The 114002-nt window shown below is 71.7% G+C and carries 103 protein-coding genes, 2 pseudogenes and 1 riboswitch (2 of these 106 cut by a window edge); of the genes and pseudogenes, 48 read left to right on the top strand and 57 right to left on the bottom strand.

All coding sequences use genetic code 11. The features are described 5' to 3' along the window. On the top strand, positions 1–908 hold the 3' portion of the coding sequence (locus V4Y03_RS19130) for a helix-turn-helix transcriptional regulator (protein ID WP_332435699.1). 97 nt of this gene lie to the left of the window's left edge; the window shows 908 of its 1005 coding nt (coding positions 98–1005); the start codon falls outside the window, past its left edge; its stop codon occupies positions 906–908. 213 nt (positions 909–1121) lie between these two features. Then, the gene (locus V4Y03_RS19125; protein ID WP_332435698.1) at positions 1122–2096 is read left to right on the top strand and encodes a helix-turn-helix transcriptional regulator; all 975 of its coding nucleotides are present in this window, start codon (positions 1122–1124) and stop codon (positions 2094–2096) included. A gap of 614 nt (positions 2097–2710) precedes the next feature. Here V4Y03_RS19125 and mshA read toward each other — a convergent pair. The 5 genes from mshA to asnB form a co-directional block, all read right to left on the bottom strand. Then, positions 2711–4102 (bottom strand): D-inositol-3-phosphate glycosyltransferase, encoded by a 1392-nt coding sequence (gene mshA, locus V4Y03_RS19120; protein WP_443079877.1) that lies wholly within the window; start codon positions 4100–4102, stop codon positions 2711–2713. A 99-nt stretch (positions 4103–4201) separates the two neighbouring features. Then, positions 4202–5767, bottom strand: coding sequence for a class I tRNA ligase family protein (locus V4Y03_RS19115; RefSeq protein ID WP_332435697.1), 1566 nt, complete (start codon positions 5765–5767; stop codon positions 4202–4204). 103 nt (positions 5768–5870) lie between these two features. Further along, positions 5871–6617 (bottom strand): SDR family oxidoreductase, encoded by a 747-nt coding sequence (locus tag V4Y03_RS19110; RefSeq protein ID WP_266894913.1) that lies wholly within the window; start codon positions 6615–6617, stop codon positions 5871–5873. 91 nt (positions 6618–6708) lie between these two features. Continuing rightward, positions 6709–7755, bottom strand: a complete 1047-nt coding sequence (locus V4Y03_RS19105) for a hypothetical protein (RefSeq protein ID WP_332435696.1) — start codon at positions 7753–7755, stop codon at positions 6709–6711. After that, positions 7745–9550: an asparagine synthase (glutamine-hydrolyzing) gene (asnB, locus tag V4Y03_RS19100; RefSeq protein ID WP_332435695.1), complete on the bottom strand. Its 1806-nt coding sequence runs from the start codon at positions 9548–9550 to the stop codon at positions 7745–7747. The genes V4Y03_RS19105 and asnB overlap by 11 nt, the downstream gene beginning before the upstream one ends. 154 nt (positions 9551–9704) lie before the next feature. Between asnB and V4Y03_RS19095 the strand changes: the two genes are divergently transcribed. From V4Y03_RS19095 to V4Y03_RS19085, 3 genes are all read left to right on the top strand, one after another. Continuing rightward, complete coding sequence (locus V4Y03_RS19095; protein WP_332435694.1) at positions 9705–10439, top strand: PIG-L deacetylase family protein; 735 nt, start codon at positions 9705–9707, stop codon at positions 10437–10439. A gap of 259 nt (positions 10440–10698) precedes the next feature. Further along, positions 10699–10863 carry a hypothetical protein gene (locus V4Y03_RS19090; protein ID WP_317873915.1) on the top strand — a complete coding sequence of 55 codons (165 nt, stop codon included), beginning with the start codon at positions 10699–10701 and terminating at the stop codon, positions 10861–10863. 48 nt (positions 10864–10911) lie between these two features. After that, the gene (locus V4Y03_RS19085) at positions 10912–11214 is read left to right on the top strand and encodes a hypothetical protein (RefSeq protein ID WP_332435693.1); all 303 of its coding nucleotides are present in this window, start codon (positions 10912–10914) and stop codon (positions 11212–11214) included. On the opposite strand, the gene V4Y03_RS19080 is transcribed toward V4Y03_RS19085, so the two are convergent. Then, entirely contained in the window at positions 11186–11959 is a 774-nt protein-coding gene (locus tag V4Y03_RS19080; protein ID WP_332435692.1) for an MBL fold metallo-hydrolase, read from the bottom strand. The genes V4Y03_RS19085 and V4Y03_RS19080 overlap by 29 nt on opposite strands. Positions 11960–12118: 159 nt before the next feature. Here V4Y03_RS19080 and V4Y03_RS19075 point away from each other — a divergent pair, with 159 nt between their 5' ends. Continuing rightward, positions 12119–13006 (top strand): pirin family protein, encoded by an 888-nt coding sequence (locus V4Y03_RS19075; RefSeq protein WP_332435691.1) that lies wholly within the window; start codon positions 12119–12121, stop codon positions 13004–13006. Positions 13007–13166: 160 nt separating this feature from the next. Beyond that, positions 13167–13850, top strand: coding sequence for a TetR/AcrR family transcriptional regulator (locus V4Y03_RS19070; RefSeq protein ID WP_332435690.1), 684 nt, complete (start codon positions 13167–13169; stop codon positions 13848–13850). Between the two features lie 30 nt (positions 13851–13880). Here the strand turns inward: V4Y03_RS19070 and V4Y03_RS19065 are convergent, their stop codons facing one another. The 3 genes from V4Y03_RS19065 to V4Y03_RS19055 all read right to left on the bottom strand — a co-directional run bounded on the left by V4Y03_RS19065 (position 13881) and on the right by V4Y03_RS19055 (position 15194). Then, entirely contained in the window at positions 13881–14510 is a 630-nt protein-coding gene (locus V4Y03_RS19065; protein WP_332435689.1) for a LysE/ArgO family amino acid transporter, read from the bottom strand. Continuing rightward, positions 14507–14836 carry a DUF2087 domain-containing protein gene (locus tag V4Y03_RS19060; RefSeq protein WP_317877589.1) on the bottom strand — a complete coding sequence of 110 codons (330 nt, stop codon included), beginning with the start codon at positions 14834–14836 and terminating at the stop codon, positions 14507–14509. Before V4Y03_RS19060 ends, V4Y03_RS19065 begins: the two co-directional genes overlap by 4 nt. 79 nt (positions 14837–14915) lie before the next feature. Continuing rightward, positions 14916–15194, bottom strand: a complete 279-nt coding sequence (locus tag V4Y03_RS19055) for a hypothetical protein (protein ID WP_332435688.1) — start codon at positions 15192–15194, stop codon at positions 14916–14918. Between the two features lie 174 nt (positions 15195–15368). Between V4Y03_RS19055 and V4Y03_RS19050 the strand changes: the two genes are divergently transcribed. Beyond that, positions 15369–15737, top strand: a complete 369-nt coding sequence (locus V4Y03_RS19050; RefSeq protein WP_332435687.1) for a hypothetical protein — start codon at positions 15369–15371, stop codon at positions 15735–15737. Positions 15738–15749: 12 nt separating this feature from the next. On the opposite strand, the gene V4Y03_RS19045 is transcribed toward V4Y03_RS19050, so the two are convergent. The 4 genes from V4Y03_RS19045 to V4Y03_RS19030 all read right to left on the bottom strand — a co-directional run bounded on the left by V4Y03_RS19045 (position 15750) and on the right by V4Y03_RS19030 (position 19396). Continuing rightward, entirely contained in the window at positions 15750–15878 is a 129-nt protein-coding gene (locus V4Y03_RS19045; RefSeq protein ID WP_332435686.1) for a hypothetical protein, read from the bottom strand. A 37-nt stretch (positions 15879–15915) separates the two neighbouring features. Then, positions 15916–17451, bottom strand: coding sequence for a serine/threonine-protein kinase (locus tag V4Y03_RS19040; RefSeq protein WP_332435685.1), 1536 nt, complete (start codon positions 17449–17451; stop codon positions 15916–15918). A gap of 308 nt (positions 17452–17759) precedes the next feature. Continuing rightward, a complete protein-coding gene (locus V4Y03_RS19035; RefSeq protein WP_332435684.1) occupies positions 17760–18791 on the bottom strand; it encodes a CU044_5270 family protein in 1032 nt (343 codons plus the stop codon). Next, a complete protein-coding gene (locus V4Y03_RS19030; protein ID WP_332435683.1) occupies positions 18788–19396 on the bottom strand; it encodes an RNA polymerase sigma factor in 609 nt (202 codons plus the stop codon). Before V4Y03_RS19030 ends, V4Y03_RS19035 begins: the two co-directional genes overlap by 4 nt. 182 nt (positions 19397–19578) lie before the next feature. Between V4Y03_RS19030 and V4Y03_RS19025 the strand changes: the two genes are divergently transcribed. Both V4Y03_RS19025 and V4Y03_RS19020 read left to right on the top strand, forming a co-directional pair. Further along, entirely contained in the window at positions 19579–20229 is a 651-nt protein-coding gene (locus V4Y03_RS19025; protein ID WP_332435682.1) for a DUF4232 domain-containing protein, read from the top strand. A gap of 243 nt (positions 20230–20472) precedes the next feature. Further along, entirely contained in the window at positions 20473–21237 is a 765-nt protein-coding gene (locus tag V4Y03_RS19020) for a maleylpyruvate isomerase family mycothiol-dependent enzyme (RefSeq protein WP_332435681.1), read from the top strand. Positions 21238–21255: 18 nt separating this feature from the next. Here the strand turns inward: V4Y03_RS19020 and V4Y03_RS33925 are convergent. Then, positions 21256–21449: pseudogene (locus V4Y03_RS33925) on the bottom strand (IS5/IS1182 family transposase); the annotation flags it as partial. 193 nt (positions 21450–21642) lie between these two features. Between V4Y03_RS33925 and V4Y03_RS19015 the strand changes: the two are divergent. After that, entirely contained in the window at positions 21643–22578 is a 936-nt protein-coding gene (locus V4Y03_RS19015; protein WP_332435680.1) for a hypothetical protein, read from the top strand. A gap of 442 nt (positions 22579–23020) precedes the next feature. Here V4Y03_RS19015 and V4Y03_RS19010 read toward each other — a convergent pair whose 3' ends face one another. Then, entirely contained in the window at positions 23021–23236 is a 216-nt protein-coding gene (locus V4Y03_RS19010) for a hypothetical protein (protein WP_332435679.1), read from the bottom strand. A gap of 22 nt (positions 23237–23258) precedes the next feature. Between V4Y03_RS19010 and V4Y03_RS19005 the strand changes: the two genes are divergently transcribed. Next, positions 23259–23540: a hypothetical protein gene (locus V4Y03_RS19005; protein ID WP_332435678.1), complete on the top strand. Its 282-nt coding sequence runs from the start codon at positions 23259–23261 to the stop codon at positions 23538–23540. A gap of 67 nt (positions 23541–23607) precedes the next feature. On the opposite strand, the gene V4Y03_RS19000 is transcribed toward V4Y03_RS19005, so the two are convergent. Continuing rightward, positions 23608–24003: a hypothetical protein gene (locus tag V4Y03_RS19000; protein ID WP_317873826.1), complete on the bottom strand. Its 396-nt coding sequence runs from the start codon at positions 24001–24003 to the stop codon at positions 23608–23610. 121 nt (positions 24004–24124) lie between these two features. Here V4Y03_RS19000 and sigJ point away from each other — a divergent pair, with 121 nt between their 5' ends. Beyond that, a complete protein-coding gene (sigJ, locus tag V4Y03_RS18995) occupies positions 24125–25081 on the top strand; it encodes an RNA polymerase sigma factor SigJ (protein ID WP_332435677.1) in 957 nt (318 codons plus the stop codon). Here sigJ and V4Y03_RS18990 read toward each other — a convergent pair whose 3' ends face one another. From V4Y03_RS18990 to V4Y03_RS18915, 16 genes are all read right to left on the bottom strand, one after another. Beyond that, positions 25082–28807, bottom strand: a complete 3726-nt coding sequence (locus V4Y03_RS18990; RefSeq protein WP_332435676.1) for a non-ribosomal peptide synthetase family protein — start codon at positions 28805–28807, stop codon at positions 25082–25084. Between the two features lie 58 nt (positions 28808–28865). Next, complete coding sequence (locus tag V4Y03_RS18985; protein ID WP_317873829.1) at positions 28866–29552, bottom strand: maleylpyruvate isomerase family mycothiol-dependent enzyme; 687 nt, start codon at positions 29550–29552, stop codon at positions 28866–28868. Between the two features lie 6 nt (positions 29553–29558). Next, positions 29559–30962, bottom strand: a complete 1404-nt coding sequence (gene ahcY / locus V4Y03_RS18980; RefSeq protein WP_332435675.1) for an adenosylhomocysteinase — start codon at positions 30960–30962, stop codon at positions 29559–29561. Next, complete coding sequence (gene metF, locus V4Y03_RS18975) at positions 30955–31833, bottom strand: methylenetetrahydrofolate reductase [NAD(P)H] (protein WP_332435674.1); 879 nt, start codon at positions 31831–31833, stop codon at positions 30955–30957. The genes ahcY and metF overlap by 8 nt, the downstream gene beginning before the upstream one ends. Then, complete coding sequence (metH, locus tag V4Y03_RS18970) at positions 31830–35300, bottom strand: methionine synthase (RefSeq protein ID WP_332435673.1); 3471 nt, start codon at positions 35298–35300, stop codon at positions 31830–31832. Before metH ends, metF begins: the two co-directional genes overlap by 4 nt. Next, positions 35297–36280 carry a carbohydrate kinase family protein gene (locus V4Y03_RS18965; protein ID WP_317873833.1) on the bottom strand — a complete coding sequence of 328 codons (984 nt, stop codon included), beginning with the start codon at positions 36278–36280 and terminating at the stop codon, positions 35297–35299. Before V4Y03_RS18965 ends, metH begins: the two co-directional genes overlap by 4 nt. 4 nt (positions 36281–36284) lie before the next feature. Beyond that, the gene (gene metK, locus V4Y03_RS18960; protein ID WP_317873834.1) at positions 36285–37505 is read right to left on the bottom strand and encodes a methionine adenosyltransferase; all 1221 of its coding nucleotides are present in this window, start codon (positions 37503–37505) and stop codon (positions 36285–36287) included. Next, on the bottom strand, positions 37502–37753 hold the full coding sequence (locus tag V4Y03_RS18955) for an acyl carrier protein (RefSeq protein ID WP_317873835.1): 252 nt from the start codon (positions 37751–37753) through the stop codon (positions 37502–37504). Before V4Y03_RS18955 ends, metK begins: the two co-directional genes overlap by 4 nt. A 22-nt stretch (positions 37754–37775) precedes the next feature. Beyond that, positions 37776–38243, bottom strand: a complete 468-nt coding sequence (gene acpS / locus V4Y03_RS18950; RefSeq protein WP_317873836.1) for a holo-ACP synthase — start codon at positions 38241–38243, stop codon at positions 37776–37778. Between the two features lies 1 nt (position 38244). Then, complete coding sequence (locus tag V4Y03_RS18945; RefSeq protein WP_332435672.1) at positions 38245–39132, bottom strand: hypothetical protein; 888 nt, start codon at positions 39130–39132, stop codon at positions 38245–38247. A 45-nt stretch (positions 39133–39177) separates the two neighbouring features. After that, entirely contained in the window at positions 39178–40071 is an 894-nt protein-coding gene (locus tag V4Y03_RS18940; RefSeq protein WP_317873838.1) for a diiron oxygenase, read from the bottom strand. 58 nt (positions 40072–40129) lie between these two features. Further along, a complete protein-coding gene (locus V4Y03_RS18935; RefSeq protein ID WP_317873839.1) occupies positions 40130–41173 on the bottom strand; it encodes a class I SAM-dependent methyltransferase in 1044 nt (347 codons plus the stop codon). Continuing rightward, the gene (locus tag V4Y03_RS18930; RefSeq protein ID WP_317873840.1) at positions 41170–42012 is read right to left on the bottom strand and encodes a class I SAM-dependent methyltransferase; all 843 of its coding nucleotides are present in this window, start codon (positions 42010–42012) and stop codon (positions 41170–41172) included. The genes V4Y03_RS18935 and V4Y03_RS18930 overlap by 4 nt, the downstream gene beginning before the upstream one ends. 96 nt (positions 42013–42108) lie before the next feature. Then, positions 42109–42648 (bottom strand): MaoC family dehydratase, encoded by a 540-nt coding sequence (locus V4Y03_RS18925; protein ID WP_332435671.1) that lies wholly within the window; start codon positions 42646–42648, stop codon positions 42109–42111. Between the two features lie 72 nt (positions 42649–42720). Further along, positions 42721–43917, bottom strand: coding sequence for a trans-sulfuration enzyme family protein (locus V4Y03_RS18920; RefSeq protein WP_332435670.1), 1197 nt, complete (start codon positions 43915–43917; stop codon positions 42721–42723). 89 nt (positions 43918–44006) lie between these two features. Then, the gene (locus V4Y03_RS18915; protein ID WP_317873843.1) at positions 44007–45443 is read right to left on the bottom strand and encodes an MFS transporter; all 1437 of its coding nucleotides are present in this window, start codon (positions 45441–45443) and stop codon (positions 44007–44009) included. 164 nt (positions 45444–45607) lie between these two features. Between V4Y03_RS18915 and V4Y03_RS18910 the strand changes: the two genes are divergently transcribed. Together V4Y03_RS18910 and V4Y03_RS18905 are read left to right on the top strand one after the other, a co-directional pair. Next, the gene (locus V4Y03_RS18910; RefSeq protein ID WP_332435669.1) at positions 45608–46282 is read left to right on the top strand and encodes an HD domain-containing protein; all 675 of its coding nucleotides are present in this window, start codon (positions 45608–45610) and stop codon (positions 46280–46282) included. A gap of 101 nt (positions 46283–46383) precedes the next feature. Then, positions 46384–47103, top strand: a complete 720-nt coding sequence (locus tag V4Y03_RS18905; protein ID WP_332435668.1) for a hypothetical protein — start codon at positions 46384–46386, stop codon at positions 47101–47103. A 90-nt stretch (positions 47104–47193) separates the two neighbouring features. On the opposite strand, the gene V4Y03_RS18900 is transcribed toward V4Y03_RS18905, so the two are convergent. Both V4Y03_RS18900 and V4Y03_RS18895 read right to left on the bottom strand, forming a co-directional pair. After that, entirely contained in the window at positions 47194–47601 is a 408-nt protein-coding gene (locus V4Y03_RS18900; RefSeq protein WP_332435667.1) for a hypothetical protein, read from the bottom strand. A gap of 19 nt (positions 47602–47620) precedes the next feature. Beyond that, positions 47621–55024: a polymorphic toxin type 27 domain-containing protein gene (locus V4Y03_RS18895; protein WP_332435666.1), complete on the bottom strand. Its 7404-nt coding sequence runs from the start codon at positions 55022–55024 to the stop codon at positions 47621–47623. Between the two features lie 495 nt (positions 55025–55519). On the opposite strand from V4Y03_RS18895, the gene V4Y03_RS18890 reads away from it, so the two are divergent. Together V4Y03_RS18890 and cpt are read left to right on the top strand one after the other, a co-directional pair. Further along, entirely contained in the window at positions 55520–56722 is a 1203-nt protein-coding gene (locus tag V4Y03_RS18890) for a Cmx/CmrA family chloramphenicol efflux MFS transporter (protein WP_332437224.1), read from the top strand. 146 nt (positions 56723–56868) lie between these two features. Then, positions 56869–57390, top strand: coding sequence for a chloramphenicol phosphotransferase CPT (gene cpt / locus V4Y03_RS18885; protein ID WP_332437223.1), 522 nt, complete (start codon positions 56869–56871; stop codon positions 57388–57390). A 145-nt stretch (positions 57391–57535) separates the two neighbouring features. Here the strand turns inward: cpt and V4Y03_RS18880 are convergent, their stop codons facing one another. Beyond that, positions 57536–58525, bottom strand: coding sequence for a glycosyltransferase family 2 protein (locus V4Y03_RS18880; protein ID WP_317877526.1), 990 nt, complete (start codon positions 58523–58525; stop codon positions 57536–57538). A gap of 119 nt (positions 58526–58644) precedes the next feature. Here V4Y03_RS18880 and V4Y03_RS18875 point away from each other — a divergent pair, with 119 nt between their 5' ends. Both V4Y03_RS18875 and V4Y03_RS18870 read left to right on the top strand, forming a co-directional pair. Continuing rightward, a complete protein-coding gene (locus V4Y03_RS18875; protein ID WP_332435665.1) occupies positions 58645–59100 on the top strand; it encodes a GtrA family protein in 456 nt (151 codons plus the stop codon). Between the two features lie 15 nt (positions 59101–59115). Next, positions 59116–60600 carry a hypothetical protein gene (locus tag V4Y03_RS18870; RefSeq protein WP_332435664.1) on the top strand — a complete coding sequence of 495 codons (1485 nt, stop codon included), beginning with the start codon at positions 59116–59118 and terminating at the stop codon, positions 60598–60600. 124 nt (positions 60601–60724) lie between these two features. On the opposite strand, the gene V4Y03_RS18865 is transcribed toward V4Y03_RS18870, so the two are convergent. Together V4Y03_RS18865 and V4Y03_RS18860 are read right to left on the bottom strand one after the other, a co-directional pair. Then, a complete protein-coding gene (locus V4Y03_RS18865) occupies positions 60725–60994 on the bottom strand; it encodes a DUF4031 domain-containing protein (protein WP_317877529.1) in 270 nt (89 codons plus the stop codon). Beyond that, complete coding sequence (locus V4Y03_RS18860) at positions 60991–61347, bottom strand: hypothetical protein (RefSeq protein ID WP_317877532.1); 357 nt, start codon at positions 61345–61347, stop codon at positions 60991–60993. The genes V4Y03_RS18865 and V4Y03_RS18860 overlap by 4 nt, the downstream gene beginning before the upstream one ends. A 157-nt stretch (positions 61348–61504) precedes the next feature. Here V4Y03_RS18860 and V4Y03_RS18855 point away from each other — a divergent pair, with 157 nt between their 5' ends. From V4Y03_RS18855 to V4Y03_RS18845, 3 genes are all read left to right on the top strand, one after another. Next, complete coding sequence (locus V4Y03_RS18855; RefSeq protein WP_332435663.1) at positions 61505–62422, top strand: MurR/RpiR family transcriptional regulator; 918 nt, start codon at positions 61505–61507, stop codon at positions 62420–62422. A 91-nt stretch (positions 62423–62513) separates the two neighbouring features. Next, positions 62514–63443 carry an N-acetylmuramic acid 6-phosphate etherase gene (murQ, locus tag V4Y03_RS18850; protein WP_332435662.1) on the top strand — a complete coding sequence of 310 codons (930 nt, stop codon included), beginning with the start codon at positions 62514–62516 and terminating at the stop codon, positions 63441–63443. A 34-nt stretch (positions 63444–63477) separates the two neighbouring features. After that, a complete protein-coding gene (locus V4Y03_RS18845) occupies positions 63478–64971 on the top strand; it encodes a PTS transporter subunit EIIC (protein ID WP_332435661.1) in 1494 nt (497 codons plus the stop codon). Between the two features lie 77 nt (positions 64972–65048). Here the strand turns inward: V4Y03_RS18845 and V4Y03_RS18840 are convergent, their stop codons facing one another. Next, the gene (locus tag V4Y03_RS18840; RefSeq protein ID WP_332435660.1) at positions 65049–66548 is read right to left on the bottom strand and encodes an alpha/beta hydrolase; all 1500 of its coding nucleotides are present in this window, start codon (positions 66546–66548) and stop codon (positions 65049–65051) included. Positions 66549–66666: 118 nt separating this feature from the next. Then, positions 66667–67401 (bottom strand): annotated as a pseudogene (locus V4Y03_RS18835) (sterol carrier protein domain-containing protein); the annotation flags it as partial. Between the two features lie 245 nt (positions 67402–67646). Between V4Y03_RS18835 and V4Y03_RS18830 the strand changes: the two are divergent. Both V4Y03_RS18830 and V4Y03_RS18825 read left to right on the top strand, forming a co-directional pair. Beyond that, positions 67647–68378, top strand: coding sequence for a transporter substrate-binding domain-containing protein (locus V4Y03_RS18830; protein ID WP_332435659.1), 732 nt, complete (start codon positions 67647–67649; stop codon positions 68376–68378). Positions 68379–68617: 239 nt separating this feature from the next. Next, positions 68618–69376 (top strand): class I SAM-dependent methyltransferase, encoded by a 759-nt coding sequence (locus V4Y03_RS18825; protein ID WP_332435658.1) that lies wholly within the window; start codon positions 68618–68620, stop codon positions 69374–69376. A 27-nt stretch (positions 69377–69403) separates the two neighbouring features. Here V4Y03_RS18825 and V4Y03_RS18820 read toward each other — a convergent pair whose 3' ends face one another. Continuing rightward, positions 69404–69874: an SRPBCC family protein gene (locus V4Y03_RS18820; protein WP_332435657.1), complete on the bottom strand. Its 471-nt coding sequence runs from the start codon at positions 69872–69874 to the stop codon at positions 69404–69406. Positions 69875–70111: 237 nt separating this feature from the next. On the opposite strand from V4Y03_RS18820, the gene V4Y03_RS18815 reads away from it, so the two are divergent. Both V4Y03_RS18815 and V4Y03_RS18810 read left to right on the top strand, forming a co-directional pair. After that, positions 70112–71749 carry a hypothetical protein gene (locus V4Y03_RS18815; protein ID WP_332435656.1) on the top strand — a complete coding sequence of 546 codons (1638 nt, stop codon included), beginning with the start codon at positions 70112–70114 and terminating at the stop codon, positions 71747–71749. Further along, positions 71739–73436 (top strand): hypothetical protein, encoded by a 1698-nt coding sequence (locus V4Y03_RS18810; RefSeq protein ID WP_332435655.1) that lies wholly within the window; start codon positions 71739–71741, stop codon positions 73434–73436. Before V4Y03_RS18815 ends, V4Y03_RS18810 begins: the two co-directional genes overlap by 11 nt. A gap of 128 nt (positions 73437–73564) precedes the next feature. Here V4Y03_RS18810 and groL read toward each other — a convergent pair whose 3' ends face one another. The 4 genes from groL to thrC all read right to left on the bottom strand — a co-directional run bounded on the left by groL (position 73565) and on the right by thrC (position 77861). Continuing rightward, entirely contained in the window at positions 73565–75193 is a 1629-nt protein-coding gene (gene groL / locus V4Y03_RS18805; protein WP_317873524.1) for a chaperonin GroEL, read from the bottom strand. Between the two features lie 368 nt (positions 75194–75561). After that, positions 75562–75765, bottom strand: coding sequence for a cold-shock protein (locus V4Y03_RS18800; protein WP_015035246.1), 204 nt, complete (start codon positions 75763–75765; stop codon positions 75562–75564). Positions 75766–76204: 439 nt separating this feature from the next. Continuing rightward, positions 76205–76480, bottom strand: a complete 276-nt coding sequence (locus V4Y03_RS18795) for a MoaD/ThiS family protein (protein ID WP_317873523.1) — start codon at positions 76478–76480, stop codon at positions 76205–76207. A gap of 70 nt (positions 76481–76550) precedes the next feature. Continuing rightward, positions 76551–77861, bottom strand: coding sequence for a threonine synthase (thrC, locus tag V4Y03_RS18790; protein ID WP_332437222.1), 1311 nt, complete (start codon positions 77859–77861; stop codon positions 76551–76553). After that, a riboswitch (SAM riboswitch) is annotated at positions 77855–78001 on the bottom strand. Its footprint overlaps the gene before it by 7 nt. Positions 78002–78149: 148 nt before the next feature. On the opposite strand from thrC, the gene V4Y03_RS18785 reads away from it, so the two are divergent. From V4Y03_RS18785 to V4Y03_RS18775, 3 genes are all read left to right on the top strand, one after another. Continuing rightward, positions 78150–79091 carry a glucosyl-3-phosphoglycerate synthase gene (locus V4Y03_RS18785; RefSeq protein WP_317873521.1) on the top strand — a complete coding sequence of 314 codons (942 nt, stop codon included), beginning with the start codon at positions 78150–78152 and terminating at the stop codon, positions 79089–79091. Between the two features lie 38 nt (positions 79092–79129). Beyond that, on the top strand, positions 79130–80953 hold the full coding sequence (locus tag V4Y03_RS18780) for a DUF7927 domain-containing protein (protein WP_332435654.1): 1824 nt from the start codon (positions 79130–79132) through the stop codon (positions 80951–80953). A gap of 82 nt (positions 80954–81035) precedes the next feature. After that, positions 81036–82475 carry an alpha,alpha-trehalose-phosphate synthase (UDP-forming) gene (locus V4Y03_RS18775; RefSeq protein WP_332435653.1) on the top strand — a complete coding sequence of 480 codons (1440 nt, stop codon included), beginning with the start codon at positions 81036–81038 and terminating at the stop codon, positions 82473–82475. Between the two features lie 3 nt (positions 82476–82478). Here the strand turns inward: V4Y03_RS18775 and V4Y03_RS18770 are convergent, their stop codons facing one another. Both V4Y03_RS18770 and V4Y03_RS18765 read right to left on the bottom strand, forming a co-directional pair. Beyond that, positions 82479–83036: a GNAT family N-acetyltransferase gene (locus tag V4Y03_RS18770; RefSeq protein ID WP_332437221.1), complete on the bottom strand. Its 558-nt coding sequence runs from the start codon at positions 83034–83036 to the stop codon at positions 82479–82481. 113 nt (positions 83037–83149) lie between these two features. After that, positions 83150–84487, bottom strand: coding sequence for a transcriptional regulator (locus V4Y03_RS18765; RefSeq protein ID WP_332435652.1), 1338 nt, complete (start codon positions 84485–84487; stop codon positions 83150–83152). 419 nt (positions 84488–84906) lie between these two features. Between V4Y03_RS18765 and V4Y03_RS18760 the strand changes: the two genes are divergently transcribed. The 6 genes from V4Y03_RS18760 (at position 84907) to V4Y03_RS18735 (ending at position 90508) form a co-directional block, all read left to right on the top strand. Continuing rightward, complete coding sequence (locus tag V4Y03_RS18760; RefSeq protein ID WP_332435651.1) at positions 84907–85110, top strand: hypothetical protein; 204 nt, start codon at positions 84907–84909, stop codon at positions 85108–85110. 103 nt (positions 85111–85213) lie between these two features. Then, on the top strand, positions 85214–86335 hold the full coding sequence (locus tag V4Y03_RS18755; RefSeq protein ID WP_332435650.1) for a sugar-transfer associated ATP-grasp domain-containing protein: 1122 nt from the start codon (positions 85214–85216) through the stop codon (positions 86333–86335). Positions 86336–86348: 13 nt separating this feature from the next. Continuing rightward, a complete protein-coding gene (locus V4Y03_RS18750; protein ID WP_332435649.1) occupies positions 86349–87278 on the top strand; it encodes a hypothetical protein in 930 nt (309 codons plus the stop codon). A gap of 51 nt (positions 87279–87329) precedes the next feature. Next, entirely contained in the window at positions 87330–88709 is a 1380-nt protein-coding gene (cysS, locus tag V4Y03_RS18745) for a cysteine--tRNA ligase (RefSeq protein ID WP_332435648.1), read from the top strand. Further along, positions 88706–89275 (top strand): 2OG-Fe(II) oxygenase, encoded by a 570-nt coding sequence (locus tag V4Y03_RS18740; protein ID WP_332435647.1) that lies wholly within the window; start codon positions 88706–88708, stop codon positions 89273–89275. Before cysS ends, V4Y03_RS18740 begins: the two co-directional genes overlap by 4 nt. A gap of 54 nt (positions 89276–89329) precedes the next feature. Then, entirely contained in the window at positions 89330–90508 is a 1179-nt protein-coding gene (locus tag V4Y03_RS18735; RefSeq protein ID WP_332435646.1) for a serine hydrolase domain-containing protein, read from the top strand. Positions 90509–90584: 76 nt separating this feature from the next. Here the strand turns inward: V4Y03_RS18735 and V4Y03_RS18730 are convergent, their stop codons facing one another. The 4 genes from V4Y03_RS18730 to V4Y03_RS18715 all read right to left on the bottom strand — a co-directional run bounded on the left by V4Y03_RS18730 (position 90585) and on the right by V4Y03_RS18715 (position 94259). Continuing rightward, positions 90585–90959, bottom strand: a complete 375-nt coding sequence (locus V4Y03_RS18730; RefSeq protein ID WP_332435645.1) for a helix-turn-helix domain-containing protein — start codon at positions 90957–90959, stop codon at positions 90585–90587. A 726-nt stretch (positions 90960–91685) separates the two neighbouring features. Beyond that, positions 91686–92528 (bottom strand): trehalose-phosphatase, encoded by an 843-nt coding sequence (gene otsB / locus V4Y03_RS18725; protein ID WP_332435644.1) that lies wholly within the window; start codon positions 92526–92528, stop codon positions 91686–91688. A gap of 32 nt (positions 92529–92560) precedes the next feature. After that, positions 92561–92821, bottom strand: coding sequence for a DUF3263 domain-containing protein (locus tag V4Y03_RS18720; protein ID WP_317878252.1), 261 nt, complete (start codon positions 92819–92821; stop codon positions 92561–92563). Positions 92822–92978: 157 nt separating this feature from the next. After that, positions 92979–94259, bottom strand: a complete 1281-nt coding sequence (locus tag V4Y03_RS18715; RefSeq protein ID WP_317878253.1) for an ABC transporter substrate-binding protein — start codon at positions 94257–94259, stop codon at positions 92979–92981. Between the two features lie 223 nt (positions 94260–94482). Here V4Y03_RS18715 and V4Y03_RS18710 point away from each other — a divergent pair, with 223 nt between their 5' ends. The 3 genes from V4Y03_RS18710 (at position 94483) to V4Y03_RS18700 (ending at position 97642) form a co-directional block, all read left to right on the top strand. Further along, the gene (locus tag V4Y03_RS18710) at positions 94483–95433 is read left to right on the top strand and encodes an ROK family protein (RefSeq protein ID WP_317878254.1); all 951 of its coding nucleotides are present in this window, start codon (positions 94483–94485) and stop codon (positions 95431–95433) included. Beyond that, on the top strand, positions 95433–96587 hold the full coding sequence (gene nagA, locus V4Y03_RS18705) for an N-acetylglucosamine-6-phosphate deacetylase (RefSeq protein ID WP_332435643.1): 1155 nt from the start codon (positions 95433–95435) through the stop codon (positions 96585–96587). Before V4Y03_RS18710 ends, nagA begins: the two co-directional genes overlap by 1 nt. Before the next feature lie 128 nt (positions 96588–96715). Continuing rightward, positions 96716–97642 (top strand): 1-phosphofructokinase family hexose kinase, encoded by a 927-nt coding sequence (locus tag V4Y03_RS18700; protein ID WP_332435642.1) that lies wholly within the window; start codon positions 96716–96718, stop codon positions 97640–97642. Between the two features lie 66 nt (positions 97643–97708). On the opposite strand, the gene V4Y03_RS18695 is transcribed toward V4Y03_RS18700, so the two are convergent. Continuing rightward, positions 97709–98674, bottom strand: coding sequence for a CBM35 domain-containing protein (locus tag V4Y03_RS18695; protein WP_317875684.1), 966 nt, complete (start codon positions 98672–98674; stop codon positions 97709–97711). Between the two features lie 95 nt (positions 98675–98769). After that, positions 98770–100620, bottom strand: coding sequence for a diguanylate cyclase CdgB (cdgB, locus tag V4Y03_RS18690; RefSeq protein ID WP_332435641.1), 1851 nt, complete (start codon positions 100618–100620; stop codon positions 98770–98772). 331 nt (positions 100621–100951) lie between these two features. Here cdgB and V4Y03_RS18685 point away from each other — a divergent pair, with 331 nt between their 5' ends. Then, on the top strand, positions 100952–101512 hold the full coding sequence (locus V4Y03_RS18685; RefSeq protein ID WP_317875682.1) for a flavin reductase family protein: 561 nt from the start codon (positions 100952–100954) through the stop codon (positions 101510–101512). A gap of 42 nt (positions 101513–101554) precedes the next feature. On the opposite strand, the gene arfB is transcribed toward V4Y03_RS18685, so the two are convergent. Next, positions 101555–101992: an alternative ribosome rescue aminoacyl-tRNA hydrolase ArfB gene (gene arfB / locus V4Y03_RS18680; protein ID WP_317875681.1), complete on the bottom strand. Its 438-nt coding sequence runs from the start codon at positions 101990–101992 to the stop codon at positions 101555–101557. A 114-nt stretch (positions 101993–102106) separates the two neighbouring features. Here arfB and V4Y03_RS18675 point away from each other — a divergent pair, with 114 nt between their 5' ends. From V4Y03_RS18675 to V4Y03_RS18665, 3 genes are all read left to right on the top strand, one after another. Continuing rightward, positions 102107–102682, top strand: a complete 576-nt coding sequence (locus tag V4Y03_RS18675; protein ID WP_030321928.1) for a TerD family protein — start codon at positions 102107–102109, stop codon at positions 102680–102682. 64 nt (positions 102683–102746) lie between these two features. Continuing rightward, positions 102747–103277, top strand: coding sequence for a GNAT family N-acetyltransferase (locus V4Y03_RS18670; protein ID WP_332435640.1), 531 nt, complete (start codon positions 102747–102749; stop codon positions 103275–103277). A 118-nt stretch (positions 103278–103395) separates the two neighbouring features. After that, a complete protein-coding gene (locus tag V4Y03_RS18665; RefSeq protein WP_332435639.1) occupies positions 103396–104070 on the top strand; it encodes a hypothetical protein in 675 nt (224 codons plus the stop codon). A gap of 13 nt (positions 104071–104083) precedes the next feature. On the opposite strand, the gene V4Y03_RS18660 is transcribed toward V4Y03_RS18665, so the two are convergent. Next, positions 104084–105496 (bottom strand): M1 family metallopeptidase, encoded by a 1413-nt coding sequence (locus tag V4Y03_RS18660; protein WP_332435638.1) that lies wholly within the window; start codon positions 105494–105496, stop codon positions 104084–104086. A gap of 105 nt (positions 105497–105601) precedes the next feature. After that, the gene (locus V4Y03_RS18655; protein WP_332435637.1) at positions 105602–106141 is read right to left on the bottom strand and encodes a GlcG/HbpS family heme-binding protein; all 540 of its coding nucleotides are present in this window, start codon (positions 106139–106141) and stop codon (positions 105602–105604) included. 283 nt (positions 106142–106424) lie between these two features. Here V4Y03_RS18655 and V4Y03_RS18650 point away from each other — a divergent pair, with 283 nt between their 5' ends. From V4Y03_RS18650 to V4Y03_RS18640, 3 genes are all read left to right on the top strand, one after another. Next, positions 106425–107594: a sensor histidine kinase gene (locus V4Y03_RS18650; RefSeq protein ID WP_332437220.1), complete on the top strand. Its 1170-nt coding sequence runs from the start codon at positions 106425–106427 to the stop codon at positions 107592–107594. Then, positions 107594–108214 carry a response regulator transcription factor gene (locus V4Y03_RS18645; RefSeq protein ID WP_317878186.1) on the top strand — a complete coding sequence of 207 codons (621 nt, stop codon included), beginning with the start codon at positions 107594–107596 and terminating at the stop codon, positions 108212–108214. The genes V4Y03_RS18650 and V4Y03_RS18645 overlap by 1 nt, the downstream gene beginning before the upstream one ends. A 209-nt stretch (positions 108215–108423) precedes the next feature. Further along, the gene (locus tag V4Y03_RS18640) at positions 108424–109647 is read left to right on the top strand and encodes an FAD-dependent monooxygenase (RefSeq protein ID WP_332435636.1); all 1224 of its coding nucleotides are present in this window, start codon (positions 108424–108426) and stop codon (positions 109645–109647) included. 97 nt (positions 109648–109744) lie between these two features. Here the strand turns inward: V4Y03_RS18640 and V4Y03_RS18635 are convergent, their stop codons facing one another. Together V4Y03_RS18635 and V4Y03_RS18630 are read right to left on the bottom strand one after the other, a co-directional pair. Beyond that, the gene (locus tag V4Y03_RS18635; RefSeq protein ID WP_317878184.1) at positions 109745–110548 is read right to left on the bottom strand and encodes an ABC transporter permease subunit; all 804 of its coding nucleotides are present in this window, start codon (positions 110546–110548) and stop codon (positions 109745–109747) included. Beyond that, positions 110548–111513, bottom strand: coding sequence for an ATP-binding cassette domain-containing protein (locus V4Y03_RS18630; RefSeq protein ID WP_332435635.1), 966 nt, complete (start codon positions 111511–111513; stop codon positions 110548–110550). The genes V4Y03_RS18635 and V4Y03_RS18630 overlap by 1 nt, the downstream gene beginning before the upstream one ends. 132 nt (positions 111514–111645) lie before the next feature. Between V4Y03_RS18630 and V4Y03_RS18625 the strand changes: the two genes are divergently transcribed. The 3 genes in view from V4Y03_RS18625 to V4Y03_RS18615 are tightly spaced (at most 41 nt apart) and all read left to right on the top strand, a layout consistent with a single transcriptional unit that may run on beyond the window. Next, positions 111646–112836, top strand: a complete 1191-nt coding sequence (locus V4Y03_RS18625) for a sensor histidine kinase (protein ID WP_332435634.1) — start codon at positions 111646–111648, stop codon at positions 112834–112836. A gap of 41 nt (positions 112837–112877) precedes the next feature. Beyond that, positions 112878–113591 carry a response regulator transcription factor gene (locus tag V4Y03_RS18620; RefSeq protein ID WP_332435633.1) on the top strand — a complete coding sequence of 238 codons (714 nt, stop codon included), beginning with the start codon at positions 112878–112880 and terminating at the stop codon, positions 113589–113591. 13 nt (positions 113592–113604) lie between these two features. Continuing rightward, a protein-coding gene (locus tag V4Y03_RS18615) for a hypothetical protein (protein WP_317876698.1) crosses the window boundary here: on the top strand, positions 113605–114002 show its 5' portion. It continues 103 nt past the right edge of the window; the window shows 398 of its 501 coding nt (coding positions 1–398); its start codon is at positions 113605–113607; its stop codon lies off the right edge, out of view.

Genomic DNA, 114002 nt, shown 5'->3' with positions numbered 1-114002 from the left:
AGGAGCGGGAGCGCTGCCGGGGCGAACTCGCCGCACTGGGACTGACCGAGGCCGGGGAGCCGGCCGGATCCGGGGCGCCCGCCGTCGTCGATCCCGATGTCGCCCTGCTGCGGCTGCTGCGCCGGGAGCGCGACCGGCTCCAGGAACGCCTTGCCGCGACCAGCCGTACGCACACCGCTCTCGAAGCCCTCGCCGGGCCGTTCCTGCAGGCCGGAGCCACGCCCCGGGCCGAGGTGGAGGTCGAGATCGTCGACGCTCCCGACCGGGTCCTGAAGAGTCTCGCGGAGCTGGCGGAATCCGTCCGGACGGCCGCGCACTTCATGCACACCGGCTCCGTCCGCCGCGAGGAGATGGGCGGTGAGCTGGACCGGGACCGGCGCTGGGCCGAGCGGGGCGTGCGCGTCCGCGCCATGTACAGCCGCCGGGCCGCCTCGGTGCCGGAGATGGCCCAGCACCTGGAGGAGCGCGCCGCGGTGGGCGTGGAGATCCGGCTGTCCTCGGTGGTGCCGATGAACATGGTGCTGGCCGACGAGAACTTCGCGATGCTCCCGACCGACCCGTACGAGCCCTCGTCCCCGTCGATCCTCGCCCGCGGTCCCGGCCTGGTCCGGTCCTATGTGGCGCTGTACGAGTACTGCTGGACGGCGGCGGCCCCGTACGGCCAGGAGGATCCGGCGGAGAAGGGCTGCGACGGGCTGTCGGAGCAGCAGCGGACGGCGCTGCTGATGCTCGCCTCCGGCATCAAGGACGAGCAGATCGCCCGTAATCTCGGGGTCTCGCTGCGGACGGTCAGCCGTCTTCTGTCCGAGGTGATGCAGGAGTTGGGGGCGGCGAGCCGCTTCGAGGCGGGCGTGAAGGCGGCGCGGCTGGGACTGCTGGACAGCGAGGGTAACGATCGCGGGCTGTGAGGACGGGGGGCTCCCCGGAGGAGTTCGGATGACGCACGATGGGTGCGAGACCAGGCATCACGGACCCCTCCTGGCCGTATGACAGGGTGAGGGCGGGGGCGACTCGATGGAACAGGGGGTCACTTCGCCATGATCACCAGCGGCGGCGGTACGGGAGCGCGGCGGTCACCCGATCCTGTGGTGGACCTCTATCAGGAGTTACGCAGGCGGGGGGTGTCCCGGCTGCGTGAGGTGGGGGACGAACTGCGGCTCGCGCCGCGGGAGTACGAGCGATGTAGGGACGAACTGACGTCCCTCGGGCTGATCGTGCCGACGAATCCCGCCCAGCACGGGGCCCGGGGGGAGTTCGAGGGCGCCGCGGGGCAGCAGGACGGCGACACGGTCGCCGTGATCGACCCGGAGATCGCCATGCTGCGGCTGCTGCACCGCGAGCGGGAGCAGCTGCGGGTCCATCTGGACGAGGCGGACCGGGCGTACAGCACCCTGGAGACGCTGGCGGGGTCCTATCTGCGGGCCGGATCGCTGACGCGTTCGGACGCCGATGTGGAGATGCTCAGCGACTACCGGCGGATCCAGCAGGTACTTGAGGACATCACGGACGTCATCCAGCACGGTCTGGCGTCGATGCACGCGACCTCGCTGAACCGCGAGGTGGGTGAGCGGGTGCTGAGCCGGGACCGGCGGCAGATCGAGAACGGGGTGCGCGTCCGCGCCATGTACAGCGAGCGGGTCTGTGCCTCGCCCGAGGTGCAGATGCATCTGCGGCGCCGGGTCGAGGCGGGGGTCGAGGTGCGGATCACGACGGACGTGCCGATGCCGCTGATCATCGCGGACGCGCAGTTCGCGGTGGTCCCGGTGGATCCGGCGAAGCCGGCGGCGGGCGCGGTGCTGGCCCGGGGCCCGGCCCTGGTCCGCTCGTATCTCGCGCTGTACGAGCACTGCTGGCACACCGCCTCGCCGTACGGGGACGCCTCGGCGCCCGAGCAGGGCGGTGACGGTCTCTCCGAGCAGCAGCGGGCGGCGCTGAGCATGCTCGCCTCCGGGATGAAGGACGAGAAGATCGCGCGGGGACTCGGGGTGTCGCTGCGGACGGTGAGCCGGATGCTCTCCGAACTCATGCAGGACATGGGGGCGACGAGCCGTTTCGAGGCCGGGGTGCGCGCCTACCGGCTGGGCTGGGTGGACTGACCGACATCCCGATGACCCAATGGACCAATGGCCCGCGACGCCAACACCCCACGGCCGGCGGTGAATTGCTTCGGGGACGGAAAGAGAAGACAAAAGGCTCCGCGGCTGCCCCGAAAGGGCGTCCGCGGAGCCTTTTACCCGACGGCGCTCAATTGGCAGGAATCGGCGCCGGGGAGACACGGTCCCACTCGTTCCCGCTGGACGGGGAAGGCGTGGGGGTGGGGGTCACGGTCGCGGTGCCGTCCGTTCCTTCGGCCACCACATGCTGGGAAGCGGCCGACGCGGTTTCCGGGGCCGTCACGAGCGCCGCACCGCCCGCGACGGAGAGACAGGCAGCCGCGGCGACCGCGAACTGACGGACGATCTTACGCATCCCCGTGGCACGCTCAGCAGACATGATTCCTCCAGGAAGTGGAATGTGAATTCGGTCCTCCGGGGGCCCGTGCCGCCGGGCGTTCCCTGAAGACATCTCCATTCTGTCCCGGCCCCGTAATCGAATCCAGGGATTGTCTCTGCGTGGACCCGCCATGGCGCGGATGCGTCAATGCGCCATCCGTACAACGGAATTGAAGGATCCGGAGCGTCCCATATCTTTGGTCGAACCAAAAGAGATGCTAGACTTGTGCTACGGCCTTCTCGTTCCTCCAGGAGAGAGGGGCCGTCGGGGCAGGGGCGTGCCGCCGCCCCTGCCCCACCACCCCGAGCACGGCCGGCCGGCGCGTCTCCGCGAGCGCCCCCCGGTACACCTCGACCGTCCGCGCGGCGGAAGCGCGCCAGCTCATCCCGCGCGCATGACGGACCGCCGCCTCCCCCATCGTCCCCACCACCTCCGGGTGCTCCGCGAGCCACCGCAGCCGCCGCGCGTACTCCACCGGGTCGTGACCGCGCACCAGCATCCCCGTCACCCCGTCCCACACCGCCGTGGGCAGCCCGCCCACCGCCGCCGCGAGCACCGGCGTCCCGCAGGCCTGCGCCTCCAGCGCCACCAGCCCGAACGACTCGCTGCGCGAGGGCACCACCAGGACGTCCGCCGCCCGGTACCAGTCGGCCAGCAACTCCTGCCGTACGGGAGGGAAGGACCGCAGCACATCGGTCACCCCCAGCTCCGCGGCGAGCTGCCAGGCCGTCCCCTCACGGGTCGCGCCCGAGTGGCCGCCGACCACCGGCACCAGCAGCCGGTGGCGCAACTCCGGCGCCTCCCTCAGCAGTTCGGCGATCGCCCGTACGAGCACGTCCGGGCCCTTGAGGGGCTGTATGCGGCCGGCGTAGAGCGGCACGAACGCCCCGGCGGGCAGCCCGAGCCGGGCCCGCGCGGCGGCCCTGCCGTCCGCTGGATGAAAGGTCCGCAGGTCGACCCCGGGGCGGACGACCTCGGTTCGCGGCCCTTCCGCCCCGTACAGGGTGCGCAGCGCCTCCGCCTCGTCGGCCGTGTTGGCGATCAGCCGGTCGGCGGCGGACACCACCTGGTGCTCGCCCCTGACCCGTAGCTCCGGCTCGGGGGTGTCACCGGCGGCGAGGGAACCGTTCTTCACCCGGGCCAGGGTGTGGGCGGTGTGCACCAGCGGGATGCGCCAGCCGACCGAGGCGATCCTGCCCGCCTGCCCGGAGAGCCAGTAGTGCGAGTGGACCAGGTCGTAGCGCCGCTCCTCCTTGAGCAGGGCGAGCGAGAACGGCACCACCAGGTCGGGCATGGCCTCCTTGGGCAGCGCCTCGCGCGGCCCCGCGTGCAGATGCCGGACCCGTACGCCGGGGGCGAGTTCGACGAGCGGGGGCGCGCCCTCGCCCCGGCAGCGGGTGAACAGGTCGACTTCCACGCCCTGTTCGGCCAGGGCGCGGGAGAGCTCGACCATGTAGACGTTCATCCCGCCGGCGTCCCCCGTCCCGGGCTGGTGGAGCGGGGAGGTGTGGACGCTGAGCATGGCGACGCGCAGGGACACGTGGGGCTCCTGAGGAGTGGGGGCCACGTGTCCCTGCGCGTCGCTCGCGCGCGCACGGTCACGCGACAGGGAGGGAGTCGGACACTGCTGTACGGAGATGCTGCTGTACGGAGACACTGCCGTACGGATGTACTTAGTTGCTTAGTAGTGGAGAGCCGGAGCGAGCCGTCAGAAGCCGAAGACCGGGCCCGACGGCGGTGCGAGCCGTGTCCCCGGCAGCGGCGCCGTCAGCGCGTGCCAGTCGACCGCCCGCCCCGGCGCCGCCTGGAGCGCCGCCGCGAGCCGGTCCGCGCCCTCCGGCATCACCGGCCGCGCCCACGCCGACAGCGCCGAGGCCACCGCCAACTGCGCGGCCAGCGCCGGGAGATGACGGCAGGAGGTGCTGGGCCGGCACCGCTCGTGGGCGTTGACATGACCGAAGTCGGCCGCCGAGCGGACCATCTCGTCGAGGACGGCCACCGCGCGGCGCGGATCGAAGGCGTCGGGGCCGTAGGCCTCGCGCAGATCGTCCACGCCCCGGTGCAGCCGCCGCTCCAGGATCTCCCAGCCGGTGCCGCCGGGCAGCGCCTGCGGGGCGAGCCCGCCGCACTCCTCCCGTACGGCGGCGAACAGCCGGGACAGCCAGCTGTTCCAGTTCTCGTCCAGCTCGCGCCGGGCGGTCGCGAGCCGCTCCCGGTGGAAGACCGTCCGGCGGCCCAGCGGGCGGGCCTGGAGGACATGGCGGCGCAGGGTGTCGGAGCCGTACTCGGTGAGCAGGTCCAGCGCCCAGACGTTGCCCTCCTGGACGCCCTCCTCGATGACGTACGACTCGTTGACGTTGAAGTCCTGCGGCAGCTTGATGTCCTGCGCGAGCAGCAGCACCGGCAGCAGCACCGCGTGGCAGAAGGCGTGCCCGAAGCCGCAGAAGTGGATGGCGCGGCGGGGCAGCGGCCCCGTCACGTCGTAGCCGAAGAGGTGCATCGCCGCCGCCTCGAAGCAGCCGTCGATCCGGTGGTCGGGGAAGCCCTCGACCGGCACCGGAAGACCCCACTCGGCGGGGTGGCCGACCGCGATGTCCGGCAGGCCGTCCTCGACGAGCGACTCGCACAGGGCCGCGAGGCGCGGCGGCAGGCCCGCCGTCGCCCAGTAGTCGGCCAGCGTCTCCCGGAAGGGCTCCAGGGGGACGTAGAGCCGGCGGCAGCGGCGGGCCACCGCCGGGGTGTCGCAGAGCGCGCAGCGCGCCCCGATCAGGTCGCCGCCGTCGTTGGGGCGGGCGCACTCGTGGCACATCCCGCCGTCGCTGACCGCGCCGCAGTGCGGGCAGGTGCCGGTGGCGTGCGCCCCGTACAGCCAGCGGTCGCAGGGCTCGCAGTACGGCAGCAGACGGGTGCGCGGGGCGATCACGCCCTGCGCGAAGAGCCGCCCGAAGAGGTCCTGCACCCAGCGTCCGTAACCCTTGTCGCGGCGCGGGCGCACGATGTGGTCGAATTCCACGCCCGACCGCAGCCAGTCGGCGGTGATCGCGGCACGGTAGCCCTCCGCGACCTCCTCGGGCTTGCGGTTGTGGCGCAGCGCCCTGACCTCGACGGAGCTGGCGTGGTCGGCGGTGCCGGTGGTGAACCGGACGGCCTCGCCCTCCGCGCGCAGATAGCGGGTGAGGACGTCGGCGGCGACGTACGGCCCCGCGAGGTGGCCGATGTGCAGCTCGCCGTGGGTGGCGGGAGGGGTCGCGGTGATCCAGACGGGGGTGCTCATGGGACCTCCTTGACGCTGTGGTGCGGTGGGCTTCAGCGGTCGCGGTCGGCGGAGCGCGGTCGGCGCAGGGCGGTCAGCGGGTCGAAGTGGACGGGCGGGACGGTCAGCGGGGCTCGAAGTGGAACGAGCGGATGAAGCAGTCGCGCGGCTGCTCGACGGCGTAGACGATGCATTCGAAAAGGGCCTGCGTCGTCAGTTTCTCGTCGGGTGCTATTCCGTCCGGATTCGAGCCGTCCCATTCCGCGAAGCGCGGGTCGGAGGTCGAGAAGTCGGGCGGGAAGAGGGAGAACACCCGGACCCCGGAGGGCCGGAGCCGGCGCGACAGGATGTCGGCGAATCCGGCCTGGGCGCTCTTCGCCGCCCAGAAGGCCTCGTGGGCGACGCCCGCGGTCGCCGCGGAGGCGCCCTCGGCGTCGCGGACGGCGACCATGTTCACGATGTCGGGCCGCAGCGAGCCGCGCAGCAGCGGCAGGAAGTGCTTCACCATGAGGACGGTGCCGCCGGCCGTCGACTCGATCGTCTCCACGATCTCGGCGTCGCTGGCCGCCTCCAGGTCCATGCCGTCGAGCCAGCGGGCGCCGTTGTTGACCAACAGGTCGACGCGGTCGGTGTGTTCACCGACGCGGGCGGCGAACTCCCGGATCTCGGCGGGCCTGCTGAGGTCGCAGCCGAAGGCGTGGATACGGTCACGGGCCGATCCCATGACCTCGGTACGGGTGCGTTCGGCGGCCTCGACGGTCCGCGCCGACACGTACACCTCGGCGCCGAGATGGGCGAATCCGACGGCGAGCGCGCGACCGAAATAGCGGGACGCCCCGGTCACGACGACACGCAGATTCTCGAATTTCATGTGTGTCTGCTCTCCCCACGGATACCGATGGCCGGTCCATTTCAGCGTGGCAGAGGAAACGGACCGCGGGCCTGGTGAGAGGGGTGCGCGTTCACGCCGTTGCGTGGATACGCCACGGCACGTCGAGCCTTTCCAGGACACGGGCGCGCTTGTGGTGGACGCGGACGCGGTCGGGCGCGGTGGAGACGGTGACCGGGCCGCCGGGGGTGCGGACCTCGCCGTGGACGGGCGGCACGACGGTGCCGTCGAGCGCGCCGGCGGCGGCGAGGGCGGCGGCCCCGGTGAGGGCGAGCCGGGGGTGCCAGCCGCCGACGGTGAGGGCGCGGACGGAGAGCCGCCCGTCGGGTCCTGCGGTGAAGGCGGCGATCTTGGGGAGGGCGGAGTGGGGCGGGTGGCCGAGGAGGCGGGCGGCCTCGGCACGGAGGAGGAGCAGCCGGTCGCGGAGACGGTCGTCGCTCAGGGCCCCGAGATGGCGGGTGTCGACGAAGACGTACGGGTTGCCGTACCGCACGAGGGAGGCGGGGATGCCGCCGAGGAGGTCGACGGGCCGGCCGGTGGGGAGGGCGCCGGGGGCGGTCGGCGGGGTGAGGAAGCCGAGGGTGTACGCGACGGGCCGGGGCCGCGAGGACGCGCGCGCGTGCGGTGCGCCGCGGTACGGGGCGGTCCCGTGCAACGGTGCGCCGCTGTACGGGGCGGTCCCGTGCGGGTCGTCCGCTTCGGGCTCGGCGCCGAGGGGGCCGCCCGCGTCGGGCTCGGGTTCGCACAGCACCGTGTCGCCGGTGGTGACCGCGTGGACCGTGACCGGGCCCCGGCGGGCGGTCGCGACCACGCAGGCGAGGAGGGAGTGTCCGCAGCCGGCCCGGAAGTCGAAGCCGCCGCCGGGGAGCGCCTGGACGAAGCGGTGGTCGAGGTCGACGCCGGGCCGCGCCGAACTCCCGTACAGCGCGATCTTGTTGAGTCCGGCGTACGGCGTACGGGCGAGGGCCCGGCGCAGTTGCGCCAGTTCCTCGGCCAGGGCCAGCGCCCCGGCCGGGAGCCGGTCGAGGCGTACGACGAGGGTGGGGCCGGGGGCGTCGTCGGCGCGGACGACGGTGACGGGGACGACCGCACCCCCGGGCCCCGGCGGGTCAGGCCGCACAGCCGACCGGGATCCTCATGCCCTGGACGACCTCCGTCCACAGTTCGTGGACGGCGAGGGCCCACAGGGCCTGGGCGTCGTGGCGCGAGGGGCGTTCGAGCTGGCGGGCGAGGAGTTTCTGCACCCGGTCGGCGCGGACCTTCCCGCCGAGGACGAGACGGGCCGGGGAGAGCAGTTCGCGGACGGTCTCGAGCAGCGGGCTGCCGGGCGCGAGCATGGCCGGGACGGGCAGCGTGAAGGGCTGCTTGGGCCGGCGCAGGACCGCCGAGGGCAGGAGCTCCGCCCCGGCCTCGTACAGCGCGCGCTTGCCCGTACGGGCGGCCGTCGGCAGCGCGCGGGCGTGTGTCACGACCGACGGCTGGCAGAACGGCATGCGCGCCTCGACGGCCCAGGCCATCGAGAGGTGGTCCACGCGCCGCAGGTGGTACGCGGGGAGCCGCCAGCGGGTCTCGAACGCGGTCATCGCGGTGAGCCGGTCCTCGCCGACGGCCTCGGCCGAGCGGAGTTCCTGCTCGATGCGGTCGGCGGCGGAGCCCTGGTCGGCGATGTGCGCCCGGTAGTTGGCGGTGTAGAGGTGCTCGCGGAGCATCCGGGGCGCGGCGGACAGGGCGTCGGCGTAGGCGCCGGCCCAGTCGGCCCCGGCGGGGGCGGCGAGCGCGTCGCGCATCCGGTCGTAGCCGCCGAAGAGTTCGTCGGCGCCGTCGCCGGTGAGGGCGACGGTGAAGCCGTTCTCGCGGACGGCGCGGAAGAGGGCGTAGGTGGAGAGGGTGATGGGGTCGGCGTTGGGCTGGCCGAGGTGGCGGACGGTGCGGGTGAGGAGGGAGCCGAGTTCGTCGGGGTCGACGGCGACCTCGTGGTGCACGGTCCGGGTGCGGCGGGCGACGGAACGGGCGTACGCGGCCTCGGACTCGGGCCAGCGGCCCCGGTAGGTGAGGTGGAAGGTGTGCAGCGGCGGCGCGTCGGTCTCGCGGGCGTGTTCGGCGGCGAGCGCGGTGACGAGGCCGGAGTCGAGGCCGCCGCTGGTGATGGCGCAGACGGGCACCTCGGCCTGGGCGAGCCGGCGCACCTCGTGGCGCAGCACGTCCTGGGTGTCGCCGACGGGGGTGGCCCGGTGGGCGCCCCGGCGGCGTACGACGGGGGCGGCGCCCGGCCGTACGAGGGCGGTGCCGCCGGGCGGCAGGACGCTGACGCCGTCGAGCGCGGTGTGCGTGGAGAAGGAGGTGCGGGTGGCGAGGACGGTGTCGAGGGAGTCCTCGCGCGGGGAGATCCGTACCCCTTCGAAGGCGAGGAGGGCGGGGATCTCGGAGGCGAAGCGGGTGGAGCCGTCGTAGGGGTCGTGGTGCAGATGGACCGGCTTCATGCCCATGTCGTCGACGGCGAGGACGAGTTGGGCGCTGCCGGGGCGCAGGTCGAGGACGGCGACGGCGAACATGCCGTCGAGGTGCTCGGCGAAGGCGGGCCCGTACTCGGCGTAGAGCGCGGGGAGCACGGTGCCGTCGCAGCGGTCGGGGAACCGGTGGCCGCGCGCGGCGAGGGTCCTGCGTAGTTCGGCGTGGTTGTAGATCTCGCCGTTGAGCACGGCGAGGATGCCGGGGAGGTGGGGCAGCCGGTAGGGCTGCTGTCCGCCGCAGGGGTCGGTCACGGCGAGCCGGTCGCAGCCCAGGGACCAGCCGGGCCCGCTGAGCAGATGGTGCTCGTCGGGTCCGCCGTGGCGCTGGCGGGCGGAGACCGCCGCGAGTTGGGCCGGCTCGGGGCGGTCCGCCCCCGCGGCGAAGGAGCCGAGAATCCTGCACATGCCGGTCGCCTCCGTAGTCACTGTCCTCGTCAACACACTGGTCGCACCCAATGATTTGAATCTACCAAGCTTTTGAATGGCGCGTAAGTGCCATGTCCAGTTCACGCCACGACGTGGCCTTGCGACGCCCCCGCCGCCCCAACAGGCTGGCCCCATGGAGGACTTCGCGACGACCGAACGTTCCGCGCCCGAATCCCTGCTGGTGGTGGCGGCACACCCCGACGACATCGAGTTCTGCGTCAGCGGCACCGTCATGCAGTGGATCGAGCGCGGCACCCGCGTCACGTACTGCATCGTCACGGACGGCGGCGCCGGCGGTTACGACGATCGGCTCCCCCGCCAGGCGATGGCGGATCTGCGCCGCGCCGAGCAGGTCCACTCGGCCAAGCTCAGCGGCGTCGCGGACGTCCGCTTCCTCGGCTACCCCGACAGCTTCGTCGAAGCCTCGGTGGAACTCCGCCGGGACCTGTGCCGGGTCATCCGCGAGGTCCGCCCGCAGCGGGCCATCATCCCCTCCCCCGAGATCAACTGGGCGCGGGTCGCGGACCTCCACCCCGACCACCGCGCCGTCGGCGACGCCTGTCTGCGCGCGGTCTACCCCGAGGCCCGCAACCCCTTCGCGCACGCCGCACTGCTCAAGGACGAGGGCCTGGAGCCCTGGACCGTCCACGAACTGTGGCTGATGACCGGCCCCACCCCCAACCAGTACGTGGACGTCACGACGGTCTTCGACCGCAAGGTCGAGGCCCTGCGCATCCACACCTCCCAGACGGCTCACTTCGACGACCTCGCGGGGCTGCTCCGCACCTGGCTCGGGGAACACGCGATGGCCGGCGGCCTGCCGCCGGGCCGGATGGCGGAGGCCTTCCAGATCGTCCACATCGACTGAACCCGAACGGCCCGCCCCGGGAGTGTTCCCCGGGGCGGGCCGGTGCGCTCGGCAGGTGCTGTCGGCCGGCCAAAGTTGGACTAGACCAATTTGGGTGTGTTCGTTGCGTGGTGCACGGAGCGAGGCCGGGCGCGTACTGCCGCGTTGCGCGGAGTGGACGGATTGGTCCAATGAGCCACGCACGCCGACCCTTTACTCCTGATTGACCCTCGCGGCGGGGGAAGCGGTTCTTCCGGGCGGGCGAGGGTACTTGGCGTACATGTCAAAGGGATGGCGCTGGTTCTTCCTTGCCGTGTTCGTCGTCTGGACGGTCTTCGCGCTCCAGTGGACGGACGCGGGCTGCGACTACCCGGAGGCGTACCTCGCGGTACTCCGCTTCGGGACACCGGAGGGCCTGGAGTTCCTGCCGGCGTGCGCGGGGTAGTGCGGGAACGGCGGGCGGGGCGGCTCCGGGCGTGCCTACGATCGCCGTATGACCCCTCGTAACGGTTCGGCCCTGTCCCTCTGGTCCCGGGACTCGTTCCTGTCCGTCGGCTCGGTGGGCTCGACGCTGTCGGTCGGCTCGGTCGGCTCGTTCCTGTCCGTCGGCTCGGTCGGCTCCGCCCTGTCGGTGGGCTCCGTGGGCTCCTGGGCGAGCGTCGGCTCACTCCTCTCGGCCCGTTCGAGCTGGTCGGTCCTCTCCTGGCGCTCGCGCGGCGGGGTGCTCGCGGCGGGTACGGCCCTGGCGCTGGCGGGCGCGTACGGGATCAGAGCGTCTCGGGTACGCCGGGCCTGAGCCACCTCAGCCGGCCGGCCAGCTCCGGCTCGGCCGCGAAGGCCTCGGTGATGCGCGCCGGGTCCTCGGCGAGGTGCTCCCAGGAGTCGAAGTGCAGCGGGACCACCGTGCGCGCGCCGAGCGTGCGGGCGAGCGCGGCGCCTTCGCGGGCGCTCATCGAGAAGGCGCGGTCGCCGGTGGACGGGAAGTGCGCGTCACCCAGGTGGAGAAAGGCGACGTCGAGGGCGAAGCGCTGCCCGATCTCCCGCAGGGCGTCGTGGCGGACGGTGTCGCCGGAGACGTACAGGGTGCCGCCGTCGTACGCGATCACGAAGCCGGTGACAGGCCCGGTGACGTGCTCGGTTCCCTCGGGTCCGTGCCGGGCGGGAGTGGCCGTCACCGTGACGGTCGTCGCGCCGGCGGTGATCGTCCGGCTCTCCCAGGGCGCGAGGCCCACCGCCCGGCCGCCGAGACGTCCGGCGGCCTCCGGGGTGGTGAGGACGACACCCGCGCGGCCGAGGGCTTCGCGGCCGGCGTGGTCGAGGTTGTCGGCGTGCTGGTCGTGCGAGAGCAGGACCAGGTCCACGGGCGGCAGTCGGCCGGCGGCCGGCGCGGGGCTCGCGGTGCGCCGCAGCGGGCGGGCGGCCGGGTAGTCGGCCGGCGCGGGGTCGAGGGCGGGGTCGGTGAGGACCGTGAGGTCCCCGATGCGGAGGAGGACGGTCGCCGTGCCCAGATAGGTGGCGGAGAGCGTGGACGCGGTGGTCATGGGGTGCTCCCTGGCGGATCGGATGGACCGAGCGATCGGATGGGGCCGAGCCGACGAGCCGTCGGACTCCGACCCGAGAAAACTAAACCGATCGGTTCAGTCCGTCAACCAAACTGTTCAGTCTTGACACTGAACCGAGTGGTGTAGTTCATTCGACCCATGACAACCACCGCCACCGCCACCGCCACCGCCGAGCGGACCGTCGCCCGCACCGTCCGCCCCTTCCACACCCACGAGGGCGCCGGATTCCCCGTCCGCCGCCCCTTCCCGACCGCCGAACTCCCTTTCCTCGAGCCCTTCCTGATGGTCGATCAAGTCGGCCCGATCGACCTCGGGCCCGGTGAGGCGAAGGGTGCTCCCCCACACCCGCACCGAGGCTTCGAGACGATCCAGTACGTCCTCGACGGCGACATCGCGAACGCCGACTCCCGGGGCCACCGCGCCGTCGTCCGCGCGGGCGGGGTCCAGTGGCTCACCGCCGGGTCCGGGATCGTCCACGAGGCCCTGCCCACCCCGGAGTTCCTCGCCGAGGGCGGGCATCAGCACATGCTCCAGATCTGGGTGAACCTGCCCGCCCGCCTCAAGGGCGTCCCGCCGCAGAGCCAGAACGCCGAGGCCGCCGACCTACCGACCGTCACCACCCCCGACGGCGCCGCGCTCACCGTCCTGGCCGGCAGCAGCCACGGGGTGACCGGGCCGTTCGAGACCCGTACGCCGGTCCTCGTCGTCCATGGGCGGCTCGCGGCCGGGAGCAGCGCCGCGTTCACCGTGCCCGCCGGGCACAACGCGATGGTGTACGTGATGCGGGGCGCGGCCGAGGTCGCCGACGAGCACCTGCCCGACGGGCACCTCGCCGTCCTCGCCCGCGACGGCGAACGGTTCACCGTCGAGGCGCCCGGCGAAGCGGCCGAGGTACTGGTCCTGGCGGGCGAGCCGATCGGCGAACCGGTCGCCCGCAGCGGCCCGTTCGTGATGAACACGGCCGCGGAACTCCGGCAGGCGGAAAAGGACTTCAGGCGCGGGCTGATGGGCCGGATGCCCGTATGACCGCAGCCGGGGGGCGGGCCGGCCCCGGAGGTCTTTGCAGACGAAACCGTTCAGTTCATATAGTGCGCGTACCGACGGAGTCCACGTACGGACGTGGATCACGTCCGCCGAGAAGACCCCGCCAGCCCGCCACCCCCGCCACCACAGCTAAGGACCACCCATGGGAGCCGGAGCCGACGCCCACGCCGACGACGCGACCGACGAGTACGGGATCCCGATCATCCCGGACCCCGCCGACGCGGCCTCGCGCAAGCGGCAGGCGATCATCGACGCGGCGCTCGCGGAGTTCCTCGCCGAGGGCTACTCGGCGGCCTCGATGGACGCGATCACCCGGGGTTCCGGAGTGTCCAAGGCGACGATCTACAAGCACTTCGGCAGCAAGGAGCGCCTGTTCCTCGCCGTCGTCGGCGGGGTGCTCCCGAAGACGTACGCCGGTCTGGAGCTTTCCGACTCCACCCTCACCGACGCCCCCGACCTGCGGGCCGCGCTCGTCCGGCTCACCACCGACTGGGCACGCATCCTGCTGCGCCCCGACATCATGAAGCTGCGCCGGCTGGTGATCGGCGAGATCGACCGCTTCCCGCAGCTGGGCCAGCTCTGGTACCGGGTCAGCTACGACATGAACAACGGCCCGCTGATCGAGGCCCTCACCGAGCTGGACGCGCGCGGGACCCTGGCCGTACCCGACCCGGCGCTCGCCGTGCGGCAGCTGACGGCGGCCACGGTGGGCGTGCCGCAGCTCGTCCGTACGTTCTCGCCGGACGCGGAGCTGGGCGACGCCGAGCTGGCACGGGTGATCGCCTCGGGAGTGGACCTGTTCCTGGCGCGGTACGCGCGCGCCTGACGCAGCGGTCCGACAGGCCGGTCACCCGCCTCACGAGCGGGCCACGAGCCGCACCGCGAGCACCACGATGAGCGTGCTCGACGCGAGCGCCGTGACCAGCCGCCCCCGGGTCCCGGCGAGGGTCCGGCCGAGGAGGGTCCCGCCGAGGGCGAGGAGGAGCTGCCAGCTCGCGGAGGCGAGGACGGCCGCGAGGACGAAGGCGACGCGGTCGGGGAGGGTCGCGGGCGAGGAGGGCCCGGTGGCGAGGACGAGCGCGGCGAAGTAGATCACCGTCATCGGGTTGAGGATCGTGATCCCCAGGAAGGTGAGGTACGCGCGGGCCGGCGTCAGGGCCGTGCCGTCGTCGCGGGAGGCGAGGCCGCCCGTACGGAACGCGGCGAGCGCGCCGTGGGCCGCCCGGAGCGCGAGGACGACGAGCACCACCGCGGAGGCCCACCGGAGCGGGGTCATCACCGGAGTGAGCAGGGGGACGAGGGCGGAGCCGCCGAGGACGGCGACGAGCGCGTACACCCCGTCGGCCGTGGCGACGCCGAGGGCCGCGCCGGCACCGGTACGCCAGCCGGTACGGGCCGTGACGGCCACCAGATAGGCGCCGACGGCGCCGACCGGGATCGCGATGCCGTAGCCGGCGAGCAGACCGGCCACCACCGCGGCGGTCACGCGACGGCGGGGATCGCGCCTTCGGGGGAGCCGGGCCGCTGCTGTCGGCGGTAGGCCGAGCCGTCCTTCGTACGGGCGAGGAAGCCGCCGGTCACGAGATACCGGCGGAGGGCCGAGAAGTCCTCGTGAACGGTGAGCAGGGCCTGGTTGACCTCGGGTTCGCGGTAGTCGCGGCCGGCCTCGAAGAGGGTCACGGCGAGGTGCGCGAGCAGGGCCTCACGGCGGGCGGGCCGACGCGGGACGGCCTTGAGACGCCCGTCGGCGGAGAAGAGGTCGGCGACGGGGCGGGGGGCCGCGACGGCAGTGCGGGGAGGGTGACTGGTCATGGGCGGAAGCCTGGCGGCGGGGCGGTCGCCAGGCAACGGGTTTTAGGCGGCGGCCCTGCGGCGGCGGCCCTGCCCGGGGCTATCGGAGGATCACGTTCACGGCCGGCTGGACGGTGGGCAGGACCGACCGGACGCCGCCGCGTTCGAAGATCGGCCGGGCCTTCTCGATGAAGGCGATGAAGTCCTCCTCGGAGTCCCAGAAGTCCACGACCCGCCACCCACCGGTCCCGTCGGGCCCGGCGGCGTGCGCGAGGAACCCCTTGGGCGGGAACCAGTCGGTGGCCTGGAGCACGCGGGTGGTCTCCTCGTACTGCTCCTGGGTACCGCCGGGGAACTCGATGGTGACGATGACGGCCATGGGGGGTGCTCCTGTACGTACGGGAAGGGCGTACGGCCCAGCAGAGCAGCAGGTCCCCGGGCGTGCACGGGGACGGCCCCCGAACGAGCGAGGCGAGGCCACTAAGGTGACGGTGACGGTGGCCGGGCCGGGACTCTCCCCGGGGCCCCACACCCCCAGCAGGAGGCACCCGCGATGGACCCCGTGACCGCCCGCTTCATCGAGACCGCGACGGCGTTGCCGCCCGCCACGCTGGCGACGGTGTTCGACGAGATGGTGAACCGAAGGTCGACCGGGGGCCGCGAGGCGAGCCGCGAGGCCAAGGTGTCCGCGTCGGAGAACTCGTCGATCAACCGCGCGGTGCGATCCGCGCTGCTCCCCCGTGCCGACGAGCTGACGGAATCCCGGAACGGCCTGCACTCGGACGCGATCTCCGCGTGCGGGATCGCGGCGCGGGCGGTCCGCAAGCGCGGGAAGCTGACCGAGGAGCAGTACGTGGTGCTCGTGGAGCCGTTCATGAGGACGGATGCCGCCGTACCGGCCTGGACCCCGGACGGGAACTGAGACGGGACGGGATCACCGGCCACCGCCTCGCCCGACGTGCCGGAACGGGCCCAGCGCCGAGGCGTGGGTGTTGTAGACGCCGGTGATGTTCATGATCTGGTTGTACGGGACGGGCACCTTCTGGAGACGCCCGTTGCGCACTCCCCCAGCTTTGCGGCGCCCACCCACCTGGCCGCGTTCAGGGAGTTCGACGAGTCGAGGTTTGAAGGGCAGTCCGCTTGAGGACCTTGGGATGCGGCCGGTAGACGCCGGGCGGGGCGAATGTACCGAGTGCTTGGTGTATTTCCGAGCATGAGGCGTTGCGCTCGGCCCGGTTGAGAGCCAGGAGGGTGAAGGTCACCAAGGGCGGACGGGTGGCGATCTTCTTGGCCGGAAGACTGGTGATGTCAATTTCGCCCGGGGAGCGGAAGCGGCAGAAAAGAGTGACGGAGTACGGAGCCGAGCCGACCGAGACCAGGACGCGTTCAAACTCGCGCCAGGGTAGTTCGGCAGTGTCATGGCCGCGCCGGAGGGCGACTCCATTGCGGCCGACGCTCAGTTCGGAGGCCTCCCGGAAGGGGCGACAGGCCGCCCAGAAGTAGACGGCGACGGGCACTGCGAAGGTGAGGTAAACGGCCAGGACGACAACCCAGTTGGCAACCACGTCGATGCCCCGGGTGATGGCCAAACCCAGGGGGATCGCCCCGAGCACCGCCAACCACATGAAGGCGTCGAACAAGCGCCGCAACCGTATCTCCCGGAAGCGGGCCCCACCGCCGTCGACAAGCTCCAGCGGCGTATCGGCGTGAGCCTCCTCGACGCCCGCCCTCGCGGAGGTCTCCGGTCCTGCCCCGCCGGCCGCGTCAGCATTGCGCGTATACGCGACCGTGGACAACGGCGCGGGAACAGGCTCGGTCGGGTGTTCACCATCCGTGAGCAGGGCGACCAGCGCTCCTGGCGAAGGCCTGCGTGCCGGGTCCTTCGCGAGGCACAGCGCAATCGCGTGGCGCAGTTCGTATGGAACGGCTGACAGGTCCGGCTCTTCGCTGACGACCCGGTAGAGCAGAGCGACGGGTGTACCGGCGCCGAAGGGCTCGGTGCCGGTGGCGGCGTACGCAAGGACCGCCCCGAGGGAGAAGACGTCGCTGGCCGTGCCGACCTTCGCGCCGGTGGCTTGCTCGGGCGACATGAAGCCGGGGGTGCCGATGACCACGCCCGTGTGGGTGAGGGCTGTGCTTGCGCCGGAGCCTTCCAGGGCCTTGGAGATGCCGAAATCGATGACGCGCGGGCCGGTATCCGCCAGCAGAACGTTGGAGGGTTTCAGGTCGCGATGGACCAGGCCCAGCGCGTGGATCGAGGCCAGTGCCTCCGCCAGTCCGACACCGAGATCACGTACCTCGGCCGCTGAGAAGGGGCCGTCGTCGGCGATTCTGCGCTGCAGGGAGGGCCCGGGGATGTACTCGCTCGCGATCCACGGTTCGGAGGCGCCGGGGTCCGCTTCCACTACAGCCGCTGTCCAGAAACCTCCGACCCTCATCGCCAGCTCGGCCTCCCGCCGGAAGCGCGCACGGAATCCGGGATCGTCGGCGATCTCGTCCCTGACCACCTTGACTGCAACCCTGCGGCCGGAGGGAGACCTGCCGAGATAGACACGGCCCATTCCGCCACTGCCGAGTCTGCCGAGGAGCCTGTACGGGCCGACGCTCCGGGGATCGCTCGGTCCGAGTTCGTCCAAGGCCGCGCCCCTCCCCGCTCCGCTGAACTCCGAGGATATTCACGGGCCTTCAGTTAGGAAAGGCCGACGTGCAATCGCGGCCACCCTTCAACTCGGCGAACCAGCAGTGTGAGCACGGCCTCTGGCGGCAGGGCAACCAGGCTGCGGACGTCATCGGGGACGGTCCGAGCCATGGACGGAACTTCGCCGTCCCCGACCGCCCCGGTCTGCGGATCTGTTCTCCGGCGTCGTCCGCCCGGGCCATGGGCGACGCGCAGCCGGTCTCACGGGGGCGGCGGCGCGGTCCGCCGCCCCCGCCATCCGCGCAGTCAGCGGTCCCTCACCACCGGGGTCCCACCCGCCGTATCACTGATGCCGCTTCCCGTGACGGCCAGGGACGCGACGACCGTTCCCCTCCTCCCCCACGCGCTGTCCTCGGTGAGGACCGTGCGGGTGCCCAGGAAGCGGGCCGTCGCCCTGTCGAAGATCCATTCCGCGCGTTCGCCGTCATGCACGCGCGCCACCGCCGTCCCCCTGCGGCCGGCCGCGTCCACGGCGTCGGGGACGACCACCACTCCCGGGATACGGGTCGCCGCCCGGTAGAGGGCCGCCGTCGTCCCGGGCGGCACGACCGCGCTGCGCAGGAGGTCCCCGATCGCGATGAACGCCGCCTGGTCCGGCCCCGTCGTCGAGCCGCTGCCCGCCCCGTGGTTCTCCTCAGCGTCCTCGTGGATCAGCTTCAGCAGAGCCCCCGGGTCCGTGGGCAGGCCGGCTGCGTACGCGTACGTCGGGGAGTGCAGGCTCCCGCCGTCCGGCCCGCTGGGCAGCATCGTGTCCTGGCCGTCCTTGCGTTGGAGGGTCGGCCGGCTGCCGTCCACCGAGGTCCACTGCTCCATGTCCTCCGCCTCCCGCATACGGTCCATCCCCCCGCTCGCGTTCTCCGAGAGGACCGTCGTGTGACCGGTCACTTTCATGTACGCGTACTGGCCCGCGCTCACCGGCACTTGAGGTCTCGCCGCAGCCGCCAGCGCCGCCCGCTCAAGCAGCCGGACGGACCCTGCGGAAGCCGGAGGCGGGGCATCGCGGAGAGCCGGGGAGCCGTACAGCCCCAGGGCGAGACCAAGACCGAGGACGGCCGTGGTCGCGCCCACCGCGAAGGCGATACGCGGCCGCCGCCATCCCCGCCTCGACTCCTCGCCGACAGCGGCCGGCTCAGCCTCCCGCTCGAGCTCGGCCAAGAGGTGCCGACGGCGCGCCTCCAGGCGCCCCGCCGGCAGCTCGGGGTCCGGCGTCGAGGGCAGCACCCGCAGCGCCTCCGCCCGCTCGTACCGCTCCCGCTCCTCGTCCCGTTCCCGGTTCATCCCGCGCTCCTTACCTCTCCGCCACGCGCCGTCCCCAGCTCCACCGGCCCCGGCCCCTCCCCCAGTTCCGTCGCCACCAGTCCGCGCAGCTTCCGCCTCGCCCGCGAAAGGCGGGAGCGCACCGTGCCCACCGGTATCCCCAGGGCCTCCGACGCCTCCGCGTATCCGAGGCCGGACCACACGATCAGGCCGAACACCTCGCGCTCGCCCCGCTTGAGGCGTCCCAGGGCGTCGGCGACGACGGCCAGCCTCCGCGCGTCCGCCAGCTGCCCGACGACCTCGTCCGCGAAGTCGGGCAACGGCTCCGGCGGCGCCAGGCGGGACATGGCCGCGCGGTGCCGACGCGCCGCGCGGGCGGTGTTGCGCAGGACGTTCGTCGTGATGCCCAGCAGCCAGGCGCGGACGTTCCGCACCTCGCCGCGCAGCTTCTCGCGATGCCGCCACGCCTCCAGGAACGTCAGCGACATGACGTCCTCGGCGAGCGCCCAGTCGCCCGTGCTGCGCATGGCATGCGCGTAGACGACTCGTGCGTGCTCGTCGAAGATCGCGGCGAACGCCGCCTGATCACCGGCCCGGATGCGTTCGTCGTTCAGTTGGGACTCCACGTAGGTAGGTGTCCGCCCGGCCGAGCGGGTTCCCGCCCCCCAGCGCCCGCCGGGGCTCGGTCCCATCTGTGGCTGAACGCGGACATGACCACTCACGGTTCGTAACTAACTGCGCGGTACAAATAAGTGCCCACCACGGCATCACCCAGACCGCACAGACCGCACCGCATCCCGGGGGAATCATGCTGCACACCCGCAAGGCCGTCGTCGCCGCCATCGGCCTCGTGGCCGCACTCTCGCTCACCGCCTGCAACGGCGACGACAGCGCGTTGGGCGGCGGGCAGGCCAGCCCCACCGCGTCGGCGGACAAGGCGGGCGGCACCGGCGGGGCGGACCAGAGCGCCGGCACCGGCACCGGCGGGAGCGGCCAGGGCGCCGACACCGGCACCGGTGACAACAGCGGCGGCAAGGTCGACATCTGCCGCACCGACGACCTCGAGGCCTCCGCCGTCGACAACACCACGGACAAGACGGAAGGCGTCGTCACCGTCTCCTTCAAGAACAGCGGCGGCGACTGTCGCATCAGGGGCTTCGCGGGTGTCGACCTGAAGACGTCCCTGGGCGACACCGTCTCCGTGGACCGCAACGGCGAGCAGGCCGTGTCGCAGATCCTCAAGGAGGGCGAGACCGCCGCCTTCAACATCACGTTCCCGGTCAACAACAGCGGCGGCTCCGGCGTGAAGCTGACCGACATCGTGGTGACGCCCCCGAACGAGACCAAGCACGTCACCCTGAAGTGGCCGGCGGGCACGCTCGCCGTCACTGACGGCCAGGACAGCGGGAAGCTGGAGATCAGCCCGGTGGGCAAGGTCAGCGACTCGCCGGCCGGCTGACCCCGCCCCCGCCCCGCCGGCACCCGCTCAGGAACCGCTGCGGGGGCAGCACCGTGATGTTGAACGCGTGCGCCCCCACCCCCTTTGCCACCCCGGGAGAACAGCAGCGCGAAGTGCTCCTGCCCGCGTGCGGTCCCGATGCCTCCCAGGTCGAACCGGGAGGCATCAGGTCGTCCCGGCAGCAGGCTGCTGGACGGTCTTAACCGAGTGCGAGAGCCCCGGTCCTGGTGATACAAGGTCTGCGTGCCTGAGCATCTCGCCTTCCCCACCCTGCTGCGGATGATCGACGAGCGGTCCGCCACGTTTCGCGCCGCCGTCGCCGCGGCCCCCAGCCTCGACGCCGACGTCCCGTCCTGTCCGGGCTGGACGCTGTACGACCTGGCGAACCACCTCAGTGAGGGGGACCGCTTCTGGGCCTCCATCGTGCTGAACACCGCGCCGGGCGACGAGCGGCCGAGCAAGGACGGGCTGGCGGCGCCCAGGGAGCGCGAGGCCCTCGTCACCTGGCTGGCCGACTCGACGGAGCAGCTGCTCACCGCTCTGCGCGAGGCAGGCCCGGACCGGGGCTGCTGGGCCTGGTGGGAGCCGCTGGCCTCGCCGCACACGGTGGCCGCCGTGGCCCGCCGCCGCGCCCCGGAGTCGCTGATCCACACCTACGACGCCCAGCTGGCCTCCGGCACCCCGCAGGAGCTGCCGACGACCGAGGCGGGCGACGCCATCGAGGAGTTCCTCGCCACCGTCTGCACCGGCACGGTCCCGTGGCCGGGCGAGCCCGCCACCATGGACTACCACGCAGCCGAGGCCGGCTCCTGGCGCCAGACCGTGGACGCCGCCGGTTCCCGCTTCACCCGCCTCACCGCGGCGGAGGCCGCCGAGAGCAAGCCCACCGCCGCCGTCCACGGCACGGCGAGCGAGATGGCCCTGCTCATGTACATGCGCATCCCGGCCGGCTCGCTGCGGAGGGAGGGCGACGCCGACCTGCTCCAGCAGCTGCAGGACTGGGGCTGAACCCGACCGGCAAACGGATCACTTGAGGCGTCGGGTGGTGGGGCAGCCGTCCCAGCGGACAGGTAGAGGCAGAAGTCCACGACGCGGCTGCGCTTCTCGGTACAGCGCCGCAACGTGCCGAAGCCGTTCATCCGGTCCGGTCCGGGATGCGCGGGTCGTGGCAGCCAAGCAGTGCGCGTCGACGTGTTCGGGCAGGGCACGCGGGGGCGTGCTGGGCATGCCCAGCACGCCTACTGCCGGGCGCCCTAACTCGGCCCCCTTACCCCGCACTTCACTCTTACGGGCGTTCTTCACCCGGTGTGTCCACTTGCGCACTTTGTGTGCGGTACGTTCGCGCAAAACGGCCCCCGCCGATGGACGCAAACCATCGACAGGGGCCTCAACCACTCGTGGAAACAGGCCACTGTGATCTACCGCAACGTTATCTCTCCCCCTCGTGCCTTCACCCAGTTCTCGCACGAACTCATCCGGCACCCCCGCCTTCGCTCCGACGCCGTTCGGCTTCTGACCTGGCAGCTCTCCCTCCCCCGGGGCGCCAGGGAAAATCTGTCCCGTACGGCTGAACGTGCCGGCATCGGCGCGACCGCCTTCACCCGCGCCAAGCGGCAGCTCATGGACGAGGGCTTCGTGCACGAGCGGCGCGTCCAGGGGCCCGGTGGCCGCTGGGTCACCCAACAGCTCGTCTCCAGTCGGCCGTTGACCTCCGACCAGGCCGCCAAGCTCCTCGCCCGCACGCCCCTCCGCACCAGCCCCGATCCCGCGTCCCCGCAGGTCGCACCGGGTCGCGGAACACCGGTCGCCGGTGACCCGGCCGTCGGCGCACCGACTCCCCCGTCGGCCGACCGTCATCCAGATAAAGACCCTGGGGAAGAGACCTCCTACCTTCCCCCGGACGGCGGCGACGCTTCCGCTCCCGTAGCCGTAGCGGAGCCGGAAGAGCCCGCCGCCGCCGCGTCACCCCACCTCGACGACGCCCGCGCCCTCATCGGCGCCCTTCCCCTCCTCTCCCCCGTCCTCCGGCACATCCCGCCCGGCATGCGCGAGGAACTCACCCGCCTCGCCGCCCGCTGGCTCGACGCCGGGCACACCTCCGCCGACGTCCACGAACACGTCCTGCGCGGCCTCCCCGGCGCCGGGACCCCCGTCCACCGCCCCGGCGGCCTCATCCGCTACCTCCTCCGCGACGTGCCGGCCCGCGAACTCCCCCGCCCCGCACCCACCGGCACCCGCCTCTCCCCCCGCCTCGAAGGCGCCCGTGAATGCCTCAGCGGCACCCACACCCACCCCATGCTCTTCCGCCCCGTCACCGACGAGACCCTGTGCCCCGACTGCCGCACATGAGCCGCACAGCCCCGGGCACGGCAGCACGCTGACCCTCGTTCGCCCCAGCGGCTACCTGCGGGAGGCGGCGATGGACCACTGCTGGACGGCGAGCCCCGAGGAACGCTAAAGCCTCACCCCACGCGGAGCCGTACGCGTCATCAGCACGTCACCGTCGCCCACGCGTCCCTCTTCCTGATCGCGGTGGCCGTATCCGCGTTCCGCACGGCGCCATGGCTCCGTACGCCGTAGTACGTCATCCGTGCCGCGATGAATACCTGACAGACTCTCGCGGATCTGGTTCGCGCGTGAATGGGACCACTTGCCTCGAACCGCACCGGGCTGGAGCTAGATCATTTACCGCGATACTCAAATCGCCCTCAGAGTTTCCCACGCGCCGCCACAAGATTGAGGCGGCGCGGTAAATTCTCATCAACCGGTCGCCCTGACCAAGCGATCCACTTCAAGGGGGAATCTTGCGATCAGTGATCAGCAGGAGTCTGTTAATTTCAATGAAGAGAATCCTGCTTCTGGGAGTCAGCGCATCCGTGGTCCTCCTTTCCATCGGCTGCACTGCCGACGGAAAGGAGGACCAAGCGAAGCCTTCGGCTTCCGCCGCCCCTTCATCGCCCCAGGCGAGCACGACCGGCACGAAGGAGGAACCCTCCGGCTCTGTCACGGCACCTCCAGAGATCCCGGACATGAAGCTCCTGGCCTCCGTGGCGAATGTTCAGGGCAACATGGAGGTACCCCTGAAGGATGGCGTTCGCCAGGCGCCCCTTGGCATCGCGATTTCGTGCCAGGGCAAGGGAACGATGAACGTCACCTACGCGCCTTCCGGGCTTTCCTTCCCGCTTCAGTGCGCGGATGACACGGTCAGTACCACGTATAACCAGATCGATCTCAAGCACAAGCGGGCGTCCGCCTCCGTCAGCGTGCGGGCACCGAACTCCGTGCGCTGGGCCATGAGCGTCGGCCAGTAGAAGAATCGAGTCGGGCGGTCCTGCGGGGGAGGCGGCGCGGCCCGCCGCCCCCGCTTCCCCCGCACCCTCAGCGCCCCCGCGCCCCCCGCGCCCCCCACGCCCTGCTCAGGTCCAGCGCGCTCAGGGCGAACATCAGGACGCCCAGCGGAAGGTGCACCGACGGTACGTGCGCCACGCCCAGGATCACCTGGGCCGAGGCCAGGACCAGGAAGCCCGTCGCGTACAGGATCGGGCGCGGGGAGCCGCCGCCCGGCCGCCACGCCAGGATCGCCGCCAGCAGGTAGACCATCGTCGCGCCGTACATCACGCGCGCCCCGACCCCGTGCAGCAGTTCCCCGTACGACGTGGAGAGCACCAGCCCCGCCGTGCTCGCCTGGAAGAAGATCGCCGCCGTCTGCAGCGCCACCGACACCTTGAGGAACGTCGCGCCGTTCCGGCCCGCCGTCGTCGCCTCTACAGCCATGGTCCGGCCCCTCTTTCCGCCTCGCGGCAGTAGATCGATACTGTCTCGACAGTCCGACGAAACGGAGCCGCGAAGTGTGAGGCGACGCGACGCCGCCAGGGGAATCAGGAGCGCCGCCGCCATGAGTACGCCCGCCGAGACCGATCCCGCGTCTCTTCACCGCGAGCGGCCCCTTCTCCTCAACATCGCCTACCGGCTGCTCGGTTCGCTCACCGAGGCCGAGGACGCCGTGCAGGAGGCCTACGCCCGCTGGTACGCCCTGTCACCGGGGCAACGGGCCGCCGTCGACTCGCCCGGGGCCTGGCTGACGACCGTCGCCGGGCGCGTCTGCCTCGATCTGCTCGGGTCGGCGCGGGTCCGGCGCGAGCGCTACGTCGGCGAGTGGGTTCCCGAGCCGCTGCCCGACCGCGCGGAGTGGATCGGCGGGACCGTGGGCGGCGGAGTCTCCGCCGTGCCCGACGATCCCGCCGACCGGGTCACCCTCGACGAGTCCGTCAGCATGGCCTTCCTCGTCGTCCTGGAGTCGATGACGCCCGCCGAGCGGGTCGCGTTCGTCCTCCACGACGTCTTCCGCTACCCCTTCCCCGAGGTCGCCGGGATCGTCGGCCGGACGCCCGCCGCCTGCCGCCAGCTCGCCTCCTCGGGGCGGCGGCGGGTGCGCGCCGCGCACGCCCCCGCCGTTCCCGCGGCCGGGCAGGCCGGTCTGGTGCGGCACTTCAAGGAGGCCTGGGAGGCCGGGGACATCAAGGCCGTCGTCGGCCTCCTCGACCCGGACGCCACGATGGTCTCGGACGGCGGCGGGCTCGTCGGGACGGTCCTGCGGCCGGTCGTGGGCAGCCGGAGCATCGCCGAGTACCTCGTGTTCATCGCCGCCAAGGCACCCGGCCTGACCCTCCTGGAGCGCACGGTCAACGGCCGGCCGGGGCTGGTCGCCCAGCACTCCGGCGTGACCGTGACCGTGGCGGCGTTCGACCTCAGCGGTGACCGCGTCGGCCGCATCTGGGCGGTCCGCAACCCGGAGAAGCTCCAGGCGTGGGCCGCTCTCGACACTCCGGTCACCGACCCGGCCGGTACCTGATCACTGCCCCAGCCGGTACCTGATCTTCTTGATCAGTTCCCTCAGGTCCGGCTGCCGCAGCAGGCTGTAGTGGTCCGCGTCCAGTTCCACCACCGTCGGCGGGCGCGTCGACCAGCCCTCCGCGTTCTCCAGGAACGAGTAGTCGTCGCCCGCGGCCTTGAAGAGGGTGACGGGGCAGCTCACCTGACGTTCACTCAACTCCTTGAAGGTGTACGTGAACTCGAAGGTCTCCTCGACGATCGCCACGATCCGGGCGATCAGGTCCGGGTCCAGCGCCGGGAAGCGGTCCGCGACGTGGGCGACGAACGACCCGCGGTCCCGTATCTCCTCCGGCAGCGACTCGATCGCCCCCGAGAACACCGAGTTGAGGATCGTCACGAACGCCGGGTTGTCGTACGCCGCCCCTCCCGTCTCCCCCGAGCGGACCTTCGGGGAGCCCGGGGCGATCAGGAAGAGGTTCTCCACCTGCTCCCCCGCCGCCTCCAGCAGGTGCGCCGACTCGAAGGCGACCCGCGCGCCGAAGGAGTAGCCCCAGAGGGTGTACGGGCCCGCCGGCTGGCGTCGCCGTATCGCCTCCACGTCCGCCGCCGCCATCTCGCGGATGGTGTCGTACGGTTCCTCGCCCCGGTTGATGCCGTAGGCCTGCACCCCGTAGAACGGGCGGTCGATGCCGATCTCCTCCGCGAGGTGCCGCAGGTTCATCGTGTAGCCGCCGAGGCCCGGCCAGCAGTAGACGGGCGGGCGGGCGCCCGGCGCGTGGAGCCGGACCAGGCGGGAGGCGGGGGTGGCGGCGGCGCCGTCCAGCTGGTGGGCGAGCTTCTCGATGGTGGGGCGGTCGAAGAGGATCTGGAGCGGCAGCGCCGCGCCGAACTCGCGGTTGATCCTCGTGACGAGTGCGACCGCGATCAGGGAGTTCCCGCCGGACTCGAAGAAGTCGTCCAGGACGGAGACGGCTTCGACCTCCTCGTACGTGAGGGCCGCCGCCCAGATCTCCGCCAGCCTGCCTTCCGTGCGGGTGCGGGGGTGGACGTGCGGGCGGCCGTGGAGGCCCGCGTTGACCACCGCCAGTTCGCCCAGCGCCTTCGTGTCGACCTTGCCGTTCGCGGAGAGCGGCAGCCGGTCCAGGACCACGACCCGGTTCGGGATCATGTAGTCCGGCAGGTGGTGGACGAGGTCGTCGCGGATCATCTCCGCCGGGCCCTTCATGTGGACGGTGTCCTCGTACATGCCCTCGCTCAGCCGCTGCTCCTCGGAGACCCGGCCGCCGACGAAGAAGTACGAGGGGCCGGTCTCCCGGCCCGCCGCCGTCAGGATCTCGTCGACGCGACGGGCGGCGGGCAGCGGGTGGCCGGACTTCGAGCTGTAGCCGGAGGACATGAACCCCAGCCCGTGGCCGCCGAGTTGGAGGCGCTGGAGCGCCCGGCCGAGGTCGACGTACGCGCGGCTCGGCTCCGACGTGCGGCTGATCACCGTGATGCCGAGTTTCGCCCGCTCGTAGACCGCCTGATTGATCGCGATCACATGCCTCTTCTCGACGAGGGAGGGGGATATCAGACGTAAGTCACCCTGCTCATAGGCGTACTGGCCGGCCGGGAGGTCCGCCACCAGGCCCGGGTGCGCCTGGACGTAGAGATCCACCTCGGGGTCGGCGCGGCACTCCTCGTCGTACGGGACGACCTCGTACGACGCCTCCTCGGGCGCCGACGTCCCACACGGCCGGATGTCCAGCCCGTACCCCGGCAGGATCTCCTCGAACAGGCCCACCATGTGGCCCGTCTCGATCTCCAGGACCTCCTGGATGTTGTTCCGGTAGACCGGTTCGATCGCGGACCGCTGTCCCCGGAACGACACCCGCAGATACGGTTCGCCGTCGCCCGGGACCGCCTCCGTGAGATACAGCCGGTGCCGGACCGGGTGGTAGTAGTACCTGCCCGGGTCCAGGCCCGCGACCCCGCGCGCCTCCACGTACAGCTGGGTGGCGTACAGGGCGCCCGGGGAGGCGAAGCCGTACTTCGGGAGCAGGCGCTCCTCGCTGGTGAACTGGCCGAACCAGCGCAGGATCTCGCCCAGGTCGGCGACCGCCAGGCCCGCGATCGTCCGGGAGCCGATGCCCTCGGGGCGGCGGGCCAGGGCCGCGAGGACCTCGGCGCGGGTGACCTCGCCGCCCTCGTAGAAGCGGTAGGTCTTGCGGGCGAAGACGGTGCGGCGCATCCGCTCGGTGGGGGTGACGCCCGGCAGGACGACGACGGGGCGGCCGGCGAGGTCGGCGTCGTCACGGGCGCCCGCGTCGGAGAGCTGCGCCTTGACCTGGAGCTTGGACTCCTTGGACTGGTGGTGGGCGCCGTGGTTGCCCTGGTCCATCAGGGCGGCTTCCTTCGGGGACAGCTCGACGCAGGCGACCAGGTTCTGGAAGCCGGTGCGGGGCTCGTCCTTCACGATCACGGCCGCGTTCTTCACCCAGTCGTGGTTCTCGACGGCGAGCGCGATCTCGTCCAGCTCGACGCGGAAGCCGCGCAGCTTGATCTGGTTGTCGGCGCGGCCGGCGAACTGGACGGTGCCGTCCTCGTTCCAGTGGGCCAGGTCGCCGGTGCGGTAGAGGCGCTCGCCGGTTTCGGTGGTGACGAAGCGCTCCGCCGTCAGCTCGGGACGGTCCAGGTACCCCCGCGCCACCTGGGCCCCGCCGATGCACAGCTCGCCTTCACGGATGTGGAAGGTGGTGTCGTACGCGGGTCTTCCTATGGGTATCGCGGCCGGTCCGTCGGGGGTGAGCGCGGCGCGGTCGACCGTGTGCGAGGAGGCGTTGATGGTGCACTCGGTGGGGCCGTACAGGTTGATCAGTTCGGCGGCGGGGAGCTCGGCGAGGAGCTGCGCGGCCAGGTTGCGGGAGAGGATCTCGCCGCCCGAGTACACCCGGCGGAGGCTGGTGCAGGTGCCGAGGCGCTCGGTGTCGACGAGGGCCTGGAGGAGGGTCGGGACGCCCTGGAGCATGGTCGCGCCGTGCGCGCGGACGGTGTCGACGAGGCGTTCGGGGTCGCGGTAGCAGCCGGGCGGGCCGACGGCGACGCGGGCGCCGACCGCCGGGGCGAGGATCTCCCACTGGGCGGCGTCGAAGCTCATCGGGGTCTTCTGGAGCACCGTCGCGCCGGGGCGCAGCTGGTGCTCGGCGGCCATCCAGCGCATCTGGGCGACGATCGAGCGGTGCTCGACCATGACGCCCTTGGGCTTTCCGGTGGAGCCGGAGGTGTAGATGACGTAGGCGAGGTCGCGCTCGTCGATGCCGTGGGGCGGGGCCTGCGGGGGGGCCTCCTCGCCCGCCGTGCGCCAGGCGTGCTGGACGGCGTCGTGGAGGGTGACGACGGTGGTGCCGGGCGGGGCGAGCGCGGTGACGCGGTCGCGGTGGTCGTCCTGGGTGAAGACGATCCGGGCGCCGCTGTCCTCGATCATGTAGCGGACGCGCTCCTCCGGGTACTCCGGGGAGAGGGGTACGTAGGCGGCGCCGGAGCACAGGACACCCCAGGCCCCGATCACCAGTTCGAGTGAAGGATCGACGTGGACACCGATACGGGTGTCCACGGCCGCGCCGAGCGTCCGCAGATACGCGGCGAGGACGAGGGCGCCCTCCGACAGCTCCCGGAAGGTGAGCGTCTCGCCCTCGTACACCACGGCGGTGGCGTCGGGCCGTTCCAGTGTCTCGGCGTGGAGCAGCCGGTCGAGCGTGCTGGGCATGGCGGTCCTCCGGAGGAAGGGGGCGACGGGGACCCGGGCCCGGCGCCCCCGCCGGCCCTCAGCGGTAGATGAGCAGTTCGTGTTCGGTCGCACCGGTCAGCTCGTAGCGGGTCCGGACCAGCGGGCGGCCCGCGTAGATCCGGATCAGGGTGGCGGCGTCCCCCTTGAAGGAGGCCGGCGGGCGGCCCTCGACAGGGTTGCCGAGGGCCACCGGGGTGGCGTCCCGGTCCGCCAGGACGCCCACCAGGCGGGGCGTCTCGCGCTTGCGGCTCGTCACCGAGAGGAGCGGGAGGGCCAGTTCGAGGCTCGCGCCGCAGTAGGCGCCGGGCTCGCCGAAGGCCTCCCGTACGTCTCCGGCATGGACCCACTCGCCGAGCGCGACGGCGTCGAGCCTGCCGTCCTCGCGCCCGGCGATCACCGGTCCGGCCTCGGTGAGACCGCGTTCCAGTTCGTCGAGGATCCGGCCGAGCGGCCACTCCTCGCGTTCGGCCACGTCGCAGGCGTTGGCCTCGGGCAGGAACACGCCCTCTTCGAGCCGGCCCTCGACGATCCGCACGAGGGCCGCCCCGCAGTGGGCGAGGACCTGCCGCGCCGTCCAGCCGGGGCAGGCGGTACGCAGCTCGTACGCCTCCTCGGGGGTGCGGCGCAGCAGCGGCATCAGCAGGTCCCGCTCCGTTCTCAGGAGCCGGTCCGGCAGCCACGGGTCGCGCACGTCGGGCGCGTCACCTGGGTCGTCGGTACACATGCGTCCTCAGTAGCGGTAGTGGTCCGGCTTGTACGGGCCCTCCACCGGGACCCCGATGTACGACGCCTGCTCGGGGCGCAGGGTCGTGAGGCGGACGCCGAGGGCGTCCAGGTGCAGCCGGGCGACCTTCTCGTCGAGGTGCTTCGGCAGCGTGTACACGTCGACGGGGTACTCCTCCGGCTTCGTGAACAGCTCGATCTGGGCGAGCGTCTGGTCCGCGAAGGAGTTCGACATCACGAAGGAGGGGTGCCCTGTGGCGTTGCCCAGGTTCAGCAGGCGGCCCTCGGAGAGGACGATGACGACCTTGCCGTCCTCGAAGGTCCAGGTGTGGACCTGCGGCTTGACCTCGTCCTTCACGATCCCGGGGATCCGCGCCAGGCCGGCCATGTCGATCTCGTTGTCGAAGTGGCCGATGTTGCCGACGATCGCCTGGTGCTTCATGCGGGCGATGTCGGACGCCATGATGATGTCCTTGTTGCCCGTGGTGGTGATGAAGATGTCGGCGGTCTCCACCACGTCCTCCAGGGTGGCGACCTGGTAGCCGTCCATCGCCGCCTGCAGCGCGCAGATCGGGTCGATCTCGGTGACGACGACCCGGGCGCCCTGGCCGCGCAGCGACTCCGCCGAGCCCTTGCCGACGTCGCCGTAGCCACAGACCACGGCGGTCTTGCCGCCGATGAGGACGTCGGTGGCGCGGTTGATGCCGTCGATGAGGGAGTGGCGGCAGCCGTACTTGTTGTCGAACTTCGACTTCGTCACGGCGTCGTTCACGTTGATCGCCGGGAAGAGCAGCGCGCCCTCGCGGTGCATCTCGTACAGACGGTGGACGCCCGTCGTGGTCTCCTCGGTGACGCCGCGGACGGCGGCGGCGATCGGCGCCCAGTCGAGGGTGGTGCTCCGCAGCAGCTCAAGGATGACCCGGTGCTCGTCGTTCTCCGCCGTCGACGGGTCCGGGACCTCGCCGGCCTTCTGGTACTCCACACCCTTGTGGACGAGGAGCGTGGCGTCACCGCCGTCGTCCAGGATCATGTTGGGGCCGTCGGCGCCCGGCCAGGTCAGCGCCTGCTCGGTGCACCACCAGTACTCCTCAAGGGTCTCGCCCTTCCAGGCGAAGACGGGGATGCCGGCGGCGGCGATGGCGGCGGCGGCGTGGTCCTGGGTCGAGTAGATGTTGCAGGACACCCAGCGGACCTCGGCGCCGAGGGCGACCAGGGTCTCGATGAGGACGGCGGTCTGCACGGTCATGTGCAGCGAGCCGGTGATCCGCGCCCCCGCCAGCGGCTGCGTGGCGGCGTACTCGCGGCGGATCGACATCAGGCCCGGCATCTCGTGCTCGGCGAGGGTGATCTCCTTGCGGCCGAAGGCGGCCAGCGAGATGTCGGCGACCTTGTAGTCAGAGAAATCAGACATGTGCGGCAACTCTCCTTGCGCTGAGGATGGTTCGGTGGATGTGCAGGGCCGCCGTCGACTTGTTCAGGGTGATGTAGTGCAGGCCGGGCGCGCCCTCTTCGAGCAGCCGCAGGCCCATCTGCGCGGCGTGCCCGACGCCGATGCGGTACGCGGCGGCCGGGTCGTCCTTCGCCGCCTCCAGGCGGTGCGCCAGGTCCTCGGGGAAGGCGGCGTCGCTCAGCTCCGCGAAGCGCCTGATCTGGCGTACGTCGGTGGCCGGCATGATCTCCGGGATGATCGGGGTGTCGCAGCCCGCCGCCGCCACCCGGTCCCGCAGCCGCAGGTAGTCCTCGGGGTCGAAGAACATCTGCGTGATGGCGTAGTCGGCGCCCGCCCGGCACTTGGCGACGAAGTGCGCCAGGTCCTCCGCCGGGCCCCGGGACCTCGGGTGGCCCTCCGGGAAGGCGGCCACCCCGATCCGGAAGTCGCCCAACGAGCGGACCAGCTCGACGAGTTCGTAGGCGTATCCGAAACCCCGCGGGTGCGGGGTCCAGGCGCCGCGCGGGTCGCCGGGCGGGTCGCCGCGCAGTACCAGTACGTCCCTGACCCCGGCGTCCGCGTACGCGCCGATGATGGCCCGCAGCTCGGCGACCGAGTGCCCGACGGCCGTCAGATGCGCCACCGGCCGCAGGGTCGTCTCCGTCACGATCCGCTTGGTGACGTCGATGGTCCGGTCGCGGGACGAGCCGCCCGCGCCGTACGTCACGGAGACGAAGTCCGGGGACAGCGCCTCCACACGGCGGATCGCGTCCCACAGGGTCTGCTCCCCGCGCTCGCTCTTCGGCGGGAAGAACTCGAAGGAGAACGTGGGGTTCGCGCACGTGGGGTTCACAGGCGCCGGCCTCCCGCGTTGAAGTAGCTCGCCTCCGGGTGGTGGACGACGATCGCGTCCGTCGACTGCTCGGGGTGCAGCTGGTACTCCTCCGACAGCTCGACACCGATCCGCTCCGGGCGGAGCAGGGCGGCGATCTTCGCCCGGTCCTCCAGGTCGGGGCAGGCCGGGTAGCCGAGGGAGTAGCGGCAGCCCCGGTACTCGGTGCGCAGCATCCCTTCGAGGCCGGCCGGCTCCGAGGCTCCGGCGATGCCCCACTCGGCGCGCACCCTGGAGTGCCAGTACTCGGCCAGGGCCTCCGCCAACTGGACGGAGAGGCCGTGGAGTTCGAGGTAGTCGCGGTAGGCGTCGGCGGCGAAGAGACGGGCGGTCTCCTCCCCGACGCGCGAGCCGACGGTGACGACCTGGAGGGCGACCGCGTCCACCTCGCCGGAGTCCTCGGCGCGGTGGAAGTCGGCCAGGCAGAGGCGGCGGCCCCGCTGCTGGCGGGGGAAGGAGAAGCGGGTCCGCTCGCCTCCGTCCTCGTCCAGGACGATCAGGTCGTCGCCCTTGGACACACAGGGGAACCAGCCGTACACGACGGCCGCTTCGACCAGGTTCTCGCGCTCGATCCGGTCGAGCAGGGCCCGCAGCCGCGGCCTGCCCTCCGTCTCGATGGTCCCGTTGTCCTTCAGCCCCCACTGGCCCTTGAAGAGGGCGGTCTCGTCGAGCCAGGGGGCGTACTCCGCGAGCGGGATGCCCCGGACGACCTTCGTCCCGAGGAAGGGGGGCTCGGGTACGGGGTTGTCGGCGGCGACGTCGGAGCGGCCGGCCGGCTCGGGTTCCCGGACCTCCGCGACGGGCGTCTCCCGCTTGGGGACCCGGCGGGGCTTGAGCGGCGGGAGTACGGCCCCGGGAACACCGCGCTTGACGCCCATGAGCGCGTCCATGAGACGCAGGCCCTCGAAGGCGTCGCGGGCGTACCGCACCTCGCCCTCGTACAGCTCGTGCAGGTCCTGCTCGACGTACGCCCTGGTGAGGGCGGCGCCGCCGAGGATCACGGGGAACTTCGCGGCCAGCCCCCGGCCGTTCAGCTCCTGGAGGTTCTCCTTCATGATCACGGTGGACTTCACCAGGAGACCGGACATGCCGATGACGTCGGCCCGGTGCTGTTCCGCCGCTTCGAGGATCGCGGAGACCGGCTGCTTGATGCCGATGTTGACGACGTTGTAGCCGTTGTTGGACAGGATGATGTCGACGAGGTTCTTGCCGATGTCGTGGACGTCGCCCCGGACGGTGGCGAGGACGATCGTGCCCTTGCCCTCGGCGTCGGACTTCTCCATGTGCGGTTCCAGATGGGCCACCGCCGTCTTCATGACCTCGGCGGACTGGAGCACGAACGGCAGCTGCATCCGGCCGGAGCCGAACAGCTCACCGACCGTCTTCATGCCGTCGAGCAGCACCTCGTTGACGATCACCAGGGCCGGACGCGACTCCAGCGCCTCGTCGAGATCCGCCTCAAGGCCGTTCTTCTCGCCGTCGACGATCCGCCGCTTCAGCCGCTCGTCCAGCGGCAGCGCGAGCAGTTCCTCGGCCTTGCCGGCCTTGAGGGACTTCGCCGTCGCGCCCTCGAACATCTCCAGGAAGCGCTGGAGCGGGTCGTACCCGTCCCTGCGCCGGTCGTGGATCAGATCGAGCGCCACCTCCACCTGCTCCGCCTCCAGACGGGCGATCGGCAGGATCTTCGAGGCGTGCACGATCGCCGAGTCCAGGCCCGCCTTCACGCACTCGTCGAGGAAGACCGAGTTGAGGACGATCCGGGCGGCCGGGTTCAGCCCGAAGGAGATGTTGGACAGGCCCAGGGTGGTCTGCACGTCCGGGTGGCGGCGCTTCAGCTCGCGAATCGCCTCGATCGTGTGGATGCCGTCCCTGCGGGACTCCTCCTGACCGGTGCAGATCGTGAACGTGAGGGTGTCGATCAGGATGTCCGACTCCCTGATCCCCCAGTTCCCGGTGAGATCGGCGATGATCCGCTGCGCCACCGCCACCTTGTGCCCGACACTGCGGGCCTGGCCCTCCTCGTCGATGGTCAGCGCCATCAGCGCCGCGCCGTGCTCCTTCGCGAGCGCCGTGACCTGCGCGAACCGCGACTCCGGCCCGTCGCCGTCCTCGTAGTTCACCGAGTTCACGACGGCCCGGCCGCCGAGCTTCTCCAGACCGGCCCGCAGCACCCCGATCTCCGTCGAGTCGAGCACGATCGGCAGCGTCGAGGCCGTCGCGAACCGGCCCGCCAGCTCCGCCATGTCCGCGGTGCCGTCCCGCCCCACGTAGTCCACGCACAGGTCGAGCATGTGCGCGCCCTCACGGATCTGGTCCCGCGCCATCTCGACGCAGTCGTCCCAGCGGCCGTCGAGCATCGCCTCACGGAACTTCTTCGAACCGTTGGCGTTGGTCCGCTCCCCGATCGCCAGATACGCGGTGTCCTGCCGGAACGGCACATGGCTGTACAGGGAGGACGCGCCCGGCTCCGGCGTCGGCCGCCGGTCCGGGACGGCCGCGCCCCGCACCCGCTCCACGATCTCCCGCAGGTGCTCCGGGGTCGTACCGCAGCAGCCGCCGACCAGGGCGGGACCGTACTCGCGGACGAAGTCCTCCTGCGCGTCGGCCAGTTCGGCCGGCGACAGCGGGTAGTAGGCGCCGTCCGAGGTGAGGACCGGCAGGCCCGCGTTCGGCATGACCGAGATCGGGATCCGGGCGTGCCGGGACAGGTGCCGCAGGTGCTCGGCCATCTCCGCCGGACCCGTGGCGCAGTTCAGTCCGATCATGTCGATGCCCAGCGGCTCCAGGGCGGTCAGCGCCGCCCCGATCTCCGAGCCGAGCAGCATGGTGCCCGTCGTCTCCACCGTGACCTGCACGATCACCGGCAGGTCCACACCCACCCAGTCCAGGGCCCGGCGGGCGCCGATGACGGCCGCCTTCGTCTGGAGCAGGTCCTGCGAGGTCTCGATGAGCAGGGCGTCCGCGCCGCCCCGGATCAGACCCTCCGCGTTCTGCTGGAAGGCCTCCCGCAGCGGCTCGTACGTGACGTGGCCGAGCGTCGGCAGCTTCGTACCGGGGCCCATGGAGCCCAGCACCCAGCGGGGGCGCCCGTCGACCGCCGTGTGCGCGTCCGCCGTCGTACGGGCGATCCGGGCGCCGGCCTCGGACAGCTCGTACACCTGGTTCTCGATGCCGTACTCGGCGAGCGCGGCCAGGTTCGCCCCGAAGGTGTTCGTCTCGACGCAGTCCACACCCACCGAGAAGTAGGCGTCGTGGACGGAGGCGACGATGTCGGGGCGCGTGAGGTTGAGGATCTCGTTGCAGCCCTCCAGCTGCCGGAAGTCCTCCATCGTCGGGTCGGCGGCCTGGAGCATCGTGCCCATCGCCCCGTCGGCCACCACGACCCGCGTCGCGAACTCCTCCCGCAGGGAACGCCGGGCGGTACTCACGTCAGCCCCCTCAGATGTGTGACGAGCGTGGCCGTGCAGCCCACCCCGTACGTCGTCCTGATCCGGTCCAGGAGGGAGTCCCGGTGCAGCCGGTACTCCTGCGTCCCCACGTAGTCCAGGACCGTCGCGGCCACCGCGCAGCCCAGCTGCGCCGCGCACCGCTCCGGCACGCCCCACAGCCAGCCGGCGAGGAAACCCGCCCGGAACGCGTCCCCGACACCGGTCGGGTCGACGACCCCGGCGACCTCCACCGCCGGCACCGCCAGCGGCTCACGGTCCTCGCCCCGGACACGGACGCCCGCCTCGCCGTGGGTGGTCACCCAGGTGCCCACCCGGCGCAGCACGTCCGCCTCCGCCCAGCCGGACTTCTCCAGGAGCAGCGCCGTCTCGTACTCGTTGGTGAACAGGAACCGCGCCCCGTCCACCAGCTCCCGCACCTGCTCGCCGTCGAGCCGCGCCAACTGCTGCGAGGGATCGGCGGCGAAGGGAATCCCCAGGTCACGGCAGGTGCGGGTATGCCGCAGCATGGCCTCGGGGTCGTCCGGGGAGACCAGGACCAGTTCCAGCCGGCCGGTGCGCGCGACGACCTCGCGGAGGTCGATCTCGCGCGCCTCGGACATCGCCCCCGCGTAGAAGGTGGCGATCTGGTTCTGGGCCCGGTCGGTCGTACAGACGAACCGGGCGGTGTGGAGCGACTCGCTGACGCGCACCGAGTCGGTGTCCACACCGTGGTCCTTCAGCCAGACCCGGTACGGCTCGAAGTCGGCGCCGACCGCGCCCACCAGGGCGGGACGCAGGCCGAGGACGCCGAGTCCGAAGGAGATGTTCGCTGCCACTCCGCCGCGCCTGACCTCCAGGTTGTCGGCGAGGAACGACAGGGAGACCCGGTCCAGCCGGTCGGCGAGCAGCTGCTCGCTGAACCAGCCGGGGAAGGTCATCAGATGGTCGGTCGCGATGGATCCCGTGACAGCGATACGCATTCCCTCAGATCCCTTCTCCCTGATGAGCCGCCTTCTTGAGGGCCTCGACGCGGTCCGTGCGCTCCCACGTGAACTCCGGCAGTTCGCGGCCGAAGTGGCCGTACGCCGCCGTCTTCGCGTAGATGGGCCGCTTGAGGTCCAGGTCGCGGATGATCGCCGCCGGGCGGAGGTCGAAGACCTCGCCGACGGCCTCCTGGATCCGCTCGTCCGGCAGGGTGCCGGTGCCGAAGGTCTCCACGAAGAGACCGACCGGCTCGGCCTTGCCGATCGCGTACGCCACCTGCACCTCGCAGCGGCGGGCGAGACCGGCCGCGACGACGTTCTTGGCGACCCAGCGCATGGCGTACGCCGCCGAGCGGTCGACCTTCGACGGGTCCTTGCCGGAGAACGCGCCGCCGCCGTGGCGGGCCATCCCGCCGTAGGTGTCGATGATGATCTTCCGGCCGGTGAGCCCGGCGTCGCCCATCGGGCCGCCGACCTCGAAACGCCCGGTCGGGTTGACCAGCAGCCGGTAGCCGTCGGACTCCAGGCTGACGCCCTCCTCCACCAGCTCCTTGAGGACGTGCTCGACGACGTACTCGCGCACGTCCGGGGTGAGCAGGCCCTCGACGGAGATGTCGGCGGCGTGCTGCGAGGACACCACCACCGTGTCGAGGCGGACCGGGCGGTCCCCGTCGTACTCGATGGTGACCTGGGTCTTCCCGTCGGGCCGCAGATACGGCACGGTTCCGTTCTTGCGGACCTCGGTCAGCCGGCGCGAGAGCCGGTGGGCGAGCGCGATCGGCAGCGGCATCAGCTCGGCCGTGTCGTCGCAGGCGTAGCCGAACATCAGGCCCTGGTCGCCGGCGCCCTGCGCGGCCAGCTCGTCGCCCGCGCCCTCGACCCGGGACTCGTACGCCGTGTCCACACCCTGCGCGATGTCCGGGGACTGCGCGCCGATGGACACCGAGACGCCGCAGGAGGCGCCGTCGAAGCCCTTCGCGGAGGAGTCGTAGCCGATGTCGAGGACGGCCTCGCGCACCAGCTTCGCTATCGGCGCGTACGCCGAGGTGGTGACCTCGCCCGCGATGTGCACGAGACCCGTGGTGATCAGGGTCTCCACCGCCACCCGCGAGGACGGGTCCTCGGCGAGCAGGGCGTCCAGGATGGTGTCGCTGATCCGGTCGGCGATCTTGTCGGGGTGGCCCTCGGTCACCGACTCCGAGGTGAAGAGGCGCCGGCTCATGCCTGGACCTCCACCGGGGCCTTGAAGAAGTGCTGCCCGATGGCACCGAGGGTGCGGATGGACTCGACCTCCAGGGTCTCCATCTGGATCGCGGTGCCGCTCTCCTGCTCCAGCAGGAAGACGAACTCGACGAAGGACAGCGAGTCGATGAGCCGGTTCTCGATCAGGTCGAGGTCGGACGCGATGTCGTCGCGCTCGGGGTGACGCTCGAGGATCCAGTTCTTCACCGTCTGCAGGCCGTCGGCCATGGTTGCTCTCCTTTAGCTGCTGCTAGCTACTGCTGCTGGATTCGTAAGGGGTGGGGGCGGGGTACGGGGCGGGGGCGATGATCGGAGCGGCCACCGCGACCGCGTAGTCCACGTCGTGGCTGATGGACACGGTGATCTCGGTGATGCCGGACTCGGCGGCCATCTCGGCCGCCGCCCGGTGCAGCTCCACGAGCGGCCAGCCGCCCTCGGAACGCCGCACCACGATGTCCGGCCAGGGCAGGAACCTGCCCCTGACCCGTAAGGTCTTGAAGGCCGCTTCCTTGGCCGCGATCCGTCCGCACAGGCTCAGTACGTCGAGCCCGGAGGAGGTGCGGCAGTCGGCGAGCTCGCCGGGGGTGAGCATCCGCTCGAAGAACCGCTCCCCGTACTGGGCGAGGAGCCTGCGGACACGGTTGACGGACACGATGTCCATGCCGAGGTTCGCCCACCCCAGGCCGCCCGCCGGCGGGGCGGCGGGACGGGCCGGCACGTCAGATCACCGGCCCGGCCGCGCCACTCGCATCGGCCCGCATGCGGGCGTTCGCGTCGAGCACCGCCCCGGTGGCGGCCTCCCAGCTGCCGTGGCGCCTGGTCAGCGCGGACAGCCAGCGTTCGAGACCGAAGGCGACACAGCTGGTGAAGGCCGGTCCGCCGGTCGACTCCAGGGTGATGTCGCAGCGGTCGCCGAAGAAGTTCCGGTGCGTGTTGACCGAGGCGATGGCCAGGTCCTCGTACAGGAACTCGTACTTCACCGGCGTCAGCCGCTGGAGGAGTGCCTTCGAGCCGCCCTTGTCGAAGAACGGGTCGCAGGCGGCCTCCTTGCGGAGCGGCAGGTCGAGGGCGGCGGCGAACCGCTGGATCCTGCCGGTGAACTCCGCGAGGTGCGTCTCGGCGTGCTCGCGCGCGCCGATGGCGACGATCTCCCGCATGCGGAAGCCGAGCTGGCGCCGCATGCCCTCGTAGTGGGTCTCCTTGCGGAAGCACCAGGAGCAGATCGTGACGAGGGTGTCGTCGGCGACCCGGCTGCCCCGGTGGTCGAGGTAGACGGCGTAGCAGGACGCCGAGGGCAGTCCCAGCGAGGCCGGTTCCAGGGCCTCGCTCGGGAAGCTGCCCGTCTCGGCGGAGAAGGGCGCGGTCGCCCGCCGCTCCAGGTCGAGCGGGGTGGCGACGACGGCCTGGTGCGGGAAGTTGTCGTAGTAGTCGAGCTTCGCCAGCTCGGCGGCCGGCAGGAGCGGGGGCATGGTCATCGGGCGGGCGCCCGCGGTCACTCCCCAGCTCTCGAAGGTGTCGTCGAGGAGCCGCAGCAGGCGGGTCCCCTCCGGGCCGAGCGAGGGGAGGCCCCTGGTCTCCCCGACGGTCTCGGGGGTCGTCAAGGTCATGGTCGGTGCACCTCTCGGGTGAGGGCTCTCGGGTCGGGGAGTCGCTCAGACGACGGGCAGGCTGTCGTCGGAGAAGATCCCGGTCTTCAGGAAGAAGGCGAGCGGCTTGCGGATCGCCTTGCGCTCGTGGGGGCGGCGGCTCGGGTCGGCGACCAGCGCGTTGCGCAGGGCCAGCGGGTCGGGGATGCCGGCGTCCCGGTACACGTGGGGGTTGTAGAGGGAGTTGACGCTGTAGACGACGTACCGCTTGAGGTACGCCTCCACCTCGCGGACCCGCTCGGCGCTGACGGCCTGGCACATCCGGCCGTACAGCAGGGAGACCAGCTCGCGCCCGAAGGCGATGTGCCGGGACTCGTCCTGGTGGTGGATGCGGTTGACCTCGCGGATGGTGTGGCAGAGCGAGGTGTCCTTCGCCATCCGGGAGTTGTAGTGGTCGACCAGCTCCTCGAAGAAGAGGATGCGGGTGAAGACCAGGAAGTTCTCGACCTCCGGCTCCCAGGCCGCGTCGGCGCGCATCGCGGTGGAACCGTAGATCTTGTGGCCGTAGCGGCGGCAGAACTCGGAGAAGAACCACATGTGTTCGTTCTCCTCACCGATGAAGTGGTGGAAGAAGTCCGAGGGCACCTCGAAGCCGGGCATGTGGATGCGGCCGACGACCTCGATGAGGAGTTCGCGGATGCCGTGCACATTGAGGCTGTAGAAGTTGACGGACTCCCACTTCGACAGGCGCTGAAGCGTTTCCTCACCGAGGGCGTCGTAGTGCTCGGTGCCGTAGACGGTGAGCAGCTCCGGCGTCATCCAGAAACGGTTCTCCTCCAGCGTCTCGGGCCACTGGAAGGTCTGGTACGGGTTGTAGTAGTCCTCGACCGAGCGCTCGCTGAGGCGCTCCAGGACCTCCATGAACCGGTCGGTGACCGGCAGCGGGGCGGCGACGCCCATGATCTCGCTCCATTCTCTTCTTCAGGCTCGGTTCACTCGCCCTCGGGGCGGGCGGGGACTACGGCCGGACTTCGTAGACCGCGTTGACCGGGGTCTCGGTCGCGCGGCGCCAGCGGGTGAAGCCGGCCTCCTCCGCGATGGCCCGGAAGGCCTTCTCGCCGGAGTGGTTGCCGAGCGCGTGCGGGCCGCGCTGGGCGACCGCGACGGGCAGGCACATCACGGCGGACAGGGCCATGAACATGCGGGCGGCGGGCGTCTGCGCGTCGATGTCCTGCGGGGAGACGTTCGACTCGACGAGCATCCAGGTGCCGTCCGCGTCCAGGGACTTGTGGACGTGCTGGGCGGCGGCGACCGGGTCGCCCATGTCGTGCAGGGCGTTGAAGAAGCACACCAGGTCGTAGCCGGAGCCCGGATAGTCGTCGGCGGACGCCACCTCGAAGACGACCCGGTCGGACAGACCGGCCTCCTCGGCGAGCTCCCGGGCGATCGAGATGGCCTCCTCCGAGTAGTCGAAGCCGTGGACGGTGGCGTTCGGGAAGGCCTTCGCGATGAGCAGCGTGGTGTGGCCGACGCCGCAGCCGACGTCGACGACGGTGCCGCCGGCGGCCAGCTTGTCGGTGACCTGGTGCAGCGCGGGCAGCCAGTCCGGGACCAGCTTGTGCTCGTACGTCGGCTGGAAGAAGGAGCCCATGCCGGTGTCGAGGGCCGCGTCGTGCTCGGCCCAGCCGACGCCGTCACCCGTGCGGTACGCGTCGACGAGCAGGTCCTCGGTGGCGTACAGCGCCTTGAGGGCGGTGAAGAACCCGGCGGCGTACGTGACGGCCTTCGGGTCCGCGAGGACCTCGACGTGGCCGGCGGGCAGGGTGTACGTGAGGGAGCTGGGGTGCCGCTCGACGTACCCGGCGGAGAGCTGGGCGTGCAGCCACTCCTCGATGTAGCGCTCGTTCGTGCCGGTGGTCCGCGCGAGCGCGGCGGCGGTGAGCGGGCCCTTCTCGGCCAGCGCCTTGTAGAGGCCGAGGCGCTCGCCGAGGGCGACGGTCAGGCCGCGGACGGCCGCACCGGCGTCGTTGATGACCCTCTGGTGGAAGTCGTGGGCGCTCATGCCGCCTTCTCCTCCTCGTACGTCGGCAGGTCACAGGTGAACAGGAAGGACCGGGGCACGCGCGGGACGGAGCGGGCCGGGACCGGGTAGGGCCAGCGGTCGAAGTCGGCGCCCGGCTCACCGGGCTGCCTGACCTCCCGTACGGCCCAGCCGCAGTCGGCGAGCAGCGCCTCGGGCTCCTCGGTGCCGAAGAGCCACGGGTTGCCGTCCTCGTCCAGGGCCTTCATGAAGCCGCGGGCGAGCGGGTTCTCCAGGGCGGCCCTGGAGATGACGTCGCCGAGCAGCACGGAGCCGGGAGCGGCGTGCGCGGAGAGCGTCGACATCAGGGTCCGTACGGCCTGCTCGGGCAGGAAGAACAGCAGGCCCTCGACCACCCACAGGACGGGCTCCTCGCTCTTCCAGCCCGCCTCCTTGAGGGGGCCGGTCCAGTCCTGGGTGAGGTCGACCGGGATCGGGATCCGGGTGCGGCCCGCAGGCTGCGGCTCGTCCTTGAGCATCTCGGCCTTGGCCTCCAGGAGGGCCGGGCGGTCGAGCTCGTAGACGGTGACACCGTCGGGCCAGGGCAGCCGGAAGAAGCGGGTGTCCATGCCGGCGGCGAGGAAGACGACCTGACGGATGCCCCGCTCCTCGACGGCCCGCACGATGGCGCGGTCGAGGTAGGTGGTGCGGATGGCGAGGAACGGCACGGTGCCGCCCCCGGCGTAGCGCTCGAGCAGTTCGAAGCCGATCGTGTCGGCGACGGTGCGCGCGTAGGGATCGGCGAACAGCCGGTCCTCGCGCTCGGTCTCCAGGGCGCGCGCGGCGGCGGTCCACTGGGCGGTGCGGGATACGGCCTCCACAGGAGGTCCCCCTTCACTCGTGAACGGTCTGGTGTGGGTGGGGTGGTGCGGGAGGTACGGACGGCCGTGTTCAGGGGCCCGACGAAGGACGGATCGTCAGGCGCTCATGACCGGGACACAGGTCTTGGCCGGTCGCGCGCACGCGACGGGGTCCTCGGCCGCGGGCATCGACGACAGATGGTCGGCCTCGGAGCCGGCGGGGCGCCGGCGGAAGATGCTGTGCAGGATCATGCTGAACACGGCCGTCCCGTCGGCGGCCACCAGGGTGCACCGCGGTTTGACGGTGCCGGTGGCGGGGTTGAACGGCGACGGGGTGACGCCGAGGATCTCGACGCGCGCGGTGAGGACGTCGCCCGGACGCACGGGCCGCAGGTAGCGGACCTCGTCGATGCCGGGCGAGCCCATACAGGCGCTGTAGGCGAGCAGTCCGTCGACGTAGCGGCGCATGAACATCGCCTGGGTGTGGAACCCGCTCGCGATCAGGCCGCGGAACTGCGACCGCTCCGCGCGTTCGGGCTCCGTGTGGAAGGGCTGCGGGTCGAAGCGCCTGCCGAACTCCAGCACCTCCTCCGCCGTGACGGTGACGGCGCCCAGCTCATGGACGTCGCCGGGCCGGAAGTCCTCGAAGTAGCGCATCTCGCGCCCCCCTTGACCTAGGAGTGGTCTTTCCCTGGCACACCCCAATCTACGAATCGACCATTTATTTTGTCAACCCAAAAGACGGGCCGGAGGCCCGTCCTGAAGGGCTTGCCGTACGTCCGACCAGAGGTCTTCGACGCCCTCGATGCCCACGGACATCCGGACGAGCCCGGGAGCGACCCCGGCGGCCTCCAGGGCGGCCTCGTCCAGCTCCCGGTGGGAGGTGGACGCGGGGTGCGTCACGAGGGTCTCCACGCCCCCGAGGGAGAGCGCGAGCTTGGCCACCCGTACGCGCTCGACGAAGGCCCGGCCCGCCTCCCGGCCGCCCGCCGGCTCGAAGGAGAGCAGCCCGCCGCCGCCGGAGAGCACCTTCCCCGCGCGCTCGTACGAGGGGTGGCCGGCGAGCCGGGGGTAGTGGACGGCGGTGACGCCGGGGTGGGCGTCGAGCCGCTCGGCGAGCGCGGCGGCGTTGGCGCAGTGCTCGCGCATCCGCAGCGGCAGCGTGGGTATCCCGCGCAGGGTCAGCCAGGCCGCGAACGGGTCGGCGCAGGCGCCGAGTTCGACCGTCCGGGGCCAGACGCGACGGCGCAGTGCCTCGTCCGCGAAGACGGCGGCGCCGCCCAGCACGTCGGAGTGCCCGGAGAGGTACTTGGTGGTCGAGTGGACCACGATGTCGGCGCCGTGCTCCAGGGGGCGGCACAGCACGGGCGAGGCCAGCGAGTTGTCGACCACGCTCGTCACCCCGAGCGCGCGGGCGGCGGCCAGCAGTCCCGGCAGGTCGGGGACCTGGCCGGTGGGGTTGGCGATGGTCTCCAGGACGAGCAGCCGGGTGGCGGGATGCACGGCGGCGGCCTCCAGCTCGCCGCGGTCGTCACCGGATATCCGGACGACCTCGATCCCGTACCGCTCGGACAGGTCCGCGAGGACGGCGTGCGTGCCGCCGTACAGGCACCGCTGGGCCACCACCCGGTCGCCGGGCCGCAGGAGGGCGAGCAGGACCCCGCTGATCGCGCCCATGCCGGAGGCGAAGGCGATGGCGCCCTCGCCGCCCTCAAGGCCCGTGAGGGTCTGTTCGAGGGCCCGTACGGTCGGGTTCCCGCGACGGCTGTAGACGTACCGCCCGTCGGGGTCCGCCATCGCCCCGGCCAGCTCGGCGGCGGAGTCGAAGGCGAAGGCGGAGGACTGCACGAGAGGCACGGAGAGCGGCCAACTGCCGCTCTGGAAGGGCTCGTTGACGACGTGCACGGCACGGGTGTTCAGTTCCACGACTGTCCTTTCGAAGACCCTGACGGGGATACGGAAAAGGGGCCGCCCGACGTCCGGGGAAGGACATCGGGCGGCCCCTTCGGGGCAGTTCAGGCAGTGACCTTCTCGCCCTGCGGCGCGGGGGCGGCGGCCTCGGCCGCGAGTGCCTTGTCGCTCTTCATGACGAGGAGGGTGATCACACCGCCGAGGGCGGCGATGATCGCGGCGCCGATGAAGGCGGACGAGAAGCCGTCCGTCAGCTTCGGCAGGTTGCCGAGCTGGTCGGCGCCCTGGGACATCGCGACGGCGGTCAGCGCGGCCAGACCGAGCGCGGAGCCCACGTTGTAGGTGGTGTTGACGATGCCGGAGGCGAGACCGGCCTGCTCCTGCGGAGCACCGGACATGGCGGCGATCATCGCGGGGATGTACGCGAGGGACATGCCGAGCGCGGCGACCAGCGAGGCCGGCAGGACGTCGACGAGGAAGGAACCGGTCGGCGGGACGGCCGCCAGCCAGACCAGACCGGCCGCGAGGACCAGCAGACCGCCGCCGATGAGCGGCTTGGCCCCGAACTTCATCATGAGCCGGGCGGTGATGGCCGTCATGAAGATCATGAGGAGCACGGTCATCGGGAGCAGCGCGGCACCGGACTCGAAGGCGCCGAAGCCCAGCACCTGCTGGAGGTACAGATTGAGGAAGTACCACATCGGGATCCAGGCGGCACCGAGCAGCGTCATCGCCAGGTTGGCCGAGCCGAGGCGCGGCACCCGCCAGACGCTGAGCGGCATGAGCGGCTCGCTGATGCTCTTCTGGATCACCAGGAACAGGCCCAGGAGGACGGCGGCGCCGATCAGCTGGAGAATCGTGCCGGTGGAGCCCCAGCCGACCTCGGGGGCGCGGACCACGGCGAACACGGCGAGCGCGAGACCGGCGGTGACGGCGGCGGCTCCGAGGACGTCGACCGAGCCGCGGCGGGACTCGACGTTCGGGAGCAGCTTGGTCGCGGCGAGGGTGGCGAGGCCGATCGGGATGTAGATGATGAAGACCCACTGCCAGCTCATCCACTCGGTGAAGACACCGCCGAGGAAGACGCCCGCGGTACCGCCGGCGGGAGCGGCGGCGCCGTACAGCGCCATCGCCTTGCCGAGCTCCTTCGGGTCGTGCATGAAGAGCATCATGAGCAGGGTCATCGCCGAGGGCGCGATCAGCGCACCGCCGACGCCCTGGACGGCGCGGCCGACGATCTCGACCCAGGCGGTCTGCGCGGCGGCGGCCACGACGGAACCGGCGATCATGACCGCCCAGCCCGAGACGAAGATCTTGCGGGCGCCGACGAGGTCGGAGAGGCGTCCGCCGAGGAGCAGCAGACCGCCGAAGACGATCACATAGGCGTTGAAGATCCACTGGAGCTCGCTCTGCGAGAAGCCCAGGTCCTTCTGCATCTCGGGGAGCGCGACCCCGATGATCGACGTATCCATGATGACCATGAACTGTGCGGCGGCGAGCACGACAAGTGCCCACCAGCGCCGGGGATTGACGGTTGACATTGCCCTGACCCTTCGCTCGCTACGACCCCCGACCGAGGTCGGGGCATACCCCTAGGGGGTACCTGTGCGGAGCACCGTAGCATACCCATGGGGGGTATGTAAGAGTGAGGTGAGGACGCGTGGGAAGCACTGCCTCCGCACCCCCGGCCGGGCACAATGCCCCCATGACCGCAGACCAGGACCCCGCGCTCCTCCGGCGCTGGAACACCACCCTGCTCGCCGCCCGCGCCGGCCGCGAGGGCCCCGACCCCGCCCCCTACGGCCGCAACCTGCTCACCCGCTGGGCCGAGCCGCAGCGCCGCTATCACACGGTCGACCACCTCAGGGCGGTCCTCGACCGCGTCGACGAACTGACCGACCAGGGCGGCGAGGGCGGCGAGTTGGAGCTCGTACGGCTCGCCGCCTGGTTCCACGACGCCGTCTACCGCCCTGACCGCTCGGAGAACGAGGAACGCTCGGCGGCCCTCGCCGAGAAGGCCCTCACCGAGGCCGGACTCACCCCGCACGAGGTCACCGAGGTGGCCCGGCTCGTCCGCCTCACGACCGGCCACGACCCGGCCGGCGGCGACCTCAACGGCGAGACCCTCTGCGATGCCGACCTCGCGGTCCTGGCCTCGGACCGCGATACCTACAGGGGGTATACGGCGGCGGTGCGCGAGGAGTACGCCTTCGTCCCCGAAGCCGCCTTCCGCGAAGGCCGCGCGACGATCCTCCGCCACCTCCTCGGACTCCCCCGCCTCTTCCGCACGCCCTATGGAGCGGCGGCCTGGGAGGAGCGGGCACGGGAGAACATGGAGCGGGAACTCGCGGAACTGACGGACATGTCCGGAAAGGCCTGAACGGATCGAGTCGACCCCGAAACGTAATGAGAAAGACTCTCTGCCGCCGGTAAGATCATTTCACTTTGTCTGCACCCGCGAGAGATTCCAGGAAAAAGACCATGAGACTGCGTACGGCCCTCCCGATCGCCGCCGTATTGCCCGCCCTGCTCGCCCTGTCCGCGTGCAGCGGCGAATCATCGGATTCGGCCGACAAGAATCCGAAGGCGAGCGCGCAGAACACGCGGAGCGCCGAGGAGAAGGAGGCCGCGGAGGCGAAGAAGCTCGGCGCACTCGACACCAAACAGCTCGAAAAGGTCGCCCTCACCGGAAAGACCGCCGGATTCGACGCCAAGAAGATAGCCAAGGCTGAGGTCGAGGCCGGCCGCGGCATGGAGGCCGACAAGAAGGCCTGCCAGCCCCTCGCCAGCCTCATCGGCGGCTTCACGCACATCCCGGCCGTCAGCGAGGCGCACCGCTCGCTCCAGCCCCTCGAAGCGACCAGCGCCACCGTCGGCTCCATGTGGCTCGCCTCCCACTCCGAGGAGAACGCCGCCCGGGTCATGAAGGACCTGCGCGCCGCCGTCACCGCCTGCCCCAAGGGCTTCAAGACCCTCGGCCTGACCTACGGAAAGGTCGAGAGCCTCCCGGCGCCGAAGCTCGGTGACGAGGCCGTCGGCTACCGGATCACGGGCGACATCGGCAAGCAGAAGGTGCCGATGACGTACACGGTGGTGCGCGAGGGCGGGGTCATCGCCGCGTTCTACGGCGTGAACATGCTGGACCCCGAGCAGGCGGCGATCCCGGAGGCGGTCGTGAAGGCCCAGCTCGACCGGCTCTGAGCCGACAGGCGAAAGACCGTACACGGAAAGAAGGGGGCCTCCCCGGTGCGCAGTGCACCGGGGAGGCCCCTTACTCATTCGCTCGGACGGTCAGCCGACATTCCCCGATTCCGCCGGGAACTCCGGCGGCCAGGGCCCGTCGTACAACGACTCCCGCTCACCCATCAGCTCGTACTCCGCCTCCCGCCAGTTCGGAATGGAGGCGACGACGAAGCTGTCGCCGTCCCGCTCCAGCATCCAGGTGTAGGCGGCGTCCTCCGCCGGAATGCCGTGCCGTTCGCTGAGCACGCCGAACTCGGCAGCGGACGCCCGCCGAATGTGGAGTCCGTTCCGGTAGAAGGGCTTGAGGAACATCAGTTCCACATGCCCGAAGGAGACCTCGACCTTCGTCGTGGTCCCGTCCACCAGCGTGGCCTCACTGGCCAGGAAGAGCTGTCGGTGCGAGGGGAGAAACGCGGTGACTCTGAAGAGCCGTCCCTCCCGGATGAAATCCGTCATGACCGCCATCCTCCTCTCACTATTCGACCGGTGTTCCGTTGGCATAGGTCAGCTTCGTCGGGTACACCCGCTCGAACACCCGCTTGCCGTTCGCGTCGAGCACCGGCTTGCCGGCGTCGTCGAGCTTGGCCATGTACCACTTGATGGACGCCCACTTGCGGTACTCCATCCGGAGGGCCGCACGGAGCTTGGTCATCTCCCATGCGGTTCCGTAGCCGGTCTTCCGGATGAGCTCCCAGTCGCTGTTCGGGATCGTTTCCCCTCGCTGCAGAAGCAGGGTCAGCGCCTCGTCGGCGTTCTTGGCACCGGCGACACCGTCCAGGGTCACGGAGAGCTCCACGTTGGGGTTGGCCACCGCTCGCTCCACGCCCACGGTCCAGATGGGGCGCTCCCCCATCCCCATGGCTGCCGGGAGGTTGGTCCCGAACGCCTTGTTGTTGAATGTCTGCGCGCCGACGGACTTGGCCAGATCGTCCGAGTACGGGTTCACCCCGAGGGTGATGTGATCGCCGTCCTTCACCAGATCGCTGAGGATCTTGGTGCATTCCTTGACGACGTCGTCGTCGACCGCCGCGACGGAGAACGCCGCGAGCTTGAAGGTCCCGGTGTTCGCCGTGTCGCACGCGTCGCCGAGCTTCCGGAGGAGACGGCTGATGATGCCCTGGACGGCGGCCTCGGTCAGGCCGATGGTGCGGAGCGCCCGATAGGCGTCCATGAACCCGACGCCCATCCTGAGGGAGGCGTCCATCGCCATCACCGCGGCCTTGCCCGCCCTGAAGAGCGGGCCCGCGACGAACCAGCTGGCCGCCCAGGCGCAGTCGCCCCAGCTGCCGCCCGACAGACCCGGGGTGAGCAGCTTGGCGCAGCCGATGAAGTCGCCGAGCAGGATGTCGACCGGGTCGATGCCCGAGTTGAACTCGGTCATCGTCAGCGTGATGGTGAGGGTCTTCGTCTCGGCCTCGGTCACCTCGGGGCCGAGGTAGACGGTCTCAGCGGCGGGGCAGCTGCCCGAGGCCGTGTACGACTCCCCCGAGACCATGCACATGTACACGTCGACGTGCGACTTGTACGTGACGTCGGACGTGATCTTGCAGTCCCCGATGTGGATGATCGGGTTGCAGTTGTCCTTCTTGACGTTCTTCGGCTCACCGATGTACTCGATGTGGTCGAGGACCGCCCATGTGTCGCTGAGGCCGGTGGTGACACCCTGCGAGTTCTGCTCGCTGCTGCCGCTCTTCTCGGTGCGGTCGGCGGCGTCCTGGGCCTCCTCCGCCGCGTCCCTGGCGCCGGCGGCGGCCGTCTCGGCGGCCGTCGCGTCCGTCTCCGCCTGGGTGGCGGTATCGCGGGCGCTGGCCGCGTCCTCCTCGGCCTTGGTGGCCACGGTGCGAGCGTTGGCGGCGTCCTTCTCCGCCTCGGTCGCCGCCGCGTCCGCCGCGTTGGCGTCGGTCTGCGCGTCGCTCGCCGCCGACGACGCCGCCACGGCGTCGTTCCCGGCCGACATGGCGTAGCCGTCGGCACGGCCGGCGGCTGCCTGGGCATCCTTGGCGTCCTTCGCGGCCTGGGCCGCCGACTCCTGGGCCCGCAGGTACGCCTTGGCGGCGCGGGACGCGTCCGCCGCGGCGGACGCGGCGGCCTGCAGCGCGAGCTTCATGTCCGCGGCGGCCTGTTCGGCCAGGGCCTTCGCCTCGGCGGAGAACGCCAGGGCCTGGTTCGCCGTGGCTGCTGCCGCCGCCGCCTGCTGCTGAGCGATCGTCAGTGACTGCTGGCCGGTGAGCACCGCGAACGCGGCGGAGCTGTCGACCTCCTGGTACGGGCCGCCGAGCGAGATCGCCTCGTTCGCCGGCTTGGTCACCGCCGCGGCGGAGTCACGGGCCGCGAGGGAGGACCGTACGGCCGCGAGCGCCTTGCCCGCGGTGGTCGCCGCCCAGGCGGCGGTCTGCGTCGCCTCGGAACGGGCGGCTGCCGCCTCCGTCTTGGCGACCTTGGCCGCCGCGGTCGCCTTCTCCGACTGCTCCTTGGCACCCTTCGCGTCGGCCGCCGCCGCCTGCGAGGCGTCGATCGCCTCGGCCGCCGCCGCGTGGGCCGCTGCGGCCGAACCGGCCGCGATCCAGTACGACGCCCAGGCGCTGTCGGCCGCCGCCTTGGCGCGGGACGCGGAGCCCTGCGCCTTGGTGGCCGCCTCACGGGCGTTGGTGGCGGCGGCCGTGGCCGCGTTCGCCGACGCGCGCGCGTTGGTGGCCGCCGTGGTCGCCTCGTTCGCGGCGGAACGGGCGGTGGTCGCCGCGGCACGGGACGCCACCGCCGCGTCCGTACCCTCGTCGGCCGCGGCGTCGGCCTCCAGGGCCGCCGCCTTCGCGTTCAGCGAGTCCCGCCGCTGCTCGGCCTCCAGGGCCTTGTCGCGGGCGGCGACCGCGTCGCGCTCCGACTGCTCGGCGACGGCCCGCTTGGAGGCGGCCGTGGATCCCGCCGCCTCGGCCGAGGTACGGGCCTCGCTCGCGATCCGGCCCTGCGCGACGGCGTCGGCCTCATGGCCCGCCGCCTTGTCCCGCTCGCGCTCCGCGGTGGCCCGGTAGGCCGCCGCGTTGGCGCGCTCCAGCTCGGCGACAGCACGCGACGCATGCGCGTCGGCCGCCGCCTTCTTCGCCTCCTGCTCCTCCGCGAGGGCCGTCTCCTTGGCCTTCTTCGCGGTGGCGGCGTTCGCCGCCGCCGAGGCCGCGTAGGCGTCGGCGCTGTCCGCGGCGGCCTTCGCCTGCGCGGCGGCCTCCTGAGCGGCGATACGGCGGAACTCGGTGTTCACCGCGTGCGTCTCGGTCTGCGCCAGGGCGAGCAGCGCCTCCGACGTCGACACGGTCGCGTTCGCCGCGTTCAGCGCCGTCTCGGTCGCCTTGGAAGCGGCCGTCGCGGCCGCACCCGAAGCACGGGCGACCTGCACCGACTGCTGGGCGTACATCAGACCCCGGCCGCGCGGCACCTGGGCCGCGTCCGCGATCGTCCAGGCCTGCTGCTGGGCCGACACCGCGCGCTGCGCGGCGGCGTTGGCAGCGGTGGCCTGCTCCTTGGCGGCCGTGACCAGCGCCTGGACCTTGCCCCGAGCCTTCGCCAGGTCCGTCTTCGCCTTGTCGAAGAGGGCCTGCTTGGGCTTGAGGATGTGGTCCGGGTCCTGCTCCAGCTGATCGTGCCAGTACTTCTGCCAGCGCAGGATCTGGTCGGCGAACCAGGCCTGGCCGATGGCCTCGACCATGTTGTCGGTGGCCTTGCGGGTGGCCGCGGCGGCGTCCGCCTCGGCCTGCGTGATCAGCGTGCGCGGGGCGGCCTGGCCGGCGTACTCCGCCTCCCACTCGGCCGAGGCCTGGGAGACGGCCTCGCTCAGGGCGTTGCGCGGGTCGGTCGGGTCCGCGTGGTTGCACGTGGCCCACTGCTGCTTGAGGTCCTCGACCTCGACACGGAACTCGGGCGAGCCCTCGGTCAGCTTCTGCCGGGCGAAACCGCCGTTGCGCAGGTACGTGGCGATGTCGGCGGACGTGGTGCCACCGGAGAACCGCGTCTGGTTGACGCTGGAGTCCCGCAGCATGACGTCGGCGGCGAAGTCGTGCCAGCTGTCGAGGCCGCGGTTCTGCTCGGTGATCTGGCGGGCCTTGGCGACGGCCTCGGGGCTCGCGTTGGTGTGCGCGTCCCAGCCGATGCGGTCGGCCATCTTCGCCTGCGTGGAGTACGTGTAGGCGCTGATGTCGGCGCCGAACTCCGGTGCGTGCAGCGTGATCCCGTCGTCGAACGAGCTCATCGCGTACGGGCGGTTGGCGTCCTCCAGGAGGGCCTTGCGTGCCGCGAACGTGTCGAGGTACGCGTAACCGGCCTCCCGGTCCTGGTCACTGGCCTGCCCCAGGGGCATGAAGCCGATCCAGCCGATGTCCCCGATGACGGCCTTCAGGTCGTCGTTCGTGCCGGACAGGCCCTGGATCGCGATGGCCTTGGTCTTGGCGCCGCCCGCGTGCAGGGCGACTCCGGCGAGGCACCGGTTGAGGCGCGGGGTGCTGCGGACGTCACGGATGACGGCCGTCAGCTCGCTCAGCCGCCGCAGGGCGTTGTCGGCGTCGACGAAGATCTTCCGCAGGCCCGTGGAGACCTGCTCGATCGCCTGCGCGAGCGCGGGTATACGACCCACGATCACGGCCGACGAGGGGATGTCGACGAGCTCCCACAGGCAGTCCTCGACATCGGAACCGGCCAGGCAGTCCTTGACCTTCGCGGCGTCGAGCTGCTCGAAGAGGATCTGCCCGCCGTTCGCGGTCGCCCACTCGACGATGTCCACCGAGACGGCCGCGAGGCCCTTGCGGTAGTCGTCGACGCAGGTCTGGCCGCAGGCGTCGAGGAGGATCTGCTCCTCGCGCTGCCCGAGCACCGGCCAGTTGGAGGCGCCGCCCTTGATGGGAGTGACGCCCTGGGCCAGCGCGTCCTTGTGCGCGGCCTCGTTGCGGTCGCGCTGCTGCTGCTCGGCGAGCCTGGCGGCCTCCTCGGCAGCCGTGCTGTTCCCGGCCGCGTCGGACGCCTTCGTCTCGGCGTCCTTGGCCTCCTGCTCCGCCTGGGACGCCTTGTCCTGCGCGCCCTGGGCCGCCTCGGCGGCCCGTCCGGCCTTCTCGTTCGCCTCGGCGGCGTGCCGCTCGGCGTCGGTGGCCTCACGGTCGGCCTCGGTGGCGGCGTTGCTCGCCTCGTCCGCGGTGAGGCGGGCGGAGACGGCGTCGTTGCCGGCCTGGGTGGCGTGTCCCGAGGCGGCGTCGGAGGCAGCCTTCGCGCCCTTCTGGGCGCCGGAGGCCTCGGCCGCCGACGCCTGGGCGCGGGTCACGGCCTCGACGGCGCGGACCGAGTCGGCGGCGGCGCGTGCCGCCGCCTCGGCGGCGAGCTTCGCGTCACCGGTGGCCTGCGCGGCGGTCTGCTGCGCGGACGCGGCGGCCTCCGCGGCCTCCGTCGCCTTGGCCTCGGCCGCGGCGGCCTGCTGCTCGGCGACCGTCTTCGACGACTGGCCGACGAGCACGGCGAACGCGGCGGAGCTGTCCTTCTCCTGGTACGGCGTGCCGATGGCGATGGCGTCGCCGGCGGCGGCCACCGCTTCCTTGGCGCTGTCACGGGCGGCGAGCGCGGCCTGACCGGCGGCGTACGCACGGCCGAGAACGGTCGCGGCCGACTTCAGTGCCTCGGCGGCGCTCGTACCGGCGGCGAGCGACTCCTGCTCGGCCTTCTTGGCGAGCGCCGTGGCGTTCTCCGAGGCCGTGGCGGCGTTGTCCGCGCGGGTCGCCGCGTCCTGGGACGCGTCGAGCGCGACGGCGGCGGCGGCGTGCGCGGTGGAGGCCGCGCCGACCGACGTGTAGTACGCCGACCAGGCGTTGCCCGCGGAGGCCTGGGCCCGCTCGGCGGCGCCCTCCGCGGTGGTGGCGGCGGTCCGCGCGGTGACGGCGGCGGCCGTGGCCTGGTCCGCCGCGGTCTGCGCGGCGGTGGCGGCCGTGACGGCCTGGGTCGCGGCCGTACGGGCCGCCGTGGCGGCGGCCCGGGTCTCGGCGGCGGCGGCCGTGCCCTCGGCGGCGGTCGCCGCCGCTTCGAGGGCGGCGGCACGGGCGGCGGTGGCCTGCTTCGACCGGAGCGCGGCGACGGCCTGCTCCCGGGCGGTCTGGGCGGCCTGCGCCTTGGTGTTCGCCAGGGTGCGCTTCGCGGTGGCGTCGGTGGTCGCCGTACCGGCGGCCGTGTCGGCGCTCTGCGCCGCGGTCTTCTGCGTACCGGCCCGCTGCTCGGCCTCCACCGCCTTGGTGCGCTCGGTGGCGGCCTTGGCGCGGGAGGCGACGGCGGTGGCCTGCTCCGTCTGCGCCTTGGCACGCTCGGCGGCGGCGGTCGCGGCGGCCGTCTTGGCCTTGTCGCGCTTCTGCTCGGCCGTCGTACGGGCGGCCTTCGCGGTGTTCGCGCTCTCGGTGGCGGCCGTGGCGTTGGCCTCGGCGCTGTCGGCGGCGGCCTTCGCCTGCGCGGCGGCCTCCTCGGCGGCGACGCGGCGGAACTCCGTGCTGATGGCGTGCGACTCGGTCTGCGCCTTCGCGAGCAGCGCGTCGCTGGTCGCGATCGTCGCGTTCGCGGCGGAGAGCGCCGTCTCGGTGGCCTTCGCGGCGGCGGCGGCCGCCGCGGCGGAGGCCCGGACGACCTGCACCGACTGCTGGGCGTACATCAGGCCCCGGCCGCGCGGCACGTGCGCGGTGTCGGCGACGGCCCACGCCTCCTGCTGCGCGGTGGCCGCCTGCGCCGAGGCGGTGGCGGCCTTCGCCGCCCACGCCTTGGCCGAGGTGACCGCGGCGGAGGCGTTGGCGCGGACCTGTGCGAGGTCGGCCGTGGCCTTGTCGTAGAACGCCTGGTCGGGCTTCTCGAAGATGGTGTCCGGGTCGTTCGCGAGGGTGTCCTGCCAGTGCTTGCGCCAGGTCAGGATCTGGTCGGCGAGCCACGCCTGCCCGATGGCCTCGACCATGTCGTCGGCGGCCTCGCGGGTCGCCTTCGCGGCGTCGGCCTCCGCCTTGATGATCGTGGCGCGCTGGGCGGCCTGCCCGGCGTACTCCTGCTCCCACTCGACCATCGCGGTCATGACCGGCTCGTTGAGGACACGGCGCGGGTCGAACGGGTTCTGGTAGTCGCAGCCGGCCCAGGCCTGCTTGAGGTCCTCGACCTCGACGCGGTACTCCGGGGAGTCCTTGGCGAGGGGTGCGACGACGTAGCCGCCGTGCTTCAGGTAGGACGCGATGTCGCTGGAGGTCGTACCCCCGCTGTACTGGGTGTTCTTGACCGCGCTGTCCCGCAGCATGTCGTTCGCCGCGAAGTCGTGCCAGTCGTCCTTGCCCGCGTTCTCCTCCATGAGGGCACGGGCGCGGGTGACGGCCTCGTCGCTGGCGTTGCTGTGGCCGTCCCAGCCGAGACGCCAGGCGAGCTGGGTCTGCGTGACGAGGGTGAAGTGGGAGACGTCCTCGCCGAAGGCGGGGGCGTGCCACTCCATGCCCTCGTTGTTCCAGGCGGACTCGCGGTAGGGCTCGTTGGCGGTGTCGAGGCCGTCGGTGCGGGCCCGCACCATGGTGGCGTAGGCGCTGCCGTCCTGCTTGTCGGCGTCGGCGGCGAGGCCGAGGGGGCCGAAGCCGATCCAGCCGATGTCGCCGATGGCGTCGCGGAGCTGGGTCTCGGTGCCGGTGAGGCCCTCGATGGCCTTGGCCTTCATCTGCCCGGCGCCGAAGTGGAGCGCCACTCCGGCGAGGCAGCGGTCGAGCCGTCGTGCCGCGCCGATGCTGTTGCGGCTGAGGCCGGAGTCCTCCTCCGGCACCGTGTCGGCCGTGGCCGGGGGTGCCTGGACGAGGCCGGTGAGTACGGCCGCGGCGGTGACGAGGGCCACCGTGCTGGTGGCTCTGGTCACGGTGGACCGTAGGCGACGCCGGCGTCTGCCGGCGTCTCTGAGCAATGACATGGTCTGCCTTGATCTCTCGATCGACCGACAGCTTCAGCCATGGGCATGACAGCAGAATCCCCGGACACGGCAGGTGCCGGCGCCCACGTCCCCCACGAACCGACACTGCCGCTTGCCCTGCGACGATGTCACGCGTGATTGCTCGCGTGAAGATCAAATAAATGCCGCCAACCGTCTACGGGACGCCGAGTGCGGACAAAGCAACCGCTCGGGTGATCATCTTGTTACCGGTCGCACGGAACCTCCGCGCAGCCGGCCGTCCCAAATGTCGAGATCCCCGCCGGCCCGGGAATGACAGGCACAAACCCCTGGTTGACGCATGTCATGCCGTCAACCTCCGCCGAGCCCACCGACCCCATCGACAAGACCCCCGGGGCCACCGGGACCGCCGACGCCCACGGAGCCGCGCATCCGCCCGCGACCGTGCCCGGCGGCGACCGTCGCATGCCCCTCGCCGTCTACATCCTCGGCCTGTCCGTCTTCGCCCTCGGCACGAGCGAATTCATGCTCTCCGGCCTCCTGCCGCCCATCGCGGAGGACATGAACGTCTCCATCCCCAGCGCCGGACTGCTCATATCCGCCTTCGCGATCGGCATGGTCGTCGGCGCCCCGCTCCTCGCGGTGGCGACCCTCCGCCTCCCCCGCAAGACGACCCTCATCGCCCTGATCACCGTCTTCGGACTCGGACAGGTGGCCGGCGCCCTCGCCCCCGACTACTCCATCCTCTTCGCCTCCCGGATCGTCAGCGCCCTCGCCTGCGCCGGCTTCTGGGCGGTCGGCGCGGCCGTCGCCATCGCGATGGTCCCGGTCGGCTCACGCGCCCGCGCCATGGCCGTCATGATCGGCGGCCTCTCCATCGCCAACGTCCTCGGCGTCCCCGCCGGCGCCTTCCTCGGCGAACACCTCGGCTGGCGCTCCGCATTCTGGGCGGTCGGCCTCGCCTCCGTGATCGCGCTCGTCGGCGTGATCACCCGCATCCCGCACATCCCCCTGCCCGAGACCAAGCCCCGCCTCAAGCGCGAGCTCGCCATCTACCGCGACCGCCAGGTGCTCCTCTCCATCGTCGTCACCGCTCTCGCGGCGGGCGGTGTCTTCTGCGCCTTCTCCTACCTCGCCCCGCTCCTCACCGACGTCTCCGGACTCGACGACAGCTGGGTCTCCGGCGTCCTCGCCCTCTTCGGCATCGGCGCCGTCGTCGGCACGACCATCGGCGGCCGCGTCGCCGACGCCCACCTCTTCGGCGTCCTGCTCAGCGGCATCGCCGCCTCCACCGTCTTCCTGGTCGCCCTGGCCCTCTTCGCGTCCAGCCCGGCCGCGACGATCGTCCTGACCTTCCTCCTCGGCGTCTCCGCCTTCTACACGGCCCCCGCCCTCAACGCCCGCATGTTCAACGTCGCGGGCGCCGCCCCCACCCTCGCGGGCGCCACCACCACCGCCGCCTTCAACCTCGGCAACACCGGCGGCCCCTGGCTCGGCGGCACCGTCATCGACGCGGACCTCGGCTACGCCTCGACGGCCTGGGCCGGCGCGGCGATGACGGCCGTGGGCCTGGTGACGGCGGCCGTGGCACTCAAGCTCCACACGTCCACGTCCCGCGTGGTGACGGCCGGAACCCCCCGGCGGGAGAAGGCCGTCTCGCCCTGCTGAACCCCTCGCGGACGCGCGCGGCCGACCCCGCGCGCGTCCCCGGAAAATCGCCGCGGGGCCGGCCGTCACCGCTCTAGGGCTGTCGTCGAACTCCCGCCTGCCCTTCGGGTGACGACAGGCCCTAGGGTGGCGCGGTGACAACCCAGATGATCATTCTCAACGGTGGCTCCAGTGCCGGGAAGTCCGGCATCGTGCGGTGTCTCCAGGCCGTACTCCCCCAGCCCTGGCTGGCGTTCGGGATCGACTCCCTCATCGACGCCATGCCCGCCACGATGCGGAGCTCCGACGACGGCATCGGGTTCGCCGCCGACGGCGGCGTCAGCGTCGGGGGCGACTTCCGCGCCCTGGAGGGCGCCTGGGCCCAGGGCCTCGTCACCATGGCCCGCGCCGGCGCCCGCGTCGTCATCGACGACGTGTTCCTCGGCGGCGCCGGGTCCCAGGAACGCTGGCGGGGCTTCCTCGGCGACCTGGACGTGCTCTGGGTCGGCGTCCGGTGCGAAGCCACCGTCGCCGCGGCCCGCGAGACCGCCCGGGGCGACCGCGTCGCCGGGATGGCCGCGAAGCAGGCGGACCTCGTCCACCGGGGCGTGGTCTACGACATCGAGGTCGACACCACCCGCACCGAATCGCTCGACTGCGCCCGCGCCATCGCGGCGCGCGTCGCCTGATCCGCACGCCCCGACCTGCGCGCCTCGATCCCGTACGGGTCACACCGACGCCCGTACGGGCGCGTACCGCCTCGGCCGACCGAGGCGGGAGCGGACGAGCACGGCCCCCGTGGTGTGAGCCGGTACCGCCGAGACCAGCGGAGCGTCAGGCGGCGTGGACGTCCGAGGCGGAGACGGTCGCGCCCGGGAGCGCGTCCGGCACGAAGTCCGCGCCGAAGGACGGCGCCGGGTACATGAGGTGGGCGAGGCGGGACTGCTCCTGGCGCATGTGCATGAACGATTCCAGGATGTACCCGACCAGGAGCACGAGCACCGCGATGATCATGACGGAGGCGGCCAGGATGGCGGTGGGGAAGCGCGGAACCGTGCCGCTCTCCAGGAACTCGGCGATCACCGGGACGCCCATGGCGAGCGAGACGAGCGCCAGCAGGCCCGCGATGGTGGAGTGGAACAGGGAGGGTCGCTGGCGGCGGGCGAGGCCCAGGATCAGCTTCAGGATGCGCCAGCCGTCCCGGTAGGTGCGGAGCTTACTGACGCTGCCGGCCGGCCGGTCCTTGAAGTCGACCTCCAGCTCCGCGGTGGGCAGGCGCAGGCTGAGGGCGTGCACCGTCATCTCGGTCTCGGTCTCGAACTCCCGCGAGAGGGCGGGGAACGACTTGATGAAGCGGCGGGAGAACACCCGGTAGCCGCTCAGCATGTCGCTGACGTCGTTGCCGAACAGCGACCGCACGGCGCCGGTGAGCATCTTGTTGCCGACCGCGTGACCGGCCCGGTAGGCCGTGTCGGTTATCTCGCGACGGGCGCCGACGATGTGGTCGTAGGGGCCTTCGAAGAGCAGGTCGACCATCTCGCGGGCGCGCGTGGCGTCGTAGGTGTCGTCGCCGTCGATGATCAGCAGCGCGTCGGCCTCGACATCGGCGAAGGCCCGTCGGATCACATTGCCCTTGCCCTTGCGCGGCTCCTGCCGCACGATCGCTCCGGCCTTGAGGGCCTCGGCGATGGTGTTGTCCGTGGAGGCGTTGTCGTACACGTAGATGACAGCCTCGGGAAGTGCTGCGCGCAGGTCACGGACGACCTTGCCGATCGCGGCCTCCTCGTTGTAACAGGGGACGACGCAAGCGATCACGGGGCTCATGTGAGGGTTCCTCTTGGTTACAACGAACGATGTGAAGTGTTCGAGAAATTCGTGGGGATGCTACCCCGCGTTTGTAGATTTCGGTCGCACAAGTTTACGTTTCCGCCATGATGCGGTTGATGGCCTGGAGCCGACGCGCGCCCTCGTGGGCGCGGAACATGGGGCGGGAGGTCGCGGCCTTCGGCGTCGTCGGAGCACTCGCGTTCGTCGTGGAGACCGCGAGCTTCAATCTTCTGACCTTCGGTTACCCGTCTTCCGACGGCGGGACCCTCGGGAGCATGCCGGTCGTCGCATCGGTCGTCGCCACCCTGCTCGCCATGGTCGTGAGCTGGGTCGGCAACCGCTACTGGACCTACCGGGACCGCCGTGGTGCCGTCGACCGGCGTGAGCTCACGCTGTTCGTGGGCGTCAACCTGGTGGGCATGGCGGTCACCGCCTTCCCCCTGTACATCTCCCACGAACTCCTGGGTCTCGGGTCGCCCCTCAGCGACAACGCGGCCCGGCTCGCCGGCTGGGCGGCGGCGACACTGCTGCGCTTCATCGCCTACCGCAGCCTCGTGTTCACCCGCCCCTGAGAGGACCCGACCCACATGCCCGGCACCATCGACCGGTGGACCGCGACGCTACGCGACGCCCGACGGCGCGGCTCACTCTGGCCGTGGGCCCTGGCAGCCATCGCCGCGGTCTGCGCCTACGCCGTGTCCGTCGTGTTCCACCCCGGATACTTCAGCGCGGACAGCCTCGTACAGATGAAGCAGGCGCTGGGCGAGATGCCTATGGAGGACTGGCACCCTCCGGTGATGGCCCTCCTGTGGAAGATCCTCATCGACTCCACGGGCGCCGTCTCGGCCATGGCCGCTCTGCAGACCGTCGCGCTGTGGGTACCGCTGTGGCTCCTCGCCACGCTGGTGTGGAAGAAGACCGGCAGTCGCGGACTCTCCCTCGCGATGCTCGCCGTCGGCCTGGCCCCGCACATCGTGACCTTCACGGGGGTGGTGTGGAAGGACGTGCACCTGGCGTACGCCCTGCTCGCGGCCTGCGTGGTCGCGCTCATCGCGCGTGAGGTGCCGTCCGGCCGGACCAAGACCCGCTGGGTTCTCCTCGCCGTGGGCGTGCTGTTCCTCGCGTACGCCATCCTGGTCCGCAAGAACGCCTTCCCCGCCGTCATCCCGGTCTTCGTCCTGCTGGTCCTCGCGCTCTGGCCCGCCCCGGGCCGCCGCCGCTGGCTCGTCGCCACCGGTGTGCTCGTCGCGGTCACCGCCGGCGCCAATGCCGCCGTGACCGCCGCCGCGGATCCGCTGCCCACCCGCCAGTACGCGCAGATCCCGCTGGACGACCTCGTCCACGTACTCACCCCGGCCCAAGTGCGTGCCGCCGCCGACCGGGCCGGCGCCGATCCGGCCCTGCGCGACGCCCTGGCCGCCGCCGCCACCACGTGCCAGACCAAGAAGATCCCCTCGGACTCCTACTTCCACTGCTACCAGCGCGACACCGCACCCGACCCGCTGTCTCCGCGGAACGTCGACGTCATCCTGGAGATGTGGACCCAGCAGATGCCCAAGCACTGGCAGGGCTACGCCGAGTATCGCCTCCAGCTCTTCGGCAAGCTGCTCTTCCAGAGCAACTACCCCTTCCAGAACGGCACGCGGGCCCTGCCGTCGCAGCAGCCCGACGCCATCGTGGACACCCCCTCCAACGAGTTCCTGAAGTCCACCCTGCGGTACTACGTGCTCGGCTTCGTCCGTGACGTTCCGTTCCTCTTCCAGGGCTGGTTCTGGCTGGCCGTCTCCCTGGTCCTCGCGCTGCGTCGCCGGTGGATCGGCCCCTACACCCGAGAGCTCCGGCTGCTCGGCGCCAGCTCGACCCTGTACATCCTGGCCTACCTGCCCACCTCGCCCGAGTCCAACTACCGCTACGTGTACTGGCCCGCCCTCGCCGGGACCGTCGCCGTGCTGCTGATCGTCTCCGCCCACGTGGTGAGGCGCCGGGAGAAGGCCGCCGCGAAGGCCGTGGCCGACGCGGGGGAGGCCCCCGCCGCCAGGCCCACCGAATCGCCGGCCGGACAGCCTGCCTGAAACGCCCGAACGAAGCACCCGAAGGGGCGGCCCGGATCACTCCGTGCCGCCCCTTCGGCGTTGCCAGGGCAGGCTCCTCGGCGCCCCGTCAGGGCTCCGGGCCCGCCCGTCAGCGCCCCGGCCGTCAGGGCGCCGGCCGCCCCTTCGGCCGTCGCAGCCCCGCCTCCGTGAGCCGCCGCAGCAGCTCCTTCGACCCGACCTCGACCGCGCCGCCCTCCACCGCGTCCCGGTACCGGTCGGAGGGGATGTCGTAGTGGTCCCGCTCGAAGGCGCGGGGCGGGGCGCCGATCGAGGCGGCGAAGGCGTGCAGCTCGTCGAAGGAGACATCGCTGACCAGGTGGGACCACATGCGCCCGTGCCCCGGCCAGGTCGGGGGGTCGATGTAGAGGGTCACGTCAGTCCGCCCACCGGGGCGACGACCACGCCCTGCTTGCCGCAGACCCAGTGCGGGTCCGGGCCGAGCTCGGGTTCCACGTCCAGGGCGTGCGGGTCGCCGGTGGAGCAGACCGGGCAGAGCGGCCAGCGTCCGTAGCGTTCGAGCAGGGCGTCCTGGACGTCCTGGGCGACGAGTCCGGCGACGTACGTGACGCCTTCGGGCCACTGCTCGACCCACCAGCGCCGGTGGGTCACGGCGTCCTCCACCATCGACACGACCTCGGCGGCGGCGACCTCGCGGGCCACCAGGTCGGCCAGTACCAGCGCGCGAGCGGCGTGGAGCGCCTGCTCCACGGGGTCGATGTCGTCCATGGACTCATTGTCACTCGCCACGGGAGAACCGTACGAACGCCGCCGGCCGGCCGTACGACCGCCGCGCTGCCGACCGTACGAAAAGGACCAAGGTCCCCTCCCAATCCGGGACCGACGGGGTCTTGTCGCCCACCCCTGCCGAAAGTATCTTTCAGACGTGACCAATGTTGTGAAGGAAAGTTTCACGAGCGACGCGCCGCCCGCACCCGCCGCCCTCGCGGCCAAGGTCCGGACCCTCGCGCCGTCCATGACCCGCTCGATGCAGCGGGTCGCCGAGGCCGTCGCCGGAGACCCGGCCGGCTGCGCCGCGCTCACGGTCACCGGCCTCGCCGAGCTCACCGGGACCAGCGAGGCGACCGTCGTCCGCACCGCCCGCCTCCTCGGCTACCCCGGCTACCGCGACCTCCGGCTCGCCCTCGCCGGGCTCGCCGCCCAGCAGCAGTCCGGCCGGGCGCCCGCCGTCACCGCCGACATCGCCGTCGACGACCCGATCGCCGACGTCGTCGCCAAGCTGGCCTACGACGAGCAGCAGACCCTCGCCGACACCGCCGCCGGACTCGACACCGTCCAGCTCGGCGCCGCCGTCGCCGCCCTCGCCACCGCCCGCCGCATCGACATCTACGGCGTCGGCGCCTCCGGCCTCGTCGCCCAGGACCTCGGCCAGAAACTCCTCCGCATCGGCCTGCTCGCCCACGCCCACAGCGACCCGCACCTCGCGGTCACCAACGCCGTGCAGCTGCGCTCCGGGGACGTGGCCATCGCCATCACCCACTCCGGCTCCACCGGCGACGTCATAGAACCGCTCCGGGTGGCCTTCGACCACGGTGCCACCACGGTCGCGATCACCGGCCGCCCGGACGGCCCGGTCACCCAGTACGCCGACCACGTCCTGACCACCTCCACCGCCCGCGAGAGCGAACTGCGCCCCGCGGCCATGTCGTCCCGCACCAGCCAACTCCTGGTCGTGGACTGCCTGTTCACCTGCGTCACCCAGCGTACGTACGAGACGGCGGCCCCTGCCCTCGCCGCCTCGTACGAAGCCCTCGCCCACCGCCACTCACCCCGCACCCGCTGACCGGCCCACGAAGCCACCCGCACCCGCTGACCGGCCCATCAGGCCGCCCGAACCCCCCGCACCCGCCGCACCACCCACGAAAGAGCCTCTCGTGTCCACCACGTACTCCGAACTGCGCGCCCAGCTGGCCACCCTCACCACCGAAGCGTTCCGTCCGGAACTGGCCGAGATCGACCAGCTCCCCACCGCCGAGATCGCCGCGCTCATGAACGACGAGGACGCCACCGTCCCCGCCGCCGTCGCCCGGCAGCTCCCCGCCATCGCCGCCGCGATCGACGCCACCGCCGAACGCATGGCCCGCGGCGGACGGCTCCTCTACATGGGCGCGGGCACCGCCGGCCGCCTCGGCGTCCTCGACGCCAGCGAATGCCCGCCCACCTTCAACACCGACCCCTCCCGGGTCGTCGGCCTGATCGCGGGCGGCCCGTCCGCCATGGTCAAGGCCGTCGAAGGCGCCGAGGACTCCAAGGAACTCGCCGCCGAGGACCTCACCGCCCTCGGCGTCACCGCGGACGACACCGTCGTCGGCATCTCCGCCTCGGGCCGCACCCCGTACGCCATCGGCGCCGTCGAGCACGCCCGCGCCCACGGCGCCCTCACCATCGGCCTGTCCTGCAACGCGGACAGCGCGCTCGCCGCCGCCGCCGAACACGGCATCGAGGTCGTCCCCGGCCCCGAGCTGCTCACCGGCTCCACCCGGCTCAAGGCGGGCACCGCCCAGAAGCTCGTCCTCAACATGATCTCGACGATCACCATGATCCGGCTCGGCAAGACCTACGGAAACCTCATGGTCGACGTCCGCGCCTCCAACGAGAAGCTCCAGGCCCGCTCGCGGCGGATCGTCGCACTGGCCACCGGAGCCCCGGACGAGCAGATCGAGGCCGCCCTCACCGCCGCCGACGGGGAGGTGAAGAACGCGATCCTCATGATCCTCGCCGACATCGACGCCCCGACGGCCGCCCAGCGGCTCACCGTCTCCCAGGGGCACCTGCGTGCGGCGCTGCACGCGAAGTCCAGCTGAGCCCCCTCCCCTCACAGCAAGGCACCACCGCACCATGAGCACAGACGACAAGAACCGCGCCATCGCCGCCGCGATCCTCCCCCTCGTCGGCGGCGCCGAGAACATCAGCTCCGTGGCCCACTGCATGACCCGCCTCCGGCTGGGACTGCGTGACCGCTCGCTCGTCCGGGACGAGGCCCTCAAGGCCCTGCCCTCGGTGATGGGTGTGGTGGAGGACGACACGTACCAGATCGTCCTCGGCCCCGGCACCGTCGCCCGCGTGACCCCGGAGATCGAGGCCCTGGTGGCGGCGGCGCCGAAGGCGGCCCACTCGGCCGACGACCTGGCGGCGCAGGGCGCCGCGATCAAGTCGGCGCAGAAGGCGAAGAACGCCACCCCGTTCAAGCTCTTCCTCCGCCGGATCGCGAACATCTTCGTCCCGCTGATCCCCGCCCTCATCGGCTGCGGCATCATCGCCGGCCTCAACGGCCTGCTGATCAACCTCGGCTGGCTGCCCGGCGTCACCCCCGCGCTCGCGGCGATCGCCAGCGGCTTCATGGCGCTCATCGCCGTCTTCGTCGGCTACAACACGGCCAAGGAGTTCGGCGGTACGGCGATCCTCGGCGGCGCGGTCGCGGCGATCATCGTCTTCCCCGGCGTCGCGAAGATCGACGCCTTCGGCCAGACGCTCTCCCCCGGCCAGGGCGGTGTGCTCGGCGCGCTCGGCGCGGCGGTCCTCGCGGTGTACGTGGAGAAGTGGTGCCGCCGCTGGGTGCCGGAGGCCCTGGACGTCCTGGTCACCCCGACCCTGACCGTGCTGATCTCGGGCCTGGCCACCATCTTCGGCCTGATGTTCCTGGCCGGTGAGATCTCCACCGCCATCGGCGAGTTCGCCAACTGGCTCCTCGAGCACGCGGGCGCCGGAGCCGGCTTCCTCCTCGGCGGCCTGTTCCTGCCGCTGGTGATGCTGGGCCTGCACCAGGCGCTCATCCCGATCCACACCACGCTGATCGAGCAGCAGGGGTACACGGTCCTGCTCCCCATCCTCGCGATGGCCGGCGCGGGCCAGGTCGGCGCGGCCATGGCCGTCTACCTCAAGCTCCCCCGCAACGGCTCCATCCGCCGCACCATCAAGTCCGCCCTCCCGGCCGGCTTCCTGGGCGTCGGCGAGCCCCTGATCTACGGTGTCTCGCTCCCGCTCGGCCGCCCGTTCATCACGGCCTGCGTCGGCGGCGCGTTCGGCGGCGGCTTCATCGGACTCTTCAGCATGCTGGGCGACTCGGTCGGCTCGACGGCGATCGGCCCGTCGGGCTGGGCGCTCTTCCCGCTCCTCGACGGCAACAAGGGCCTGGGCGCGACGATCGCGATCTACGCGGGCGGGCTGCTGATCGGCTACCTGGCGGGCTTCGTGGCGACGTACTTCTGGGGCTTCAGCAAGGAACTCCTGGAGGAGTTCAACGTGGAGACGGAGACGGAGACGGCGGAGGTGACGGTGGCGACGGGCGGCACCCCGCCGAAGACCCCCGAGCCGGAACCGGCAAAGGTCTGACGACCAAGGTGCCAAGCAGGGGAGGGAGGGCCCGGCCGGAGAAATCCGACCGGGCCCTCCCTTGTGCGTCCTACGCCCTACCGGCAGAGAACGTCGGCCTCGGGCCGCACGCCCTCCGTGAGGAACCGGGTCACGGCCGTGTCCCCGCACGCGTTGCCGTTCCCGAGGTAGACCCCGTGCCCGCCGTGGTCGACGGAGACGAGCCGGGCCCGCTGGCCGAGGGCGGCGCGCATGGCGAGGCCCTTGGAGTACGGGGTGGAGGGGTCGCGCAGGTTCTGGATCATGAGGATGTTGGACGGCCCGTGGTCGGTGATGCGGACGGGCTTCTCGGTGGCGCCGCCCTTCCAGTACGCGCAGGGGGTGACGTTCACGGGCAGGCCGGCGGTCAGCGGGTGGGCGGCGCGGTCGGCGGTGACGGCCCGCTGGTAGGAGCGGACGGGGGACCGGGGCCAGTCGACGTCGTTGCAGATGACGCCGACGGTGATGGCGGCGGCGTCGTCGGGCATCGGGCCGGCGAGCTCGCGGGGCAGTACGGGCACGCCGGCGGGGTCGAGGGCGTCGGTCACGAGCTGGGCGAAGGAGGGGAAGAAGGCGTCGGAGTAGAGGGCCTGCTGAAGGGCCTGGAGGAGCATGGTGCCGGTCAGGGGCGCGCCGGGGGTGTTCGAAGGGTGCGGCTCCCGGTCGAGCCGGGCGGCGAGATCGATCACCAACGGCCGTACGTCCTCGGCGCGTTCGGCGAGCCGCAGCCCCTGGTCGGCCCGGTCGGGGTGGGCGGCCCAGGCGGCGAAGTCCGGGAAGCGGTCCTCGGCGCCCTGCGCCATGCCCACGAGCCAGCCGCGGGCGACGCGCTTGGGGTCGGGGTCGTTGCTGCTGTCGAGGACCCAGCGGTCGGTGCGGTCCGGGTACTTCTCGGCGTAGGCGGCGGCGACGTAGGTCCCGTACGACACGCCCCAGGCGGACAGCTTGCGCTCGCCGAGGGCCTGGCGGAGGCGTTCGAGGTCGCGCACCTGGTTGGCGGTGGTCAGCCCGCGCAGCATGGCGCCGCCGTTGCGGGCACAGGCTTCGGCGATCCGCTTGGACCGGGCGACGTTCTCGTCGATGCCGCCACCGGCGCCGGGCCAGGACCGCAGGGTGACCATCCACCGGTCGCCCTCGTCGAGCCCGCACCGCGCCTTCGCGGAGCCGCCGATGCCGCGCGGGTCGAAGGCGACGAGGTCGTAGGCGCCGTCCAGCTGCCCGGCGAGGACGGCCCCCTTCTGGGCGAGCCGCTGCACACCGGAACTGCCGGGCCCGCCGGGAATGACCATGAGCGAGCCGCGCCGCGCCTCGGGCCGGGTGCTCCGGAGGCGGGAGACGGCGAGCTGGATCTGTTCGCCGTCGGGATCGGCGTAGTCGAGGGGTACGGAGAGCTTGGCGCACTCCTGCGCGGGAAGCGGCTTCACGGCGGGGTCGCAGACCCCCCAGTCGAGCCCGGCGGCGACGGCGGGGGCACCCCCACCGGATACGACCCCGGCGCCGGCGACGGCGACGACGGAGAGGGCGAGAATCAGGGCCTTGCGTCCACGGTTCGTTGTCATGCGCACAGCCTCTCGAACCCGGACCCCCCCGCCCCATCCGGCGAACAGGCGGATCGGGGGTGGGGGCAACCCCCGGGAGGGGGAGGGGTGTTCGGGAGGGGAGGTGAGGTCGTGCGGGTCAGAACCAGTGGAGGCAGTGCGGGGCGCGGTCGGAGCGGAAGAGGGCGTCGGCGAGGGCGGGGGCGGCCGGGTGGTGGGCTCGGATGTGCCCGGCGCGTACGAGGGTGGTCGGGGCGGTGCCGCCGAGGTAGACCGAGCCCAGATCCCGTATGTCCAGGGAGAGATCGGGCTCCCGGTCGGTCCGGACGCAGTCGGCCCTGCCGTCGCGGACGGTCAGCAGGTAGCGGCCCCGCTCGCCGAGGAAGGGATCGTCGACGTCGAGGACGAGCTCGCCGTCCGCGTACCAGCCGCGAGCGGTCAGGGCGCGCGGGACGTCGAGGAGCCGCACCCAGAGCCAGTCGGTGTCGCCGCCCACCTGGCCGGCCCGGAAGTCCGCGAGCTGCCAGCGCAGCGGGTGCTCGGGCGGGACGTGCCTGAACACGACCTCGGCGACCAGGTCGTGCCCGAGCAGGAACCGGGCCAGGGCGGTGAAGACGGCGTCGTCGGTGGTGATGATCTCGTCGACGGTGAGGGCGTCGGAATCGCCGCGCGAGTAGCTGGCGTACCCGTCGGGGACGCCGTCGGCGTCACGGTGGACGGCGACGTAACGCGGCGCCGAGGAGACCGGGGGCTCCCCGGCACCCAGGTCCCACCAGCGGCGCGGCCGGGACAGCGCGCCGGGCTGGGCGCGACGGTACCGGTCGTAGACCGCTTCCAGGATCTCGCCGCAGTCGGCACGACGGAGCACCTCGACGGGGCGGGCGTCGAGGTGGGGCGCGGACACGACGACGTGCGGTGCCCGGCCACAGTGCAGTGCGACCGGGAGACAAGGTCAACTGAATTACGCGGAGGGGCAGTAGCCCGCCGAGGGCCGAGGCGCACGGCGCGATCCGGCTCACCGCCGACGAGCCGCCTGCTCGACGGACTCCGTCCCGCCGGGGTTCGCGGTACGGCTGCGAGTGCCGGGCTCGCCGGGGCGGCTGCCTAGACTCGCTCCCCATGACGACCGCGAGCCCCACCACGAACCCCGTCGCCGCCGACCTCGCCCCCACCGGCGTCCTCCGGGCCTCCGTCAACCTCGGGAATCCCGTGCTCGCTCAGGGCACCCCCGAGACACCCTCCGGGATCACCGTCGATCTGGCGCGGGAGATCGGTGCGCGGCTCGGCGTACCCGTGGAGCTGCTGTGCTTCGACGCGGCGCGGAAGTCGTTCGAGGCGATGGCGGGCGGCCGGGCCGACCTCTGCTTCCTGGCCGTGGACCCGGCGCGGGAGACGGAGGTGGCGTTCACCGCCCCGTACGTCGTCATCGAGGGCGTGTACGCCGTTCCCCGCGACTCCGGCCTCGCCTCCGTCGCCGAGGTCGACGCCCCGGGCGTCCGGATCGGGGTCAAGCAGGGTTCCGCGTACGACCTGTTCCTGTCCCGGTCCCTCGCGCACGCGACGGTCGTCCGCGGGGAGGAGGGCGTCGACACCTTCCGGGACGAGGGTCTGGAGGTGGGCGCCGGCATTCGGCAGCCGATGACCTCGTACGCCGCCGCGCATCCCGAAGTCCGTCTGATCGAGGGCCGGTTCATGGAGATCCGGCAGGCGGTCGGGACGACGGTCGGCCGTTCCCCGGAGACCGTCGCCTTCCTCCGCGACACCGTCGAGGAGCTCAAGGCGAACGGCTTCGTCACGGACTCGCTCCGCCGCGCGGGCCAGGACACGGGCCTGCTCGCCCCACCGGCCTGACGGTCCCGGCGTCCACCCGGAAACCCGCCCCCGGCGCACCCCGTGAACCCCCTTTCCCGGGCCTGAGGACACCCCTACGAGGCCTCCCGTACGGGTTCCGCCCTCTGGCCCTCACCCCCCTCCCCCGATGCGTCCCGTGACCCGCGCAGCCCACCCCCACCCTCCCCCCACACCTGCCCTGACCTGGGCTTTTCCCCCTCCTCTCCCTACCCTTGAGGCGACTCGGAAGGGGGATCCCCATGGATCTGAACAACCGTGACATCCGCACGGTCGACGACGTCCTTCGCCTGCTCGACGGGCTCTTCGCGCCCGGCGCCGACCGGTGGACGGAGGGTGGGGCGGACTGGTGGGACGGCTTCTACGCCGACCGCGACAAGCCCGTCCCGTTCTTCGTCACGAAGCCGGACGAGAGCCTGGTGTCGTACGTCGGGCAGGGCACCCTGCCGACCCCCGCCACCACCGGCCGCCGAGCCCTCGATCTGGGGTGCGGGCCCGGACGGAACAGTCTCTACCTCGCCTCGCTCGGATACGTGGTGGACGCCGTCGACCTCTCCCCCACCGCGATCCGCTGGGCGGAGGAACGGGCCCGGGACGCCGGGGAGACCGGGATCCGGTTCGTCCGCGGCGACGCCTTCGCGCCCGGCACCGCCCTCGACGGCCCGTACGACCTGATCCATGACTCCGGCTGCTTCCACCACCTGCCGCCGCACCGCCGGATCAGCTACCTCGCGTTCCTGGACCGCGCCCTCGCGCCCGGCGGCCACTTCTCACTGACCGCGTTCGCGGCCGGGGAGGGCGGGATGGGCTCGGAGGCCCCGGACGCGGAGCTCTACCGCCGGGGAACGCTCGAAGGCGGACTCGCGTACACGGACACGTCCCTTCGCGCGCTCTTCGCCGACCTGACGGAGATCGAGGTCCGCCGCATGCGCGACGAACCCGCCGACTCCCCCGCGTTCGGTGAACCCTTCCTCTGGGCGGCCCTCTTCCACCGCCGGTAGCCACCTCTCAGAGGGCACCTCGCCCCCTCACATCGACCCCAGATACTCCGCCAGCCGGTCGTACTGCTCCCGTACCCCCGCTTCCATCCCCGCCTCCAGCGCCTGGTCGCGGATCTCGTTCGAGGGCCAGAAGGACGTGCTGGTCAGGGCTGTGCCCCCGTCGGGGGTCGCGTCGAAGGTGAGGGTGACGTGGACCGGGGCCGCGTCCGGCATCTGTTCGAAGGTCTCGGTGTAGTCGAGGCGTTCGGACGGGACGACGTCCTCGTACGTGCCGGAGAAGACGAACTCCTGGCCGTCAGGGGCGGTCTGGCCCCAGCGCCAGGCGCCGCCGACCCGCAGGTCGATGTCGACGACCGTCGTGGTCAGGGCGGACGCCCCGTACCACTCCCGTACGTGCTCCGGGCCCGTCCACGCCTCCCACACCCGGGCCGGCGGGGCGTCGAAGGTGCGGGTGACGACCAGCTCCCGGTCGGCAGGCGTCGTCAGGAGGGTGACCATGGCCCGTTCCCTTCATCGGTCCGGCCGCACACGCGTCCAGCCGCGCATGAATCCGGGCGCGCACGGATCCAGTCATTCCAGGATCACCCCGGCGCTCCCCGTAAACCAAGTGAACATGTTCAACAAGTCAGCGCTACAGTGCTGCCACGCGGCCTCCCCGATCAGGGCGACGCCGCCATCACGACCTGTGGGGGGTCCCCTTTGCCGCGCTCTACGCGCAGGCTTCCGCACGCCCTCGTGCGTGCCGCAGCCGTTTTCGCTCTCTCGGCGGGCGTCATCGCGCCCGCCGTCATCCACGCCCCTGCCGCTCACGCGGACTGGACGTCCGTCCAGGGCACCACCGAGGACGACGGCCGCTACACCGTCACCCTCCCGAGCGGCGCGCTCTGGGTGAAGGTCAGCGTGCTGGCCTCCACCGCCGCCGACGCCCCGGTCCTCGCCTCCACGGAGGAGGTGATCCCGAAGGGCAGCTGGGTGACGACCAGGGCGCCGATCACTCTCCCCGAGGGAACCGCCCTGGGGGACTACCCGGTCAGGGTCGACTACCGGCTCGCCGGCGAGACCACCAAGCAGTGGACCGGCACCTACGGCCACCGGACGCACATCGGCGTCGGGAAGCTGGCGTTCGACCGCTCCTCGACCGACTGGGACCACCGCGGGGCCGTGCTGACCGGCACCACCACCCTGTGGAACCCGGCCACCGGTGAGCGCACCGCCGCCCCCGAGGGCACCAAGGTGCTGGTCACCCTGCCCGTCGAGGGCACCCGCTCCTCGCGGACGATCAGCGCGGTCGCCGTCGCCGGCGCCGACGGCGGCTTCTCGCTGCCGGTCACGCCGAACGGAAGCATCCAGGGCGGTACGGCCAGGGTCGTCGAGACGGCGCCCGGCCTCGACCCGGACAACGCCGCCACCGTGCCGTACCTGGCCGCGGACGCGACCCTCAAGTACCGGATCAGCTCGGACGTGAGCAAGCACCGCGTCCTCGCCTCGACCGACGTCCGGGTCACCGGACGGGTGGAGCGGCTGACCCCGGCCGGCTGGAAGCCCTTCCCGGGCGTGCCCGTCATCGCCACCGGCGTCCAGCCCGGTTACGACGACACCGCGGTGAACGTGCTCGGCGGGATCAGCAGCGCGGCGGACGGCACCTTCTCGTTCCTCGCGCGCCCGTACTACTCGACCGCGGCCGTCTACACCTCGCTGCGGCCCTCGCCGTACATCGCGGGGACGGTCCGCCCGTACGACAAGAACGACATCGCGGTCCCGCAGCAGTTCTCGTTCACCCCGTACAAGATCACTCTCGACGCGTACGGCAAGGTCACCGCGACCGGCAGGATCGCCGTCGGCTCCTCGCCCTACTGCGACACGCCGCAGCCGGTCGTCCTCCAGTACTCCCGTGACGGCGGGCGCACCTGGGGCACCCTGCGCTCCGGCGCGACCGACTACTACTGCAACTACACCCTCTCCGCCTGGGGCTACACCGACGCCCGCTACCGGGTGGTCCACCCGGAGACGGACCAGTTCGTCGCCAAGGCCGCCGCGGTCATCCGCCTCGCCCGCAACGAGACCCGCTTCTCCGCCTTCTCCATCAGCCCCACCCGGCCCGTGGTGAACGGCAAGATGACGGTCTCCGGCACGGTGCAGCGCAAGCTCAACGGCGTCTGGAAGCCGTTCCCCGGCGCGAAGCTGACGCTGCTCTTCAAGCCCAAGGGCGACCCCAACTGGTACTGGGTCACCAAGAGCGTCACCACCAACACCAGCGGCAACTTCAGCTACCGCGCCACCGCCTACGCGGACGGCTCCTGGGCCATGGTCCTCCAGCCGCCGGCGGGCTACTTCTACAGCGAGACCACCGTGAGGTACATCGATGCGCGCTGACCTCCGGCTCTCCCTGACCGCGCTGCTCACCGCCGCCGTCCTCTCCGCCGCCACCCTGCCCGCCCTCGCCGACGAGGCACCGGCCGCCCCGACCCCGATCGGGATCGGCCCCGCCCTCACCGACGACGTCCAGCGCGGCACGTTCCGGGTCGCGGCCTGGACCGACGCCCCGCAGGCCAAGGTCACCGCGGTGTCGGCCCGGGTCCGGCAGGGCGACACCGTCCTCGCCGAGATCCCCGCCCTGGCCCCGGGGAACCCCTGGGACCCGATGACCGCCGGGCGGTTCCTGGTGCCGTCCGAGGCCGCGCTGCGCCTCACCGAGGACGGCGGGACCATCCCGGCCCTTGGCAGGTACGCGATCGACGTCACGGCCACCGACTCGCTCGGCAACACCTTCACCCGCACCGACGCCGGGACGCTGGACTTCCGGCTGCTGCCCCGGCTGGACTCCTTCGGCATCGGCATCCCCGCCTGGGACGACCGCAACGCCCGCCCGACGGGCACGCTCGTCGGCGTCCAGCCCGGCTCCGGGGACCTGGTGCCGCTGCCCGGCCGTACGGTCACCGTCACGCCGACGGTCCGGACACCGGGCTCCGCCGTCACGGCGGTCACCGGCGACAGCGGCGTGTTCACCGGCGGCCCGCTGCCGGTGGCCGACGAGTACGCCACCTTCGAGGCCTCGTACACCGAGGACAGCGCCGAGGTGCACGGCTCGGCGTACGAGTACCGCCGGGCGTACGACCTCAAGGGCCGGGAGGTGAAGGTCACCGCCGCCGCCGACAAGAAGCGGGCGCTCAGCGGCGAGGCCGTGACCGTCAGCGGCCGCGTCACCGACCCGGCCGCCGGGAACGCCCCGGTCGCGGACCAGGCGCTCATGGTGACCCTCGGGGTGTACACGGACAACGCCCCGTACGGCACGACCGTGCACACCGACGCGGACGGGCGCTTCTCCGCGCGTCTGATCGCCGCCTCGGGCCTCGCGGACTACGGGGACTACTGGTCGGTGCGGTCCGCCGATCCGTATCTGCGGTTCGACCAGGTCTCCGGTGTGGTCGCGATTCCGTGGGAGACCCGTATCGACCTGCTGACCGGCGGGCTGTCCGCCGACGGCCGGGTCACGGTGGGCGGCGTCTTCCGCCCCCGGTACGTGCCGGGTTCGCGCTCCTCCGTGCCCAGCCAGTACCTCCAGCTGGAGCAGTCCGCCGACGGGAAGACCGGCTGGCGGAAGATCGCCAGTGCGCAGGCGTACGCCGCGTACTGGTCGACGTTCGCGCTCGCCGCGAACAGCGGCGGCGGCTACTTCCGCGTCCGGCACCTGACCAGCGACGCCTACGCGGAGTCCAGCAGCCGTGTGTTCCGGCTGGTCCGGACCCCGGTCCGGGTCGTCGGCATGAACGCCGGGCCCGAACCGGTCCGCAAGGGCGCGAACGTCTACACGACGGGCACGCTCCAGCACTACACGAACGGCGTGTGGCGGGCGTTCGGGAACGCACCCGTGGCCCTGCAGTTCCAGGCGAAGGGTTCGACGACCTGGCGTCAGGTCGCCACCGGCCGCTCGGCCGCCAACGGCTGGGTCTCGCTGAAGGCGAAGGCCTCCGCCGACGGCAGCTGGCGCATCCGGTACTGGGGCGACTCCACGCACTTCCACTCGGCGGCCCCGTGGGCCGACTTCGTCGACGTGCGCTGAGCCGTTCCCGTAAGACCTGGCTCCGTACAACGCCCGAGGGCGGCACCCCCAGCTGGGGGTGCCGCCCTCGGTCCGTTCTTCTTCGCTTCGGCTCGCGCGTTCAGCGATGAACCACCGATCCCGGAGGATCAGAAGTCCATGTCACCGCCCGGCATGCCGCCGCCGGCCGGCGCGGACGCCTTCTCCGGCTTGTCGGCGATGACGGCCTCGGTGGTGAGGAACAGCGCGGCGATCGACGCGGCGTTCTGCAGCGCGGAGCGCGTGACCTTCGCCGGGTCGATGATGCCCTCGGCGATGAGGTCGACGTACTCGTTGGTCGCGGCGTTCAGGCCGTGGCCGACGGGCAGGTTGCGGACCTTCTCCGCCACGACGCCGCCCTCGAGGCCGGCGTTGATCGCGATCTGCTTCAGCGGGGCCTCAAGGGCCAGCTTCACGATGTTCGCGCCCGTGGCCTCGTCGCCCGCGAGGTCGGCCTCGAGCTTCTCGAAGACCGAGGAGGCCTGGAGCAGAGCCACGCCGCCACCGGCGACGATGCCCTCCTCGACGGCCGCCTTCGCGTTGCGAACGGCGTCCTCGATGCGGTGCTTGCGCTCCTTGAGCTCGACCTCGGTCGCGGCACCGGCCTTGATGACCGCAACACCGCCGGCGAGCTTCGCCAGGCGCTCCTGCAGCTTCTCGCGGTCGTAGTCCGAGTCGCTGTTCTCGATCTCGGCGCGGATCTGGTTCACGCGACCGGCGACCTGCTCGCTGTCACCGGCACCGTCGACGATGGTGGTCTCGTCCTTGGTGATGACGACCTTGCGGGCGCGGCCCAGCAGGTCGAGGCCCGCGTTCTCCAGCTTCAGGCCGACCTCCTCGGAGATGACCGTGCCGCCGGTGAGGATGGCGATGTCGTTCAGCATCGCCTTGCGGCGGTCGCCGAAGCCCGGGGCCTTGACCGCGACGGACTTGAAGGTGCCGCGGATCTTGTTGACGACCAGGGTCGACAGGGCCTCGCCCTCGACGTCCTCGGCGATGATCAGCAGCGGCTTGCCCGACTGCATGACCTTCTCCAGGAGCGGGAGGAGGTCCTTCACCGAGGAGATCTTGGAGTTGACGATGAGGAGGTACGGGTCGTCGAGCGACGACTCCATGCGCTCCATGTCGGTGGCGAAGTACGCCGAGATGTAGCCCTTGTCGAAGCGCATGCCCTCGGTGAGCTCAAGCTCCAGACCGAAGGTCTGGGACTCCTCGACGGTGATGACGCCTTCCTTGCCGACCTTGTCCATCGCCTCGGCGATGAGCTCGCCGATCTGGGTGTCGGCGGCGGAGATGGAGGCCGTCGAAGCGATCTGCTCCTTGGTCTCGACATCCTTCGCCTGCTCGAGCAGGGCGCCCGAGACGGCCTCGACGGCCTTCTCGATACCGCGCTTGAGGGCCATCGGGTTGGCACCCGCGGCAACGTTGCGGAGGCCCTCGCGGACGAGCGCCTGGGCGAGAACGGTGGCGGTGGTCGTACCGTCGCCGGCGACGTCGTCCGTCTTCTTGGCGACTTCCTTGACCAGCTCGGCGCCGATCTTCTCGTACGGGTCCTCGAGCTCGATCTCCTTGGCGATGGAGACACCATCGTTGGTGATCGTGGGGGCGCCCCACTTCTTCTCGAGGACGACGTTGCGGCCCTTCGGGCCGAGGGTGACCTTGACGGCGTCAGCGAGCTGGTTCATGCCGCGCTCGAGACCGCGCCGGGCCTCCTCGTCGAACGCGATGATCTTGGCCATGTGAAGTGGTCCTCCCGGACATGGGGTGGATAACGCTCCAGGACCGCGCCGACGCCCGCGACGGACGGCCTGCGTACCCGGTGGTTCCTTGCCCCACCTGGCCGCGGGCCTCATCTGCCCGATCCTCGTAAGCACTCTCACCTTCCGAGTGCTAACGCCAATGATTAGCACTCGGCATAGGAGAGTGCAAGCGACTCTCGACGATCGGGACGTGACGGGCGGGGCGTACGGGGGCGTGCGGGAAGGCGCTGCGGGGCCCGTATCCGCCGGTCGCGCGGCCCCTCGTGCGGGAATGCACGAGGGGTCCGCATCCCCTCAGGGATGCGGACCCCTCGACGGCGTTGCGTCGTTGGCCGATCGCGCCGCGCTCAGACGGCGAGCTTGACCATGTCCGCCTGCGGACCCTTCTGGCCCTGCGAGATCTCGAACTCGACCCGCTGGCCCTCTTCGAGACTGCGGTAGCCATCCATCTGGATCGCGCTGTAGTGGACGAAAACATCCGCACCACCGTCTACCGCGATGAAGCCGTAGCCCTTCTCCGCGTTGAACCATTTGACGGTGCCCTGAGCCATGCCTAACTCCCCTATTACTGGCCCTTGCGCGGGACCCGCACTTCGCGGACCCGGGTCAGACCCTGCGCCGGAACGCGTCGACCGCCGCTGAATGTATCTGCCCAACTGCCCTCTGCAACAGGTCATTCGAGCGAGAATTCTGGGCGCACCGGAAAGGGGAATTGGGGATAATCCCTGGAGTTACGGGGCAAGTCGGGCCCGGCAAAACGCGCAGAACGTACACAACGCGCAGGTACTTTGGCTGCTTCCTGACGCACAGGGACGCATTCTCATATGCATCCGGCATGAGCAGCGGAGGGGGCTTCCCCAACTCTACCGTGCTCAACCATGCAGAATTGCCCCTTCCGCTTATAGACGCGGAAGGGGCAATTCAAGAAAGACAGGACAAGCGATGATGCGGGAGTGACGACTCGACAGCCGCCGGCACTGCGCCCGACGGTCAGCCGCCGGCGACGGCCGGGATGATCGAGACGCCCGCGCCGGCCGGGGTGGCCGTCTCCAGGCCCTGCTCGAAGCGCACGTCGTCGTCGTTCACGTAGACGTTGACGAAGCGGCGCAGCTTGCCCTGGTCGTCCAGGACGCGGGCGGCGATGCCCGTGTGGTTCTTCTCCAGGTCCGCGATGACCTCGGCGAGGGTCGTGCCCTCGGCCTGGACCTCGGACCGACCGCCCGTGTAGGTGCGGAGGATGGTGGGGATGCGGACGTTCACGGCCATGTCTTCGTAACCTTTCAGTGGGCCAGGAAAGCGGGCCGGCACCCTGCGGGCCGGCTCGGGGCGGGCCGGCTCAGAGCGCCAGGCCGGCGTCGCGGAACGCTTCCAGGCTCGGGCGGATGGTGACGGTCGCCTGAGAGGTGTCGGCCACCGCGTCCAGGGTCTTGAGTCCGTCGCCGGTGTTGAGGACGACGGTGGTGAGGTCCGGGTCGATCAGCCCCGCCTCGACGAGCTTCCTGGTGACACCGACGGTCACGCCGCCCGCGGTCTCCGCGAAGATGCCCTCGGTCTGGGCGAGCAGCCGGATCGCGTCCACGACCTGCTCGTCGTTCACGTCCTCCACGGCGCCGCCGGTCCGGCGGGCGATGTCGAGGACGTACGGGCCGTCGGCCGGGTTGCCGATCGCGAGCGACTTGGCGATCGTGTTCGGCTTCTGGGGCCGTACGACGTCCTGGCCCGCCTTGAAGGCCACCGACACCGGGGAGCAGCCCTCGGCCTGGGCACCGAAGATCTTGTACGGCTTGTCCTCGACGAGGCCCAGCTTGATGAGCTCCTGGAGGCCCTTGTCGATCTTCGTGAGCTGGGATCCCGAGGCGATCGGGATGACCAGCTGGTCGGGGATGACCCAGCCGAGCTGCTCGCAGATCTCGTACGCCAGCGTCTTGGAGCCCTCGCCGTAGTACGGGCGGAGGTTGACGTTGACGAAGCCCCAGCCCTCGCCGAGCGGGTCGCCGATGAGCTCCGAGCAGAAGCGGTTGACGTCGTCGTAGTTGCCCTCGATGGCGACCAGGTCACCGCCGTAGACACCGGCCATGACGACCTTGCCCTGCTCCAGGTCGTGCGGGATGAACACGCAGGAGCGGAAACCGGCGCGGGCGGCGGCGGCGCCGACGGCGCCGGCCAGGTTGCCGGTGGAGGAGCAGGAGAGGGTGGTGAAGCCGAAGGCGCGGGCGGCCTCGATGGCCTGGGCGACGACCCGGTCCTTGAAGGAGTGGGTCGGGTTGCCGGAGTCGTCCTTGACGAACAGCTTGCCGGGGGCGACGCCGATCTCGCGGGCGAGGTTGTCGGCCTGGACGAGCTTGGTCCAGCCCGGGTTCAGGTTGGGCTTGTCGGCGACGTCGGCGGGGACGGGCAGCAGGGGGGCGTAGCGCCAGATGTTGGCGGGGCCGGCCTCGATCTGCTTGCGCAGCGCCTCGGGGTCACCGAGGGGGAGGTCGTACGCGACTTCGAGCGGTCCGAAACACAGCTCGCAGGCGAAAATCGGGCCGAGTGCGAACACTTCACCGCATTCACGGCAGGAAAGCCCGGACGCGGGACCGAGGTCGACCGAAGTGGCGGGGGTGACAGTCTGAACAGCCATGGAGGCGAGGCCCTTTCTCCTCATCTTTCCCATGACGAATTTTTCGCCATGAGACGGATTTGGCACCTTCCCTAGCCGGGGACCTCGCTGGAGGACGAGACGAACCGACTGGAGGGTTGCCGGGGCTTCAACGGGCCGTTTCCCTCTGCCCCTCTGGATGAGCGGTATTCGATTGTGAAGCGCGATGGACTTCGTTCCTGCGCTCCGACGCGGTCGGCACCCCGACGTGCATCGGGGATCCGCGTTGTTCAAGACTGTAACCGAAGGCCCGGACGCCCGGACCGGCCGTCCGAACCGCGAGATGGAGATCACGTGCTGGAAGAGGTGGAGCGCTGGCTGGACCGGCGGTCCTGGTCCGTGGCGGACCGGCCGCTGGAGCGAATCCTCGCGGCCAAGCGGAACACGAGGGTCAGCGTCGTCCTGCCCGCGCTGAACGAGGAGGCGACGGTCGGCGAGATCGTCGCCGTGATCCGCCGCGAGCTGATGACGGAGGCCGTGCCGCTGGTCGACGAGCTGGTGGTGATCGACTCGGGTTCCACGGACCGGACGGCGGAGGTCGCGGCGGCGGCCGGCGCGCGGGTGGTGGCGCGGGACGCGATCCTCCCCCGGATACCGGCGGTGCCGGGCAAGGGCGAGGTCCTGTGGCGGTCACTGATGGTGACGAGCGGGGATGTCGTCTGCTTCGTGGACGCGGATCTGCGGGACTTCTCCGCGGACTTCGTGACGGGGATCGTGGGCCCGCTGCTCACGGACCCGGAGGTGGACTTCGTGAAGGCGATGTACGACCGTCCCCTGGGTGACGCCCCAGGCCAGGGTGGCCGGGTGACGGAGCTGGTGGCGCGCCCGCTGCTGAACCTCCACTGGCCGCAGCTGGCCGGTTTCGTACAGCCGCTGGGCGGCGAGTACGCGGCGCGCCGCTCGTTGCTCGAACGGCTGCCGTTCCCGGTCGGTTACGGAGTGGAGCTGGCGCTGCTCGTGGACGCCCTGCACACGGCGGGTCTGGACGCGCTCGCCCAGGTGGACGTGGGGGTGCGCAGGCACCGGCACCAGGACGGGCAGGCGCTGGGCCGGATGGCGGCGGCGATCTACCGGACGGCGCAGCTGCGGCTCTCGCGGGGTCATCTGGTGCGGCCGCGGCTGACCCAGTTCGAGCGGGGCGAGAAGGGCTTCGAGCCGCGGACGTACGCGGTGGACACGGAGGAGCGGCCGCCGATGGCCGAAATCGCGGAGTACGCGCACCGTCGCGTGGCGTAACGCCCCACTATGATCCGTTTTGCATACATTGCCCTTTTATGCGCTTCAGACAACATCACTCGGGCAGGGTGCTCGCGGCGGCCGGACTGATCGGACTGGCGGCGGGCTCGCTCGCGTTCACGGCGGCGGGACCGGCCGCCGCGGACGTGGTCGAGCCCTTCGGCAAGCGGTACGACGCGTCGCTGTACGGCGACTTCGCGACGCTCGGCAACACGGTCATGGGCTGTCCGGCCGCCCCCGCGGACATGGCGGCGCGCTGCGCGACGGCGGCGGGCGGCCAGGGCCCGGACAACAACAACACCTTCGTGATGGAGCGGGTCGACACGGCGGGAACCGGGGGCGGATACGGCTCCAGCACCGGCCATGTCCAGATCCCGGCGGGCGCCGAGGTGGCGTACGCCCGGCTCTTCTGGGGCGGCAACGACGGCACGTACAAGGGTCCGAGCGGTGCCCGGCTGAAGCGTTGCGACATCTCCGGCGCGGACGTCGGACGCTCCCCCGGCGACCCGACGACGACCGCCCCGGTGATCAGGGTCGGTTCGGGTCCGGCGGTCCCGGTCTCGATCGACAGCATGGTCGCGGACCCGGAGGACACCGACGGGCCGCACTACTACACAGGCGAGTCGGACGTGACCGCCGCCTTCGCGGGCGTCTCGGGGACGGACGCGCGGATCGCGGTCGGGAACGTCTGGGCGCCCAACGGCAAGGGCTGCGTGGCGGGCTGGTCCCTGACGGTGGTCCACAGGTTCCCCGGCCCGGACCCGGTCAAGGCGCCCGAGCGCCGGATGGTCCACGTGTACGGCGGCCACGTCCTCCAGCGCCCGGCCTCCCCCGCGACCACGATCACCGTGGACGGCTTCCGCCGGGGCCCCGGCACGGTACGGGCGAGCGTGACGGCGTACGAGGGCGACTGGAACACCCCCGGCGACACGTTCCTCGTCGACGGCAAGAACGTCACCGAGGCCCGCACGGGCAACACCAACAACTTCTTCGTCAGCGAGGACGACGGCGCCGTCGACCCCAGGACGACCAACAACCTGAGCATCGACACCAAGGTTTTCGACGTCCCGGCCGGCGCGGTCCCGCCGGGCGCGACCTCGGCCGGTCTGACCTTCTCCACCAGCGGCGACACCTATGTGCCGTCCGGTCTCGCCCTCTCCGTACCGGTCCCCGACCTGGAGATCACCAGGACGGCGAGCCCGCGCACGGTGAAGCCGGGCGACACGCTCACGTACACGATCACCGCGAAGAACATCAGCCCGCTCGACTACCCGAACGCCACGTTCGGCGACGACCTCACCGGGAACCTCGACGACGCCGACTACAACGGGGACGTACGGACGACGGGCCCGGGCGCGGCGACGTACAGGAAGCCGAGGATCTCGTACACCGGGACCATCCCGGCCGGGAAGACGGCGACCGTCACCTACTCGGTGAAGATCAAGAACCCGCCGGCCGGGGACGGGAAGCTCCGCAACAGCGTGGTGGTCGAGACACCCCGCTCGAACTGCGGCGAAGGCAGCGAGGACCCGTCGTGCGCGGTGGCCCCGGAGATCGACAGGCCGAAGCCGACCCCGACGCCGCCCCCGACACCCACCCCGACGCCCACCCCGGTGGACCCGACCCCGACCCCGACGGCCCCCGACCCCACCCCGACCCCGACCGACGACCCCAAGCCGCCGGTGACCGACGAGCCGTCCTCCCCCGCTCCCCCGGCCCCCGGCCCGCACGGAAACCGCAGTGGCCTGATGGCCGAGACGGGCGGCAACGGCGAGCGACTGTGGCTGCTCGGCGCACTGGGCCTGGCGCTGGCGGCGACGGGCGTGGTGGCGAGAGCGGCGATGCGAGGCCGACGCGACTGACGCACGACCACGCTGGGTGGCCGGATCAGCCAGTCTCGTATACGTACGTTTGAGCGTTTACGAGACGGGCTAGGTTCGCCCCATGGCTTCTGTGCTCGTGGCATCCAACCGGGGCCCCGTCTCGTACGCCCTCGGCGACGGCGGCTCGCTCGACGCCCGCAGGGGCGGCGGCGGCCTGGTCTCCGGCCTGAGCGCCGTGTCGTCCCAGGACAGCCTGTGGGTGTGCGCGGCGCTCGGCGAGGGCGACCGGGAGGCCGTCCGGCGGGGGGCCGGGGAGCCGGGCGTACGGATGCTGGACATCGACCCGGAGGTGTACGCGGACGCGTACAACGGCATCGCGAACTCGGTGCTGTGGTTCCTCCACCACCATCTGTACGACATCCCGCGCGAGCCGGTCTTCGACGCGGAGTTCCGGCGCCGCTGGGAGTCCTACCGGGACTACAACCGCGCCTTCGCGGAGGCGCTGGCGGCGGAGGCGGACGAGGGCGCGGCGGTCCTGGTGCAGGACTACCACCTGGCGCTGGTCCCGGGGCAGCTCCGCGCCCTCCGCCCGGACCTGCGGATCTCCCATTTCACGCACACGCCGTGGGCGTCCCCGGAGTACCTGCGGATGCTGCCGCAGGACGTGCGTGAGGAGCTGCTGTGGGGGATGCTCGGCGCGGACGAGCTGGGCTTCCACACCTGGGGATGGGCGTCGTCCTTCATCGACTGCGCGTCCGTCGACGGCGCGGACGGGACGGCGCGGGGCGTCCGGCGGAGCGATGACCCCTGGCACGGCGTGGAGCACCGGCGGCGGGGCGGCCCGAAGCGGCACACCCGGGTGCGGGCGTACCCGCTCGGCGTCGACGGCGAGGAGCTGCGGGCGCTCGCGCACCGCCCGGAGGTGGACGAGAAACTGGCCCGCCTCCGTGCGGAGACCGGCGACCGGAAGACCATCGTCCGAGTCGACCGCACGGAACTCTCGAAGAACATCCTGCGAGGCCTGCACGCCTACCGCGAACTCCTCACCGTCCATCCCGAATGGCATGACCGGGTCGTCCACCTGGCCTCGGCCTACCCCTCCCGCCAGGACCTGGAGTCGTACCGCGCCTACACGGAGGCGGTGAGGGAGCTGGCGGACGAGATCAACGCGGAGTTCGGCACGACGACCTGGCAGCCGGTCCTGGTCTCGGTCAAGGACGACTTCCCCCGCTCCCTGGCGGCGTACCGCCTCGCGGACGTGGCCCTGGTGAACCCGGTCCGCGACGGCATGAACCTGGTGGCGAAGGAAATTCCGGTGGTCTCGGAGTCCGGCTGCGCCCTGGTCCTCTCCACGGGCGCGGGCGCCCACGAGGAACTGAAGGACGACGCCCTCACGGTGAACCCCTTCGACGTGACGGAAACAGCCGAAGCCCTCCACAAGGCCCTGTCGATGCCCCCCACGGAACGCACAGACCGCACGAAACGCCTGGCGGCAGCAGCAACGGCCCTGCCCCCACAGCGCTGGTTCCTGGCCCAGCTGGAGGCGTTGCGGGAGGGGTGAGCGCTACTCCCGTTCCGGGGCGACCAGGGCACGCACGGCGGACGGACCGCCGAAGTCGCGGGCGAGGCTGTCCATGATCAGCTCGTCGCACACCTCGCCGAGCCAGTAACCCGCTTCACGCACCGATCCGGCCTTTCGGAACCCGGCTTTCTCGTACGCCTTGACGCCACCCACGTTGGGCGCAAGCACCTTCAGCCAGACCATGCGCACGTTGACGACGTGGAACGCGTAGTCGAGGACGAGACGGGTGGCCGCGCTCCCGAGACCACGCCCACGAGCCTCCGGGGCGAGCATCACGACGTACTCGGCGGTCCGCACCTGATGGTCCGGCAGGAGCGTCGCGACCCCGACGGGGACGGGCTCGGCGCCGCTGACGTCGTAGACGGTGAAGCGGATTTTCTCGCCACGGAGTTGGTGGGCCATGCCCTCGGTACGAGCCTCCAGGGACTCGGGGCTCTGGCGTCCGTAACCCACGAGGAGGGCCGGATCCTGTTCCCACCGCCAATAGGTCTCGACGAGGTCGGGCCGGAAGGGGCCGAGGCCGCAGGTGTCGTCCTTGATCCACAGAATGGGGTCAGTGGTCACTGCCGGTCTCCGATCACGAGGACGGGGGTGTAGGCGCGGGTCTATCAGGGCCCAGTGGGCTCTTCCCGCCCCATCCGGGCAGCCCAGTGTCAGCCAGCGGGGAGAGCCCTGAGCCGTTCGCGAAAATTCCGCACGGCCGACACTGCGGCATGCGGTTCAAGGCAGCGGTTGAACTTGGCCAGACGAACGTGTGCCCGGTCGGACTGCACACGGTTCTCCAATAGCTCCAGACCGGCGTTGGCGGCGTCCAAAGCGCCATCAAGGTCCCGAGCGGCCAGCCGTGCCGTGGCGAGGCGGCCGGAGCGTACAGCTCGGTCCCGGGGGACCGCCTGCTCGACGGCTACCGCGAGGGCCCTGGTTGCTCGCTCGGGGAAGCCAGAGCGCAGCATGATCTTGCCCTCTGTGGACTTGAGCTGGGCCTCGCCGTACCAGCCGAGCCAGTCGGGACGGTCGCCTTCACCGTGCGTGCCCCACAGGTCGTAGGCCCGGTCGAGGGACTTGCCGGCCGCCTCGTGCTGGGTGTCTCGGGAGAGGGCTTCGGCCTGGTGGAGGAAGAGATACGAGGTCGCCGCAGGCGGGAGGGCCGACGGGGCGTTGCCGATGGCGGTGTCGATCAACTTCACGCGTGCGGCCGTGTCACCGGAATCGGAGATGTGGACGCCCATCTCGGCCAGGATGAAGGCGCCGAAGCCGTCGTCCTTCGCGCTGTGGGCGCTGCGGAGGGCGCCGACGTAGTAGCGCTGGCCGAGGGAGCGGAGGCCCTTGTCGTAGGCCATCCAGCCGGCGAGGTAGGACACGCGGGCGGCCGTGGCGTACAGGCGGTGTTCGACGGCGTCGGAGTAGCGCCCGTGGTCGAGGAGGCTGGTGATCAGTGCGAGGTCGCTGGTGGCCTGGTCCAGGAGGCGCGCGCCGCCCATCTGGTCGTCGAGCGTGCGGAGGGTCTCCACGCGCGCTTCGATGGTGGTCACCATCGCGTCAGTGACGCGGTCGCCGTCGATTGCCGAGGCGAACGCCTCTGGTGCGGCTGCCCAGTTGGCGGCGACTCCCGTCAGCGCGACGCCGGTGATGGACAGGAATCCCCGACGATCCATGTGGCCACTCCTGACCAGATCAGCGAATACCTTCACGGTGCCGGCCGGAGTCCACGGGGCCGCCAGGGCCGTCGACTCCCACGCCGGCAACCATCGGGGCCAGGGCACCGAGCGCATGTGGTCCTCGGGGACTCCCAGCAGGTCGGCGAGCACCCGTTGCGCGTCCGCGTCAGGCGCCTGCTCCTGCTCCCACTTCCAGACCGTCGTCCGGTTGGTGGCCAGCGGTACGCCCAGCTCGGCCCCGCGTTCACGCATGCGCCGGGCTAACTCCGCCTTGCCCCAGCCCTTGCCTTCTCGCACGTAGGTCAGCGGGTGCAGCGCCATCAGGTCAGACATCCCACCCTCCCCTCAGGTCGGTAGTCGGGAGGCTACTCCCCATGCGTGCGGGAAACGGCGGTTTCTCTCGCTGGAGGAACCGCCTGGAAACGTTCCGAGCCCGTGGCCCACGGCCGTTCACTGGGCCTCACGCCGTTCGGAGCTGAGCACCCGGGTATCCGGCTCCCCCGCCCCGCTCCGGACGGCTCCCAGGACAGCAGCCCGTCATCGACGTCCCACACGCGGGTGACGGGCTGCACCACCCCCGAGGAGATCGTGATGAGCCAGCCTCTGCCCGTCCGTACGCCCGGCGACAGCGGACGACAGCACACGGTTCCCGAGCCGCCGACCGGTCCGAGTCCGGCCCTCCGAGCCCGCGCCGGAGCCGGGTGGGAGAGATTCCTCCGGCGCGGAGCGAGCGATCGCGAGGAGTCCGAGCGGTGAATCCGGTCGACGCCGAAGGCCGGGAGGACCACCCCCTCCTTCACCGCCTGGTCCGCGACATCGCGAGCCGCGGTGAAGGTGAGCTGACCGAAGTCGTCCACGAGAGGCACGGCGGCCGGCTCATCCGCATCGCCTACATCCAGCCCGCGAACGGCATCGCCTGGTCCACCGCCGCCGACAACATCGGGCCCGCCCGATGAGGCAGCGCCTCGCTGTCGTGGCCTACGTGATCGTCGTGAGTGCGCTCGTCGTCACGTTGGCCTTCGCCGGAACCCCGGACCACTGAGAAACGGGAGGAGCACCATGAGACGTACCGCGAACCGCGGCTTCAACCACCGCCAGGCCGTGACCGAGGAGTGGTTCCGCACCCAGGTCCTTCCCCGCGTGTCCGGCGCGCGGTTTCTCCCCTACCAGGTGCGGCAACTGCGGAGCGAGCACCTGCCGGCGATGCTGCGCGACAAGGACAGGAAGAGCCTGGCCCGCATCGCCGGGGACTTGGTGAAGGTCACCACGCGGTGGCGCTGCCTGCCGTTCCACTACTTCCGCTACGGCGGATACCGGCGCGAGGTGTCGTCCGAGCGGGCCTGCTCGTACCTGCCGGAGAGCGCCCTGTTCCACCGGCTCCTTCCCCGCGTGAACCGGGACGCGATCGACCTGGACGACAAGACGTCCTGCAAGAGGATCCTCGCGTCCGCCGACATCCCGCAGCCCGCGCTCATCGCGAGCGGTGACCGCCGCACGGGTGCGACGTCCGCTGGTGATGTGGTGCCGCTGGCGGATGTCCTCGACCACGCGTCCGGACTCGGCCGCGTGGTGGTCAAGCCCTCCCGCTACTCCAGTGGTGGGTCCGGCGTCGTGATCGTGCGGCCCGGTGAGGACGCCTTCGACCTGCCGGCCTACGCGCAGCGGTGGGGCACGTGGCTGGTGGAGCAGCACGTGCCGCAGCATCCCGACTTGGACGTGCTGAACCCATACGCCCTCAACACGTTCCGCGTGATCACCCTGCTGCGTGAAGGCGCCGCCGAAGTCCTTTACGTGATGCTGAAACTCGGCGGCACCGAGAGCACCACGGACAACTCGGCCGCCGGCGGCATGCAGATCCGAGTCCACCCCGACGGGCGACTCGACCGCCACGGCTACGACCGATACCTGAACGCCCACACCCGCCACGGGGTCAGTTCGGTTCCGTTCGCCGACCACCGTATCTCCCGCATGACGGAGGTCCGAGAGCTGGCCGAGCGCTGTGCGCGCCTGTTCCCGCAGGTGCCCTTCATCGGCTGGGACATCGCACTGACACCCGGCGGACCTGCGGTCATCGAGGGCAACAGCAGCCCCTCCCTCGCACATATCCAGCGCACCCACGGCGGCGTCGCGCTGGAGCTCGTTCCCGCGCTCCGCTCCGTGATGGATCGCCCGATCATCTGACCAAGGAGTTCCCGTGGAAAACCTGAGAATGCAGGCCCGCGCCGCTGCCGGAGGTCTGCTCGACACGCTCAAGACGATGCCCGAGGTCCAGGCGCTCTACGTCCTGTCCTCCTCGGCGGTCGCGCCCCGCAACGTCACGCGGTTCAGCACCGACTCCGACTTCGACCTGGCCGTCGTCCTCGACGTCCCGATCACGGAGGACGAGTGGAGGTCGCGGCCGGCGGACACGTACGCCCTGGTCCGCGACCGTCTCCCCGCCTGGATCCCGGAGTTCAGCTTCCACCTGCCGGTCTCCTGGGGGCGCATGGAGGTCAACGTCCACCAGCTCCTCTTCCAGTACGAGGCCGACCCGCGCACGGCGTGGAACAGCGACAAGTGCGACGCCTACGGGAACAAGGGCGAGCCGCTGTTCGACCGCGAGGAAGTCTTCGGGGCCCTGATCTCTCACAAGTCGCGGGAGCAGCTTCAGCTGCTGGAGGGCGAGACCTACCGGCTGCACAACCGGCTCACCTGGGACGTGCGCGAGATCCCGCTGCGGATGGCACGGCGGGTCGGAGTGCCCACGGGCCACTTCGTCCTCTCCGGGGCGCTGGACGAGGTCGTGGACTGGATGTACGCCCGCTCGGGCCAGCTGCTGCCGAACATGAAGTGGAAGCTGTACTCCCTCAGTGCACTCGGCCTGATCAGCGGTGAGCAGGAGAACCTGCTGATCGAGGCCCAGCAGTGCGACCCGCTGTCGATGGTTGACCTTGAGCGGCGGTGCGAGGCCCTGAGCGAGTTCTGCCGCGCGGTCGGGATGGACCTCAGCCCCGGGGCGATCGAGGCCGTGCGGAAGGCGTACCAGCGGGCCAACCACCACCTCCTCGGAGGAGAGGCGTCGGTCTTCGCCGATCAGCCGGCGGCGCGATTCGTTCCCTTCGGCGAGCGCGGCGGTTCCAGTTAGACGCTTATGTCCGGGCGTCAGTACGCTGCGTGATCCGCTTACACAGGAGGCATGATGTCGATCAAGGTCCACAACACGCTGACCAGCCAGACCGAGGAGTTCCGCCCCGAGCGGGAGGCCGAGGTGCGGATGTTCGTGTGCGGACCCACCGTGTACGGCCCCAGCCACGTCGGGCACGCGAAGACGTACACGCAGTTCGACTTCATCGCCCGGTACCTGGAAGTGAGCGGGTACAGGGTCACGTACCTCCAGAACATCACCGACGTCGATGACAAGATCATCCGGCGGTCAGCGGAGGAGGGCGTCCCGCCGGAGGAGATCGCGGCGCTCTTCGAGAAGCAGTACCTGGAGGACATGGCCGCACTGGGGAACACCCGCGTCGACGTCCACGCGCGGGCCCACGACCACATCGACGCGATCGTGGACCAGATCAAGCGACTCATCGAGCGGGGCCACGCCTACCAGCTCGACGACGGCTGGTACTTCGACCTGGCCTCGTTCCCCGCGTACGGCAAGCTCTCCGGTCGCACCGACCTGCGCCCCGAGGACTCGGTGTCGCGGATCGACGACAACTCGAAGAAGCACAACCCGGGCGACTTCGCGCTGTGGAAGGGCCGCAAGGACGGCGAGCCGTTCTGGGAGACCGACCTGGGACCGGGCCGTCCGGGCTGGCACATCGAGGACACCGCGATCACGGAGACCTTCTTCGGGCCCTCCTACGACCTGCACGGCGGCGCCGTCGACCTCATTTTCCCGCACCACGAGGCCGAGGTCGCCCAGATGGAAGCCGCCTCCGGCATCGAGCCTCTGGCCCGCTACTGGATGCACACCGGTCTCCTGCGGGTCGACGGCGAGAAGATGTCGAAGAGCACCGGCAACTTCCTCACCATCCGCGACGCCCTCACCCGGACGGACTTCCGGACCCTGCGGCACGCCTTCCTCTCCCAGCACTACCGCTCCTCCATGGAGCTGAGCGACTCCACGCTGGAGCAGGCCCGAGGGGCACGCCGCCGGATCGAGAACTTCGCCCGGACCATCGACCCCGCGCACGCAGACAGCCCGGCGAACGCCGCACGCGCGACGGACGCCTGGAAGGAGATGCGCGAGCGCCTGGACGACGACTTCGACACCCCAGGTGCCCTCGCCGTCCTGTTCCAGTACATCCGCGAGCAGAACCGCATGGAGGAACCGGCCGGGCCGGCCGCCCTGCGGCTGATCGAGGACGTGAACAACCTCTTCGGAACCTTCGACATCCCCGGCGCCGCCCAAAGCGACGCCGCCGTCGACGAACTCGTGAAGGAACGCGACCGGCTCCGCGCGGCGAAGAAGTTCGCCGAGGCCGACGCGATCCGCGACCAGCTCACCCAGCAGGGCGTCGTCCTTGAGGACTCGCCCGAAGGCACCCGTTGGTGGAAGGAGACCACTTCATGACCTGGAAGAGCCGCTTACCGCTCGTCGTAGAGAGCGCCATCCCCCTCAGCCTCTGCGGAGCGCTGATGGACCACGTGAAGAACCAGACCGCCCGCCCGCGTACCTACCAGGGCGTCATCGACGAATCGCTGCGCAAGAGCGAGTACGTCGAGGTCCCGACGCACCTGGAGGAGGCGGTCATCTCGCACTGCGCCGCCCACTTGCGTGGCCACTTCGAGATCGCCCCGCAACGGATACCCACCCAGCCGGCGGTCGTCTACCGCTACGGCCCCGGCGTTGGCTTCGTCGCCCACCACGACGAGGTCACCGACATCGAGCGCGAGCGGGCCCGGACCAACGGACAGCCCGTCGTCGGCGGCGACCTCACCCTCGTGGTCTCGCTCAACACCCCTGACTCCTACGGCGGCGGCAAGCTGTTCTTCGAGAACCCCGCCCAGGAGATCAAGCCGCCCTGTGGCACCCTGGTCGCCTTCCCGGCCACCCGCGACCACATCCACGGCGTACGGCCGATCACGAGGGGCGAACGCGTCACCCTCGTCGTACGCGTCTCTGCCGACTGCCTCTGAGCAGAGGCCACTTCTCCTGTCAGCTGCGGCAGCGCGGCTGCCAGGATGAACGGTATGACGACGATCAACGGTGAGGTGGCGCCCGGGTTCGAACCGGTCCGCGAGGCGTTCGTTGCGAACTTCACCCAGCACGGGGACATCGGCGCGGCCGTGTGCGTCTACTGGCACGGCCGGCCGGTGGTGGATCTGTGGGGTGGCGTCGCCGACGTTGACACCGGCCGTCCTTGGACGCGGGACACCCTGCAACTGGTGTACTCAGCGACCAAAGGAGCCACCGCGACCGCGGCGCACATGCTGGCCGAGCGCGGCATGTTGGACCTCGACGCTCCGGTGGCGAAGTACTGGCCGGAGTTCGCGGCGAACGGCAAGGCGGACATCCCCGTGCGCTGGTTGCTGTCCCACCAGGCCGGTCTCGTCGCCCTGGACGAACCGCTGCCGCTGGCCGAGGCGCTGGCCTGGGATCCCATGGCCGCAGCGTTGGCGGCCCAGCGCCCCCTGTGGACTCCAGGCACCGCACACGGGTACCACGGACGGACCTGGGGCTGGCTGGTCGGCGAGGTGATCCGCCGAGTCTCCGGCCGCTCGCCGGGCCGCTTCTTCGCCGACGAGATCGCGGGCCCGCTCGGGCTGGACTTCTTCATCGGCCTGCCGGCAGGCGAACGCAACCGAGTCAGCCGCATGGCGTACCAGCGCCCGGCCGTCGACCTCACCACCGTGGCCGCCGAATTGGTTCCCGAGGAACTTCGCGAACAGGTCGCCGCCTGGCGCGACCCGAATTCCTTCAGCAACCGGGCGTTTGCTGTCACCGACCCGGCCGCGATCGACTTCGACTCCCCCGAGGTGCAGGCCGCAGAACTCCCGTCCTCCAACGGCATCGGCACCGCACGGGCCTTGGCCCGGATGTACGCCGCGCTGATCGGCGAGGTCGACGGCGTGCGCCTGCTCGCCCCGGAGACCCTGGCTTCAGCGACCGAAGAGCAGGCCAGTGGCAAGGACCAGGTGCTGGTGTTCCCAAGCCGATTCAGCAGCGGCTACATGCTCCCCGCCGAAGGCAACTTGATGACCGGCCCGAACGCCTTCGGTCACACCGGCCGCGGCGGCTCACTCTCCTTCGCCGACCCGCGGCACGGCGTCGCCTTCGGGTACGCGATGAACAACATCATGAGCGGGGCCGACGATGTACGTGCGGCTGCACTGACCGAAGCGCTGCGAAGGGCTCTCGTGCGCTCCTGAAAAGGTCCAGCGGCCCTTGAGCCCGGGGATACACAGCGATCGGCACGAGCCGACCGTCTCCCCATTCCTCCGTCGCTCACGCGTCGCTGTCGTTGCCGCCGTCGATGACGGTCAGCTCGGCGCCCTTCCCGGTGTACGGGTCAGGGGCGCCGGCGGGGATGTTCTGGATGGCCTGCCCCTGGGCGGCGCCGTTGCCGTTGAACACGAAGTCGGCACGCAGACGCCAGTTCCGGCCGTCGGCGTAGATGAATCCGTGGTCGGCGAGCTGCCGGAGAGCGCGAGACACCGAGGACTGGGACATTCCGACCAGCTCGGCGAACTTGGTCTGGCTCTCGACGATGACCAGGCCGTGGTCCTTGCGGTTCTGGATGGCGCACATCTTGTGGAACAGCCTGAAGGACGCCGCGCTGAGGTCGGCATCGGCGAGTGCCAGGTGTGCCGCGTATCCCATCGTGGTGAAACCTCCTCCTCTGAACCAGAGACCGGCTGCGACCGAGACGGACGAATGGACGGTGAGGTCGTTCACCTCGCCCGTCGACCGATTCACGGTCTCGATCCGGGTCACCTTCCGGCCTGCACGCATAGATTACCCCCACAGGTGAATAGACGACGGGTAGGGATGCATCAGTTCATGCATCCCTGACGAGTTCCATCCAGAACTGGATGGACTCTATCCGATCTCATTCAATTCTGGGTAATCACACCCAGCTCTGGGTGACCTTTCACTTAAACGTGCAGCTCAGCGGCTCGTGAGGACCGCTCCGTCTTAAGTAGGTAAGCGCACCCGCCGTACGGGATCCCCTGCGGTACTCGCTGCGCTCCGTTCCTCGGGGGTGCCCCACCCTCGCCCCGGGCACCCGCCGGCCGCCGTGAGCCGAGACCGTGACGTCAAAGGGAGGCGTGGCCAGGCTCGGTGGGTGCGCACCGTGCACACGTGGCGGACGACCGTCCGGCTTTCCCGCCGCTTGGGCGGGCGTTCGTGGGCCGAGGCCACGAACGCCCTCCGCCGGGGCTCAGGTGACCGGTCGCTCTTTCCGCCGTTCCCTCCCCCACGCCGCCAGGGGTTCGAGGGCGTCGTTCAGGCGGATGCCGCCCTTCGTCAGGGAGTACTCCACGCGGGGGCCGTACGGGTCCACGGGTCCACAAGGAAAGCGGTCGAGGGCGGTACGGCGGGGCCTCAGGCCTCCCGTACCGCCCTCGCCAGTTCCGTCAGGAACTCCACCACCCCCGCCGGGCCCGGCACCGCCAGGTCCGCGCGGTCGGTCAGTTCCGGGACCTCCCCGGAGCCGCTGCACACCAGCAGGCCCGGGGTGCCGTCGGAGCGGAGTTTCTCCACGGTGGCGAAGGCCGGCAGGTCGCCCAGGTCGTCGCCCGCGTAGAGCACGGACCCGGCGCCCACCTCCCGTACGTACTTCGCGAGCGCCACGCCCTTGTCCATGCCCGGCGGCCGCAGCTCCAGGACCATGCGGCCCGGTTCCAGGACCAGACCGTGGGCGACGGCCAGGTCGCCCAGCGGGCCCTTGAGCGCCTCGAAGGCGCCCTCCGGGTCCTGGGCGCGGCGGGTGTGGACGGCGACCGCGCGGCCCTTCTCCTCGATCCAGACGCCCGGCCAGGCGCCCGCCCGGTCCAGGAAGCCGGGGAGTTCGGCGCGGACGGAGGCGACGCCGGGGTGCGGGGCGGCGGCCCTGACGGTGCCGGAGACGGCGTCCCAGCGTTCGGCGCCGTAGTGGCCGAGGACCACCAGGTGCTCAAGGCCGGGGACGCCGGCGAAGCCGCCGTAGCGGACGGCGACCCCGGCGGGGCGGCCGGTGACGACGGCGACCGAGGCGACCTCGGGGGCGAGGGCGGCCAGCGCGGGGACGGCGCCGGGGTGGGCGCGGGCCTGCTCGGGGTCGGGGACGATCTCGGCGAGGGTGCCGTCGAAGTCGAGGGCGACGACGGCCTTCGACGGCCGCGCGAGGAGCGCGGCCAGACCGTCGCGGCCGGCGGGTGTGGCCGGGTGCGGGAGGCTGCTGACCATGTTCCCGACCCTACCGACGGAGGGGCTCCGCGTCAGCGGCGCCGCTGGCGCTCGGCGCGGACGCGGCGGAGCCGGTTGACGGTCACCGGGTCGTGGGCGAGGGCGCGCGGGTCGTCGAGGAGGGCGTTGAGGAGCTGGTAGTAGCGGGTCGGGGAGAGGCCGAGGCGCTCGCGGACCGCTCGTTCCTTGGCGCCGGGGCCGGGCCAGGAGCGGCGTTCGACGGCGAGCAGGGCCTGCTCGCGCTCACCGAGCCCGCCCTCGTCGTCGCCCGCCACGCCCTGTTCCTCGCTCATACGACCAACTTATTACCCGGCGGTCCCGGCCGCCGTCCCCACCCGGCGCACTCCGCGCTCCCGGCCGGCGCCGTGACGCCGGCCACCGCCGTGACGCCGACCGCCGCCGGTCGCCGGCCAGGTCACTCCGCCTCCGCCGTGCTGCCGGTCACCCGGCTCACTCCGCCGCCTCAGCCGCCGTGGCCACCTTGCCTATCGCCCCGAGCACGTCCGCCGGACGCCCCGCCGGGGTGACCGCCTTGCCGATGTTCTGCTTCACGTTCTCGCTGACCTTCGCCCAGGAGGTCTTGCCGACCGGCGGGAGCTGGCTGTCCGGGAGCGTCTTGAGGAAGACGCGCAGGTTGGCGTGCTCGGGCTCGGTCTCCATGCGGGCGGAGGCGCTGACGGTGACCGGCAGGAGGTCGTTGTCGCCGGCGAACTTGAGGACGTTCTCGTCGCTGAAGACGAAGTTGAGGAAGTCGCCGATCTCCTTGCGGTGACCGTTCTGCTTGAAGCCCATGATCCAGTCGGCGACGCCCATCGCGGCCTTCGCCGGGCCGTCGGCGCCGGGCAGCGGGACCTGTCCGACCTTGACGCCCTTCTTGGCGGCTTCCTTCAGGAGCGAGGGGTGGCCGTTGAGCATGCCGACCTCGCCGTTCGCGAAGGCGGCGAACGCGGCCTTGCGGTTGAGCTTGCCGGGGGCGACGGGGCCGGTGAGGCCCTTGCCGACGAGGTTCTTCTTGAGCCACTCGAAGGTGCGGACGTTCGCGTCGGAGTCGACCGTGTAGTGGTCGGTGCCGTCGGTCCAGCCGCCACCGGCGCTGAGCATCCACATGAGGGCCTCGGCCTGGGCCTCCTCCGGGCCGAGCGGCAGCGCGAAGGGGGTGCGGACGCCGTTGTCCTTCAGCTTCCCGGCCGCGGCGGCCAGCTCGTCCCAGCTGGTGGGGGCCTCGACCCCGGCGTCGTCGAAGAGGGCCTGGTTGTAGAAGAGCGGCCGGGTGGAGGCGACGAACGGCAGGCCGTACTGGGTGCGCTTGTGCTCGCCGGCGGAGACGAGCGGGGCGAGGAAGTTGGCCTGGACGGGGATGGACAGGAGTTCGTCGGCGGCGTAGAGCTCGCCGGCGGCGGCGTAGTCGGCGTAGGCGCCGATCTGCGCGATGTCGGGGGCCTTGTCGGCCTTGACCATCTCGGCGACCTTGCGGTCGACGTCGTCCCAGGACTCGATCTGCACCTCGACCTTGACGCCCGGGTGCTTCGCCTCGAAGGCGGCGACGAGGTCGGTCCAGTACTTCTTGGTGGTGTCGCCGCCCGTGAGGTCGTAGTCGGCGGCGACCAGTCTCAGGGTCACGTCGCCGGCGTCGCCGCCGAGGGAGCCGCAGCCGGCGACCGTGGCGGTCAGCCCGAGGGCGGCGGCGGCCGCGGTCAGTCCAAGGAATCGTCGCCGCTGCACGCTTTTCATCCACCTTTTGCTCGTCGTTGAGCTGCATCGAGCCGCACGTTTGCTCTGCGCAGGGCCGTAAGTCTCTCCCGGCGGCGGGTATGAGGTCTACACCACTGGGGTATCACTTCCGCAACGCCAAGGGGACGATGGGCCCATGGCTGGTCCCGAATTTGTATCCGTACGCAACAATCCTCAGCAGTGGACTAGACCTTTTGGGTCCTCCCGCGCCAAACTGTCCCTCGTGAGACACGTCATCGCCCTGGATGTGGGCGGCACCGGTATGAAGGCCGCCCTTGTCGGGGCGGACGGCACGCTGCTCCACGAGGCCCGCCGCGCCACCGGGCGCGACCGCGGGCCCGAGGCCGTCGTGGAGACCATCCTCGGCTTCGCCGAGGAACTCGGAAGCCTCGGCGCCGAGCGGTACGGAGAGCCCGCCGCGGCCGCCGGAGTCGCCGTCCCCGGAATCGTCGACGCGGAGAACGGCATCGCCGTCTACGCCGCCAACCTCGGCTGGCGCGACGTTCCCATGCGCGAACTCCTCAGCCGCCGGCTCGGCGGCATCCCCGTCGCCCTCGGCCACGACGTGCGCACCGGCGGCCTCGCCGAAGGCCGTATCGGCGCGGGCAACGGCGCGGACCGCTTCCTCTTCGTCCCCCTCGGCACCGGCATCGCCGGCGCCATCGGCATCGGCGACCGCATCGAGGCCGGCGCCCACGGCTACGCCGGCGAGATCGGCCACATCGTCGTCCGCCCCGGCGGTACGGAGTGCGGCTGCGGCCAGCGCGGCTGCCTGGAGCGGTACGCCTCCGCCTCCGCCGTCTCCCAGGCCTGGGCCGGGGCCAGCGGCGACCCCGAGGCCGACGCCGCCGACTGCGCGAAGGCCGTCGAATCCGGCGACCCCACGGCCGTACGGGTGTGGCAGGACGCCGTCGACGCCCTCGCCGACGGCCTGGTCACGGCGCTCACCCTGCTGGACCCCCGCACGCTCATCATCGGTGGCGGACTCGCCGAGGCCGGGGAAACGTTGTTCACACCACTTCGGGCCGCGGTGGAGGAGCGAGTCACGTTCCAGAAGCTGCCCGCCATCGTCCCGGCGGCCCTCGGGGACACCGCCGGATGCCTGGGCGCGGGCCTCCTCGCCTGGGACCTGCTCGCCGAACAGCGCCCCACCGACTCGGAGGTTTCCGCCTGATGGCCGATCACAAGGTTCTCGCCGGCGCACACGTCGTGCTGCCCACCGGGATCGTCGAGAACGGACGCGTGATCGTCGACGGCGACCGCATCGCGGGCGCGGCCCCCGAGGCCACCCCCGCCCTCGACCTGACCGGCCACTGGCTCGTCCCCGGCTTCGTCGACATGCACAACCACGGCGGCGGCGGCGCGTCCTTCACCTCCGGCACCGTCGACGACGTCCTCAAGGGCGTCCACACCCACCGGCTGCACGGCACCACCACCGTCGTCGCCTCCTTCGTCACCGGCGAGATGGACTTCCTCACCCGGCGGGCCGGGCTGCTCTCCGAGCTCGCCGAGCAGGGCGACCTGGCCGGCCTGCACTTCGAGGGCCCGTTCATCTCCCCCTGCCGCAAGGGCGCCCACGACGAGACGCTGCTGCGCGACCCCGACCCGGCCGATGTCCGCAAGCTGATCGACGCGGCCCGCGGCCAGGCCAAGATGGTCACCCTCGCCACCGAGCTGCCCGGCGGCATCGACTCCGTACGGCTGCTCGCCGAGCACGGCGTGATCGCCGCCATCGGCCACACCGACGCCTCGTACGAGCAGACCGTCGAGGCCATCGACGCGGGCGCCACCGTCGCCACCCACCTCTACAACGCGATGCCCGCGCTCGGCCACCGCGCCCCCGGCCCGATCGCCGCCCTCCTGGAGGACGAGCGGATCACCGTCGAGCTCATCAACGACGGCACCCATCTGCACCCCGCCGCCCTGGAGCTCGCCTTCCACCACGCGGGTCCCGGGCGGGTCGCCTTCATCACCGACGCGATGGACGCGGCGGGCTTCGGCGACGGCCGCTACATGCTCGGCCCGCTGGAGGTCGAGGTGAAGGACAGCGTGGCCCGCCTCGTCGAGGGCGGCTCCATCGCCGGGTCCACCCTCACCCTGGACCGCGCGTTCAAGCGCGCCGCGACGATCGACGGCCTCCCCGTCGAAGCGGTCGTCCAGGCCATCTCCGCCAACCCGGCCCGGCTGCTCGGCGTGTACGACCGCGTCGGCTCCCTGGAGCCCGGCAAGGACGCCGACATCGTGGTCCTCGACGCCGCGTTCGACATCAAGGGCGTCATGCGCAAGGGCGAGTGGATCGTCGACCCGACGGCGGGCACAGCCGTCTGATCAGGTGTCACTCAGGAGAGCGGTTGGCCCGGGGGTCTGGGCCAACCGCTTTTCGTTTGGCATGATCGGTGCCCGTCGGAGCGGACGTTCCGCAGGACTTCACACGGAGTACGGAGGGTGGACAGGTCTTGATCCTCACGGTCACCCTCAACACGGCGCTGGACCTGACCTACCGGGTCCCCGCCCTCACCCCGCACGCCTCCCACCGCGTCACCCAGGTCATCGAACGCCCCGGCGGCAAGGGCCTCAACGTCGCCCGGGTCCTCGCGGCCCTCGGCCACGAGACGGTCGCCACCGGTTTCGCGGGCGGCGCCACCGGCGCCGTCCTGCGCGAACAACTCGCCGCGACGCCCGTCCGTGACGAACTCGTCGACACCGCGGGCCCCACCCGCCGTACCGTCGCGATCGTCGACGCGACGACCGGCGACACCACCCAGCTCAACGAACCCGGACCGACCGTCTCGGCCGCCGAGTGGACCGCCTTCCGCGACCGCTTCACGGAACTCCTCGACGGTGCCTCGGCGGTCGCGCTCTGCGGCAGCCTCCCGCCGGGCATCCACGTGGGGGCGTACGCGGAACTCGTCCGGCTCTCCAGGACGGCCGGTGTCCCCGTCCTCCTGGACACCAGCGGCGAGCCGCTGCGGCGGGGCATCGCCGCCCGCCCGGACCTGGTCAAGCCGAACGCCGAGGAACTCGCCCAGCTCACCGGCTCCCGCGATCCGCTGCGCGCGACGCGCGAGGCACGGGGCCGGGGCGCGCGCACGGTCGTCTCCTCGCTCGGCCCCGAAGGCCTGCTCGCCGCCACCCCGGAGGGCCTGTGGCGCGCGGCCCCGCCGGCGGCGGTGAAGGGCAACCCGACGGGCGCGGGCGACTCGGCGGTAGCGGGCCTGCTCTCGGGCCTGGCCGACGACGCCCCCTGGCCCGAACGGCTGACCCGGGCGGTCGCCCTCTCGGCGGCGACGGTGCTCTCCCCGGTGGCCGGGGAGTTCGACCGCGCGGCGTACGAGGAACTGCTGCCCCGGGTGAAGGTGACCGAGGAGTCGGCGCGGGTGTAGCGACCGGACCGTAGCGACCGCGCCGTGGGGTATCAGCCCCACGGAACCGGCCCTACGGGGTCTGCCCTACGGGGCCTGGACGACTTCCAGCCAGTCGAGCAGCACGTTGCACTGGTTGCCCGTCTCGCACGAGATCTTGATCTCGTTCTCGCCCTTCTTGAGGTCGACCGGCGCCCAGGTGGTCTGCCAGTTCTTCTCCAGGTTCGGGTCCGAGGACTTGATGAAGTTCTTCAGTCCGATCGGCTGCGAGTTCGGCTTCCCGTTGACCGTCAGGGTGGCGAAGGCGTCGACCGCGGGAATCGTGTAGCGCACGGTGAGGCGGTACTTGCCGTCCACCGGCATGTTCGCCTTCCACGTCACCGAGGAACCGACCTGGTTGAAGCCGCCGACGTACGTGCCGTCCGCACCCTCGGCGCCCGGGACGTCCTTGGCGAGGCTCGCGGAACCGCCCAGCTTCAGGGTGGCCGCCTCCTGCTTCGGCAGCTCCACCGGCGTCTTGTCGGGGCTCGGCTCGTCGCTCGGCTTCTCCGAGACCGTCGTGGGCGCGGTGGGGGCGGTGCCGCCGCCGGCCTGCTTGTCCTTGTTGTCGCCGCCAGAGTTGTTGATCACAGCGGCGGTGATGGCGATCACGACGACCGCGACGACCGCGACCGCGCCGATCAGCAGACCCTTGGTGTTCGGGCCGCGGCCGGAGCCGCCGTGGTGCTGCTGCTGCGGGGCCTGGCGGGGCGGCTGGCCGCCGTACGTCTCGGGGGCGGCGTACTGCGCCTGCGGCTGCCCGTAGGGGGCCTGCTGCTGCGGCGGCACGTAGGGCTGCTGACCCTGCGGCGGCTGCCCGTACTGGCGCTCGCCGACCGTCCTGACCTGGTTGTACGAGGTGCGGGGGACGCCTGGCTGCGCCTGCGCGGGGCCGGGGTAGCCGTAGCCACCGCCCTGCGGGGGCTGGGCGCCCGCCGCCTGACCGTCCTCGTACAGGTAGCCGAACGGGTCGTCGTTCTCGGGCGTGTTCGCGCCGTCGTTACCGGCAGCCATCCGGGTTCCTCTCCATGCTCGCCAGCCGTCGCCGACCGGCCGAGCCTACCCCGAACGGAGCAGCCGCCGAAGCGGGCCCGGGCGTGTCCGGCGCCTCAGCCGGCGCGGCGGTGGACCTTGGCACGGGAGCGCTTCTCCACGTACATCCGTTGGTCGGCGGAGTTCAGGACCTCCTCCACCGTCATCCCGCATTCGGCCCATCCGATGCCGAAGCTCGCCCCCACCCGAACGGCCCGCCCGTCCACCCGGATGGGCGGAATGATCGCGTTGCGGAGGCGTACGGCCAGGTCAGCGGCGTCGGCCGCGCCGAGGCCGTCGGCGAGGACGACGAACTCGTCACCACCGAGCCGGGCGACGGTGTCCCCGTCGCGGACGCCGGTGGTGAGCCGGCGGGCCACCTCGATGAGGACGGCGTCGCCGGTGTGGTGCCCGAAGCGGTCGTTGATCGACTTGAAGCCGTCGAGGTCGCAGAAGAGGACGGCGAGCCCCTTGGTGCCGTCGTCGACGTCGCCGTCCGTGGGCGCGACGGTGTGGACGTGGTGGTCGTACGGGCCGACGCCGGCCGGCTCGAAACCGAAGCCGTGCTCGTGGGCGTGCTCGTACGGGGAGCCGCCGTAGCCGGAGGGAGCGGTGGGAGCGGGGTCGTGGCCGGGGCGGCCGGAGTCGCCGGAGTCGTACGCGGGGTCGTAGCCGCCGTCGTGCCCGGTGCCGGGGCCGGTTCCGGTGTCGTATCCGCCGTCGCGCTGGGAGTCGTACCCCTCGGTGCCGTACCCCGCCGTCTCGTACCCGCCGTCGCGCTGGGAGTCGTACCCCGGCGTCTCGTACCCGCCGTACGCGACCTCGACGGCGGGGCCGGGCGCCGTCGGGCGCTCGCAGAGGCGGGCGGAGAGCCGGGACCGCAGCTCGGCGCTGTTGGGGAGGCCGGTCAGGGCGTCGTGCGAGGCGCGATGGGCGAGCTGGAGCTCGTGCCGCTTGCGCTCCTCGATGTCCTCGACGTGGGTGAGGAGGAAACGGGGGCCGTCGGCGGTGTCGGCGACGACGGAGTTACGGAGGGACACCCACACGTACGTGCCGTCACGCCGCCCGAGCCGCAGCTCGGCCCGGCCGCCCTCGGCGGAGGTCCGCAGCAGTGTCCCTATGTCCTCGGGGTGGACGAGGTCGGCGAAGGAGTAGCGCCGCATGACGGAGGCGGGCCGGCCGAGGAGCCGGCACAGGGCGTCGTTGGTACGGAGGAGACGGCCGTGCTGGTCGCCGCCCATCTCGGCGATGGCCATGCCGGAGGGGGCGTACTCGAAGGCCTGCCGGAAGGACTCCTCGCTGGCGCGGAGGGCCTGCTGCTCGCGCTCCAGCCGGACGAGGGCGCGCTGCATGTTGGAGCGGAGGCGGGCGTTGCTGATGGCGATGGCCGACTGGGAGGCGTACATCTGGAGCGCCTCCTGGCCCCAGGGGCCGGGGTGCCGGCCGTTGCGCGGGCGGTCGACGGATATGACGCCGAGGAGTTCGCGGCCGGAGCCGGAGGCGTACATGGGGGCGTAGAGGCGGTCGTGGGGGTGCCACTCGTCCTCGAAGCGGGGGGCGGGGCCGTCGGTGTGCCACTGGGGGACGTCGTCCTCCATGAGCACCCAGCCCTCGGTGTGCGGGATGAACCGCAGGTCGCCCCAGGAGTCCGCCATGGAGAGGCGCCGCTCCCAGGAGGCGCGGGAGCCGACCCGGCCGGTGATCAGCGCCTCGGCGGCGGTGCTTCCGGCGAAGGCGGCGACGACGAGGTCACCGTCGGGGCGTACGAGGTTGACGCAGCACAGCTCGTAGTTGAGACCGACGACCACACCGTCGGCGACGGTCTGCAGGGTGTCGGCCAGGCTGCGCGCGGTGTTGAGGTCCGCCACGACCTGATGCAGCTGCCGCAGGGTCGAGAGACGGACGTACGGCTCCGACTCGGTCTCCATCGCTCGCTCTCCCCGAGACCTCGACAGCAACTCCAGGGTTCTCATCGGCTTCGTGGTGCACAGTCACGACTTACCGTGCACTGTCATCGCCACTGAATCACAGCGAGCTGCACACCCGGTACACAGGGTCAGCAAATACTAGCCTCTGTGACTCAAGTCACAGCAGGTCATGGGCGGGTCGCCTACAACCCGGTCGGCCCTTGGGTGCCGGGGCCACCGGCCCGACGCGGGAACACCGGCCCTGCACGACGGAGACCTAGGTCCGGCGGGGGTCCCGGACTGGTCCCCGAGCCCGATGCGGGCACCGGAGGACCCGGACTAGCGTGCGGATGTGCTCCAGAAGACTCCCGCCACTCCCCCCGTGTCCGATCTGGCCATCCCCCATGCTGAGGGGGTGAGCAACGACGACTTCCGGGCGGCGATGTCCCGCCTCGCGGCGGGCGTGGTCCTGGTGACCGCGCACGACCCCGACGACGGCCCGCGTGGCGAGGACGTCGGCATGACGGCGACCGCCTTCATGTCGGTCTCCCTCGACCCGCCGCTGGTCCTGGTCAGCCTCCGCAACGGCTCCCGCATGGACGACCTGCTCGCCGAGGTGCCCGTATGGGCGGTGTCGATGCTCGGCGAGAACCAGCGGCACGTCGCCGGCCGCTTCGCGATGAAGAACCGCGTGAGCGACCGGCTGCTGTTCGCGGACCTGCCGTACACCCGGGGCGAGGAGAGCGGCGCCCCGCTGATGGACGGCGCGCTCGCGGTCCTGGAGTGCCGCACGGAGAGCAGGGTCGTGGCGGGCGACCACACGCTGGTGGTGGGCCGGGTCCTGACCGTCGACCCGCACTCGGGGGGCGGCCCGCTCATGTACTACCAGGGGAAGTACCGGCACCTGTCCTGAGGCCGCGGGGTCACGGCCCCGGCCGGCCAGGACCCGCCGGGATCAGCCCCAGTCGCGCGACTGACGGGTCTTCTTCGTCTCCGAGCGCTGTTTCTTCTCCCGCAGGCGGCGTTCGTTGATGCCCCGGGGGATCTTCGTCGGTCTGCGGGGTTTCGGGGGCGGGGCCGTCGCCTCGGCCAGCAGTGCGGCGAGGCGGACGGCCGCCGTCTCGCGGTTGCGCCACTGGGAGCGGTGCTCCGAGGACCGGACCGTCACGACGCCGTTGACCAGGCGGGACGCCAGGCGCTCCAGCGCGCGGGCCTTCCACACCTCGGGCAGCGATTCCGTGGCGGCGAGGTCGAAGCGCAGCTCGACCTGCGAGTCGCTGGTGTTCACATGCTGTCCGCCGGGACCCGAGGAACGCGAGAAACGCCACTGGAGCTCGGCCTCGGGGAGCGAGACGGAGCCGCGAATGGGATACGGACCGGACATGCCTTCCATGTTCCCCGTACAGAGCCATCGGAGTCATCCTGTTTTCGCACGGAAGCTTCCGGGAACCGCTGGAGGCACACGCGCGTTCCTCCAGGCAAGACATCACGATGAAAGGGACTTTCCATGGCTGTGAGCCTGTCCAAGGGCGGCAACGTCTCTCTGACCAAGGAGGCCCCGGGCCTCGCCGCCGTCACCGTGGGCCTCGGCTGGGACGTCCGTACGACCACCGGCACGGACTTCGACCTCGACGCCTCCGCCATCGGTGTGGACGCCGCGGGCAAGGTCGCGTCCGACGCGCACTTCGTCTTCTTCAACAACAAGTCGACGCCGGACCAGACCATCGTCCACACCGGTGACAACCGCACCGGCGAGGGCGGCGGCGACGACGAGCAGATCAACGTCAACCTCGCGGCCCTCCCGCCGACCGTCGACAAGATCGTCTTCCCGGTCTCCATCTACGACGCGGTGAACCGCTCGCAGAACTTCGGCCAGGTGCGCAACGCGTACATCCGCATCGTCAACCAGGCCGGCGGCGCCGAGCTCGCGCGCTACGACCTCTCCGAGGACGCCGCCGTCGAGACCGCCATGGTCTTCGGCGAGCTGTACCGCAACGGCGCCGAGTGGAAGTTCCGCGCGGTCGGCCAGGGCTACGCCTCGGGTCTCGAGGGCATCGCCCGCGACTTCGGCGTCAACCTCTGACCGACGCCCCGCGGCACCCCTGAGCCCCGGCCGGATCCCCGGCCGGGGCTCTACCCTTTGGCACGTGATCGTCGAAGCCCTCGCGCCCAAGGCCCTGGAGGACGGTGCGGCCCTCCCCGGCCCGCTGCTCACCGAACTCACCGCGCTGTACGCCTCCAACGAGGAGTTCCACCAGCTCAGCGGAGACTTCCCGGATCCGTCCGACGTCCGGCCGGAGCAGATCGCGGCCTCCCTCGCCGACGAACTGGCCCAGCCCGGCTCCGAGGTCCTCCTCGCCCGCTCGGAGGGCCGGCTCGTGGCGGTCGCCGTGACCCTCGCCCACCACCCCGACCCGGACGATCCCGATCCGTGGCTCGGACTCCTCCTGGTCCACGGGGACGTCCGGCGCGCGGGCCACGGACGCCGGCTCGCCGCGTACGTCGAGGACCGCTTCCGCGCCGCCGGCCGCACCGGCCTGCGGCTCGCCGTCCTGGAGAACAGCCCGAAGGCACTGGCCTTCTGGACCTCCCTCGGTTACGAGGAGATCGCCCGCCGCCGGGACCGGGCGCACGGCCGCCCGTGCCTGGTCATGCGCAAGGGCCTCACGGAGGAGTAGAGGGCAGCCCGCCTCTCGCGTCGCCTTCTTGGTGGCGGCCGGGCATCGCCCTGCGCTTGACTGGGAGTCAAGTAATCAGCGATGTACGGGGGTTGCAGTGCGCGCAACGGTACGTGTGATGGCCATGTCGGCGGCTCTCGTGGCCGCGCTGACCGCGTGCGGGGGTGGCGGCGGGGACACGGCCGGCCCCGACCCGGTGAACGGCGGGCGGCAGAACGGCGACTCGCTCGAAGGACACGAGGACACGGCCCCGGCCGTGCTGACCGGGACCCAGCTGCAGACCGTCCTCTCCGGTAACGCCGGGATCCCCGAGGCGTGGGGCGGTCGCAGTCCCGAGGCGGCCAAGGAGGGCGCGGAGGCCGTGGAGCGCTGCGGAGCCGACGCGGGGACGGGATGCGCGGGGCTGACGGCGATGGCGCTCAGGGTGCTGGAGAACCAGACGCTGGAGCAGTTCAAGGCGGACGTCGACGGGCAGACCATGTTCGTCAACGTCTACTCGTTCGACTCCGCCGAGAACGCGGCCGTCACCGCCAAGGCCCTCTCGGCCACCGAACGCAAGGACGCCAAGGACGCCCGGCCTCTGAAGATCACGACGGGCGCGGAGGACACGGACGCCTTCTCGGAGAAGCTCGCCGAGGACGAGTACAGCGCCAATGCCGTTCTGCGGGCCGGAACGGTGGTCATCACCCTGTGGGGGACGGACCTGAAGGGCACCGGGGACATGCAGCCCATCGCGAAGAGGATGGTCGACCGCGTCCTCAAGGTCGCGGCGGGGAAGAACCCCGACGCGTGACCGGACACGGTGGCTAGGGCGTCGCCGGCCGTTCGTCGCCGTACAGCCACACGTCCCACAGGGAGTCGAGGTTCCGGCCCGCCACGGATTGCGCGTAGGCGGTGAAGTCGGCCGTGGTGGCGTTGGCGTGGCGGTACTTCGCCGGCCAGCCTCGCAGGATCTCGTCGAAGGTCGCGTCCCCGACCGTCTCGCGCAGCTTGTACAGGACCATCGCACCCCGCTGGTAGACCGGCGGGTCGAAGAGGTTCTCGGCGGAGGGCGGTGCGGCCGGCGGAAAGGCCCAGTTGGCCTCCTGCGCGAACGCCCGCTCGAAGTGCGTCCGCGCGGGGACGTGTTCGTACTCCTCCGTGTACAGCCACTCGGCGTACGTCGCGAAGCCCTCGTTCAGCCAGAGGTCCCGCCAGGTCGCGGGCGTCACCGAGTTCCCGAACCACTGGTGGGCCAGTTCGTGGACGAGCGTCGTCCGGTCGAAGGAGGCGGCGGGGAAGACGGGCCGCGTCTGGGTCTCCAGGGCGTAGTCGAGGGTGCCGTCGGCGGTGACCGTCGCCCCGGCGGCCGAGAAGGGGTACGGGCCGAAGCGCCGTACCTGCCGGCCGATGATCTGCGGGACCTCGTCCCGTAGCGCCGCACTCCGCGCGGCGACCGACCGCTCGGCGGCGGTCAGGACCGGCACCGCCGGGTCCGGGGTGCTCGCCGCCTTCGTCTCGTACCGGCCGATCGCGACCGTCGCCAGATAGCTCGCCATCGGCTCCGGCTCGTGCCACACCGTGGTGACGCGGCCGTCCGGATCCGTCCGGCGGGCCGTCCTGACCCCGTTCGAGAGGGCTTCGAGACCGGCCGGGACGGTCAGGGTGATGTCGTACGCGGCCTTGTCGGAGGGGTGGTGGTTGCCCGGGAACCAGGTCATGGAGCCGGTCGGCTCGCCGACCGCGACCGCCCCGTCGGCCGTCCGCAGCCAGCCCTCCTCGGAGCCGTCCGCGTCCGTGACCCGCTCGGGCACCCCCGCGTACGTGACGACCGTCCGGAACTCCGCGCCCTCCGGGATCTCCTCGTGCGGTCTGAGCGTCAGCTCGTTCCCCGCCCGGTTGGCCGCCGCGGGCGCGCCGTCGACGGTCGCCCCGTCGACGGTGAGGCCCGCCAGGTCGAGGTTGAAGGCGCTGAGGTCCTGGGTGGCGCGGGCGGTGATCTCGGCGGTGCCGGTGAGCCGCCCGGTCCCGGGGTCGTACGCGAGGTCCAGGGCGTAGTGCCCGACGTCGTAGCCGCCGTTCCCGAGCTTCGGGAAGTACGGGTCGCGCACCCCGGCCGAGCCGGGCGTACCCCTGACACCCCCGGTGGAACCACTGCAGCCGCCCGCGAGCAGCGCGAGGGCGGTGAGGGCGGCGGCGAGGCCGCCCGCGGCTGTTCCGGTGCGGGGGCGCTGGGTCACGTATCGATCCTAAGCAGGATGGATACGGAAAAGGTGATGGCGCCCGGCGGGGGATCCGGGCGCCATCACCAGCTGTGGGGGCTGCCGACGGGTCGGCCCTGGCGGCTACTTGCCGAGCGAGGCGGCGCCGGCCTGGGCGAACTTCTCGTCGAGGTCGCCGGAGGGGGCGCCCGCGACACCGATGCCCGCGATGGGCGCGCCCTTGGCGGTGACCGGGGCGCCGCCGGCGAGGAAGAGGGTGCCGGGGATGTCCTTGAGGGTGGGGGCGTTGGTGAGGCGCTTGGCGAGTTCGGAGGTCGGGGCGTTCCAGGAGACGGCGGTGTAGGCCTTCTTCACGGCCGACTCGTAGGACTGCGGGCCGGCGCCGTCGCCGCGGAGGGTGACGACGGTGTTGCCGTTGCGGTCGACGACGGCGACGGAGACGCGCTGGTTCTCCTTCTCGGCGGCGTCCAGCGTGGCCTGCGCGGCCTTCGTCGCGGCCTCGATCGTCAGGTGCGTCGACTGCCGCAGGTCGGCGTTGCCGGCGTCGGCGGTGATCGCGGCGGCGGGGGCGGCGGCCGGGGCGGAGGCGTTCGCGGAGACCGCGCCGAAGGTACCGGCGGCGATGACGGCGGCGGCGGTGGCACCGAAGAGGATCTTCTTCATGAGGAACTCCGTGAGGGTGGGATGCGGTGAGGAGGTCTGCCGAGTGGCGGGGCTTCGTGCTGCTCCCTCGCTCTGCAACCAATCCTGTGGCCGGAACCGGGGCCGCCCGGTCCACGGTCCGGCTGCCCTCCTCACGCACACCGGAGGACGGCCGGGTCAGCCGATCGGCTGATGCCCTCGTGGTCCCTCCGGGCCAGGATGGACTGATATCCCCAGGTCAGACAGGCCAGACGGGTCGGACCGGCCAGACAGGCAAGAAGGCAAGGAGGCGGGCGGCTTGAACGTGACACGGCCGACCGGGACCGAGCAGGACCCCGACGCCCGCTGGCTGGCGCGGGTCATGCACATCGCCTTCTTCCTCCTCCTCGGCGCCTCCCTCGCCCGGTTCCTGCTGCGCCACCCCTGGGAGGAGCGCAGCCCCTGGATCATCGCCCTCTCCGGCGCCCTCGCCTCCCTGTATCTGCTCGGTCCCGTCGTCGGGACCCGCGCCGGGACCCGCCGGATCGCGTGGCTGGGCACGGTCGTCGCCGTGTGGATCGTCCTCGTCGTCCTCGCGCCCAGCTTCGCCTGGTGCGCGGTGCCGCTCTTCTACACGGGCCTGCGCACGCTCCCGGCGCGCGCGGCGCTCGGCCTGGTCACGCTGCTCACCGCGTTCGTGGTGTTCGCGCAGGTGCAGCTGGCGCACGGCGGCTGGGACCCGAACCTGATCGTCGCCCCGCCGGCCGTCGCCGCCCTCGCCACCGGGGTGTTCGTGTACTCCGACCGGCAGGCGGCCCGGCAGCGGGCCCTCATCGACGACCTGATCCGCACCCGGCGCGAACTGGCCGCGATCGAGCGCCGCGAGGGCACGCTCGCGGAGCGGCAGCGGCTGTCGATGGAGATCCACGACAGCCTGGCGCAGGGCCTGTCGAGCCAGCAGATGCTGCTCCAGGCGGCCGACCGCACCTGGGACAGCGACCCGTCGACCGCGCGCCGCCATGTCCGTACCGCCGAGTCCATCGCCGAACGCAACCTGGCCGAGGCGCGCCGCTTCGTGCACGACCTGGCGCCCGCCGACCTCGCCGAGGGCGGCGGTCTCGAAGAGGCGCTGCGCGGTCTGGCCGGCCGCGAGTCGGCGGCCTTCCGGGTCGACGGGACGGCCGTACCGCTGCCCGAGCGGGTGCAGTCGGCGCTGCTGCGGATCGCGCAGGGCGCCCTCGCCAACATCCGCGAGCACGCCGGCGCCGAATCCGCCGCCCTCACCCTCACCTACCTCGACGACCAGGTCGTCCTGGACATCGCCGACGACGGACGGGGCTTCGACCCGGTGGAGAAACCGGGCGGGGTACGGGGCCACGGACTTCCCGCGATGCGCGTGCGGGCGCGGCAGCTGGGCGGCACCCTGACAGTCGAGTCCACCCCGGGCGAGGGCACGGTGCTCTCGGCCGCGATCCCGCTCTCCCTGGAGTCCTGATGTCCGTACGGATCCTCCTCTGCGACGACCATGCCGTCGTCCGCGCCGGTCTGCTGGCCCTGCTCGGCAGCACCCCCGACATCGAGGTGGTCGGCGAGGCCGGCAGCGGCGAGGAGGCCGTCGCCATGGCGGCGAAGCTGAAGCCGGACGTCGTCCTGATGGACCTCCAGCTCGGCGCGGGCATCGACGGTGTGGAGGCGACGCGGCGGATCGCGCCGACGGGCGTGCACGTCCTCGTCCTCACCACGTACGACACGGACGCGGACATCACGCGGGCGATCGAGGCGGGCGCCACCGGCTATCTACTGAAGGCGGAGCGGCCCGAGGAGCTGTTCGCCGCCATCCATTCGGCCGCGCAGGGCCGCACCGCCCTCTCCCCGCCGGTCGCCAGCCGGGTGATGGACCGGATGCGGGGCGCGGCGGGCCCGAGCCTGACCGACCGGGAGCGGGACATCCTGGGGCAGCTGGGCCGGGGCCTGGGCAACCGGGAGATCGCGCGGGCGCTGTTCATCAGCGAGGCGACGGTGAAGACCCATCTGGGCCGGATCTACGCCAAGCTCGGCGTCGACACGCGCGCGGGCGCGGTGGCGGTGGCGAAGGAACGGCGGCTGCTGCCGTAGGCGCGGGGCGCCGGGGCCGTAGGGGCGGGGCCGTACGGGCGGTCCCGTAGGGGCGGGGCCGTACGGCGCCGGGTGCCGTGGCCCGCGCCCGGGACGTACGGCGGGACCCGCGCTCCGTCCGCCCGCGCTCCGCCGCTGTGAACGCCCCCACCGCTGCTACTCTGCGTTGCCATCCGACCGCACGGTGTCATGTCTCAGTGGGAGCGCACGTGAAGTTCGCGATCGTCGGCGGCGGCCCCGCCGGCCTCTACCTCTCGATCCTCCTGAAGCGGCAGGACCCCGCCCATGAGATCGGCGTGTACGAACGGAACCCCGAGGGTTCCACGTACGGCTGGGGCGTCACGTACTGGGCCGGGCTCCTCGACAAGCTGCGCGACGGCGACCCCGAGTCCGCCGCCGCCGTCGCCGAGGCGTCCGTGACCTGGACCGACGGCGTCGCGATCGTCCGCGACGAGCGGACCGCGCACCGCGGCGACGCGGGCTTCGGCATCGGGCGCCGGCGGATGCTCGCGCTCCTCGCCGAGCGGGCGGAGCAGCTCGGCGTACGGGTCCGGTTCGAGCACGAGGTCACCGGCCCGGACGCGCCCGAACTGGCCGACGCGGACCTGGTGGTCGCCGCCGACGGCGTCAACAGCGTCCTCCGCGAGGCGCACGCCGGCCACTTCGGCGGCGAGGTCGCGAGCGGCCGCAACCCGTACGTCTGGCTCGGCACCACCAAGGTCTTCGACTCGTTCAGCTTCGCCTTCAAGGAGACCGAGCGCGGCTGGATCTGGTGCTACGCCTACGGGTTCAGCGGCGAGCGCTCCACCTGTGTCGTCGAGTGCTCCCCGGAGACGTGGACCGGCCTCGGGCTCGACACGCTCGGCGAGGCGGACAGCCTGCGCCTCCTGGAGAAGCTGTTCCACGACCTGCTCGACGGGCACGAGCTGATCGGCCGGGGCCGGGCCGACGAGCCCGCCCAGTGGCTCACCTTCCGCACCCTCACCAACCGGGTCTGGCACCGCGGCAACCTCGTCCTCCTCGGCGACGCCGCCCACACCACCCACTACTCGATCGGCGCGGGCACCACCCTGGCCCTGGAGGACGCGCTCGCCCTCGCGGACGCCCTGCGCGGCCTCGGGAACGGCGACGGCCACCGGGACCTCGACGCCGCCCTCACCACGTACGGGAAGCGGCGCCGCGCCGAGCTCGTCTCCGCGCAGAGCGCGGCCCGGTACAGCGCCCAGTGGTACGAGAACCTGCCGCGCTACATGCGCCTGGAACCGGCGCAGATGTTCGCGCTCCTGGGCCAGCGCCACTCGCCGCTGCTCCCCCACATCCCGCCGCAGCTGTACTACCGGATCGACCGGGCCGCCGGGCAGCTGGAGTCCCTCCGCCGTCTGAAGCGCTGGCTGGGCCCGAGGGTGGCCCGAGCGGTCCACGGGCGGCGGTGAGGGGAGCGGAGGCCGGGGCGAAGCCGGGGCCGGGGGCGGCGTGCGGCCGGGCGGCTCGGGGGCGGCGTGAGGCCGGGCGGCTCGGGGGCGTACGCGCTCACACGTCCCTGCGCCCCACCGCCACGAACGCCACCGCCGCCGCGCCCAGCGCCCACACCGCGTACACCGTCCACGCCCCGCCCGCCGTCCACGGGAAGTCCACCGGAACCGGCGACTCCCCCACCTGCGTGAGCCGCTTCCACGCCCCCTGCGGCAGGGCGTGGAGGAAGATCGCGCCCCAGCGGTTGCGGTCGTCCATCAGCGCCGGCAGCAGGAGGAGTACGCCGGTCAGGGTGACCATCGTCGTCGCCGTGTGCCGGAGGAGCGCTCCGAGGCCGAAGCCGGCGAGCGCGCACACCGGCGCGAGCAGCGCGGACCCGGCGACGGCCCGCAGCACACCCTCGTCGCCGATCGCCATGCCCACGCCCCGGTCGTCGAGCACGGCCTGCGTGGCCGCGAACGAGACCCCGGCGACCAGCGTCCCGTACGCCGTCATCACGGCGGCGAGGACGAGCGTCTTCGCCGCGACGACCGCCCGGCGGGCCGGGACGGCCGCGAAGGTCGTACGAATCTGGCCCGTGCCGTACTCGCCGACGATCATCAGCGCGCCGATGGAGCCGGTCGCGAGCGTGAACACCATGGCCCCGCCGAGCGTGAACGCGTCGCGCATGGCCCAGATCGGCACGAAGAGTTCCTTGATGCCGTCCGCGTAGTTCGGGTAGTTGCGGTGGTCGGCGAGGGTCGCGTTGAGGTTGACGCCGAGGGCGGCGACCGCGCCGACGACGAAGGCCCAGGGGGTGGAGCGCAGCGACCACAGCTTCATCCACTCGGCGGCGAGGAGGTCACGGAAACGGGCGTCCATCAGCGGTACTCCACGGTGTCGGCGGTGAGTTCCATGAACGCCTCTTCGAGGGAGGAGGCGTTCGGGGTCAGTTCGGCGAGCGGGACGCCGTGGCGGAAGGCGAGGACGCCGATCCGGGCGGCGTCCGCCCCGGTCACGACGAGTACGGCCCCGGCGGTCTCGGTGCGTACGGCCTCCGCTCGTACCGTCTCCGTGCGTACGGTCTCCGTGTGCACGGCTGCCCCCTCGGCCCTCAGGGCGGCGGCCAGGGCCGGCGCGCCGGCCGGGTCGGCCGTCCGTACCGTCACGCTCCTCCGGGTCCCGCGCGCCGCGAAGTCGGCGACGCTCTCCGCCGCGACGAGCCGCCCGCGGCCGATGACGACGAGGTCGTCGGCGGTGTGCTCCATCTCGCCCATCAGATGGCTGGACACGAACACCGTGCGGCCCTCGGCGGCGAGCCGCCGGAACAGTCCGCGCGCCCACAGCACCCCCTCCGGGTCCAGGCCGTTGACCGGTTCGTCGAAGAGCAGCACGGGCGGGTCGCCGAGCAGCGCGGCGGCGATCCCGAGCCGCTGCCGCATGCCGAGCGAGTAGCCGCCGATCCGCCGCCGGCCCGCCTCGGCGAGCCCGACCTCGTCGAGGACCTCGCCGACCCGGCGGCGCGGGATGCCGTTGCCGCGGGCGAGCGCGGCGAGCTGGGCCTCGGCGGTCCGGCCGCCGTGCACGTCGTGCGCGTCGAGCAGCGCCCCGACGTGCCGCAGCCCGCGCGGCAGGTCCCGGAACCGCCGCCCACCGACGGTGGCGGTTCCGGACGTCGGCTCGTTCAGCCCCAGGATCAGCCGCAGGGTCGTCGACTTCCCGGCCCCGTTGGGCCCGAGGAACCCGGTCACCCGCCCGGCCTTCACGCCGAAGCCGAGCCGGTCGACGGCGAGCCGGCCCCGGCCCGGACGGCCGTACCGCTTGGTGAGTTCGTGTACTTCGATCATGCGGCCCACGCTCCCGGCACGGCGCCCTCCGACGCATCGGCCCGCCGGGCACAAGCGGTGCGAGGGGGTGGCCCGGGGGCGTACGCCCGTGGGCCGATGTCCCGGCGAGGGGCCGGTGCCTACGATCGGGCCATGCCCGCCACTCCGACCTCCCTCCCTTCCGGCGGGCGGGTGGCGGCGGTCCTCGCCTGGTGCGCGGCCGTCGCCCACCCCTTCGCCCTGCTCTCCGCCCTGCGCGCGGGGCCGTACCGCTCCACCGGACTCCGGCTCTTCCTCGCCGCCGTCGCCGTGGGGCTGACGCTGCCGCTGGCGCGCCGCAACCCGCTCGCCGCGCTCGGGCTGCTGCTCGCCGGGCTGTTCGCGGCGGCGACCAGCCGGCCGGACGCCGCGCTCCTGTACCTGCCGGTGCTCGCCGCCGACGCCGTCGTCGGGTTGCTCGCCGCCCGGCGTCCGCTCCGGGTGCTGCTGCCCGCCGCCCTCGGAGCGCTCGCCGTGCAGGTGGCCGCCGCGACCTACACCACCTCCGGGCAGGACGTCTTCGTCAGCACCGTGGCGGCCCTCGCGCTCGCCCTGCTGACCGCCGGGCTCCTCGGCCGTTCGGTACGGGACCGGCGCGGCCACGCGGCGGAGCTGCGGGCGGCGACGGCCGCCGAGGCCGTCGCCGCCGAACGGCTGCGCATCGCCCGCGAACTGCACGACGTGGTCGCGCACAGCATCGGCGTCATCGCCATCCAGGCGGGCGTCGGCCGCCGGGTCATCGAGACCCAGCCGGCCGAGGCCCGCAACGCACTCGCCACCATCGAGACCACCAGCCGCGAGACCCTCGCCGGTCTGCGCCGCACCCTGGGCGCGCTGCGGGCCACCGCGCGGGAGGCCGACGGGCACGCGCCGCCGCCGCGCGACCCCGCGCCGGGCCTCGCGGACCTGGAGCGGCTCACCGCGTCGACGGCGGACGCGGGCGTTCGGGTCGAGGTGCGGCACCTCGGGGACCCCGGCCGGCCGCTGCCGCCGGAGGTCGACCTGGCGGCGTACCGGATCGTGCAGGAGTCGCTGACGAACGTCGTACGCCACGCGGCCACGCCCACCTGCCGGGTGACCGTGGAGCGCGGCGAGGACAGCCTGGTCGTCGAGATCGCGGACGACGGCCCGGCGAAGCCGGCGGGCTCCCTCGCCGGGGGCGGGTACGGCATCGTCGGCATGCGGGAGCGGGCCGCGCTCCTCGGCGGCCGCTTCTCCGCCGGGCCGCGCCCCGGCGGCGGCTTCCACGTCACCGCGCTGCTGCCCCTGCCCACCACCCACCCGGAAGGAACCCGCCCGTCGTGAGCCCGCACCCGGATGGCACGGCCTCTTCGGCGTCCAGCCCCATGAGCGACCCCACCCAGGTCCCGAGCCCCGCCCCCGGCCAAGCCCCCGGCCCCGCCCCCATCCGGGTCCTGCTCGTCGACGACCAGCCCCTCGTACGGGCCGGCCTCCGCGTCCTCATGGCCGACAGCCCCGACCTGGCGGTGGTCGGCGAGGCGGGCACGGGCGACGAGGCGGTCCGGAGCGCCCGCGACCTGCGGCCCGACGTGGTGGTGATGGACGTCCGGATGCCCGGCATGGACGGCATCGAGGCCACCAGGATCGTCACGGCCGGCCCCGGCGCACCCCGCGTCCTCGTCCTCACCACCTTCGACGACGACGCGTACGTCTACGGCGCGCTGCGCTCCGGAGCGAGCGGCTTCCTGGTCAAGGACATGGCCCTGGACGACATCCTCGCGGCGATCCGGGTGGTCGCCGCGGGGGACGCCCTAATCGCGCCGGGCGTCACCCGCCGGCTGATCGAGGAGTTCGCGGCCCGCCCGGAGCCCGGCGTCCCCGCGCCTCCCCCGGCGCGCGCCCTCGCCGGGGTCACCGCGCGGGAGCGCGAGGTGCTCGCCCTGGTCGGCCGGGGCCTGTCCAACGGGGAGATCGCGGAACGGCTCCACATCAGCTCGGCCACCGCCAAGGCGCACGTGGCGCGCCTCTTCGCCAAGCTGGACGCCCGCGACCGGGTGCAGCTGGTGATCCTCGCGTACGAGGCGGGCCTCGCGCCGTGACACCATCGGTGACGTGCTCGACATCGGCTACTCCCTCTCGCGTCGCTTCCCCGACCCGCCGCAGACCGACTACCGCCACGCGGACGTCCACGCGCTGCGCCACGACCTGTTCTGCGGGGACGTGTATCTGGCCGACACCAAGACGGACCGCGAGGTGTCCACAGCCTGGGGATGGGTGCCGGTGCTCGACTTCGCGTGGGCGCTGTGCGACATCGTCGAGCAGCTCGACCAGGACCCGCGCGGCAACCGCGCCTCCCAGCCGCAGTACGCGGAGCTGGACTTCACCGAGTCCAGTGACCGCATGCTCTTCGAGCGCCGCTTCGGCTGGGTGGACGTCGAGGCCGACTGGATGCCGGGCGACGAGCCGCCGGTCACCTTCAACCACAAGCTGCTGCGCCGCGAGTCCCGCGA

It is taken from the genome of Streptomyces sp. P9-A4 (genome assembly GCF_036634195.1).
In the GTDB taxonomy this organism is placed as follows: Bacteria; Actinomycetota; Actinomycetes; order Streptomycetales; family Streptomycetaceae; genus Streptomyces.
Note: the sequence above shows the minus strand (reverse complement) of the source record. Positions and strands in the feature narration are given on the sequence as shown.

Bases quoted from the DNA above. Each gene is read 5' to 3' on its own strand.
- V4Y03_RS19115 (WP_332435697.1), bottom strand. From the start codon at position 5,767: ATGAGCACCCCCGTCTGGATCACCGCGACCCCTCCCGCCACCCACGGC.
- V4Y03_RS19110 (WP_266894913.1), bottom strand. From the start codon at position 6,617: ATGAAATTCGAGAATCTGCGTGTCGTCGTGACCGGGGCGTCCCGCTAT.
- asnB (WP_332435695.1), bottom strand. From the start codon at position 9,550: ATGTGCAGGATTCTCGGCTCCTTCGCCGCGGGGGCGGACCGCCCCGAG.
- V4Y03_RS19095 (WP_332435694.1), top strand. From the start codon at position 9,705: ATGGAGGACTTCGCGACGACCGAACGTTCCGCGCCCGAATCCCTGCTG.
- V4Y03_RS19090 (WP_317873915.1), top strand. From the start codon at position 10,699: ATGTCAAAGGGATGGCGCTGGTTCTTCCTTGCCGTGTTCGTCGTCTGG.
- V4Y03_RS19085 (WP_332435693.1), top strand. From the start codon at position 10,912: ATGACCCCTCGTAACGGTTCGGCCCTGTCCCTCTGGTCCCGGGACTCG.
- V4Y03_RS19080 (WP_332435692.1), bottom strand. From the start codon at position 11,959: ATGACCACCGCGTCCACGCTCTCCGCCACCTATCTGGGCACGGCGACC.
- V4Y03_RS19075 (WP_332435691.1), top strand. From the start codon at position 12,119: ATGACAACCACCGCCACCGCCACCGCCACCGCCGAGCGGACCGTCGCC.
- V4Y03_RS19070 (WP_332435690.1), top strand. From the start codon at position 13,167: ATGGGAGCCGGAGCCGACGCCCACGCCGACGACGCGACCGACGAGTAC.
- V4Y03_RS19060 (WP_317877589.1), bottom strand. From the start codon at position 14,836: ATGACCAGTCACCCTCCCCGCACTGCCGTCGCGGCCCCCCGCCCCGTC.
- V4Y03_RS19055 (WP_332435688.1), bottom strand. From the start codon at position 15,194: ATGGCCGTCATCGTCACCATCGAGTTCCCCGGCGGTACCCAGGAGCAG.
- V4Y03_RS19050 (WP_332435687.1), top strand. From the start codon at position 15,369: ATGGACCCCGTGACCGCCCGCTTCATCGAGACCGCGACGGCGTTGCCG.
- V4Y03_RS19035 (WP_332435684.1), bottom strand. From the start codon at position 18,791: ATGAACCGGGAACGGGACGAGGAGCGGGAGCGGTACGAGCGGGCGGAG.
- V4Y03_RS19025 (WP_332435682.1), top strand. From the start codon at position 19,579: ATGCTGCACACCCGCAAGGCCGTCGTCGCCGCCATCGGCCTCGTGGCC.
- V4Y03_RS19005 (WP_332435678.1), top strand. From the start codon at position 23,259: ATGAAGCTCCTGGCCTCCGTGGCGAATGTTCAGGGCAACATGGAGGTA.
- V4Y03_RS19000 (WP_317873826.1), bottom strand. From the start codon at position 24,003: ATGGCTGTAGAGGCGACGACGGCGGGCCGGAACGGCGCGACGTTCCTC.
- sigJ (WP_332435677.1), top strand. From the start codon at position 24,125: ATGAGTACGCCCGCCGAGACCGATCCCGCGTCTCTTCACCGCGAGCGG.
- V4Y03_RS18990 (WP_332435676.1), bottom strand. From the start codon at position 28,807: ATGCCCAGCACGCTCGACCGGCTGCTCCACGCCGAGACACTGGAACGG.
- V4Y03_RS18985 (WP_317873829.1), bottom strand. From the start codon at position 29,552: ATGTGTACCGACGACCCAGGTGACGCGCCCGACGTGCGCGACCCGTGG.
- ahcY (WP_332435675.1), bottom strand. From the start codon at position 30,962: ATGTCTGATTTCTCTGACTACAAGGTCGCCGACATCTCGCTGGCCGCC.
- V4Y03_RS18965 (WP_317873833.1), bottom strand. From the start codon at position 36,280: ATGCGTATCGCTGTCACGGGATCCATCGCGACCGACCATCTGATGACC.
- metK (WP_317873834.1), bottom strand. From the start codon at position 37,505: ATGAGCCGGCGCCTCTTCACCTCGGAGTCGGTGACCGAGGGCCACCCC.
- V4Y03_RS18955 (WP_317873835.1), bottom strand. From the start codon at position 37,753: ATGGCCGACGGCCTGCAGACGGTGAAGAACTGGATCCTCGAGCGTCAC.
- V4Y03_RS18945 (WP_332435672.1), bottom strand. From the start codon at position 39,132: ATGACCTTGACGACCCCCGAGACCGTCGGGGAGACCAGGGGCCTCCCC.
- V4Y03_RS18940 (WP_317873838.1), bottom strand. From the start codon at position 40,071: ATGGGCGTCGCCGCCCCGCTGCCGGTCACCGACCGGTTCATGGAGGTC.
- V4Y03_RS18935 (WP_317873839.1), bottom strand. From the start codon at position 41,173: ATGAGCGCCCACGACTTCCACCAGAGGGTCATCAACGACGCCGGTGCG.
- V4Y03_RS18925 (WP_332435671.1), bottom strand. From the start codon at position 42,648: ATGCGCTACTTCGAGGACTTCCGGCCCGGCGACGTCCATGAGCTGGGC.
- V4Y03_RS18915 (WP_317873843.1), bottom strand. From the start codon at position 45,443: ATGTCAACCGTCAATCCCCGGCGCTGGTGGGCACTTGTCGTGCTCGCC.
- V4Y03_RS18910 (WP_332435669.1), top strand. From the start codon at position 45,608: ATGACCGCAGACCAGGACCCCGCGCTCCTCCGGCGCTGGAACACCACC.
- V4Y03_RS18905 (WP_332435668.1), top strand. From the start codon at position 46,384: ATGAGACTGCGTACGGCCCTCCCGATCGCCGCCGTATTGCCCGCCCTG.
- V4Y03_RS18900 (WP_332435667.1), bottom strand. From the start codon at position 47,601: ATGACGGATTTCATCCGGGAGGGACGGCTCTTCAGAGTCACCGCGTTT.
- V4Y03_RS18890 (WP_332437224.1), top strand. From the start codon at position 55,520: ATGCCCCTCGCCGTCTACATCCTCGGCCTGTCCGTCTTCGCCCTCGGC.
- cpt (WP_332437223.1), top strand. From the start codon at position 56,869: ATGATCATTCTCAACGGTGGCTCCAGTGCCGGGAAGTCCGGCATCGTG.
- V4Y03_RS18880 (WP_317877526.1), bottom strand. From the start codon at position 58,525: ATGAGCCCCGTGATCGCTTGCGTCGTCCCCTGTTACAACGAGGAGGCC.
- V4Y03_RS18875 (WP_332435665.1), top strand. From the start codon at position 58,645: ATGGCCTGGAGCCGACGCGCGCCCTCGTGGGCGCGGAACATGGGGCGG.
- V4Y03_RS18870 (WP_332435664.1), top strand. From the start codon at position 59,116: ATGCCCGGCACCATCGACCGGTGGACCGCGACGCTACGCGACGCCCGA.
- V4Y03_RS18860 (WP_317877532.1), bottom strand. From the start codon at position 61,347: ATGGACGACATCGACCCCGTGGAGCAGGCGCTCCACGCCGCTCGCGCG.
- V4Y03_RS18845 (WP_332435661.1), top strand. From the start codon at position 63,478: ATGAGCACAGACGACAAGAACCGCGCCATCGCCGCCGCGATCCTCCCC.
- V4Y03_RS18840 (WP_332435660.1), bottom strand. From the start codon at position 66,548: ATGACAACGAACCGTGGACGCAAGGCCCTGATTCTCGCCCTCTCCGTC.
- V4Y03_RS18830 (WP_332435659.1), top strand. From the start codon at position 67,647: ATGACGACCGCGAGCCCCACCACGAACCCCGTCGCCGCCGACCTCGCC.
- V4Y03_RS18825 (WP_332435658.1), top strand. From the start codon at position 68,618: ATGGATCTGAACAACCGTGACATCCGCACGGTCGACGACGTCCTTCGC.
- V4Y03_RS18820 (WP_332435657.1), bottom strand. From the start codon at position 69,874: ATGGTCACCCTCCTGACGACGCCTGCCGACCGGGAGCTGGTCGTCACC.
- V4Y03_RS18810 (WP_332435655.1), top strand. From the start codon at position 71,739: ATGCGCGCTGACCTCCGGCTCTCCCTGACCGCGCTGCTCACCGCCGCC.
- groL (WP_317873524.1), bottom strand. From the start codon at position 75,193: ATGGCCAAGATCATCGCGTTCGACGAGGAGGCCCGGCGCGGTCTCGAG.
- V4Y03_RS18800 (WP_015035246.1), bottom strand. From the start codon at position 75,765: ATGGCTCAGGGCACCGTCAAATGGTTCAACGCGGAGAAGGGCTACGGC.
- V4Y03_RS18795 (WP_317873523.1), bottom strand. From the start codon at position 76,480: ATGGCCGTGAACGTCCGCATCCCCACCATCCTCCGCACCTACACGGGC.
- thrC (WP_332437222.1), bottom strand. From the start codon at position 77,861: ATGAGGAGAAAGGGCCTCGCCTCCATGGCTGTTCAGACTGTCACCCCC.
- V4Y03_RS18780 (WP_332435654.1), top strand. From the start codon at position 79,130: ATGCGCTTCAGACAACATCACTCGGGCAGGGTGCTCGCGGCGGCCGGA.
- V4Y03_RS18775 (WP_332435653.1), top strand. From the start codon at position 81,036: ATGGCTTCTGTGCTCGTGGCATCCAACCGGGGCCCCGTCTCGTACGCC.
- V4Y03_RS18765 (WP_332435652.1), bottom strand. From the start codon at position 84,487: ATGTCTGACCTGATGGCGCTGCACCCGCTGACCTACGTGCGAGAAGGC.
- V4Y03_RS18755 (WP_332435650.1), top strand. From the start codon at position 85,214: ATGAGACGTACCGCGAACCGCGGCTTCAACCACCGCCAGGCCGTGACC.
- cysS (WP_332435648.1), top strand. From the start codon at position 87,330: ATGATGTCGATCAAGGTCCACAACACGCTGACCAGCCAGACCGAGGAG.
- V4Y03_RS18740 (WP_332435647.1), top strand. From the start codon at position 88,706: ATGACCTGGAAGAGCCGCTTACCGCTCGTCGTAGAGAGCGCCATCCCC.
- V4Y03_RS18735 (WP_332435646.1), top strand. From the start codon at position 89,330: ATGACGACGATCAACGGTGAGGTGGCGCCCGGGTTCGAACCGGTCCGC.
- V4Y03_RS18730 (WP_332435645.1), bottom strand. From the start codon at position 90,959: ATGGGATACGCGGCACACCTGGCACTCGCCGATGCCGACCTCAGCGCG.
- otsB (WP_332435644.1), bottom strand. From the start codon at position 92,528: ATGGTCAGCAGCCTCCCGCACCCGGCCACACCCGCCGGCCGCGACGGT.
- V4Y03_RS18720 (WP_317878252.1), bottom strand. From the start codon at position 92,821: ATGAGCGAGGAACAGGGCGTGGCGGGCGACGACGAGGGCGGGCTCGGT.
- V4Y03_RS18715 (WP_317878253.1), bottom strand. From the start codon at position 94,259: ATGAAAAGCGTGCAGCGGCGACGATTCCTTGGACTGACCGCGGCCGCC.
- nagA (WP_332435643.1), top strand. From the start codon at position 95,433: ATGGCCGATCACAAGGTTCTCGCCGGCGCACACGTCGTGCTGCCCACC.
- V4Y03_RS18695 (WP_317875684.1), bottom strand. From the start codon at position 98,674: ATGGCTGCCGGTAACGACGGCGCGAACACGCCCGAGAACGACGACCCG.
- cdgB (WP_332435641.1), bottom strand. From the start codon at position 100,620: ATGGAGACCGAGTCGGAGCCGTACGTCCGTCTCTCGACCCTGCGGCAG.
- arfB (WP_317875681.1), bottom strand. From the start codon at position 101,992: ATGGAAGGCATGTCCGGTCCGTATCCCATTCGCGGCTCCGTCTCGCTC.
- V4Y03_RS18675 (WP_030321928.1), top strand. From the start codon at position 102,107: ATGGCTGTGAGCCTGTCCAAGGGCGGCAACGTCTCTCTGACCAAGGAG.
- V4Y03_RS18665 (WP_332435639.1), top strand. From the start codon at position 103,396: ATGGCCATGTCGGCGGCTCTCGTGGCCGCGCTGACCGCGTGCGGGGGT.
- V4Y03_RS18655 (WP_332435637.1), bottom strand. From the start codon at position 106,141: ATGAAGAAGATCCTCTTCGGTGCCACCGCCGCCGCCGTCATCGCCGCC.
- V4Y03_RS18645 (WP_317878186.1), top strand. From the start codon at position 107,594: ATGTCCGTACGGATCCTCCTCTGCGACGACCATGCCGTCGTCCGCGCC.
- V4Y03_RS18635 (WP_317878184.1), bottom strand. From the start codon at position 110,548: ATGGACGCCCGTTTCCGTGACCTCCTCGCCGCCGAGTGGATGAAGCTG.
- V4Y03_RS18630 (WP_332435635.1), bottom strand. From the start codon at position 111,513: ATGATCGAAGTACACGAACTCACCAAGCGGTACGGCCGTCCGGGCCGG.
- V4Y03_RS18625 (WP_332435634.1), top strand. From the start codon at position 111,646: ATGCCCGCCACTCCGACCTCCCTCCCTTCCGGCGGGCGGGTGGCGGCG.
- V4Y03_RS18620 (WP_332435633.1), top strand. From the start codon at position 112,878: ATGAGCGACCCCACCCAGGTCCCGAGCCCCGCCCCCGGCCAAGCCCCC.